The organism is Streptomyces sp. NPDC001231 (assembly GCF_042896885.1).
Taxonomy (GTDB): Bacteria; Actinomycetota; Actinomycetes; order Streptomycetales; family Streptomycetaceae; genus Streptomyces.
The window spans coordinates 56,032-169,590 of record NZ_JBIAXS010000012.1; the positions used below are offsets into that span (position 1 = coordinate 56,032).

Genomic DNA, 113,559 nt, shown 5'->3' on the forward strand with positions numbered 1-113,559 from the left:
GTCCTGGGCGATGGTGCCCTTCTTGGCGGCCTCGGCATACAGGCCGGCGTCGATGCCTCCGATGCCCCAATAGGTGAACGGCGCGCCGAACGCTTTGGGGATCTCGCTCATGTCCTCGCTGGCGGTCTGCAGGTCGATGGTGTGTGCGTCGTCGCCGAAGTGGGCGGCGAACGCCTCGGCGACGCGCCGGGTCGCTTCCTCGTCGTTGACGGTGGGCGGAAAGGAGGCCGTCCGCTCGATCTCGGGTGCCTCCGGCGACCCGGACGCCTCGCTCTCGGTCCGGACGATGCGCTCGATCGCCTTCAGGACCTGGCCGCGCGTCGCATCGTCGTAGGTACGGACGTTGAGCTCGACGACGGCGCTGTCGGGGATGACGTTGGGACCGGTGCCGGCGTGGATACTGCCCACGGTGACGACGGCGGGGGTGGTGGCGGCGAGTTCCCGGGAGACGATGGTCTGCAGGCGCACGACGATCATGGCGGCCATCACCACGGGGTCGACCGCGGCCTGCGGCATGGAGCCGTGGGCTCCTCGGCCGTGGACGGTGATGCGCAGGCTGTCCGCGGCTGACAGGAACGATCCCGGACGGGTGCCGACGTAGCCTGCCGGATAGGGCAGGACGTGCTGGGCGAGTACCACGTCGGGCCGGGGCGCCCTTGCCGTGAGACCGTCGTCGATCATGGCACGGGCGCCGTCGCCGTTCTCCTCCGAGGGCTGGAAGAGCGCCACGAAGGTACCGCGCCAGGCGTCCTTGGCCTGAGCCATCAGCTGTGCGCAGCCGAGCAGAGCGGTCACGTGCACATCGTGCCCGCAGGCGTGCATGACCGGCTGCTCGGTGCCGTCGGGACCTGTCAGGGTCACGGTGGAGGCGTAGGGCAGACCGGTCCGCTCGCGTACCGGGAGGGCGTCCATGTCCGCGCGGGCCATGACGGTGGGTCCGTCGCCGTTGGCCAGCACGCCGATCACGCCCGTGCCGCCGATGCCGTCGGTGACCTCGTACCCGAGATGCCGCAGAGAGTCGGACGCCTTCTTCGCCGTGCGGTGCTCCCGCAGGCCGAGTTCGGGATGCCTGTGCAGATCCTGGTAAAGGTCCTCAAGATCGGAACGGATACTGGCGAGGCCGGACAGCACCGCACGGTTTCGGTCGGTCACTACGTCTCCTTGCGCGGGTGGGACTGCTCTTCTTTCCCGTTTCGGGCGGCAGTGCCGGTGCCGTGCCGCAGCGTCGCGGCCATCCTGGACCGGGGCTGCCAGTCGAGGCTGTTGGGCAGGTTCCAGCCGAGCCGCACAGCAGTGAGCCGGAGGGCCAGGGCCAGGGTGATGCCCAGGCCGGCGCCGATCGCCGGCACGCCGAGGTACACGCAGATCACCGTGACTCCGGCGACCGCGACGGCGACGGTGGCGTACAGACCGTTGCCCCCGAAGACAGCCGGCACCCGGCCGAGGACGACATCGCGCAGGGCGCCGCCGCCGACGGCGGTCACGGTGCCCAGGAGGACCGCCGGAAGCCATCCCAGCCCCACGGCGAGCGTCTTGTTGACCCCGGTGACCGCCCAGAACCCGAGGACGGCGGCGTCGAGGGCGGTGAAAAGCCGGGTCCAGGACTCCTCGCTGATCTTGATGAGAAAGACCACCACGGAACCGGCGATGGCGGTCGGCAGGTAGGCGTAGTCGGTCAGCGCGACCGGTGTGCCGTGCTGCAGCAGCACGTCCCTGATCATGCCTCCGCCCAGACCGGAGATGATGCCCACCACCAGGAACCCGAACAGGTCCAGGCCGACCGCGCGGGCCACGGCGCCCCCCAGCAGCGCGCACGAGAAGACACCCGCGAGGTCGAGATAGCGCGTCGCGACCGCGATTCCGGCGGGGATCAGGGAAGCCGACATCACACACACGGTGGACACGATGACGAGCCTAGTGACTCGGCGTCTCCACGGCACGAGCAGACCGCCACGGACAGTGACGTTCCGCGACGACATGCGGCAGTCAGGTCGTATCGCCCGCGGTCACGGCCGCGTGGGCGCAGAAGACACGGGTGGGTGCGGGATCGGATGACTGGGGCGCACGCGGCCCGGGGCGGGACCGGCCGCCGGGGGTACGGCGGTCCCCCGGTCGGCGTCGGCCTCGTCAGGAGCCGCTGTGCCGGTCTCCGTCCTGGTCGCGCGCAGAGCCCGATCGCGTGGCGTCCGGCGCCGTGACCGTCGTGAACGGCAGCACGAGCCGGGAAGGGTGTGCGGCGTCGCGGTAGATCTTGTGGGTGACGGGGCGGCCCACCGGCAGGTGGAAGGCGTCCGGCGGCAGCAGCGCGTTGTGCGCGTCGGCCAGCGGCTCGTCGTTGGAGAGCTCCACGACCAGCTTGTGGCCCGGCAGGAACGTCGCCGCGAACGGGTAGACGCGCAGCACGTACTCCTCGATCCTCCCCGGCTCGACCGGCACCGCGCGGGTGTGCGGGTGGTAGGGGTCGCCCTCGGTGGTGCGCTCCTCGTCGAGCTCGCGGTGCGAGGCCTTGAGGTAGGCGGTGGTGATGAGCCGGCGCTTGCCGCCCGGGGCCTCGTCCCACATGCGCAGGATGAAGTTGGTGTCGGGCTGGTCGATCTCCGCGAACAGGTGCGCCGCGCCCTGGCCGATCATCTCGGTGGGCTCGGTGAACGGCTCGGTGCTCCAGCTGAGCGTCTCCACCTTGTCGGTGACCGTGAGGGGCGCCTGGTAGAAGCCGTCGGGGACGGCGTGCTCGGCGCCCATGGGCTCGGGCTCGAAGGAGAGCTTGTGGCGCGGGCGGAGGTAGAGCGGCTTGTGCTCCACGTCCTTCGGCGGCCACTGGGCCCCGGTGACGTACTGGCGTGAGCCCTCGACGTGCACGGTGACGGCGGGCTCGTCCATGATCCCGTTGTCGATGCCCTTGATCCAGTAGTCGTACCAGCGGAACATCTTGTCGTGCTCTTCGATGAAGGGGCGCGACTGCATGGGCGGGTACGGACCGATGTCCAGCTTCTTGGGGCCCTTGAGGCGGTTGAAGACCTCGATGGTGCCGTCCATCGTCCAGCCGCGGCCCTGGTCGATCTGGAGCCAGACCGGGATGTCGATGTTCGGCGCCAGGGTGACGGGGTTGCGCTCCTCGTACCACTCGCCGTCGACCTCGTTCATCACGATGTCGAACCAGGCCTCGTGGTTCTTCGGGTAGTTCAGCACGTGGACCAGGTTGGGCCAGGCGGCCACGTCCGGGTCCCGCAGGCGCTCGGCGACCCGCTTCTTGATCTCTTCGGACGAGTAGGTCTCGAGCATTCGGGACTTGACGCCGTCGGTGAAGGCCCAGCCGGAGTCGCCGCCGCGCCCTTCACGGGCGGCGCGCGGCATGAACCACATGACGCCGCCGTGGTAGGTGGTCTCGTAGAAGTCGTAGTGGCCGCCGCTGACGAAGATCGCCTTGAGGCTCGGCGGACGCTCGGCCGCCGCCAGCACCTGCATCGAGCCGAAGTAGGAGATGCCGATCATGCCGACGTTGCCGTCGCACCACGGCTGCGCGGCGACCCACTCGATGAAGTCGTACGCGTCCTGGCCGAGCGAGACGCCACCGGCGTTGTAGTTGCCGATGTGCTCGCCCTCGGAGGCGCCGGAGCCGCGCAGGTCGCCGATGACGTGGACGTAGCCCTCCTGGACGACGCGCGCGATGTCGCCGGCCTCGATGCAGCCGTCCCACATGGGGCTCGGCCGGCGCTGCGGCGGGGTCGTCAGGGCCAGGGCCTGGAGCTCCTTGCCGTACGGGCTCAGGGCCACCAGCGCGGGCCTCGGCGTGTCGTCCACGCCGCCGTAGGTGTCGGCGGCCAGCGTGACACCGTCCCGCATCGGCACCCGCAGGTCCTTGCGGACGGCGATGGTCCGCGCGCCCGCCCGGATCGTATGAAGGTCGGTCATGGTCTGGAAGCTCCTGTACTACACAGTCGGGTGGTACTGCGCGCGGTAGGCGTGCATCGAGGTGAAGAACGGCGACGGCTCGAGTGTCGGATCGCCGGTGTAGCCGAGTTCCTCGGCGACGGGAGCGAAGGGGGAGTACGGCGAGTCCGTCGTGCGCAGGCCGGCCTCCAGGCAGCCGCAGGCGGCCGCGGCGACGCGGCCCTCGGCGGCGAGGCTCTGGTCGATGGCCTCCTGAGCCTGCGCGGCGTCGAGTTCGACGCCGTACGGCGTGCCGTCGGCGCGGCGATACGGGTGCCCGAGGTAGAGGTGCCGGGGACGGATCTCGTCACGCAGGTACTCCAGACCGGCCCGGTAGGCGGCCGGGTCCGTGTAGCCGGGGAAGCCGTTCGCGGCCCCGTGGACCTGCACGGCGTCACCGGTGAACACCGAACGCTGCCCGTCGACGACGTAGGCGACCGATCCGGGCGTGTGGCCCGGGACCGGGTGCACCGAGACGGTGACGCCGCCGCCCAGGGAGAGGGTCTCGCCGCCCTTGACGAGCATGGTCGGCTCCATCTCGCCGGAGATGACGGCGTTCGCGGCGGCCGTCACCTTCGCCTCGCCCTCGGGGTCGCCCAGGTACCGGCCACGCCCCGCGAGGTACTCCTCCACATGGGCCCGCCGCGAGCGGAGCATCGGCGCGTCGGCCTCGTGGATCACCACCTGGGCGCGCCGCCCGGTGAGTTCCCACAGGGCGTGCGCGCCGCCGACGTGGTCGATGTGGCCGTGGGTCAGCAGGATCCAGCGCACGTCCTCGAGGCGGCGCCCGATCCTCTCGAGCGCGGGAGCCATCCCCTCGGCGGGCGAGGAGGCGATCCCGGTGTCCACGATGGCCGGTTCGGGTGCGTCGATGAAGAAGCTGTAGAGACCGAACCGGCCCCATGGCGAGAACAGGGGATGGACTTCGACTGCGTGCGTCATGGCCTTCTTTCCGAACTCGTACGCGGGCGGGCCGGGTCAGCGCCGGCCGAGGAAGTCGCGCGTCTCGGTGAACACCCGGTGGTACTCGGGGATCCAGGAGAAGTGCTGGACGAAGCCGTGGCCGGCGCCGTCGTACCTGCTCACCGTCGCCGCCACGCCGGCCTCCCGCAGCCGCTGTCCGTACAGCTCGCCCTCGTCGCGCAGCGGGTCGAACTCCCCGGTGACGACGAGGGCCGGGGGCAGCCCGGTGAGGTCCGCCCGCTTGACCGGCGACACGAGCGGGTCCGCGGGATCGGCGCCGCTGCCGAGGTAGAAGGCGTTGAAGGGCTTCAGTCCGGCCGTCTCCAGGCCGTAGCCCACGGCGTTCTCCCGCAGCGAGGCATAGCGGTCGACGTCGAAGTCCAGGTCGAGCGAGGGGTAGTAGAGGACCTGGTGCGTGATCCGGTGGAAGCCGTCGTCGTGTGCCTTGGCGGCGACCGCGGCGGCGAAGGTGCCACCGGAGCTGTCGCCGGCGACGGCGAGCGTCTCGCCGTCCCAGCCCAGGCCCGACCCCTCCTCGGCGGCCCAGCGCACGACCGCGTAGGCGTCGTCGAGACCGGCCGGGAAGGCGTGCTCGGGCGCCAGGCGGTAGCCGACGGAGACGACCTTGAGAGCCGTCTCCTTGGCCAGCGAGCGCGCGACGTGGTCGTGCGTCTCCAGGCTGCCGAGGAAGAACGCGCCGCCGTGGAAGTAGACCAGCAGGCCGTGGCTGTCGGCCTCGTCCGGCGTGTAGATCCGCACCGGCACCTCGCCCGACGCCGTCCGCGCGGTCACGTCCTCGACCGCGTGCAGTGGCAGGCGCTCCTCGAGAGGCGGGACGTGCGCCTCCTCCTCGGCGCGCATGGCGACCGGGTCGAGCGGGCCCCCGTCCGGGGCCGGCAGACCGGCGAGAAACCTGGCGATCTCAGGATGCAGCGGCATGGGTCACTCCTTCGGGGCGGCGGTCGCGGGCTGCTGGGTCGCGGGCTTCTGGCCGGGGAAGACGTCGTCGATCTCGTCCTCCGACCAGCCCTGGCGCGAGATGCGCTGCAGCTCGTCGGTGACCGGCTTGCGGGTGGCCTGGAACAGGGCCAGCGCCTCCTTCAGGGAGTCCGCCTGCCGCAGGGCGTCGGCGAGCGCTCCGGCGTCCTCGATGGCCGAGTTGGCGCCCTGGCCCTGGTGGTGCAGCATCGAGTGGGCCGCGTCACCGACCAGGACGACGGAGTCCGAGTGCCACGTGTCGACCGGGTCGATGTCGTAGACCGCGCGGATGTTCACGGTGTCCATGTCGAGGTCGCGGGTGATGTTCACCAGGCGCTCGTCGAAGCCGTCCACCGTCGCCAGGAGGTCGTCCTTGGTGACCTGCGGCGCCCAGGTGCCGTCCGGGCACAGGGCGGTGATGTCGAACGACACCTGGCCGCGGTGGCGCAGCGGCAGCAGGTAGACCTTGGTGCCCTTGCCGATGTACATGCGCAGGTTGTCGTCGGCGGCCATCCCGTGGGCGTCGTCGACGGAGATGACGGCGCGGTAGGCGTGCTCGCCGGAGAACACGGGGCCCTTGTCGCCGAACAGCTCCCGGCGCACCACCGATTTGATGCCGTCGGCGCCGACCACCAGGTCGGCCTCGACGGTCTTGCCGTCCGCGAAGGTGAGAACGGCGCTGTCGCCCTTGTCCTGGACGGACTCCAGCTTGTGACCGAGGTGCACCATGCCCTCGGGGAGCACCCCCAGGAGGGCGTCGATGAAGTCCCCGCGGTGGATCAGGTGGGTGTGGGTCTGATCGCCGGCGGCCGGCCATGCCTCCTGCATGATCGGTTCGGCGGTGGCCGTGAGGATCTCGAAGTACTCGCTCGGCGAACTCACCTTCGCGATGGCGTCGAAGATGCCCCACTCGCGGAAGCGGTTCATGGTGGCGGGACGCAGACCGATGCCGGCGCCGACCTCCCGGATCCGGTTCGCCTGCTCGTAGACGTCGACGGTGGCGCCGAGCAGGCTCAGGGCCTTGGCCGCTGCCGCGCCGCCGTAACCCGCGCCGACGACGGCGATGCGGAGGTTCTTCAGGTCTGAGAGCTGCATGGTGGTTCTCTCTACTTCTGGATGGTGAGGAAGTCGGCCGGGTTGTCGACGAAGATCGTCTTGATCGCGGCCTCGTCGAGGCCGGCGGCGCGGAGGTCCGGGACGAGGTCCTCGAAGATGTAGTTGACGGTGTGCCCCTTCACGCCCGGCCAGCCCAGCGGGGAGCAGTTGGCGTCGGCGGAGGCGAGGACCTGCTTCAGCCGGCCGTCGCCGATGAAGCGGAGGAAGTGGTCGAGGCGCTCCTTGCGGGGGCGGGCCCAGAACGGCGGGTCGGGCAGCTCGGTCTCGTAGCCGAAGGTGTCGAAGCCGATGCGGCCGCCCTGCTCCGCGATCCAGACGTCGCGCGTCTTGTCGGCGTTCACGCCGTCGTCGACGTGTCCGAACAGGACGCGGTGCAGGGGCAGGCCCTCCTCCGCGAAGATCGCGATCGCGTTCTCGGCGTCGATCGCGAGGTGGGTCAGGATCGGCACGCCCGTGCTGAGCGAGGCGCGGGCCGCGGCGCGGTAGATGCGCTTGTCCAGGTCCGTCATACGGCCGCCGCGGCTCACGCCGACCTTGATGACCCCGGCGAGGCTGCCGGTGTTCCCGATGCCCACGGTGATCTCGTGGACGAACTGCCGGGTCAGGTAGTCGACGGTCGCCCGGGCGAAGTGCGGCAGGGCGGTGTCACCGCCGACGAAGCCGGTGCAGGCGACGATGTGGACGCCGGTCTTCGCCGACAGCGACTTGTAGTAGTCGACGTCGCGGCCGTTGCAGATGCCGGTCGCGTCGACGAAGGTGCCGCCGCCGTGCTCGTGGAACGTGCGGAGCTTCGGGACGGTCTCCTCGTACCGCTGCTCCGGGGACTTCCACCACTTCGTGTCCAGCTCGGAGCCGGGCATGCCGTATCCGATGTGCTCGTGGATGGCCACGAGACCCAGTTCCTCGGCCGGGACCGGCCCCAGGACGGTGTTCACTCTCGACACAGAACTCACCTTTGAGGAAGGAAACTTGACGGGCGTTCGGGCCGGCGCGCTCAGCACGCCGACAGCAGGTCGCGCGGGTTCTCCACGAGAATCCGCCGTGTGTCCTCGTCGCTGAGACCCTGTGCCTTCAGGAGCGGGACGAAGGTGGTCAGGACGTAGCTGTACGGGAGGTCGTTGCCGGGGTGGCCCTTCGCCACTCCGGTCGCGCTGCCCGAGAGCAGGATCCGGTCGCCGAAGCCGGCCCGCACGAGGTCGGTGACCAGCACCGCGCGCTCGGCGTCGGTGACGTGCGCCGCGTCCTCCGTACCGACGTGGTCGACGGCGACGTAGGCGCCGCGGCGGGCGATTTCCAGGGGCGCGCCGGAGGCGACGGCGTCCTTGCGGTCGAGTCCGCCGACGACGACGCGGTCGGCCGGCAGCTTCTCGTCCAGGACGACGCCGAGTTCCCGGACGGCGTCGGCGCCGTAACGGACGGAGGCCGGGACGCCGGTGCTCAGCGCGGTGCGGGCCGCACCGCGGAACAGGCTCTCGTCGGTCGCGGTCATGCCCTCGGCGGTCGCGGTGGCGGCGACCAGGCCGGCGGCACCGCGCCGCTCCACCCGGGGGACCACCATGCCTTCGGTGATCTCCTTGGTGAACAGGTCGGCGAACTTCTCGGCCGGCCACGGCGTCGGAGGGTTGGTCTGCGGGGTCAGGAAGTAGCCGCCGAGAAGTTCCTCCGGGCCCTGACCCGTCGAGGCGACGATGTGCACGCCGGTCGTGCGGGCGAGGGTCTCGTACAGCCGGACGTCCCGGCCGTGGAACATGCCGGTGCTGTCCACGATCGTGCCGCCGCCGTGGGCGCGGAAGTCCGTCAGCTTCGCGGCGAGCGTCTCGAAGATCTCGGCGCGGTCGATGGTGATGTCGAAGGCGTGCTCCGCGCCCGGAGTCACGGACAGCAGCGCCTCGTGAACCAGGACGACGCCCAGCTCATCGGCCGGCACCGGGCCCAGGACGGTGTTCACGGTCTTGCTCTTGACGCTCATGCGCTGCCTCACGTGTCCGCGGTGGGGTGCCCAGCACCCTGGGGGTGGCAGTCACGTTAGCCATTCACTTTACATGCAGTCAATGAAATGAACACCTGGAAAAAACAATTTACGTAGGGTGGATTCGGGCGAATCGCTGCAATCCCCGCTGGCATCATGAACCCCGTGCATGTTGCATCATGCAAACCATTCACTTGATGAATGGAGGGTGAAACACTTCACTGACGGCATGACCACACCGCCCACTTCAGACGTCGACCTCTTCGCCGACGAGGTCGTGCTGGACCCCTATCCCGTCTACGCCGAACTGCGGGAGCTGGGATCCGTCGTCCACCTGCCCGGGAACGACGTCCACGTCCTGACCCGGTACGACGTCGTCCGTGACGCGCTCGCCGACTGGGAGTCGTTCTCCTCGACCTCGATCGCATTCAACCCGATGGCCAACGAGGCGCTCACCGGCACCTCGCTCGCGTCCGACCCGCCCGTGCACACCCAGTTGCGCGCCACCCTCACCGAGAACCTCTCGCCGCGCGCGCTGCGCGGCCTCAAGGGACGGATCGAGGCGAAGGCCGACGCCCTCGTCGCCGAGCTCGTGGAGAAGGGCTCCTTCGAGGCCATCGACGCCCTGGCCCGCGTCTTCCCGCTGGAGGTCGTCGCGGACCTGATCGGCTTCACCGGCCACGTCCGCGACAACATGCTGCGCTGGGGACAGGCCGCCATGCAGGTCCTCGGCCCGATGAACCAGCGCACGGCCGACAACTTCCCGATCGCCGGCGAACTCTACGAATGGTGCTCCCAGGTCCGGGCCGAGGACCTGGCGGAAGGGTCCGTCGGCCGTGGCATCTTCGAGGCCGAGGCGCGCGGCGCCGTCCCGCCGGACACGGCCGGCCACATCATCCACCAGTACCTCGGCGCCGGCGTCGACACCACCGTGGCGGCGATCGGCAACATCGTCTCCCTCTTCGCCGCGCACCCCGACCAGCTCGACCTGGTCCGCGAGGACCCCTCACTGGTGCCGGCGGCGTTCAACGAGGTACTGCGCTTCTGGCCTCCCGTCCACGCCTGGGGCCGTCTGACCACCAAGGACGTCGACATCGACGGAGCCGTCGTCCCGGCGGGCTCGCAGATCGCAATCCTGTTCGGCGCCGGGAACCGCGATCCCCGGCACTACGAGAACCCGGACGCCTTCCTCGTCGAGCGCAATCCGGTCGACCACCTCTCGTTCGGCTACGGCCCCCATGGCTGCGCCGGCCAGGGACTCGCCCGCCTGGAGGCCCACGCCGTGATCGAGGCACTGTCCCGGCGCGTCGGACGTCTCGTCGTCGGACCCGAGGTCCGTGTGCCCAGCAACATCACCCGGAGCATCGAGGAGCTCCCCGTCCTGGAGGTGACCCCCGCATGAAGATAGTTCTCGACCGCCCCCGCTGCGAGGGCCACGGCCTGTGCGAGGAAGCGGCCCCCCAGCTCATGCATCTCGACGACGAGGGCGAGCTGGTGCTCGACCGCGAGGAGGTCGGCGAGGCCGACGCCGCCCTGGCGAAGGCGGCGGCCCGGGTGTGCCCGGTCGCGGCGCTGAGGGTCGTATGAGCGGCGGCACGCCGGCCCGCGTCGTCGTCGTGGGCAACGGGATCGCCGGGCTCACCGCGGCCGACACGCTCCGGGAGGCCGGTTTCGAGGGCGAGCTGACCGTCGTCGGCGACGAACCGCACCCGGCCTACAGCCGCCCGGCCCTGTCGAAGGCGCTCCTGCTGGACGGCGGCGACATGTCCTCGCACGAGCTTCCGCCGGCCGGCCACGGGGCGACGGAGCTGCTGGGCGTGCGCGCGACCGGGCTCGACCCCGATCGCCGGCTCGTCACCCTCGACGACGGCTCGGCCCTGCCGTACGACCGCCTCGTCCTCGCCACCGGCTCCCGGGCGCGGCGGCTGTCCGAGCTGCCCGAGGAGTTCACCCTGCGCGGGCTCGACGACGCCCTCCGGCTGCGGGACCGGCTGGCGGACCGGCCGTCGGTCGTCGTGGTGGGCGGTGGCGCGCTCGGCATGGAGATCGCCTCCGGGTGCCTGGCCGCCGGCTGCCGGGTCACCCTGGTCTCCCAAGGGGTCCCCCTGATCGCCCAGCTCGGGCCGTACCTCGCCGACGTGTTCGTCAGGGCCGCGCTGGACCGTGGGCTCACCCTCGTCGAGACCGGTTCGGCACGCATCGAACGGCATGCGGGGGAGGCCCGGGTGGTGCTCGACGACGGCGCCGTCCTCGAGGCGGACATCCTCCTGAGCGCCGTCGGCGACGTGCCCAACACCGAGTGGCTCGCGGACACGGGACTCACGGCCGAGGGCGTCGTCCCGGTCGACTCACGAGGGCTGGTCCGCCCCGACATCGCGGCCGTGGGTGACCTCGCGGCCTTCCCGACTCCGCGCGGGCTGCGCCGCGTCCCCCTGTGGAGCAGCGCGATCGAGCAGGCGAAGGTCGCCGCGAGGGCACTCGTACGCGGTGACGAGGTAGCGCCGCTGCGCTTCCAGACGTACTTCTGGACTGAGCAGTTCGGGCTGAGCCTCAAGGTGGTGGGCGATCTGCCGCAGGACGGGGAACCGGCATACGTGGACGGTGGGCCCGGTGGCGGGCCGGCACTGATGCGCTGGTCACACGCCGACGGCACCGGTGTGGCCGCGGCCCTCGACTACCGCATCCCGATCCCCCGGCTGCGCCGCATGACCCGGGCCGCCCCGTAGGGTTGCCCCATGGACGACGACGGAAAGGGCACCACGGGATCGGGGCTCGACCGGCTGGCGTCGGTCAACCTCAACCTGCTGGTGCCCCTCCTCGCCCTCCTCGAGGAACGTTCGGTGACCAGGGCGGCGGAACGGATCGGCCTGTCCCAGCCGGCGATGAGCCACGCCCTCACCAGAATGCGGCGGCTGCTGGGCGACGACCTCGTCGTCCGCCAGGGCTCGGGCGTCACGCTGACCCCGCGGGCACTGGAGCTGCTCGCGCCGCTGCGCAACGCCCTGCAGCAGACCGCGCAGATCGTGAACTTCCCCGTCTTCGACCCCGCCAAGGACCACCGCGTCGTGACGGTCGCCATGACGAACAGCACGGCCTTCGTCGTAGGCCCACGGCTGATGCGGCTCGTCGCCGAGCGCGCCCCTCACATCACGCTGCGGGTGCGTACGATCACGGTCCCGACCGAGGCAACCTTCACCGACCAGGGCGTCGACGTCACGCTGATCTCCGAGGGGCACTTCTCGCCCTACCCGCGTGAGCGCCTGTACAACGACCGCTGCGTGGTGGTGGCGTCACCGGGCACGCCGCCGATGGCGAGCGCGCTGGATCTCCTGACCACGCAGCCGCACATCGTCGTCGACACCGACCGGCGCGTCTTTCCCTATCCGGTGCTGGAGGAGAAGGGCATCCCCTACCGGGTCGGCCTGTGGATCTCCGACTTTCTGCTGGTGCCGTTCCTGGTCGCGCGCGCGAACGGAGTCGCCCTCCTGCGCCACCGGGTCGCCGCCGCCATGAGGACACTCGCCGACCTGCGGATCGAGGAGTTCCCGTTCCCGCTTCCCGGACTCGGGATCGACATGGTCTGGAACCCCCGGCTGGCCGATCAGTACTTCATCGAGTGGCTCCGGGCGCTGCTCTTCGACGCCGCGACCCAACAGGACTGAAGCCGGCCGGCCCGTCCGCGACGGTCAGGTCAGGAGTGCCACCCAGCTCGCGCTGAGGTCGTCGAGCATCTGCTCGTAGGTGAGCTTCCAGTCGGCGCGGTGCCAGTTCTGGGCGACGAAGTCGAGCTGGGCCATCGCGAGAACGCCCCGGAAGTGACGCTGATGGGGCTCGAAGCGGCCCGCCGCCGTCAGCCCGTCCTCAATGTCGCTGATGGCTTCCTCCAGCCACCGCTCCACCAGGTCGGCGAGGGCCGGCTCGATCACCGCGGCGTCACGGCCCACGCGGATGATCGGCCGGATGGCCGGCCAGTTGTCGGCGGTCCGCCGCAGCCACGCCCTGATCGCCTGCGGCGTCCCGTCGACGACGGTGGCGACGAGGTCCTGGGCCGTCGAGCCGTGCTCGGAGGAGCGGACGCGCTGCAGCGCCTCGTTGAGCCGCTCGTCGATGAGCGCCTTCATCAGGTCGGCGCGGGAGGGGAAGTACGCGTAGAACGTGACGCGTGTGGTGCCCGCCGCGGTGGCGATGTCGTCGACCGTGGTGGCGGCGTACCCCTTCGTCTTGAACAGCTCGAGTCCCGACTCCAGCAGCAGACGGCGCGTCATCTGCTTCTGCGCCTCACGAAGGTTCGCCATGCCCGGATCCTAACGTGCCGCCTTTACTGACCGTAAAGCGACGGGCTCACGGGAGCAGGTCCACGGAGAGCCGTTCCCGCAGTTCCGCGACCGTGATGCCGTACGTCTCCAGGACCCGGACCCCGTCCGGGCCGGGAACGAAGACACCGTGGTCGGTGTAGACCATGCTCACGCAGGCGGCCCCGGTGAGCGGGTAGGTGCAGGCGGGGACGAGCTTGGCGGCGCCGTCCCGGGTGAACAGCCTCATCATCACCAGGACCCGTCGCGCTCCGACGGCGAGGTCCATCGCGCCGCCCACGGCGGGGATGGCCTCGGGGTCCCCGGTGTGCCAGTTGGCCAGGTCCCCGTGCGCGGAGACCTCGAACGCCCCGAGGACACACACGTCCAGGTGGCCGCCGCGCATCATCCCGAAGGAGTCGGCGTGGTGGAAGTAGGCCGCGCCCGGCAGCTCGGTGACCGGTACCTTCCCGGCGTTGGTGAGGTCGGGGTCCACCTCGTCGCCCACGGCGGCCGGCCCCATGCCGAGCATGCCGTTCTCGGTGTGCAGCACGATGCCCGCGTCCGGTGACAGGTGCTCGGCGATCCGGGTCGGCTGCCCGATGCCGAGGTTCACGTAGGAACCGGCCGGGATGTCGCGGGCGATGCGGGCCGCGAGTTCCTCGGTGGTGAGCGGGCCCCGGTCGGTGTGCTCCACCGGGACCGCGGCGGGTGTGATCGTCATCAGCGGGCTCCTTGCACGGTGAGCCGACGGGCCTCGGCCCGTACGAGGCGGTCGACGAAGATGCCCGGGGTGACCACGGACTCCGGATCGATCTCCCCGGCGGGCACGATGCCGGTGACCTGGGCGACGACCGTGGTGGCGGCGGTGGCCATGACGGGCCCGAAGTTCCGGGCCGTCTTGCGGTATACGAGGTTGCCCATGGTGTCCCCCCGGTGCGCCGAGATCAGGGCCACGTCCCCTTTGATCGGATACTCCAGCACGTGGGTACGCCCGTCGATCTCCCGCGCCTCCTTGCCCTCGGCCAGCGGGGTGCCGGCACCCACGGGACTGTAGAAGGCGCCGATGCCGGCTCCGGCGGCGCGCATCCGCTCGGCGAGCGTGCCCTGCGGCACGACCTCGAGCTCGACGCGGCCGGCCCGGTACAGGTCGTCGAACACATAGGAGTCGCTCTGCCGGGGGAAGGAGCAGATCACCTTCCGCACCCGGCCCGCCTTGAGCAGCGCGGCCAGGCCGACGTCCCCGTTCCCCGCGTTGTTGGACACCACCGTCAGGTCGCCCGCGCCCTGCCGGATCAGCGCGTCGATGAGGTCGAACGGCATGCCCGCCAGACCGAATCCGCCCACCAGGACCGTCGAGCCGTCCTTGATGCCCGCCACGGCCTCGTCGGCCGTCGCCGCGATGGTCACGCCCATCAGTCGCTCACCTCGTCGGTGACGTTCTCCAGGACCACCGCGAGCGCCTGACCCACGCCGATGCAGATGGCCGCGACGCCCCAGCGCGCGCGCCGCTTGCGCAGCACCTTCGCCAGGGTGCCCAGCAGCCGGCCGCCGGAGGCGCCCAGCGGATGCCCGAGGGCGATGGCGCCACCACGGGTGTTGACGATCTCCGGGTCGATGCCCCAGGCGTCCACGCAGGCGAGCGACTGCACCGCGAACGCCTCGTTCAGCTCGACCGCGCCGACGTCGGCCCAGCCGATGCCGGCCCGGCGCAGCGCCTGCTCGGCGGCCTCCACGGGCGCGTAACCGAACATCTGAGGCTCGACGGCGTGGGCTCCGCGGCCGGCGATCCGGGCTAGGGGTTCGAGGCCGATGCGGTCGGCGGCCGCCGCGGTGCCCAGCAGCACGGCCGATGCCCCGTCGCTCAGCGGTGAGGCGTTGCCGGCCGTGATCGTCCCGTCCGGGCGGAACGACGGCTTCAGAGCCGCCAGTTTCTCCGGGTCGGTGCCGGGGCGGATGCCCTCGTCGCGGGCCAGTTCCGGCATGGGCATGACCAGGTCGTCGTAGAAGCCATCGTCCCAGGCCCGGGCGGCGAGTCGGTGGGAGCGCACCGCGAACGCGTCCTGCCGCTCCCGGGAGATGGAGAACTTCTCCTGGAGGAGTTCGTTGCATTCGCCGAGCGAGAGCGTCCACTCCTTGGGCATGGCCGGGTTGACCAGCCGCCAGCCCAGGGTCGTGGAGGCGGCCGTGACGTTCCCGGCGGGGAAGGCGCGGTCCGGCTTGGGCAGCACCCAGGGCGCCCGGGTCATGGACTCCACACCGCCCGCCACGACGATGTCGGCGTCGCCGGACTCCAGGGCGCGCGAGGCGATGACGGCCGCGTCCAGGCTGGACCCGCACAGCCGGTTCACGGTGGTGGCGGGCACGCTCACCGGCAGCCCGGCCAGCAGCACCGCCATCCGGCCGACGTTGCGGTTGTCCTCGCCGGCGCCGTTCGCGTTGCCCCACACCACGTCGCCGATCGCGGCGCGGTCCAGGCCCGGTGCCTGGTCCAGCAGTCCGGACAGCGCGGTGGCGGCCAGATCGTCGGGCCGGACCCCGGCGAGAGCGCCGTTGAACCGGCCGAACGGGGTGCGGGTCGCCGCGTAGAGGTAAGCGCCGCTCACGATGCGCCGCTCCCCGTCACGGCCAGCGGCTCCTCGACGGCCGCCGAGGACAGCGGGACCGGCGAGAACATGGGCGGCTCCTGCTCCGGTGTCAGCGCGGTCGGACCGTACAGCCAGTCCACGAAGGAGTAGTCGTGGGTGTCACGGGCGCGGAGCAGGACGTTGCGCTGTTCGCGGGCGACACCGTCGAGGTGCCAGAGCTCGCCCCACTTGCGGGAGGTGGTCAGGACGCGGCGGCAGTGCTCGGGGCGGACGGCCTCGTAGGCGGCGAGGGTGGTGTCCCAGTCGACGGTGCCGTCCTCGGCACGGTTGCGGGCGACGTGCTCACCCAGCACCCAGCCGTCCTCGATGGCCATGATCGCGCCCTGTGCGATGTACTGCAGCGGCGGGTGCGCGGAGTCGCCGAGCAGTGCGATCCGGCCGTGCACCCAGTTCATGACCGGGTCGCGGTCGAACATCCGCCACCACTTGTCCCGCCACATGAACGGCAGGCCGTCCTGCACGAAGTCGCAGGTCCCGGCGAAGGCGGCGTCGAGCTCGTCCGGGGTGCCCCAGTCCTCCTGGCCGGCGAGGGCCTTGGGGGACTCGAAGACGGCGACCTGGTTGAGGAGTTCGCCGCCGCGCAGGCCGTAGTGGACGAAGTGGCAGCGCGGGCCGACGTGGACCACGACCTCGCTGAGGTCGGTGCCCTGGACGCGGGGCGACTCGGCGGGCACGGTGCCGCGGTAGGCGACGTACGCGGAGGAGACGGGCTGGTCGTCGACGAACAGCTTGCGCGCGACGGAGTGCAGACCGTCGGCGGCGATGACCAGGCCGGCCTCGTGGACCTCGCCCGGGGCGAGGGTGACGCGGGCGCCGCTGTCGGTGTTCTCGTACGAGGTCACGCGGGAGTCGGTGATCAGCTCGACGCCGGCCCGCTCGCAGGCGCGCAGCAGCAGGCCGTGCAGGTCGCTGCGGTGGATCACCATGTACGGGTAGCCGTACCGCCTCTCCAGGTCCCGCAGGTCGAGGCGGGTCAGCTCGTCGCCCTCCACCGCGTCGCGCATCACCATGGAGTCGGGAACGACACCGAGGCTCTTGGCCTCCTCCAGGAGGCCGTAGTCGTCCAGGATGCGGGTGCAGTTGGGGGCGAGCTGGATGCCCGCGCCGACCTCGCCGAAGGCGGGGGCGCTCTCCAGCAGGCGCACGCGCAGGCCCTGGCGAGTCAGCGAGAACGCCGCACCCAGCCCGCCGATGCCGCCGCCGACGACGATCACGTCAGGGTTCGTCATGGAACTTCCTCAACTCTCAGAGCCACGGGCCGAGCTCGGGAGCGTCGGCGAGCGTGTGGGGCCGACCGGCCAGCCAGGCGGCGACCTCGGGGAGAGGGCCTTCGGGCAGCTCGGTCAGTCCGCGTTTGGTGCTGATCTCGTCGACCAGGGCGGACAGGAAGCCCGCCGGGAGGTCGGCGAAGGTGACGCCGGTGCCGAAGTCGACCGCGTGGACGCAGGTCTCCCGGGACCGCATCCACGGCAGCTCGGTGGCGGGGACGGTACGGCCCTGGGCGGTGACGACCTTGTTCTGCCACTGCTCGTCGGTCAGTTCGTCCAGGTCCTCGCCGAGCCGGCGGGCCGAGTCGGCCAGCCAGGCGCGCAGTTCGCCCGGGGAGAGGGCCGGGCCCTTGGCGATGCCGGCGGCGCGCTCCCCGGGGGAGGCGTACATCGGCGTCTCCTCGCCGGTGGCCGCCCAGTGCGCGAGGTTGCACAGGGCGTCGGCGTTGGCGGCGACGTGCGCGGCGAGGTGCTTCCGGGTCCAGCCCGGCAGCACACTGGCGGCGGCGAAGCCGGCCTCGTCGAGGTCCGCGACGGCGGCCCGTACCAGCTCGGTGCCGGTACGGGCCCACTCACGCGCGTCGGCGAACGTCCGCGGGCCGTCGGTCACGGCGCGACCACCTTGTTGGTGCACGCGCCCAGGCCGGCGATCTCGGTGACCACGGTCTGGCCGGGGAGCAGGAAGACCTTCGGGTCGCGGGCGTTGCCCACGCCGGCCGGGGTGCCGGTGGCGATGATGTCGCCGGGGCGCAGGGTGATGACGGTGGAGATGTACTGCACCAGGAACACCGGGTCGAACAGCAGCGTGCCGGTGTCGTCCTGCTGCATGACCTGCCCGTCGACGACCGTCTTCACCTCGAGCGAGGGGCGGACGCCGCCGACCTCGTCGGGGGTGACGACGTAGGGGCCGACCGGGGTGGAGGCTTCCCAGATCTTGCCCTGGGTCCACTCGATGGTGCGGAACTGCCAGTCACGCACCGAGATGTCGTTCATGACGGTGAAGCCCGCGATGGCGTCCGCGGCCTGCTGCTCGTCGGCGCGGCGCACCTGCTTGCCGATCACGACGGCCAGCTCGACCTCCCAGTCGAACGCCTCGGTCTCGGCCGGCTTGACGATGTCGTCGCCCGCGCCGAGCAGGGTGTCGGCGAACTTCGGGAAGAGGGTCGGGTAGTCCGGCAGCTCCCGGCCCATCTCCTTGATGTGGTTGGTGTAGTTGTGGCCGACACAGACAACCTTGGACGGGTTGGGGACGACCGGCGCGAAGTCCGCGCCCTCGACCGGGTGGGTGGTGCCGGAGGCGGCGGCGGCCTTGGACTGCCAGTCGGCCTCGGCGAACAGCTCCCCCAGGTCGGCGTACCCGAGGTCGACCAGGAGGTCGCCGTCGCGGCGGACCGCCCTGGTGCCGTCGGTGGTGCGGATGGTGGCGAGCTTCATGGTCAGGCGTCCTTCTGGGTGCGGTTGAGCCGGAGCGCCTCGAAGACGGGCGCGTCGGAGAAGCGGAAGAGGTCGAGGGCTCCCTCGTCGGAGTCGGTCGTGCCGGCCTCGGACCGGGCGGCGAACGGCTCCCAGGACGGGACGACGAACAGGTCGCCGCGGGTCACCGTCCAGGACGTGTCGCCGACGGTCACCACACCGGAGCCGTCGAAGACCTGGTACACCGACGAACCGGTCTCGCGCACCGGCGCGGTCTCGGCGCCGCGGGCGATGCGGTGGAACTCGGCGCGGACGGTCGGCAGGACGTCGGAGCCGTCATGCGGGTTGGAGTAGCGCACCGCGGCGTGGCCGGGCTCGACGGTGCCGCCGAAGCCCTCCTTCTCCAGCAGGAGCTGGTCGCGCAGGGCGGCGTTGGTGTACTCCCACTTGTAGGACAGCAGCGGGCTGCCCGGCGTGGCCGGGGCGGCCGACAGCGGGCGCAGGCCGGGGTGGCCCCACAGACGCTCGGAGCGTGAACGCTCGGGGGTGATGCGCTCGGCGTCGCTGATCTCGTCGCGGCCGAACTCGAAGAACTGCGCCTCGGTGACGTACTGGAAGGGGATGTCCAGGCCGTCGATCCACGCCATTGGTTCGGAGGTGGCGTTGTGGTGGGCGTGCCAGTTCCAGCCCGCCTGCGGGAGGAAGTCGCCACGGTTCATGGGCACCGGATCGCCGCCGACGACCGTCCACACGCCCGAGCCCTCGACGACGAAGCGGAAGGCGTGCTGGGTGTGCCGGTGCTCGGGGGCGTCCTCGCCGGGCATGAGGTACTGGATGGCCGCCCACAGCGTCGGGGTGGCGAACGGCCTTCCTCCGAGGGAGGGGTTGGCCAGCGCGATGGCGCGGCGCTCGCCGCCGCGGCCGACGGGAACCAGGTCGCCGGCCTGGGCCGCCAGTTGCCGCAGCCGCTCCCAGCGCCACAGGTGCGGCACGGCGCGCGAGCGCGGGTGGGCCGGCATCAGGTCGCCGATCTCGGTCCACAGCGGGACGAGCAGTTCCTGTTCGAAGCCCCGGTAAAGCTCTTCGAGCGCCGGGGTGACCTCGGGCTGCCCCTCCGCGGAGACGGCCTGGAGCCGGACCGGGGAACCCGTGGCGGTGTCTTGGGCTATGGAGGTCTCAGTCACAGCACCAGCGTGCGCCGCGTCTGGTGAGAGAACATGGAGATTCTGGAGAGCAGAATCAGGGAGCGCGCCATGGACAAGCCGCTGAAGACACCGCCGCCCTACCCGATCGCCAGCGTGGACCACGCGCTGCGTGCGGCGACCATCCTGCAGATGGAGGGCGGCGCGACCGTCTCGCAGATCGCCGAGCGCCTCGGCGTCGCCCGGTCGACCGCCCACCGGATCCTGGCGATGCTGGTCTACCGGGACTTCGCCGTGCAGGACGAGGACCGCGTCTACCGCGCGGGACCGGTGCTGGAACTCGCCGCGCACTCCCAGTCCCTGGTCTCGCGGCTGCGCGCGGCGGCCCTGCCCCACCTGCACCGGGTCGTCGACCTGCTCGACGAGACCGCGAACCTGACGGTGCGCACCGGGGACACGGCCCGGTTCATCGCCAGCGTCGAGTGCCGGCAGGCCCTGCGGGTCGGCTCCCGGGAGGGCATGGTGTTCCCGGCGCACCGCACCACGGCGGGACTGCTCCTGCTCGCCGACCTCTCCGACGAGGAACTGGACGAGGTGTACGCCCCCGAGCGCTACCGCGACCGTCCGGCCGACCGCCCGGACCTCGCCCGCCTGCGCACGGAACTGAAACGGCTGCGGCGCAACGGGTTCGCCGTCAACAGGGAACGGTCCGAGCGGGGTCTGGTCGCCGTCGGCGTACCGGTGCGCGACCGGGACGGCACCGCGCTGGCCGGCCTGTCGGTGTCGATGCCCAGCGTGCGCTACGACCCGCACCGCCTTCAGTCCCTGGTCGCCGCCCTGGACGCCACGGCGCACGCGCTGGAGAAGGACCTGGCCGAGCAGCACTGAATCCCGATCACACAACAAAGCGAACGCTTACCTTACGAGAGCACCACTCATCTTAGTTTGCGAACAAATCATTGACGTGACGTAAAGCGAGTGTCATTCTCCACGGAACCGCGCCCGACTCGCGTCGTGCTTCGCTCTCCCCACCGCGTACGCAGAGCCGAGCCCTTCCACGCTCCCGAGGCTCCCGTTTCCGGGATGCCCTTCTTTCCCAGCCAGGGAGAACAGCAATGACGCTCAACAACGGGACGACGACGTCCCAGGGCCCAACCGCGGGGGCCGCCCGGACGCCGGGCTACGCGGGAACACTGGCTGCCGCCTGCGGCGCGGTCTTCGTGGCCCAGGTCGCGAACGCGCTGCCGGCCTCGCTCCTCGGACTCTTCCAGGAGGACCTGCACACGCGCGGATCACAGCTCACGTGGATCACCGCCGCGTTCATGATCGCCGTCGTCTGCTTCGAGTTCACCTTCGGTGTCCTCGGTGACCTCTTCGGACGGCGAAGACTCGTCGCGGCCGGCACGGCCCTGGTCGCCGCGGGCAGCACCGTGGCCGCGCTCGCGCCCACCGTCCAGGTGCTGTGGATCGGCGCCGCCCTGAACGGACTGGGCGCCGGCGCCATGTTCCCGGGCTCGCTCACCGCGATCACCGCCGTCACCCGCAGCATGCGGCAACGGGCGCACGCGGTGGCACTCTGGAGCGGCTTCCTGTCCGCCGGCGCCGCCGTCTCACCTCTGCTCGGCGGCATGTTCGCCAAGGTCGGGTCGTGGCGCGGTTCCTTCTGGGTGCTCGTCGGACTCGCCGTGGTCAGCATGGTGCTCACCCTGGTGCTGGCCACGGAGTCGAAGGCTCCCGAGGGCCGGAAGTTCGACGTACCCGGTCAGATCACCTTCGCCGTCGGCCTCATCCTCGTGCTCTACGGCGCCGTGGAGGGGCCCGAGTCGGGCTGGACCACCCTTCCCGTCATGCTCGCCCTCGCCCTCGGCGTCTGCTTCCTCGCCGGTTTCGTCGTGGTGGAGCTGGGGGCCGACTCCCCCATCTTCGACCTGAAGCTGTTCCGCAACCGCGCATTCAGCGTGTCCTCCGTCGTCGCGGTCATCGGCATGCTCGCCTTCCTCGGCGCGTGCTTCGCGATGAGCATGTGGATGGGCCCGGTGCAGCACCAGGACCCGATGCGCGTCGCCATCCTGTTCCTGTTCCTCCAGGGGCCCGCCTTCGTGCTCGTACCGGTGGTCTCGCGGCTGCTCCACCGGGTCTCGGCCTCCTGGCTGCTGACCTCGGGATTCGTCCTGATGGCGATCGGCTCCCTGCTGTTCACCCGCCTGGACGTCACTGATCCGGGACTCGCCCCGTTCGTCGCGCCCGCCCTGCTGATCGGCGTCGGTTTCGCCCTGACCGTCAGCTCGGTGACGGCGGTGGCGCTGAACAGCGTGCCTCCGCAGCTGGCCGGCATGGCGAGCGCCACCACCAATATGCTGCGCGACCTCGGCTTCGCCCTCGGCCCCGTCGTCGTCGGCGCGGTCGCCCTCAGCAACGCGGGGTCGGCGTTCACGCAGAACCTGTCCGGCGCGGACCTGCCGGCCGGCCAGCTCGCCGCGGCACGCGAGATCGCCGCGGCCGGAGGACCCATCGCCGTGAACAGCGTGCCGCCCGGCGCCCCGGGGTCCGCGGCGCACGGCCTGGCCCTGGATGCCCTGGGCAGTGGTTTCAGCACCGCGTTCCTGGTGTGCGGTGTGGCAGCCGCCGTCGCCGCGGCCCTGGCAGCCTTCGGCATGATCGGGGTCCACGCCCGCCGTTCCGCCGAGGACGCGGCGCCCGTACCGCCGGCTCCCGGAAGCGACGGCAGGGCGGAATCGGCCCCCACCGTCCTCCATCCCTGACCTCCGCCACTTCTGGACGTCACCGGGACTGGTCGACGTGCACGGCCCCGTCCGCCGCTCCCCGGTGTGCGGCGGACGGGGCCGTGCGCCCGGCCTGGGCGCACCTCTCCGCCCGACCCGCCTTCAGCCGTCGGCGGCGGGCGAGTTGGCGTCGCGGCGCAGGCCAACGGCGGCGAGCAGGGCACCCACGACGCACAGGACGGCTGTGACGACAACGGCGGCGTGCACACCGTTCATGAAGGCGTGGCCGCTGCCCTCGACGACGGCGGCCCTCAGCTGCGCGGGCATGCCGTCCGCGACGGGCGCCACGCCCATCGCCACGGCGTCCTTCGCCTCCTCGAAGCCATGTGCCGCGTTGGCCTGCACCCCGGCGCCGGTCAGCTCGCCGACAAGCGTCGAGCCCACGCGGCTGCTGATCAGCGAGATCAGTACGGACGTGCCGAGGGCGCCGCCGATCTGCAGTGCGGTGGACTGCAGGCCGCTCGCCACACCGCCGTCCCTGACGGGTGCGTTGCCGACGATCGCGTCCGAGGACGCCGACATGACCATGCCCACACCCAGACCGAGCAGCACGAACGGCGGCCACATGGCCGCGTACGAGGAGTGCGCGTCCCAGGTCAGCATCCACAGGGACGCCACCGCCTCCAGCAGCATGCCCAGCGGCATGGACAGACGCGCACCGAACCTCTCGGTCAGCGCCGCGCCCAGCGGTGCCGCGATCACGGAGGCGAGACTCAGCGGCAGGGTGCGCACGCCCACCTCGACCGGGGACAGGCCCTGGACGTTCTGCAGGTACAGCATCAGGAAGAAGATGACACCGAGCAGCACGAAGAAGTTGATCGCGGTGACGAGGGTGCCGATGGTCAGCGCCGGGCTGCGGAACAGCCGCATGGGCAGCAGCGGGTGCCGGACACGGGTCTCGTACCAGCCGAAGACCACCAGCAGGACGAGTCCGGCGGCGAGGGATCCCAGCGTTCCTCCCGAGGTCCAGCCCCAGGTCTCGCCCTTGATCACGCCGAAGACCACCGCCACCAGACCGAGCGCCAGCGTGATCACGCCGGGGATGTCGAAGCGGTGGCGGCCGGTGGAGTCCTTGCTCTCCGGCAGCACGAACGCGCTGAAGACCAGGGTCGCGACACCGATGGGCGCGTTGATGTAGAACACGGACTCCCAGTTGACGTGCTCGACCAGCAGGCCGCCGACGATCGGTCCGAGCGCGGTCGAGCAGGAGGCCACCATGGCCCACAGGCCCACCGCCGTCCCGAACTTCTGCGGCGGGAAAACCGCACGCAGCAGGCCGAGCGTGTTGGGGATCAGCAGCGCGGCGCAGAGTCCCTGCAGCGCGCGGAAGGCGATCACGCCCTCGACGGAGCCGATCAGGCCGATCATGACGGAGGTCACGACGAAGCCCGCGACTCCGGCCATGTAGTACGTGCGCCGCCCGAACCGGTCACCCAGCTTGCCGCCCAGGATCAGGGCGGCGGCCATGGCGATGAGGTACGAGTTCGTGACCCACTGGAGGTCGGCGGTGGACGCGTGCAGGTCCCGGCCGATCTCCGGGTTCGCGATCGAGACCACGGATCCGTCGAGGTTGACCATGAAGAGTCCGATCGCGACGGCGATCAGCGTCAGCCACGGATTGGAGCGCGGGCCCCGCTCGGTGCCCAGAGGCGACGGAGCGTGCAGGGTTGAGTGGTCCACGGATGTGGAGGGCATGCAGGTGCCTTGTCTGTGATGAGAATGTCGACAAGTCGATGAAATGGATCAGAGTCATCGGCACAGGCGGGAGTACGGCGGCGTTCGGCCACCGAGGTGGGAATCGCGACGGGAGAACGGCGAGGTCGGGGTGCGGACTGCGCACGCGACTGGGCGTTCTCGCCCGTGAACCGGTGCCGGAAGGTCAGTCGGCGGAGCAGGAGCGCCGGGTCAGCGCCAGCAGCGCGCCGCAGGCCGAGCCGAGGGCGTCCTGCTCCCCGTCGGTGAGGGTCTCCAGCAGGCGCGCCACGTGGGCTTCCTTCAGCACCCGCGCTTCGGCGAGCCGCTCCGCGGCCAGGGCCGTGGGATGCAGATGAGCGACCCGCTTGTCGACGGCGTCCCGCCTGCGCTCCATCAGCCCCAGTTCGGTGAGCTGGGAGACGAGGGCGCTGACGTTGTTCGGCTTCATCAGCAGGGCGTCCGCCGCGTCACGGACCGTGATGCCCGCACGCTCCTCGACAAGCCGCAGCAGGATGAGCTGCCCCTCCGGCAACGTCGGATGCGGGAAGTCCTGGACCACCCGCCGCTCGAGCACCCTGTTCAGCGTAGGCAGAACCGCCACGAGCACGGAGGCCACGTGGTCGTTCTGCGGGCCGGAGGGGCTGGAGTCGGGCACCAGTCGACTATAGGTATACCGAGATACCTATGTCAACATACAGAACCCGTCCCATGCGGTTCACGTCGTGCACTGCCGGCAACAGGTCGACTCGACTGCCGTCAACCGCCCTCACCCCGGAAAGCAGCAGGTCAGGAGCCCTTAGCCGCCGGCTCCAGAATCGCCACGCACTCCACATGATGCGTCATCGGAAACAGGTCGAACGCCCGCAGTGTCCGCACCCGGTAGCCGCCCTCGCGGAAGTACGCCAGGTCTCGGGCCAGGGCGGCCGGGTCGCAGGCCACGTAGGCGATGCGGCGCGCGGCGAGGGAGGTGAGGTGGGCGACCGTGGTGCGGCCGGCGCCCGCGCGGGGCGGGTCGAGGACGATCAGGTCGACCTCGGTGATGCCGGTGCGCGGGAGGACGGACTCGACCTTGCCCTGTTCGACGCGGACACGGGGGAAGTCGGCGAGGTTGTGCCGGGCGTCCTCCACCGCGCGCTTGCCGGACTCGATGCCGAGCACCGCTCCCTTGTCGCCGACGCGGTCGGCCAGGGCGCCGGCGAAGAGGCCGACGCCGCAGTACAGGTCGAGGGCCATGTCGCCCCTGCGGGGCAGGAGGCCCTGCATGACCGCCGTGACCAGGGTGTCCGCCGCCTTCGGGTGCACCTGCCAGAAGCCGCCCCCGCCCACGCGGTGGGTGCGGCCGTCGGCGCGTTCGCGGACGAACGGGCGGCCGTGCACGCGGTGGACGCCGCCGGTCTTCTCGTCGACCCGGAGGACGGAGACCGGCTTGTCCAGTTCCACCAGCGGCAGGCGGCCGCCCGGGCGGGGGGTCAGGATCACCTGGCGGTCCTGGGAGCCCGTGGCCGCGATGGCCTCGACGGACTCCATGCCGGTCCAGTCGCGCCGCTCGACGCCCAGTTCGCTCACTCCGGGAGCCGCGATCATGCAGTGGTCGATCGGCTCGACCTCGTGGGAGCGGTGGCGGCGCAGGCCGGCCTTCCCCGTGGCGGGGTCGACCGCGTACTGCACGCGGGTGCGCCACTGCGGGACCTCGCCCGCGGGCAGCTTGTCGCCCTCGGCGGGCATGACCGTGCCGTCCCAGCCGGCCTCCTCGGGCGTGAGGCCCGCGAGCCGCTTCAGCTGCTCGGCGATCACCTCGCCCTTGAGCCGGCGCTGGGCTCCCGGCTTGGCGTGCTGCCAGTCGCAGCCGCCGCAACGGCCGGGTCCGGCGTAGGGGCAGGGGGCCTCGACGCGGTCCTTGGAGGCGTCGATGATCCGTACCGCGTCCGCGCGCAGGAAGCGTGCGCCCTCCTCGCCCTCGGTCACCCGGGCCACGACCCGTTCGCCGGGCAGCGCGTGCCGTACGAACAGCACCTGACCCTCGGCGGTACGGGCGATGCAGTGGCCGCCGTGGGCGACGGGGCCGATCTCGACCTCGTACTCATGCCCCACCAGCGAGCCGCCAGGCTCCCGGTCCGCCCCCGAGCCGCCCGGCTCCGGTCCCACCTGCGAGTTCTTCGGTTCTGCCTGCATGGTGGGGTGACTCCAGATCGGGAAAGGCGTACGGCCGGACAACAGCCCACCAGTCTACGTGGGTGCCGTCCGGCCGTTCACCATCAGGTGCGGGGCCGAGCAGAAGCCGGTCAGCCCTTCGCGGCCGGCGACTCCTTCGGCTCCTTCGGGCGCTCCTGGGCCGGGCCACGCCGCACCGCGCCGGGCGCGTTCCAGTCCTGGCGCCTGCGGGCCCGCTGCTTGGCCGCCTCGGAGGAGGCCAGCTGGTAGGGCACCGAGGTGACCATCACGCCCGGCGTGAACAGCAGCCGGCCCTTCAGGCGCAGCGCGCTCTGGTTGTGCAGCAGGTGCTCGTACCAGTGACCGACGACGTACTCGGGGATGATCACCGAGACGGCGTCGCGCGGGGACTCCTTGCGCAGGCTCTTCACGTACTCGATGACCGGGCGGGTGACCTCGCGGTAGGGCGAGTCGAGCACCTTCAGGGGTACGTCGATGCCGCGCCGCTCCCACTCCTCGCGCAGCGCCCGGGTCTCGGCCGGGTCCACGTTGACGGTGAGCCCCTCCAGGGTGTCCGAGCGCATCAGCTTGGCGTAGGCCAGGGCGCGCAGGGTGGGACGGTGGATCTTGGAGATGAGGACCACGGAGTGGACGCGGGAGGGCCGGACGGTGTCGTCGCCCGGGCCCTCGGGGGCCGTGAGTTCCTCGGCGACCCGGTCGTAGTGCTTGCGGATCGCGGTCATCGTCGCGAAGAAGATGCACATGCCGAGCAGGGCCACCCAGGCGCCGTGGGTGAACTTGGTGACGAGGACGACGACCAGCACCGTGCTGGTGAGGAAGGCCCCGAAGGTGTTGATGGCGCGGGAGCGGATCATGTGGCGGCGCTTGGCCGGGTCCCGCTCGGTGGCCAGGTGGCGGTTCCAGTGCTTGACCATGCCGACCTGGCTGAGGGTGAAGGACACGAACACGCCGACGATGTAGAGCTGGATCAGCCGGGTGGAGTCGGCGCCGTAGACGACGGTCAGCAGGGCGGCGGCGCCCGCGAGCAGCACGATGCCGTTGGAGAAGGCGAGCCGGTCGCCGCGGGTGTGCAGCTGGCGGGGCAGGAAGCGGTCCTGGGCGAGGATCGAGCCGAGCACCGGGAAGCCGTTGTAGGCGGTGTTGGCGGCCAGGAAGAGGACCAGCGCCGTCGCCGCGGCCAGGACGAGGAACAGGAAGCTGCCCTTGCCGAAGACGGCCTCGGCGACCTGGGAGATCACCGGGTTCTGCACATAGTCCGGGCCGACCGGGACGCCGCCCCGCAGGAGGTTGGCGGCCGGGTTGTCGGACATGCGGACGCCGGTCGTCATGGCCAGCGTGATGATGCCGCAGAACATCGTCACGGCCAGCAGGCCGATCATCGCCAGCGTGCTCGCCGCGTTCCTGGACTTCGGCTTGCGGAAGGCGGGGACGCCGTTGGAGATCGCCTCGACGCCGGTGAGCGCGGCGCAGCCGGAGGAGAAGGCCCGCAGCAGCAGGAAGACGAGGGCGAATCCGGCCAGTCCCTGGTGCTCGGCCTTGATCTGGAAGTCGGCGGTCGGCGCCCGCATGGTGTCACCGAGGACGAGCCCGCGGACGGCGCCCCACACGATCATGATGAAGACGCCGGAGACGAACACGTACGTGGGGATGGCGAAGAGCGTGCCCGACTCCTTCACCCCGCGCAGGTTCATCAGCGTCAGCAGCACGATCACGGCGACCGCGCACAGCACCTTGTGCTGCACGACGAAGGGGACGGCGGAGCCGAGGTTCTCGATGCCGGAGGAGATGGAGACGGCGACGGTCAGGACGTAGTCGACCAGCAGCGCGCTGGCGACGGTCAGGCCCGCCTTGGAGCCGAGGTTGGTGGTCGCCACCTCGTAGTCGCCGCCGCCGCTCGGGTAGGCGTGCACGTTCTGCCGGTAGGAGGCGACCACGGTCAGCATCAGCACGGCCACCGCGACCGCTATCCAGGGGCTGAAGTGGTACGCCGACACGCCCGCGACGGACAGGACCAGCAGGACCTCGCCGGGCGCGTACGCCACGGAGGACAGCGAGTCGGAGGCGAAGACGGGTAGGGCGATGCGCTTCGGCAGGAGCGTTTCGCTCAGCCGGTCACTGCGCAGTGCGCGCCCGATCAGAATACGTTTGGGCACGTCGGTCAGTTTGGACACAACAGAGGATCGTAGGCCTTTGCCCCCCGGGTCGTGCACCTGCCGTCCCGGATCTGCCTCACGAGTGAATTCCGGTCACGAAGGTCCTGCGGATTCCGCAGGCGGGGCGAGCGCCGTGCCTAGATGTCTGGACCCCGCTCCCCGCCGACCCCCCGGAGGCCCCATGTCCTCGACCGCGGAGCTGATCGGTGCCGCCGCCGCGTTGCTCGGCCTCGGATTCCTGACCCTGCGCAGCGTGCGCAGCATCACTCGGCGCCGGCCCTTCGAGGCCGAGTGAGACGCCGCCCACGACGGAGGCGTTAAGGATGCGGTAGGGGGGTGCCCGCCCCGAACCGGGCATGTGTAGCTTGTCCCTCTGTCTGAGACCCTGATGGGACTGAGCAGTCGCTATTGACATCGGAAGGACGGTCGTGCACATCGTCATCATGGGCTGCGGGAGAGTGGGCTCCGCTCTCGCCCAGGCCCTGGAGCAACAGGGGCACACGGTCGCCGTGATCGACCAGGACCCCACCGCCTTCCGCCGGCTGGGCCCCGGGTTCGGTGGCCGCCGGGTCACCGGGATCGGCTTCGACCAGGACACCCTGCGCGAGGCGGGCATCGAGGAGGCCGGTGCCTTCGCGGCCGTCTCCAGCGGCGACAACTCGAACATCATCTCCGCGCGGGTGGCCCGCGAGATGTTCGGCGTGCAGAACGTCGCGGCCCGTATCTACGACCCCCGCCGCGCCGAGGTGTACCAGCGCCTGGGCATCCCGACCGTGGCCACGGTCCGCTGGACGGCCGACCAGATGCTCCGCCGGCTGCTGCCCTCGGGCGCCGAGCCGCTGTGGCGCGACCCCACCGGCGGCGTCCAGCTCGCCGAGGTGCACGCCTCCCCGAAGTGGGTGGGCCACAAGATCAGCAGACTCCAGGAGGAGACGGGCGTCCGGGTGGCGTTCCTGACCCGCCTCGGCGAGGCGATCCTGCCGAGCTCGCAGACGGTGCTCCAGGAGGGCGACCTGGTGCACGTGATGATGCGGACGGACGACGTGGAGAAGGTCGAGGCGGCGTTCGCCGAGGGCCCGGAAGAGGAGAGCGGTCACTGATGAGGGTCGCCATTGCCGGTGCCGGCGCGGTCGGTCGCTCGATCGCGGGCGAGCTGCTGGAGAACGGCCACGAGGTCCTTCTCATCGACAAGGCGCCGACCGCCATCTCGGTCGAGCGCGTGCCGCAGGCCGAGTGGCTGCTGGCCGACGCCTGCGAGATCACCTCACTGGACGAGGCGGCGCTTCAGCGCTGCAACGTGGTGATCGCCGCGACGGGCGACGACAAGGTGAACCTGGTCGTCTCCCTGCTGGCGAGGACGGAGTACGGCGTGCCGCGGGTGGTGGCCCGCGTGAACAACCCGAAGAACGAGTGGCTGTTCAACGAGTCCTGGGGCGTGGACGTGGCGGTGTCCACCCCGCGTCTGATGTCCGCGCTGGTCGAGGAGGCGGTGAGCGTCGGCGACCTGGTCCGGCTGCTGCGCTTCAGCCACGGCGACGCCAACCTCGTGGAGCTGACCCTGCCGGAGGAGTCGGCGCTGGCCGGCACCCAGGTCGGGGACGTCGAGTGGCCCGAGGACACCTCGCTGGTCACCATCATCCGCGGCACCCGGGTGCTCACGCCGTCCCGGGAGGACTCCCTGGAGCCGGGTGACGAGCTGCTGTTCGTGGCCGCTCAGGCCCGTGAGGAGCAGCTGGAGGACCTGCTGTCGGTCCGCCGGGAACGCTGACACCCGGTACGAACGGCGAGGGGCGCCCGGTACGAACACCGACGCCCGCATACGGCGAGGGGCGCCCGGAGATCCGGGCGCCCCTCGCCGTTCGTACGGGCGATGCTCAGCTCTGGCGGCGGTGACGGCCGGCGGCCGGTGCCTCGCCGGGCTCCTCCTGCGCCAGGGCCGCCTTGCGCTCCTCCTCGGCCTTCTCCTCCGCCTCCATCTCCGCGAACACGTCGATGGGCGCGGGCGCCTTCGCGAGGAAGACCCAGGTCAGCCAGACCGCCAGCAGGAACGGCGGGATCTTGAGCGTGATCAGGACCCAGCCGAACTTCGTGGTGTCGGCCCACCAGTACAGCGGGAAGAGGATCGCGCACTTGGCGAGCAGGATCAGGCCCCAGGCCCAGCTCGCCTTGGCGTAGGCCTTCTTGCGGCCCGGGTTGCGGGTGCGCCAGGAGAGGTTCTCCTTGAAGACCGGTCCGAGCATCAGGCCGATCAGCGGGACCCCGGCCAGCGTGGTCACGATGTACGCCACGGCCAGGCCCAGCGTGTAGAGCATGCCGGGCAGGTAGAAGTCCTTGGCGTTGCCGGTCATCATCGCGAAGACGACACCGAAGGCGACGCCGAAGACTCCGCTGAAGGCGTGCTTGACGGTGTCCCGCATCGCCAGCCGGACCACGACCAGCAGCAGCGACACGGCCAGCGCGGCGATCGCCGACCAGTGCAGGTCCTTGTTGATCGTGAAGATGGTGACGAAGAGCAGGCCGGGCAGCACCGTCTCGACCATGCCCCGCACCCCGCCGAACGCCTCGAACAGCGCGGCCTCCGTCACCGCCCGGGCATCGTCTTCGGCAGTCGTGTCCTGGGTCGGCTTGTCGAATGACGTCACCGGCTACTCCCGTCCGAGGGGTCGCAGTTCGTACTTGGGGTTGAACAGCACCCGGCGGCCCCGGCTCATCGAGATCCGGCCCGATGCGATCAGCCTGCGCCCCGGTTCTATACCGACGATGGAGCGCCTGCCGAGCCACACCACGTCCAGGGCGGCCGTACCGTCGAACAACTCGGCCTCCAGGGCCGGGACTCCGGCACGTGGACGCAGGGTGACCGTGCGCAAGGTACCAGTAACCGTGACGATCTGCCGGTCGGTGCAGTCGCCGATCCGCGTACAGCCCGCGGTCTCGGCGTCCTCTCGCAGTTCCTCGGACTCCAGGTCCTCCTGCGACGAGGAGAGCCGGTCGAGCATGCGCCGGAACCGGCCCGCCGGCTTTTCGGAACGAGGAACAGCACTCATGTCTGAAGCGTACCGGGGCGCCCCGAGGGCGACGTAACCGCTCACTTCTCGAAGCGGTAGCCCATCCCCGGCTCCGTGACGAAGTGCTTGGGGTGCGAGGGGTCGGCCTCCAGTTTCCTGCGCAGCTGTGCCATGTACACGCGCAGATAGTTCGTCTCCGTGCCGTACGACGGCCCCCACACCTCCTGGAGGAGCTGCTTCTGGCTGACGAGCCGGCCGGTGTTGCGCACCAGCACCTCCAGCAGATGCCATTCGGTCGGGGTGAGCCGTACGTCCTTGCCGGCCCGGTTGACCTTCTTCGCGGCCAGGTCGACGGTGAAGTCCTCGGTCTCCACCAGCACGCCGTCCTCGCCGTTCCCGACGGGCTCGGCGCGGCGGACGGCGGCGCGCAGCCGGGCCAGCAGCTCGTCCATGCCGAAGGGCTTGGTGACGTAGTCGTCGGCGCCCGCGTCCAGCGCCTGGACCTTCTCGTCGGAGGAGTGGCGGGCGGACAGCACCAGGATCGGCACCCGGGTCCAGCCGCGCAGGCCCCTGATCACCTCGACGCCGTCCATGTCGGGCAGGCCGAGGTCGAGGACGACCACGTCGGGGTGGCGGGAGGCGGCGAGGTCGAGGGCGGTCCGGCCGTCGGAGGCGGCGTCGACCTCGTACTTGCGTGCCTTGAGGTTGATCACGAGGGCGCGCACGATCTGCGGCTCGTCGTCGACCACCAGCACCCGCGTCATGTGGTTTGCCTTTCTGGTTCGGCGAGTCGTGCGGGGACGCGAAGGCTCTTCGCGGCCCGCAGGGTGAGGACCATCGTCAGACCGCCGCCGGGCGTGTCCTCGGCGTTGAGCGTGCCGTTCATGGCCTCGGCGAAGCCGCGCGCCACGGCGAGGCCGAGGCCGACGCCGGCTCCGCGCGGGGCGTCGCCGTGCCGCTGGAACGGCTCGAAGATACGGTCCTTGGCCTCGTCCGGGACGCCCGGTCCGCGGTCGACGACCCGGACCTCGACCCGTTCGGCCATGGCACTGGCGGAGACCAGCACCGGCTCGTCCGGCGGACTGTACTTCACGGCGTTCTCCACCAGGTTGGCGACCGCGCGCTCCAGCAGCCCGGGGTCGACGGCGACCATCGGCAGGGACTCCGGGATGTCCAGGTGCACGCTGTCCTCGGGCACCCCGCCCAGCGCCATCGGCACCACCTCGTCGAGGTCGATCTCGCGGATCAGCGGGGTGACCGTGCCGGTCTGGAGGCGGGACATGTCCAGCAGGTTGCCCACGAGGTGGTCGAGCCGGTCGGCGCCCTCCTCGATGCCCTGGAGCAGTTCCGCGCGGTCCTCCTCGGACCACTCGACGTCCTCGGACCTGAGCGAGGAGACGGCCGCCTTGATCCCGGCGAGCGGCGTGCGCAGATCATGGCTGACGGCGGCGAGCAGCGCGGTGCGGATGCGGTTGCCCTCCGCGAGGGCACGGGCCTGGTCGGCCTCCTCCTGGAGGCGCCGGCGCTCCAGGACGACGGCGGCCTGGGCTGCGAAGGCGGCCAGCACCCGGCGGTCGGAGGCGGGCAGCACCCGTCCGGTCAGCGCGAGCGCCATGTGGTCGCCGACGGGCATGTCCACGTCGGCGTCCTCCGGGCGCTGGAGCGGTCCGCCCGTGCCCACGCGGCCGGCGCAGGTCCAGGGGTCCACGTCGCTCTGCCGTTCGAGCAGCGCCACCGACTCCATGCCGAAGGTCTCGCGGACCCGCTCCAGGAGCGCTTCCAGGCTGGTCTCGCCGCGCAGCACGCTGCCCGCGAGGAACGACAGTATCTCCGCCTCGGCGCGCAGCCGGGCGGCCTGGTGGGTGCGGCGGGCCGCGAGGTCCACCACGGAGGCCACGGACACGGCGACCCCGACGAAGATCGCTATGGCGACGATGTTCTTGGGGTCGGCGATGGTCAGCCGGTGCAGGGGCGGGGTGTAGTAGTAGTTCAGCAGAAACGATCCGACGGCTGCCGAGGCGAGCGCCGGCAGCAGCCCGCCCAGCAGGGCCGCGGCCACCGTCAGGGCGAGGAACAGCAGCATGTCGTTGGCCAGGCCGATGTCCCCGGTGTTCAGCAGCAGCGCGAGGGCCACCGGTCCGGCGACCGCGACCGTCCAGCCCCAGACGATCCGGGCGCGGCCGAGCCGGGCGCCGCGGGCCACCGGCAGCCCCCGCCCCTTGGCGACCTGTCCGTGGGTGACGATGTGCACGTCGAGGTCGGGGCCCGACTCGCGGGCCACCGTGGCGCCCACGCCCGGTCCGAAGACGTACTGCCAGGTCTTGCGGCGCGAGGAGCCCAGCACGATCTGGGTGGCGTTGACCCCGCGGGCGAAGTCGAGCAGCGCGGCCGGTATGTCGTCGCCGACGACGTGGTGGAAGGTGCCGCCCAGGTCCTCCACGAGGGTGCGCTGGACGGTCAGTTCCTTCGGGGAGGCGGAGGTCAGTCCGTCGCTGCGGGCGATGTAGACGGCCATGACCTCCCCTCCGGCGCCCTTCTCGGCCAGCCGGGCCGCCCGGCGGATCAGCGTGCGCCCCTCGGGGCCGCCGGTCAGGCCGACCACGATCCGCTCGCGCGAGCCCCAGATCTTGGAGACCTGGTGCTCGCTGCGGTAGCGCTGGAGGTATTCGTCGACCCGGTCGGCCACCCACAGCAGGGCCAGTTCGCGCAGCGCGGTGAGGTTGCCGGGCCGGAAGTAGTTGGACAGGGCGGCGTCGACCTTGTCCGATTTGTAGATGTTGCCGTGCGCCATCCGGCGGCGCAGGGCCTCCGGCGACATGTCGACCAGCTCGATCTGGTCGGCCCGCCGCACCACCTCGTCCGGGACGGTCTCGCGCTGCCGGACGCCCGTGATCGACTCGACGACGTCGCCGAGGGACTCCAGGTGCTGGATGTTGACCGTGGAGATGACGTCGACACCGGCCGCGAGCAGTTCCTCCACGTCCTGCCAGCGCTTGGCGTTGCGGGAGCCGGGGATGTTGGTGTGGGCGAGTTCGTCCACCAGGGCGACGGCAGGGGCGCGGTGCAGCGCGGCGTCGACGTCCATCTCGGTGAAGGTGGTCCCGCGGTACTCCAGTTCCTTGCGGGGGACCTGTTCCAGGCCGTGCAGCATCACCTCGGTGCGCAGCCGGTCGTGGTGCTCGACGAACGCCACGACGCAGTCGGTGCCCCTCTCCACCCGGCGGTGTGCCTCGGACAGCATGGCGTACGTCTTGCCGACGCCCGGTGCCGCACCGAGGTAGATCCGTAGCTTGCCGCGTCCCATGGCCCCATTGTCTTCCCGTCACGGCTGTGCCTGCCGTGTGTGTGCCGCGTCGACCTTACGGCCGATATTCACGACATAAGGGGTCGCGCGGGGGCGGATGGCCGTCTTTGACGCAACCCTGACGTGCACGCCGTCACGGCTCACGACGTGACGGCGCCACAGCGTCACGGCGCCTCAGCGTCACGGCATCACGGCATCACGACGTCACGGCATCACGACGCCACGGCATCACAGCGTCACGACGCGACCGCGATGCGGCGCCAGGGCGTCACGATTCGACGATCTTGCCGTCGCGCAGCTCCAGAACCCGGTCGGCGAGGTCGAGGAGGGTCGCGTCGTGGGTCGCGACCAGTGCGGTGACCCGCTCGCTGCGGACGACCGCGCGCAGCAGCTCCATCACGGCGTGGCCGGTCTCCGCGTCGAGCTGGCCGGTCGGCTCGTCGGCTATCAGGAGCGCCGGCTCGTTGGCGAGGGCGCGGGCGATGGCCACGCGCTGCTGCTGGCCGCCGGAGAGCTCACCGGGCCGCTGCCGGGCGTGGTCGGCGAGGCCGACCAGGGACAGCAGCAGCTCGACGCGCTCCTCCCGGGCGCGCGGATCGGCGCGGCGCAGCCGCATCGGCACGCCGACGTTCTCCGCGGCGGTGAGGATCGGGATGAGCCCGAAGGACTGGAAGACGAACCCGATGTGGTCCCGGCGCAGGGCGAGGAGGCCGTCCTCGCCGAGTTCGGACAGATCGCGGCCGTCGACGTGGACGCGTCCCCGGTCCGGCTCGTCGAGCCCGCCGACAATGTTGAGCAGCGTGGTCTTGCCGGAGCCGGAGCGGCCCTTGAGGGCGACCAGTTCGCCCCGCGGCACCTCGAAGGAGACTCCGCGCAGGGCGTGCACGGCGGCCGCCCCCTGTCCGTAGGACTTGTGGACGTCCTCGACGCGCACCATGGTCTCGGTGATCACCTGGCTCATGCGCCCTCCCCGTTCCCGTCCCCCGTGGACCGGGCGCCAGTATCACCAGCCGCGCCCGTGACTTCAACATCCGATCACCATCCAAACGGACGGATGTTCGCGAAGGTTTCCGGTCTGGACCGCGGAGAAGGCCGCGCACAACGGAGGGCCGCACCCCGGAAGGTACGGCCCTGAGCCCTGTCGATGACCGTTCTCAGCGGACCTCGGTGATCTCCGGTCCGCGCTGGAGCTGGCCCATCCCGCCGGAGAAGCGGGACTGGCCCTCGTCCTGCTGGACACCCTCGGGCACCATCTGCGCGTCGTTCGGCAGCTTCAGGACGATCGGGTCGCGGGGCGCCATCGGGCCCTCGCCGCGGACCACGACCGTGTCCCGGAAGATCTGCTCGAGCAGTCCGGCCGCCTGCGGCTGCACCGCGCCCTGCCCGGAGATCACCCCGCGCAGGAACCAACGGGGACCGTCCACGCCGACGAACCGCACGACCTGGTAACCGCCCGTGCCGTCCGGCAGCTGCACGGGCACCTGCGCGCGCAGCTCCCAGCCCAGCGGTCCCTCGACCTCGTCGACGATGCCGCCCTGCTGGGTGATGCCGCTGCCGATCTCCTCGCGCACCTCGCCCCAGATGCCCTCGCGCTTGGGCGCGGCGAAGGCCTGCAACTGGATGGCGCTGTCGTGCAGGACGACGGTCGCCGCGACGATCGCGTCGCCCGCGACCTCGACCCGCAGCTCCATGCCCTCGACGCCGGGCACGAACATGCCGCCGAGGTCCACACGGCCCTCGGCCGGCTCGCGCACCTCGGAGCCGTCCCAGGGCCCGTCGGGCCGCGGTCCGGGCTCGAGCCTCACACGCTCGCGCTCGCCCTCCACGTCTACGTCCGCCTCGGTGTCGACGCTGTCGACGACCTGCTCGGCCTCGCCGGCCGCGTCCTCGGCGGCACCCTTCTTCTTGCGACGTCCGAACACGTCACTGTCCTTCCCGGTCGGATACGACCGAAGCGTATCGATTCCCACCCGCCGGTCCGCCCAAGGCGGCCCGGCCGTTCGTGCCGCTCGCGCCGTCCACGGCGGCGTGGCCGCCGGTGGACCCGAAGCCCCCCTCGGCCCGCGCCGAGCCGGGAAGCTCCGCCACCTCCTGGAAGCGGACCCTCTCGACCTGCTGGACGACCAGTTGGGCAATCCGGTCGAAGCGCTCGAACCGCACGGACTCGCGCGGGTCGAGATTCACCACGATCACCTTGATCTCCCCACGGTACCCGGCATCAACCGTCCCCGGGGCATTCACGAGGGCGACACCACAGCGGGCGGCGAGTCCGGATCGCGGGTGCACGAAGGCCGCGTACCCCTCCGGGAGCGCGACAGACACACCCGTGGGCAGTACGGCCCGCTCCCCCGGCGCCAGTTCGCACGCCACGGTGGTGCGCAGATCGGCACCCGCGTCACCGGGGTGCGCGTACGCCGGAAGCGGTACGTCGGCGTCGACACGCCGGATCAGGACGTTCAGGGGCTCACGGCTCACGGGTTCACCTCGAAGGCGCGGACGCGACGGACCTGGTCCGGGTCGTTCATGGCGGCCTGGATCTCCCGTTCGCGGCCGTGATCGACGAAGTGGTCGACCTTGACCTCGACGAAAAGGGCCTCGGCGCGGACGGCGACCGGCCCGTCGGGGCCGCCGACGCGTCCGGTGGCCCTGGAGTAGATCTTCCGTCCGGCCACCGCGGTGACCTCGGCCTCCAGGTGCAGGGTGGTGCCGACCGGCACCGGGCGCACGTAGTCCGTCTCCAGCCGCCCGGTCACGGCGATCGTCCGCAGCAGCCAGTTCAGCGAGCCGAGGGCCTCGTCGAGGGCGGTCGCGAGGACCCCGCCGTGGGCGAGACCGGGCGCGCCCTGGTGGGCGGGCTGCACGGTGAACTCGGCGGTGATGCGGACACCCTCGCCGGCCCGTGCCTGGAGGTGCAGCCCGTGCGGCTGCTCCCCGCCGCAGCCGAAACACGCCGCGTAGTGCGAGCCGAGGAGTTCGCCGGGCGCGGGGGCGTCGGGGTGCCGGACCGGATCAACGGCGTCGGGCGGGGGCTGAAGAGCTGCGGAACTACCATTCACAGGCGCAGACCTTACCCGCGCGTCGGCGTGCGCCCGACACCGTGCCAAGCTGGGTTCATGCAGCTTTCCGCCCTGCCGTACGAAGAACGCCTCACCGCGCCCCGTTCCTGGTGGCTGATCAGCCTTCTGATGGGCATCTCCTGCGCCCTGATCCTGCTTCCCTTCGGCACCCTGCCGATGCTGGGCGGCCTGGTCGGCGGCACCGCGGCGGCGGCGGTCGTGGTGAGCTCCTACGGCTCGCCGCGCATCCGGGTCGTGGGCGGTCTGCTGATCGCGGGCGAGGCGAAGATCCCGGTCACGGCGCTCGGCGAGGCGGAGGTGCTGGACGCGGAGGAGGCGCGCGCCTGGCGCACCCACAAGGCCGACACCCGCGCCTTCCTGCTGCTGCGCGCCTACGTTCCCGGGGCGCTGCGGGTCATGGTCACCGACCCGGAGGACCCCACGCCCTACCTGTACCTGTCGACGAGGGAGCCGGAGCGGCTGGCCCAGGCGCTGAGCGCGGCGCGGGCGGCCGCGGAGACCGAGGCCGCGTAGCCCGGGGCCGCAGCTCCGTACGGGTGTTCCTGGGCGGGGCTCGTCAGCTCCCGAGTTCCCCGGAGCCTCCGGTGGTGTCCGGGCCTTCAACGCCGCCGAGGCCGTGGTCGGTGTCCTGGAGCGGCAGCGGACGCCCGGGCTTCTCCAGGGGCGGCAGCGGGGGCAGTTCGTCCCAGGGGACCTGGATCTTGCGCAGGTCGGCGCGGATGCGGGCGGCGACCCTCCTGGTCTCGCGCCGGTTCATGACGGCACCGGCCGCGGCGCCCACCATGAAGGGCGTCAGCTTGGGCAGGCCCCGCGCCGTCCGCTTCATGATCTGCCGGCGCAGCTGGTGCCTCATCCTGCCCCCGAGGGCGATGTCGATCGTCGACGGATTCCGCACGTCGATCCGGCGCTCGTGCGACCAGACGGTCAGATACGCGGTACTGCGGGCCTTCAGATTTCCGGGGGGCCGTACCCCGTACACCTCGTGGAGTTCCGCGATCAGCTTGAGCTCGATCGCCGCGACTCCGGTGACCTCCGCGGCCAGCTGGGTCGGCATCGCGGGCGGTACCGGCAGCATCGCCGCAGCCCCGACGCCCGCTCCGACCGTGGATGAGGCGCCCGCCGCACCCGCCACCAGCTTGTCCGCGAGCTGTTCGGGCCCGAGGCCCGGGAACTGCCGGCGCAGCGCGGTGAGGTCCCGTACGGGGATCCGAGGGGCCATGTCGATGACGCGGTCGGTGACGTACGAGAGGGCCGCCCTGGCGTGGCCGCCGCTTACGCGGGCGCCGTCTCCGGCCGCCTTCCCGGCCTTCCGGGCCCGGTGCCCGATCGCCGCGGCCTGCCGCCGGGCCACGGGCGCGGGTCCACCCGCCGGGACGGCGGGGTCACCGCGCCCGGAGACCGATGCGAGCACGGGCGATCCCGCCGATCCGTTCGGGTCGGATGTACGGGATGGCCCTCGCTCGTCGTCACGCGCGCCGTGGGAGCCGTCGGACGGCCCCGAGTCCGCTCCCCCGCTGGGGGTGCGGCGCTTCCAAGGAGGGGTCGAGCCAGTCACGGCCGACCCTGCCTCAGTCGCAGTCGCGGCAGATCGGCTGACCGTTCTTCTCCCGGGCCAGCTGGCTGCGGTGGTGCACCAGGAAGCAGCTCATGCAGGTGAACTCGTCCTGCTGCTTGGGCAGCACCCGGACGGCCAGTTCCTCGTTCGAGAGGTCCGCGCCGGGCAGTTCCAGGCCTTCGGCGGCCTCGAACTCGTCGACGTCCACGGCGGAGGTCGACTTGTCGTTCCGCCTGGCCTTCAGCTCTTCCAAGCTGTCCGAGTCGACGTCGTCGTCGGTCTTGCGTGGGGTGTCGTAATCGGTTGCCATGTCGCTCTCCCCCTCTGGGTGTATGCGGTGTCTCCAGCGCACGTAACGCGTGAGAGGCCGGACTTGTGCCCGACCTGAGGCGGAGATTTTGCCTCACATCAAGGTCTGTTACTCAATCGACACCCAACCGCACTCCTCAAGAGTGATCGGCTTGGATGGCGATCGGGACCGTACACGGTCCGGATGCCCCGCTCCAAAGCGGTCCCACCGTGTACTTCCCGTGATCATGCCCCCTGAAAACCGGGATTTTTCCGGCATTTCCAAGGCTCGCGTGGCCACGGAGAGTAGATGGCTGGAAAACCGCCCATGTGATCGATCACACACGGTGAAGCCGGGAACGGCCCCGGGAATTTCCGCGCAAAGCGAACATCCCCGTGTGTCGGCGCAATGATCTCAGATCGGCAGGGCCACCCGCATCACGAGCCCACCCCCCTCACGCGGCTGGGCCGAAATGTGTCCGCCGTGCGCCCTCGCCACGGAGCGGGCGATGGACAGGCCCAGGCCGACGCCCTTGTCGCTGCCGGTGCGCTCGGTACGCAGCCGCCTGAAGGGCTCGAAGAGGTTGTCGATCTCGTACGCCGGGACGACCGGTCCGGTGTTCGTGACGACGAGGATCGCCTGACCGTGCTGGACGCCCGTGACGACCTCCACCCACCCCTCTTCGGCCACGTTGTACCGCACCGCGTTCTGCACCAGGTTCAGGGCGATCCGCTCCAGCAGCACGCCGTTGCCCTGGACGACCGCCGGCTTGCGCTCGCCGCGGATCTCGACCCCCTTGGCCTCCGCCTCCCCGTGCACCTGGTCGATGGCCTGCGAGGCGACCTCGGCGAGGTCCACCGGCTTGCGCTCGACGATCTGGTTGTCGCTGCGGGCGAGGAGCAGCAGGCCCTCGACGAGCTGTTCGCTGCGCTCGTTGGTGGCCAGCAGGGTCTTGCCGAGCTGCTGGAGCTCCATCGGCGCGTGCGGGTCGGAGAGCTGCACCTCCAGGAGCGTGCGGTTGATCGCGAGCGGTGTGCGCAGCTCGTGCGAGGCGTTGCCGACGAAGCGCTGCTGGGCGGTGAAGGCCCGCTGCAGCCGCTCCAGCATGTCGTCGAAGGTGTCCGCGAGCTCCTTCAGCTCGTCGTCCGGGCCGTCCAGCTCGATCCGCCGGGACAGGTCGGAGCCGGCCACGGCGCGGGCGGTGCGGGTGATCCGGCCGAGCGGGGACAGCACGCGGCCGGCCATCGCGTAGCCGAACGCGAAGGCGATCACGGCGAGGCCGAGCAGGGCGAGGAGCGAGCGGCTGAGCAGACTGTCCAGGGCGACCTGGCGCTGGTGGTCGATGCAGGCGCTGATCGCGGCGTTGAACTCCGACAGCGACAGGTTGCCGTTGTCGACGCCCGGACAGTCGGTGCTGGTGACCCTCAGGGCGTTGAAGTCGACGATCTTGAACAGCGGTTGGTTGCCGTTGCGCAGGGCCTGCGCGGCGAGCAGGTAGATGATCGACAGCAGCAGGATGCCGGCGATCAGGAACATGCCGCCGTACAGCAGCGTCAGCCGTATCCGGATGGTCGGGCGCAGCCACGGGAAGGCCGGCTCCGGCCTTCTGGGGTCCCAGGTGGGTTTCGGGGGCGCCTGGGGCGGCGCCGGGGTCGCGGCCACGGCGGATCAGATCCGGTAGCCGGAGCCGGGCACGGTGACGATCACCGGGGGCTCGCCGAGCTTGCGCCGCAGCGTCATCACCGTGACGCGCACGACGTTGGTGAACGGGTCGGTGTTCTCGTCCCAGGCCTTCTCCAGCAGCTGCTCCGCGGAGACCACGGCGCCCTCGCTGCGCATGAGGACCTCCAGGACCGCGAACTCCTTCGGTGCCAGCTGGACCTCCCTGCCGTCGCGGAAGACCTCGCGGCGGTTGGGGTCGAGCTTGATCCCGGCGCGCTCCAGGACGGGCGGCAGGGGCACGCTGGTACGCCGGCCCAGGGCCCGCACGCGTGCCGTCAGCTCGCTGAACGCGAAGGGCTTGGGCAGGTAGTCGTCGGCGCCGATCTCCAGGCCCTCGACACGGTCGCTGACGTCGCCTGAGGCGGTGAGCATCAGCACGCGCGTGGGCATGCCCAGCTCGACGATCTTGCGGCAGACGTCGTCGCCGTGCACCAGCGGGAGGTCCCGGTCGAGGACGACCACGTCGTAGTCGTTGACGCCGATGCGCTCCAGGGCGGCCGCACCGTCGTACACGACGTCGACGGCCATGGCCTCCCGGCGCAGTCCGGTGGCCACCGCATCGGCGAGCAGCTGCTCGTCCTCGACGACGAGTACGCGCACGTCTTGTCCTTCCTGTGTCCACCCGCGTAGCGCCGCTCGGGGCGCACGCCGGCAGGGGTCTTCGTGAGTGTGTGCTTCCATCCTGCCCTTTTCGGCCGTAAGTCGGCGGTAAGCCGTGGAAGCGGCCGGTGGACAAGAGGCGAGCGGCGGGCGAAGAGGCCGCGAATCCCGAATTTTCTCGTCCGGTCGAGGTTTCCGCCGCGAGGAGTCGGGGGAGGACGGGTTTACACCCCGCGATCACGCTCTGCATGTGCCGCAGCACCATGCGGTACTCCGCGATCCGCTTCCGCAGAGTGGGTGTGGGTGTCCAGCGCCGTCGCCGCCCGGTCGGGCAGCGCCGGGCACCTGCTGAGACGTGATCGCCCCTTCCGAACGGCACACCCCCGTGCCACCGACCCACCGACCCAGGACGAGGGGGCGCAAGCATGGACGCATTCACCGCAGGACTTCTGCAGCGCATAAAGGCGACCGAGTCCGATCTGACGCGGGCTCGTGACGAGGGCGACGACTTCCTCGTCGAGGTCGAGCTGGCCGAACTCGACGACCTGCGCCGCCTCGCCGCCGAACACGGTGTGGAGGTCGGCGTGTCCGGCGTCTGACGAGCCTGCACGCGCACAGCGGGACCCCGGCGAATCCAGCGCCGGGGTCCCGCTGTGCGTTGTGCTCCTGCCGTGCCCTCAGTCGTGCCAGGCGCCGTACTCCTCCAGGAGGCTCTGGAGGGGCTCGAAGACGCCCGGGGTGGCCGCGACCGTCAGCTCGCGGGACGGACGCTCTCCCGGGCGGCCACCCGTCACGACGCCCGACTCCCTGGCGATCAGGTCGCCCGCGGCGAAGTCCCACGCGTTCAGACCGCGCTCGTAGTAGCCGTCCAGACGGCCCATCGCCACGTCGCACAGGTCCACCGCGGCCGAGCCGCTGCGGCGTATGTCGCGCAGCAGCGGGATCAGCCGGCGGGCCACGTCGGCCTGGTGGGCGCGGACCTCGGCGACGTAGTTGAAGCCGGTGGCGACCAGGGCCTGGTCCAGGGGCGGCGCGACGCGGCAGGCCAGCTTGCGCTCGCCGGCCCAGGCTCCGGTGGCCCAGGCCCCGCGGCCGCGCACGGCGTGGAACGCCTCGCCGCGCATCGGGACGGCCACGACCCCGACGACGGCCTCGCCGTCCACCTCGGCCGCGATGGAGACGGCCCAGGTCGGCAGTCCGTACAGGTAGTTCACGGTGCCGTCGAGCGGGTCGATCACCCACCGGACGCCGCTCGTGCCCTCGACGGAGGCGCCCTCCTCGCCGAGGAAGCCGTCGTCGGGACGCCGGTCGGCGATCAGGCCGGTGATCAGCTTCTCGGCGGCGATGTCCATCTCGGTGACGACGTCGATCGGGCTGGATTTGGTGGCGGCCACCACCAGGTCCGCCGGGCGGCCGTCCCGCAGCAGCTCTCCGGCGCGTGCGGCCGCCTGGCGGGCGAGTTGCAGCAGTTCCGCGGGCAGGGTGTCGGTCACGGGGTTCCTCACGCGTAGGGGCTGTCGGCGCCCGCGGCGGCGGGCCGGGGCGTGCGGGCCGGGCAGCAGCCCACCGGGCAGAGGTTGTGGTCCGCGCCGAGCGAGCCCAGGGCGCACGGCGTGACCTGCTGTCCGCGCTCGGTGGCGGCACGCTCCACGATCAGGTCGCGGACGGCGGCGGTGAACCGCGGGTCGGCGCCGACGGTGGCGGAGCGGCGTACCGGAAGGCCCAGTTCCGCGGCCTTGGCCGTGGCCTCGGTGTCGAGGTCGTACAGGACCTCCATGTGGTCGGAGACGAAGCCGATGGGCGCCATGACGACGGCCGGGGCCCCGGCGGCGTGCCGCTCCTCGAGGTGGTCGCAGATGTCGGGCTCCAGCCACGGGATGTGCGGGGCACCGGAGCGCGACTGGTAGACGAGCTGCCAGGGGTGGTCGACTCCGGTGCGCTCGCGGACCGCGTCGGCGATCAGCCGCGCCACGTCCAGGTGCTGGCGGACGTACGCCCCGCCGTCCCCGTGGCCGGGGACCGGGCCGGAGGTGTCCGCGGCGGAGATCGGGATCGAGTGGGTGCAGAAGGCGATGTGCGCGCCGTCGCGGACGTCCTCGGGGAGGTCGGCGAGCGACTCCAGCACTCCGTCGATCACGGGCTGGAGGAAGCCGGGGTGGTTGAAGTAGTGCCGCAGCTTGTCGACCTTCGGCAGGTCCAGGCCCTCGGCCTCGAGGGCGGCGAGCGAGTCCGCGAGGTTCTCGCGGTACTGGCGGCAGCCGGAGTAGGAGGCGTAGGCGCTGGTGGCCAGGACCAGGATGCGGCGGCGGCCGTCGCGGACCATGTCCCGCAGCGTGTCCGTCAGGTACGGGGCCCAGTTGCGGTTGCCCCAGTAGACCGGCAGGTCGAGGCCGTGGTCGGCGAAGTCCTTGCGCAGGGCGTCGAGCAGGGCGCGGTTCTGGTCGTTGATCGGGCTGACCCCGCCGAACCGGAAGTAGTGTTCGCCCACTTCCTTCAGGCGCTCGGTGGGGATGCCGCGCCCGCGCGTCACGTTCTCCAGGAACGGGATCACGTCGTCCGGGCCCTCGGGGCCGCCGAACGAGAGCAGGAGCAGGGCGTCGTACGGGGTGGCGTCGAGCACGTCAGGCATGCCTCGATCCTGCCACCCCGCACCCACGGGCGGGATCCCGGCCCGTTGGGGGGAAGGTCGCGGCAGCCGGTAGGGGGTGGTGCGCCGGAGTCGTCCGGTCCGTAAGCTGTATCAGCTTCCTTCACGCCTTACCGGATCCGCGGAGTCCCTGTGCCCAGCCCGTACCGTGCCCTGTTCGCCGCTCCCGGCTCCAAGGGTTTCTCCGCCGCGGGGTTCCTCGGCCGGATGCCGCTGTCGATGATGGGCATCGGCGTGGTCACGATGATCTCCCAGCTGACCGGGCGCTACGGGCTGGCGGGCGCACTGTCGGCCACCATCGCGCTGGCCGCCGCGCTCCTGGGCCCGCAGATCTCCCGGCTGGTCGACCGGCACGGGCAGCGCCGGGTGCTGCGCCCCGCGACGCTCGTCGCGCTGACCGCCTCGGCGGTCCTGCTGTTCGCGGCGCACTTCCGGTGGCCGGACTGGGTGCTGTTCGTCTGCGCGGCCGGGATCGGCTCCGTGCCCAGTCTGGGCGCGATGGTCCGCGCGCGCTGGGCGGCCCTGTACCGGGGGACGCCGCAGCTGCACACCGCCTACTCGTTCGAGTCGGTGATGGACGAGGCCTGCTTCATCTTCGGGCCGATCGTCTCCATCGGGCTGTCCACGGCCTGGTTCCCGGAGGCGGGGCCGCTGCTGGCCGCCTGCTTCCTGGCGGTGGGCGTGTTCTGGCTGACCGCGCAGCGCGCCACCGAGCCCGCGCCGCACCCGCGCGAGCACCACGGCGGCGGTTCGGCCCTGCGTGCGCGCGGGCTCCAGGTGCTGGTGTCGACCTTCGTGGCGACCGGGACGATCTTCGGGGCGGTCGACGTGGTCACCGTCGCCTTCGCCGACCAGCAGGGACACAAGGGCGCCGCGAGCGTCGTGCTCGCCGTGTACGCGGCGGGTTCCTGCACGGCGGGCGTCGTGTTCGGCCTGCTGCGCTTCGCGGGACCGCCCGCCCGGCGCTGGCTGCTGGGCATCTGTGCGATGGCCGTGAGTATGATCCCCCTCCTACTGGTCGGAAACTTGCCGTTCCTGGCCGTGGCGCTGTTCGTTGCGGGCCTGTCCGTCGCTCCCACGATGATCACGACGATGGCCCTCGTCGAAGAGCACGTACCACGCTCGCACCTGACCGAGGGCATGACCTGGGTGAGCACCGGGCTCGCGGTCGGGGTGGCACTGGGCTCCTCCGTGGCCGGCTGGGTGATCGACGCGGCCGGGGCGCGGGCCGGGTACGGGGTTCCGGCGGTGTCCGGGGCCGTCGCGGTCGCGGTCGGTTTCCTCGGGTACCGCCGGCTCAGCAGGCCGGCTCCGCGGCGGGGAGGCTTCGTTGAGCAGCACGACGAGCGCGAAGAACGGCACGTGGCGTAACTGGGGCGGCAATGTCGGCGCGCGCCCCGGGCGGGAGGTCACGCCGGCGACGGTGGAGGACGTCGCCGCCGCCGTGCGGAGGGCCGCCGAGGACGGGCTGAGGGTGAAGGCCGTCGGCAGCGGTCACTCCTTCACGAGCATCGCCGCGACGGACGGCGTCATGATCCGCCCCCAACTGCTGACCGGCATACGCGAGATCGACCGCGAGGCCATGACGGTCACCGTCGAGGCCGGCACCCCGCTCAAGCGGCTCAACGCCGCTCTCGCGCGCGAGGGCCTCTCGCTCACCAACATGGGCGACATCATGGAGCAGACGGTGTCCGGGGCGACCAGCACCGGCACCCACGGCACGGGCCGCGAGTCGGCCTCGATCGCCGCCCAGATCAGGGGGCTGGAGCTGGTCACGGCGGACGGCTCGGTACTCATCTGCTCCGCGAAGGAGAACCCGGACGTCTTCGCGGCCGCCCGCGTCGGTCTGGGCGCGCTGGGGATCGTCACGGCCATCACCTTCGCGGTGGAGCCGATCTTCCTGCTCACCGCCCGCGAGGAACCGATGAGCCTGGACCGGGTGCTCGCGGAGTTCGACCGGCTCTGGGCGGAGAACGAGCACTTCGAGTTCTACTGGTTCCCGCACACCGGCAGCACCAACACCAAGCGCAACAACCGTAGCGCCGGACCGGAGCAGCCCGTGGGGCGGCTGGCCGGCTGGTTCGAGGACGAGTTCCTCTCCAACGGCGTCTTCCAGGTGGCCAACTGGGTCGGCCGCGCGGTGCCCGCCACCATCCCGTCGATCGCCAAGATCTCCAGCCGCGCGCTGTCCGCACGGACGTACACCGACATCCCCTACAAGGTCTTCACCTCGCCGCGCCGGGTGCGCTTCGTGGAGATGGAGTACGCGGTGCCGCGCGAGGCCCTGGCCGACGCCCTGCGCGAGCTGAAGGCGATGGTCGACCGCTCCGGACTGCGGGTCAGCTTCCCGGTGGAGGTGCGCACCGCGCCCGCCGACGACATCACGCTGTCCACCGCCTCGGGCAGGGACAGCGCGTACATCGCGGTCCACATGTTCCGGGGCACCCCCTACCAGCGGTACTTCACGGCCGCGGAGAACATCTTCACCGCGTACGAGGGCCGGCCGCACTGGGGCAAGATCCACACCAGGGACGCCGACCGGCTCGCCGCGGTCTACCCGCGCTTCGGGGAGTTCACGGCGCTGCGGGACCGGCTGGATCCCCAGCGGCTGTTCCAGAACGACTACTTGCGGAGGGTGCTGGGGCCGTAGCGCTCGCGCCGGGCGCCGGGGCGGTGGTGCCGGCGTCGGACGGCCTGCCCGACCCGGTGCCGTCGGTGCCCGCGCTCCCGGTGTCCCCCGTGCCGCCGCCGTTCCCGCTGTCCCCCGTGACCTCGGGTGTGGGCGCCGGGCTCACCCCTGTACCTCGGTCGGGGCTGCCGGAGGCGGCATCGCCCGGCATTGCCCCGTCCCCGGTCCCGGCTCCCGGCGTCCGCGTGGGCGAGGAGGTGGGAGCCGGCCCGTCGGGCGTCACGGACGGGGTGCGGTGGCCGGTCACGGCGTAGCCGACCGTCGTCCCCCTGCCGCCGCTGAAACTGTCGCCCGACACCAGTTCGTAGGCGGTGATTCCGGCCATGGTGACCCCGAAGACCAGGGCGGCGGCGAGCACGGGCCGCTTCCAGCTCTTGATCCGGGCCCGGTAGACCGTCCCTTCGGTGAACTCGCCCACCGGCGGCGGGGTCCGCCCGGCGGGGGCGCTCGCCGGGGCGGGTACCGGTCCCGGGGAGGCGGCCACTCCGCGCAGTTGCTCGCCGGTACGCCGGAAGAAGTGCTGGAAGACCGAGCCGCCGCAGGTGGCCAGGACGCTGACGACACCGGCCCCGAGGATCGTGCCGTAGACGCCGAAGTACGAGGCGAGCTTCGCGGCCACCACCGCCGCCACGGCGCTGCCCGCGACCTGGGCGACGCTCAGCTCGATCCGCCTCCTCCTCACCTCCTCCCCGGCACTCGGCTCACTCGGCTCACCACCGTCATCGAACCTTCCACGCATTACCGGACCTTGCCTGCCTCTGTCGGACACAGCCGCATCTTTCGCATGTGATCGGCCGACTGCACGAGAAAGGGACGTACGGACGAAACCGTTAGTTCCGTTTGCGGTGAATAAGTGAAGTTCGCCACGGGCATGATCGAAGAACCGGTCGAGGGCGGCCGAGTACCGCCTCTGGCGAGAAGTTGGGCGGCGCGCCAATCCACGCACGTGGCCCGAATGGAGTACCGTAATGAGCCCTGGGCCCGGCCTCCCTTCGGGGTGTCCGGGACCTTGCTGGACCGCCGGGAGGGGGCTGGTTGCACAGGGTGACGGAGCTGGTCACTTAGCGTTGTAAACAGGTAACCGTGCCATAACGGCGTTCCAGGGCCCGTGCCCGACACGCCGGGCAACTCGGCAAGGTTGTGGCAGGCTGCACCCGGGCAGGCCACACTCGACTAGCGGAAGCAGCGACGCACGTGACGTCGGCAGGCACCACCCGGGAGGTTCCCATGCCCGAACTGCGTGTCGTGGCCGTCTCCAATGACGGCACACGGCTGGTGCTCAAGGCTGCGGACAGCACGGAGTACACGCTTCCGATCGACGAACGGCTCCGCGCCGCCGTGCGCGGCGACCGTCCCCGCCTCGGCCAGATCGAGATCGAGGTGGAGAGCCATCTCCGCCCCCGCGACATCCAGGCCCGGATACGAGCCGGAGCGACCGCGGAAGAGGTGGCCCAGCTCGCCGGCATCCCCGTCGACCGGGTACGGCGCTTCGAGGGCCCCGTGCTCGCAGAGCGCGCCTTCATGGCCGAGCGCGCCCGCAAGACTCCCGTCCGCCGCCCCGGTGAGAACTCCGGTCCGCTGCTCGGCGAGACCGTCCAGGAGCGGCTGCTGCTGCGCGGCGCCGAGAAGGAGACCGCCCAGTGGGACTCCTGGCGCCGTGACGACGGCACCTGGGAGGTCCTGCTCGTCTACCGGGTCGCGGGCGAACCGCACTCGGCGAGCTGGACGTACGACCCGCCGCGGCGCCTGGTGCAGGCCGTCGACGACGAGGCCCGCGCCCTGATCGGGGAGTCCGACGACCTCGGCTCCCCGGAACCCAGCTTCCCGTTCGTGCCGCGCATCGCGCGTCTGCCGCGCGAGCGTTCCTTCGACCGGGACCGCGACCGTCCCGCGCTGCCGGGACAGGCGCCCGAGCCCGCCGAGGAGAGCGTGGGCGAGCGCGACACGCTGACCAGCCTGCTGGAGGCGGTGCCGAGTTTCCGCGGCGACCTGGTGGTGCCCGAGCGCGCGCCGGAACCCGTGGAGGAGCCCGAGGAGGACCTGGTGGCCGAGGAGCCCCCGGCCCCCGCGGCCTCGGCCGGGTCCGCCTACGCGGACGTCCTCATGCCGCGCTCCGTCACCAGCCACCGCGACCGCCTCACCGGCGCCACCGACCGCCAGGCCGAGGCGGACGGGGTCCGGCCCGGCCGCCGGGCCGCCGTACCGAGCTGGGACGAGATCGTGTTCGGCACGCGCCGCAAGAAGCAGGACTAGTGCCCCGACAGGCAACGTCTGCCCCGTCGCGACGCCCGGCACGCCCTCTCGCCGCACCGGCCGAAAGCCCAAGTACGTCCAGTACGAGGACTTCCGGCCGGCACTCCCCCAAGCTCTTCGAGCAGGGGGGACCCCCAGAGCACGCACCGGACGCCGCTCCTTTACGGGCAAACGTTGCCTGCCGCGGCACTGGCAAGGCCGTACGAGGCTGGAGGGCCGCGCCCGTCGGGTGCGGCCCTTCCTCGTGCGCGTTCCTCGTGGTCGTACCGGCTGACCGGCCGTCACCCCCTAAGGGTGGCCGGCCGGCCGACGTCCGGTCACTGCGGGTCCGGCCCCACCGCGACCGGCCGGGACGGGTCCGAGGACCACTCCGACCACGAGCCGACGTACAGGGCCGCAGGGATCCCGGCGACGGCCAGCGCCAGCACCTCGTGCGCGGCGGAGACGCCGGAGCCGCAGTAGACGCCGACGTCTCGTCCGTCCGCCGCGCCCAACGCCGTGAACCGTCCCCTGAGTTGCGCGGCCGGCAGGAACCTGCCGTCCGGGCCCGCGTTCTCGGTGGTCGGCGCGGACACCGCGCCCGGGATGTGACCGCCCACCGGGTCGATCGGCTCCACCTCGCCCCGGTACCGCTCCCCCGCGCGCGCGTCGAACAGCACTCCGGACCGCGCCAGCGCCGCGGCCCCGTCGGCGTCGAGCAACGGCAGCGCGCCGGGCTTCGGCGAGAAGTCGCCCTCGGCCGGCTCAGGCACGTCGGTCTCCAGGGGGCCCTCCCAGGCCGCGAGGCCGCCGTCCAGGACCCGCACGTCGGGATGCCCGGTCCAGCGCAGCAGCCACCACGCGCGGGCCGCCGCCCAGCCCTGGCCGCCGTCGTAGACGACGACCGGCCGGTCCGCGGACACCCCGGCACGGCGCATCGCGGCGCCGAACACCTCCATGTCCGGCAGGGGATGACGGCCGTTTCCGCCCGGCGCCGAGGCCAGTTCGCGGTCCAGGTCGACGAAGGCGGCACCGGGGATGTGCCCGGCCGCGTGGGCGGCGCGCCCGTCGAAGGGCGCCGCGCCCGCCGCCGTGGCCAGGCTGAGCTGCCAGCGGACGTCGAGCAGCACCGGCGGCCGGGGCTCCGCGAGGGCGCTCGCGAGATCGGATGCGGAGATGATGGCGTTCATGGCCACCATCCTTGCGCACGGGGTGGCCACGGCGTCCAGGTCCGGCTACTCTGCTCGGCCGGACAGGTCCGATCACGATGCGTACGGGATCGGCCACATGCTGTACAGCCGATCGGCATCCTTCGGTAAGCGCGGCGAAACGGGCGGGACACCGCACACCGGGCACCCTCCGGACGGGCCCCTGCCCCACGGGCGCTTCGGGATGCGCCCGAGCGCGCCCGGCACGGGTGGCGGAGCGTCGGCTCGGGGTCCGGAGAACGGAATCGAGGCGGCCGTCGCAGGGGCCGAGGGGAAGGTGACGATGACCGAGGCACCGGAGCCTGGCGTCCCGAACGGCCGGGCACAGGCACGCCACAGGCCCGGCACACCGTGCCGGGTGAGCCTGATGGCGCACGGGTTGGCCGCCGCCCAGGCCTTCTACGCGGAGTTCTTCGGCTGGGAGTTCCAGCCCGGGCCGAGCCGGCTCGGCCCCTGTGTGCGGGTCCTGCTGAACGGCCACGAGGTGGGCGGCATCGGGCAACTGCCGCCCGGCCGACGCCTGCCCGTGGCGTGGACGCCCTATCTCGCCTCGGACGACGTGGATCTGACGGCCGAAACGGTACGGCTGTGCGGCGGCACCATCGGGGTGGGTCCGCTGGATGCGGGCGGCATCGGACGGCTGACCATCGGTTCGGACCCGTGGGGTGCGGTTTTCGGCCTGTTGCGGGCCCGGTCACACCCGGGCTCGGAGACCACCGGGCCGCCCGGCACGCCCGTGTGGCACGAGCTGCTGACCTACGAGACCGCGGGCGCCGCCACGTTCTACAGCAGGCTGTTCGGCTACGAACGGAAGCCGGACGGCTCCGCCGACGTCGACCGCGTCACCCTGCACCTCGACGGCCGTCCGGTCGCCGGAGTGCACGGGGTGGGCCGGGCCCTGCCCCGCGACCGGGGTCCGCACTGGACGACGTACTTCGAGGTCGCCGACACCGACGAGGCGACCGAACGCCTCGTCGCCCTGGGCGGCCAAGTCCTCACTCCCGCGCGGGACACCGCCCTGGGCCGCGTGGCCACCGTGGCTGATCCCGAGGGGGCACGGTTCGCCCTGATCCAGGGATCGCGTTGACTCCGGCAAGCCGTGTTGACGGCAGGTGTCGCTCAGAAGAGTGATACCGGCAGGACATCCAGTGACAGCGCCGCGGCGCGGGCCTGGGCAGCCGTCGTACGGCGGCGGTGCCGCGACGAGGGTGACTCCCGGCTTCGGCCGCAGGTTCAGACGCGCGGCGATCCGGAAGCGCGGCTCATCACTGGGATCATCCGATCACAAGCTCTCACTCCGCGAGAGCCGGCGGTGTTCATCGAAGGGTTGCTGGGATCACTACGAATAGCACTGAGTCCTCGGCCGTCGCTTCCGGCCTCCTCTGGTTCAAGAGCAGCTACAGCGGAGCCGAAGGCGGGCAGTGCCTAGAGGTCGCGGCTGCTAGGGCAGTTGTGCGCGTCAGGGACTCCAAGGCCGTCGCCGGGCCCATCGTCACGGTCTCGCGGGAGGCGTGGGCGGGGCTTGTCGGGCTGGCCTCGTCGGAGCGGTGCGTCTGACGCAGCTCTGGGCGCTCGGTCAGTCGGCGGTCACGGGCAGTACGTCCGGCGACAGCGCCGCCGCGCGGGCCGAGGCGGCCGTCATGCGGCGGCGGTGGTGGCGGCGGCACAGCACCTCGTAGCCGATCTCGTCCGTGGAGCGGGTCACGTCGCCGACGAAGACCTGGGCGCCCTCGAGCACCATGACGCCGCCCACGGTACGGGCGTTGTGGGTGGCGCGGGCGCCGCACCAGCACAGGGCCTCGACCTGGAGGACCTCGACGCGGTCGGCCAGTTCGACCAGGCGTTGCGAGCCGGGGAACAGCTTGGAGCGGAAGTCCGTCGTGATGCCGAAGGCGTAGACGTCCATCTCCAGGTCGTCGACCACGCGCGCGAGCTGGTCGATCTGCTCGGGCGCGAGGAACTGCGCCTCGTCCGCGATCACGTAGTCCGCGCGCCGGCCCTGCGAGAGGTGGTCGACGATGTAGGCGTACAGGTCCACGCCGTCCTCGACCTCCACCGCGTCGGTCACCAGGCCGAGGCGTGAGGACAGCTTGCCCTCGCCGGCCCGGTCGTCACGGGTGAAGATCATGCCCGTCAGTCCGCGCGCGGAGCGGTTGTGCTCGATCTGGAGAGCCAGTGTCGACTTCCCGCAGTCCATGGTTCCGGAGAAGAACACCAGCTCGGGCATGGGCAGTTGGGCACCTTTCGGTGAGTGTGGAGGACGGTGGTGTACAGCGAAAGGGGAAGGGCTCAGGAGCGTACTTCCAGCAGCGGGACCAGCTGCTCGGCAGGGGTCATCGAACCGTGGTTGCCGACCATCAGCGACTCCTTCGGCTCCTGCTCGGAGGCGATGAGCAGGACGTCGTCGCGGGCGGCGGCGACCACGTCGCCGATCCGCGCGTACACCCGCTCGTCGACGCGCGGCCCGAACCAGCCCGCCGCGAGGGCCTCGTCCCGGGAGGCGACCCAGAACTGCTCGCCGAGCACCTCGCGCCAGCAGGTGAGCACGTCGTCCTCGGCGCCCGGCACCGCGTACACGTGCCGCGCGCGTCCCTCGCCGCCGAGCAGGGCGACGCCCGCGCGCAGCTCCCAGTCCTCGTCGAAGTCGATGCGGTGCTGCTCGTCGAACGGGATGTCGACCATGCCGTGATCGGCGGTGACGTAGAGCGCGCTGTGCGGCGGCAGCTGCTCGGCCAGGCGCTGGACGAGCCGGTCGACGTGCATCAGCTGTCCGCGCCAGGTGTCGGAGTCGACGCCGTAGCGGTGGCCGGCGCCGTCGAGTTCGGAGTAGTACGTGTAGACGAGCGCCCGGTCGGCGGCGGCGAGCTGCTCGGCCGCGACGTCCATGCGCTCCTCGCCGGTCAGCCGCCCCAGGAACGTGCCGCCGCTGAGCGCGACCTTGGTCAGCGGGGTGTTCTGGAAGGCCGGGGAGGACACCTGGGCGGCGTGCACGCCCGCCTGCTGGGCGAGCTGGAAGACCGTGGGGTGGGGCTGCCAGGCGCGCGGATCGCTGTACGGCTGCCAGCGCAGCTGGTTCATCAGCTCGCCGGTGGCCGGGTTGCGCACGGTGTAGCCGGGCAGTCCGTGCGCGCCCGGGGGCAGGCCGGTGCCGACGGAGGCGAGCGAGGTCGCCGTGGTCGCCGGGTACCCGGCGGTGATCGGGCGGCCGGTGCCGCCGCGCGAGCTGCCGAGCAGGGAGGTCAGGTAGGGCGCGTCCCCGGGGTGCGCCTTCAGCTGCTCCCAGCCGAGGCCGTCGATCAGGAAGACGCAGGCGCGGTCGGCGGGGGCCAGCTCGCCGAGCGCTGCCGTCATCCGCGGTACGCCCATGCCGGCGGCCAGCGTGGGCAGCAGGTCGGCGAGTGAGCCGGTTCCGTACTCGGGGACGGGTGCGGTCTCGACGGCCAGCGGCTCCGGGTGGCCCCAGGCGGTGGCGGCGTCGTCGGGGGAGAAGGGACGGGTCATCAGCGGGTCGGGTCCGCGGTGGCCTCGGAGATGGACTGCGCGAACGCGAGTGCCTGCCGCACCGTCTCGGGGCCGTCGCCGGCCTCGCTGACGCGCAGGCTGAGGTCGTCCGCCGTCGAGTTGCCCGTGTAGCCGTGGTCGGCCTCGCAGTTGGGGTCGCCGCAGGCAGCGGGCTCCAGGTCGATCCGGGACACGGCGCCCCAGCCGATGGTCAGCACGATCTCCCGCGGCAGCGTGCCCGGCGTGTACTGCTCCGGGTTGGCGACCACGCGGCTGACCACGACCGACGAGATCCGGTCGAGCTTCACCGACTCCGTGGACGTGGTGGCGTACGGCGTCGGGGAGGTGCTGTCGGCGGCCTGCTCGTCGGTGTGGCTGACGATGAAGCGGTTGCCGGTGAGGACGAGCACCGTCACGTGCCGCCGCACCTCGTTCTGGTCGAACGTGGTCTCCTGGTGGACCAGGTACGACCGGATGGGCTCACCGCCCACGGCGGCCTCCACCGCCTCGGCCACGAGAGCCGGGTAGTAGCCGCTGCGTTCGATCGCCGAACGCAGCCCCTGGGTCGTCGTACTGGTCTTGGCCATGCCGTCCATCCTACGGGGGCGCGCTGACTGCGAGGCACCGCTCCTGGGCGGGGAACCGCGGTCAGTACACCGGGAGCGTGCGCGGGCCGAGGTCGTCGCGGGCGGGCGGTGGTGCCAGGCGCACGGTGGCGTCGAGGACGCTCAGCCCGCGCGGGGCGACGACGACCGGCTCCAGGGTGACGGCGACGACCTCCGGGTGGTCGTGCACCAGCCGTGACACGCGCAGCAGCAGCTCCTGCAACGCGGGGGTGTCGACCGGGGCCGAGCCGCGCCAGCCGAAGAGCAGGGGTGCCGTGCGGATGGAGCGGATCAGGGAGGTGGCCTCGCGGTCGGTGACCGGGATCAGCCGGTGCGCCATGTCGCCGAGCAGCTGGGAGGCGACCCCGGCGAGCCCGAAGGAGAGCACCGCGCCGGCCGCCGGGTCGATGACCGCGCGCACGACGGTGTCGACCCCTCGGGGTGCCATCGCCTGCACCACCGGCCGCAGCTCCTGGGGCTTGCCGAAGAGGTCGGTCAACTCGGCGTAGGCCCGGCGGAGTTGATCCTCGTCGGTGAGGTCGAGGCGTACGCCGCCCAGGTCGGCGCGGTGCCGCAGGTGCGGGGCGGTGGCCTTCAGGGCGACGGGGTAGCCGAGGGCGCGGGCGGCCTCCGCGGCGGCGTCGGGGGTGGGGGCGGGCAGGGCCCGGCGCACGTGGATGCCGTACCGGCCGAGCAGCTCGCAGGTCTCCTCCGTGCCGAGCGTGAGGCCCTGCCCGCGCTCGAGCAGTCCGCCGATGAAGGCGGCGGCGCCCTTCTCGTCGATGTCCTCGTACTCCGGCACCTTCCCCGGCTCCGCGGCCTCCCGCCGCCACTGGCCGTACCGGACCGCCTCGGCGAGGGCCCGCACGGCACGCTCGGCGGCGGGATAGGCGGTGATCAGCCGCGGCCCGGTGGGGGCCGGCTCGGGCCCGGCACCGCCCGCCGTCACACCCGCGGGACCTGCGCCCCCGGCCGCGGCCCTGTCGGGCACGGCAGGGGACGGCCATCGGGAGCCGGGGCGAACCTGCGAGCCCGTGGCGGAAGCTTGGCCCGGACCTCGCCGAGGTCCTGTTGTGCATGCCTTTGGACCTGTGCCGGTCTCGGGATTCGGGTCTGCCAGGGATGCCCGGCCCGCCTGGTGCCCCGGACCCGCCGGGGATGCCGAGGCAGGCCGGGGTGTCGTGGGAGGTGGCAGGAGGGGGGTCGCTCCCGGATGGGGGCCCGGGCCGGGGGGCGGGGCCGTGCTGGTGGCGGCGGAGAGGGCTTCCGCCAGGCCGCCGAACTCGACGTGCACGACCAGGACCGGTTTGCCGGGGACCTCCTGCGCGGCCGAGCGCAGCGCCTCGGCCAGGGCCGAGTCCTCGGCGGCCCCCTCCCCCAGCGCCGGTATCAGCGTGACGACCACCGCGTCGGCGGTCTCGTCGGCGAGCGCCCGGGACAGCGCGACCCGGAAGTCCTCCGCCGACGCCGCCGTCGTCAGGTCCCGCGGCGGCTGGGGGCGCAACCCCTCCGCGAGGCAGCGGTCGTAGGTCAGCACTCCCAGCGACTCGGAGTTGCCGAGGATCGCCACCCGCGGCCCCGGCGGCAGCGGCTGCCGGGCGAGCAGCAGGCCGGTGTCGACCAGTTCGGTGATGGTGTCGACCCGGATCACGCCGGCCTGCCGCAGCAGCGCGGACACCGTCGCGTGCGGCAGCCGTGTCGCGCGCACCGCGTGCCCCTGCGGGGCGGAGCCCGCGCTCTGCACCACGACCAGCGGCTTCACCGCCGCCGTACGCCGGGCCAGGCGGGTGAACTTGCGCGGGTTGCCGATGGACTCCAGGTACATCAGGGCGACGTCGGTGTCGGGGTCGTCGTACCAGAACTGCATGACGTCGTTGCCGGAGACGTCCGCCCTGTTGCCGGCCGACACGAAGGTCGACACGCCCGTGACCCCGGTGACCCCGCCGCCGCGCCGGTGCAGCCGGGACAGCAGCGCGATGCCGATGGCCCCGGACTGGGCGAACAGCCCGATGCGGCCGGGCCGGGGCAACTCGGGGGCGAGGGAGGCGTTCAGCCGGACGTCCGGCGAGGTGTTGATGATCCCGAAGGTGTTGGGCCCGATGATCCGCATGCCGTACGTGCGCGCCCGCCGCACGAGGGCGCGCTGCCGCTCACGTCCCTCGGGGCCGCTCTCCGCGTAGCCCGCGGAGATCACGACGAGCCCCTGCACCCCGTGCTCGCCGCACTCGGTGACGGCGTCCGGGACGCACTCGGCCGGCACGGCGACGACGGCGAGGTCCACGGGCCCGTCGATGTCCCGCACCGAGCGGTGGGCGGGCACCCCGTCGATCTCCTGGCAGTCCTCGCCGAAGGCCCGGTTCACGGCGTGGAGCCGGCCCGTGAACCCGGCGTCGCGGATGTTGTCGAGGATGCTGCGGCCCACGCCGCCGCGCGTGCGGCCCACTCCGATGACGGCGACCGAGCCGGGCACCAGGAGCCGCCGTACCGACCGTCCCTCGGCCCGCTGCTCCCGCGCCCGCTGCACGGCCAGCGAGCGGTCGGTCGGCTCGATGTCGAACTCCAGGTGTACGACGCCGTCCTCGAAGCTGCGCTTCTGGATGTACCCGGCGTCCGTGAACACCTTGATCATCTTGGTGTTGGCCGGAAGCACCTCGGCGGTGAAGCGCCGGATGCCGCGTTCACGGGCGACGGCCGCGATGTGCTCCAGGAGCGCGGAGGCGACCCCGCGTCCCTGGTGGGCGTCCTGCACCAGGAAGGCGACCTCGGCCTCGTCGGAGGGCGCCGAGGCGGGCATGCCGTCCGCGCCGATGCGGTCGTAGCGTACGGTGGCGATGAACTCGCCGCCGACCGTGGCCGCGAGTCCCACCCGATCCACGAAGTCGTGGTGCGTGAAGCGGTGGACGTCCTTCGCGGAGAGGCGCGGGTAGGGCGCGAAGAAGCGGTAATACTTGGATTCGTCCGACACCTGTTCGTAGAAGCTGACCAGACGGCCGGCGTCATCGGCGGTGATGGGGCGGATCCGTGCGGTGCCACCGTCGCGCAGCACCACGTCGGCCTCCCAGTGGGCGGGGTACTCGTGCCGGTCCGGCGAGGTCTGCATGGGGCCCAGCGTACGGCTCGCGTCCGACACCGGCGCGAGGCAGTCTGTGGAGGACACACGTCGGACCGAGGCCGCGGTCCGACGCCACCCGGAGCGGCGCACACCCCCGCTCCGGGCTCGCTCCACGTGTGGAAAACTGGTCTAGACAACCCTGATCACCTGAAGGGCAGCAACACATGGCTGAGCGCCGCGTCAACGTCGGCTGGGCCGAGGGCCTCCACGCCCGCCCCGCCTCCATCTTCGTCCGGGCCGCCACGGCCTCAGGCATCCCCGTGACGATCGCCAAGGCCGACGGGACGCCCGTCAACGCGGCCTCCATGCTGGCCGTGCTCGGCCTCGGCGCCGAGGGCGGCGAAGAGGTCGTCCTGGCCTCCGACGCCGACGGCGCGGACGCCGCGCTGGACCGGCTGGCCAAGCTGGTCGCCGAGGGGCTCGGGGAGCTTCCCGAGACCGTCTGACCGGCAGGACCGGTCCAGCGCCGAAGCCGTGCCGCCCGGACCGGGCGGCACGGCTTCGGTGTGCCCGGCGGACTCCCGGAACACCGGAACGGAACACGGCGGGGTACACCGCAAGCCCCGGCTCGGGAGCCGGGGCTTCGGAAGTGTCGCGTGGCACGCCGGGCGGTGCGCCGGCGCGGCGGGTCAGACGTCGACGCCGTGCTTGCGGAGGTAGGCCACGGGGTCGACGTCGGAGCCGTAGTCCGGGGACGTACGGGCCTCGAAGTGCAGGTGCGGTCCGGTGACGTTGCCGGTCGCGCCGGACAGGCCGATCCGCTGGCCCGGGATGACCTGCTGGCCCACCGAGACCCCGATGGACGACAGGTGCCCGTACTGGGTGTACATGCCGTCGGCCATCCTGATCACGACCTGGTTGCCGTACGCCCCGCCCCAGCCGGTCTCGACGACGGTGCCGATGCCGACCGCGTGGACGGTGGTGCCGCTCGCGGCGTGGAAGTCGATGCCGGTGTGGGTGCCGGAGGACCACAGGGAGCCACCGGTGCGGTAGCCGGTCGATACGTAGGAGTCGAGGATCGGCGTCACGAAGGCGTTGAGACGCTTGCGCTCTGCCTCGCGGGCGGCGCGCGCCTTGGCCTCGCGCTCCTTCGCGGCCCGCTCCGCGGCCTTCTTGCGCGCGGCCTCCTCGGCCTGCTTGCGCGCGGCGGCCCTGTGCTGGGCGACGGCCTGGGCGTCGATCTTCTCGGCGACGCTGTCACCGATCGTGACGACCGGGGTGAGGCCGGTGTCCTCGGGAGCGGGGTCCTCCGCGGCGAGGGCCGGGGCGGCGAGGGTGCCGATGACGCCGGTGGTGGCCAGGGCCGCGACGCCCGCCGCGCGGGCGGTGGTGCGGTGCATCCGGCTCGGCCGGCGGTGCTTCCCGGCAGCGCGGGTGAACGCCATGGGGACGTGGGTCCTTTCCTTCCCTGTCGCCTACCGGGTTAGCTGACGGGTTCGGAGCAGGAAGGTCTCCTACGGCCCCCTCGCGGCGTGCGCGGGTGTCCGATTCACCCCAGGGACGGTGGGTCCCCGGCTCCCCTGGCTCACGCCGTACGGGGACTCGGCGATGGCTGTCCGGTGCCGCGGACGCGGCGCACTGCCCGACGAACAGCCGGACCGACGCTAAACGGGGCCGCTTTCAATTCCCAAACGGATCAGATGTTTTGTAGCGCATACCACAGGGCAGACAGGCAACCTCCCCCTCAATTCGGACATCGTGGGGCCCTGGTGACGCTTCGGTCACCAGGGCCCCACGCGCGCGTGTGCCGTTCGTCGCGCGTGCGACGGCGGCGGCAACGAGGTGGTGCCTCTACTCGGCCGCGACGACGATGACCCGGCCGGCACCCAGGGCCTCGACCGGCTCCTTGATCTGCGCCGCGTCACCGACGAGGACCGTCACCAGCCGGTCCACCGGGAACGCGTTGACGACCGCCGCGGTCGCCTCCACCGTGCCGGTCGCGGCGAGCTGCTGATAGAGCGTCGCCTGGTAGTCGTCGGGCAGGTGCTGCTCGACCTGGTCGGCGAGCGTGCCGGCCACGGCGGCGGCCGTCTCGTACTTCAGCGGTGCCACGCCGACGAGGTTCTGCACGGCGACGTCCCGCTCGGCGTCGGTGAGGCCCTCGGCGGCGAGCTTGCGCAGCACCGTGAACAGGTCGTCCAGGGCCGGGCCGGTGTTCGGGGTGTCGACCGAGCCGCTGATGGCGAGCATCGCGGCGCCCGACCCGTCGGGGGCCGAGCGCAGCACCTGGCCGAACGCCCGCACCCCGTAGGTGTAGCCCTTCTCCTCGCGCAGGACGCGGTCCAGGCGGGAGGTGAGCGTGCCGCCGAGGCAGTAGGTGCCGAGCACCTGGGCGGCCCACACGCGGTCGTGCCGGTCGGGGCCGATCCGGCCGATGAGCAGTTGCGTCTGCACGGCGCCGGGCCGGTCCACGATGACCACGCGGCCGGTGTCGTCCGCGGTCACCGGCGGCACTGGCCGCGGCTTGGCGGGCGAGCCGGTCCAGGCGCCCAGGGTCCGGCCCAGCAGCTCGTCGAGGTCGACGCCGGTGAGGTCGCCGACGACCACGGCGGTGGCCGTGGCCGGGCGCACGTGCCGGGCGTAGAAGGAGCGGACGGCCGCGGAGTCGATGGTGCCGACCGTCTCCTCGGTGCCCTGGCGCGGACGCGACATGCGCGAGCCGGCCGGGAAGAGCTCCTTGGACAGCTCCTTGGCGGCGCGGCGGGCCGGGTTGGCCAGCTCGTGCGGGATCTCGTCGAGCCGGTTGCGCACCAGCCGCTCGACCTCGGAGTCGGCGAACGCGGGCGCCCTGAGGGCGTCGGACAGCAGGCCGAGCCCCTTGGCCAGACGGGAGGCCGGGACCTCCAGGCTCAGCCGTACGCCGGGATGGTCGGCGTGCGAGTCGAGGGTGGCGCCCGCGCGCTCCAGCTCGGCGGCGAACTCCTCGGCGGAGTGCTTGTCGGTGCCCTCGGAGAAGGCCCGCGCCATGATCGTGGCGACGCCGTCCAGGCCGGCCGGCTCCGCCTCCAGGGGCGCGTCCAGCAGCACCTCCACGGCGACGACCTGCTGGCCGGGGCGGTGACAGCGCAGCACCGTCAGGCCGTTGTCCAGCGTCCCGCGCTCGGGCGCGGGGAACGCCCACGGCTTGGCCGCGCCGGCCCGGGGCTGGGGGTGGAACTCCATCGTGGCGAGCTCGGTCACTTCGCCGCCTCCTCGGTCTCGTCGGTGGCCGCGGCGTCCGCGCCCCGGTCGTCGTCCTGCACGTCGGCGGCGGTCGGCTCGTAGACGAGCACCGCGCGGTTGTCGGGGCGCAGGCGGGACTTGGCGGCCTCCTGGACCTCCTCGGGCGTCACCTCCAGGACGCGCTTGACGGCGGTCAGGGCGAGCTGCGGGTCGCCGAACAGGACGGCGTAGCGGCACAGTTCGTCGGCGCGGCCGGCGACGGTGCCGAGACGGTCCAGCCACTCGCGCTCCAGTTGGGCCTGGGCGCGCTCCATCTCCTCGGCCGTCGGGCCCTGTTCGGCGAACCGGGCGAGCTCCTCGTCGATGGCCGACTCGATGACGGGGACCTCGACGTCGCCGGAGGTCTTCACGTCCAGCCAGCCCAGGGAGGGCGCGCCGGCCAGCCGCAGCAGTCCGAAGCCGGCCGCGACGGCCGTACGGTCGCGGCGCACCAGCCGGTTGTAGAGCCGGGAGGACTCGCCGCCGCCGAGGATGGTGAGCGCCAGATCGGCCGCGTCGCACGCGCGCGTGCCGTCGTGCGGGAGCCGGTAGGCGGCCATCAGGGCGCGGGCCGGGACCTCCTCCTCGACGACCTCGCGCAACTGCTCGCCGATGACCTCGGGCAGGGAGCCGTCACGGGGCTCGGGCTTGCCGTCGTGGGACGAGATCGAGCCGAAGTACTTCTCGATCCAGGCGAGCGTCTGCTGCGGGTCGATGTCACCGACGACCGACAGGACGGCGTTGTTGGGCGCGTAGTACGTGCGGAAGAACGCGCGCGCGTCCTCCAGGGTGGCCGCGTCCAGGTCCGCCATCGACCCGATCGGCGTGTGGTGGTACGGGTGGCCCTCCGGGTAGGCGAGGGCGGTCAGCCGCTCGAAGGCGGTGCCATAGGGGACGTTGTCGTAGCGCTGGCGGCGCTCGTTCTTGACGACGTCCCGCTGGTTCTCCATGGACTCGTCGTCCAGCGCCGCGAGCAGGGAGCCCATGCGGTCGGCCTCCAGCCAGAGGGCGAGCTCCAGCTGGTGGGCGGGCATGGTCTCGAAGTAGTTGGTGCGCTCGAAGCTGGTGGTGCCGTTGAGCGAGCCGCCCGCGCCCTGCACCAGCTCGAAGTGGCCGTTGCCCTTGACCTGGGCGGAGCCCTGGAACATCAGGTGCTCGAAAAGGTGAGCCAGGCCGGTACGCCCCTTGACCTCGTGGCGCGAGCCGACGTCGTACCAGAGGCACACCGCCGCGACCGGGGTCAGGTGGTCCTCGGAGAGCACCACGCGCAGGCCGTTGGCCAGGCGGTGCTCGGTCGCTGTCAGGCCGCCGGAGTCTGCCTCGGCTGCGGCCGTGTGACCCATGGGCATGTACGTCCCTTCGATCGCGGTGGCGGTCTGCGAACCGCCCTTTTCCTGCCGGTCCTGCCACTGTATGCAAGCGTGCGGATCCCTGGCGAAGTTCCCACGACCCGTACGCCGAGAGCGAGACGGAAAGCCACGCGCCACGGCGGCAGGGCGGCGGGGAGGCAGGGCGGGACGCGAACGGGGCGCGAACGGGACGCGACGGGGCTTCGCACGCGCCACAGAAGCACCACCGCCCTCAGAGGCCACGGGACGGACAAGGGCGCGGCAGCCGACGGCGGGAGGGCCCCGGAGGCGCGACGGGGTCGCGGAACGGCCCTGTGGGACGGGGCGTGGTCCGCGTTGTCGGTCGCGCGGTCCACAATGGTCCGCGTCAGATCCCGTCACGCTTCAGCAAGGAGCCGGCAGCGATGGCCCGCCGCAGCACGAAGACCCCGCCGCCCGACGATTCGTACGAGGAGAGGATCCTCGACATCGACGTCGTCGACGAGATGCAGGGCTCCTTCCTCGAGTACGCGTACTCGGTCATCTACTCTCGCGCCCTGCCGGACGCCCGGGACGGACTCAAGCCGGTGCACCGCCGCATCGTCTACCAGATGAACGAGATGGGGCTTCGCCCCGACCGCGGCTACGTGAAGTGCGCGCGCGTCGTCGGCGAGGTCATGGGCAAGCTGCACCCGCACGGCGACGCGTCGATCTACGACGCCCTGGTGCGCCTGGCCCAGCCCTTCTCGATGCGTGTCCCGCTCGTCGACGGCCACGGCAACTTCGGCTCGCTGGGCAACGACGACCCGCCGGCCGCCATGCGGTACACCGAGTGCCGGATGGCCGAGGCCACGAGTCTGATGACGGAGTCCATCGACGAGGACACCGTCGACTTCGCCCCCAACTACGACGGCCAGGAGCAGGAGCCGGTGGCCCTGCCGGCCGCCTTCCCGAACCTGCTGGTGAACGGCTCCTCGGGCATCGCCGTCGGCATGGCCACGAACATGCCCCCGCACAACCTCAACGAGGTCATCGCGGCCGCCCGCCACCTGATCCGCCACCCCAACGCGGACCTGGACGCCCTGATGCGGCACGTCCCGGGTCCGGACCTGCCCACCGGCGGCCGGATCGTCGGCCTGTCCGGGATCAGGGACGCCTACGAGACCGGCCGCGGCACCTTCAAGATCCGCGCGACGGTCTCGGTGGAGACCGTGACCGCGCGCCGCAAGGGGCTGATCGTCACCGAGCTGCCCTTCTCCGTGGGCCCGGAGAAGGTGATCGCCAAGATCAAGGACCTGGTCGGTTCGAAGAAGGTCCAGGGGATCGCCGACGTCAAGGACCTCACCGACCGCGAGCACGGACTGCGCCTGGTCATCGAGATCAAGAACGGCTTCGTGCCGGAGGCCGTCCTGGAGCAGCTCTACAAGCTGACGCCGATGGAGGAGTCCTTCGGCATCAACAACGTCGCCCTGGTCGACGGCCAGCCCCTCACGCTCGGCCTGAAGGAGCTGCTGGAGGTCTACCTCGACCACCGCTTCGACGTCGTACGGCGCCGCAGCGAGTACCGCCGGACCAAGCGGCGCGACCGGCTGCACCTGGTCGAGGGCCTGCTCACCGCGCTGGTGGACATCGACGAGGTCATCCGTCTGATCCGCTCCAGTGACAACTCCGCGCAGGCCAAGGAGCGCCTGATGCGGCGCTTCTCGCTGAGCGAGGTGCAGACGCAGTACATCCTCGACACCCCGCTGCGCCGTCTGACCAAGTTCGACCGCATCGAGCTGGAGGCGGAGAAGGCCAGGCTCGTCGCGGAGATCGAGGAGCTGACCCGGATTCTGGAGTCCGACGCGGAGCTGCGCAAGCTGGTCTCGGCCGAGCTGGCCGCGGTCGCCAAGAAGTTCGGCACTCCGCGGCGCACGATGCTGCTGGAGGCGAGCGACACCCCGGCCGCCGTGGTGCCGTTGCAGGTGGCGGACGACCCGTGCCGCGTCCTGCTGTCCTCGACCGGCCTGATGGCCCGCACGGCGAACGGCGACCCGTTCGCGCGGGGCGGGGGTGGCAAGCGGCAGAAGCACGACGTGATCGTCTCGGCGGTCCCGGCGACCGCCCGGGGCGAGGTGGGCGTGGTGACGTCGGGGGGCCGCCTGCTCCGCGTGAACGTCGTCGACCTGCCGCAGTTGCCGGAGACGACGTCGGCGCCGAACCTCGCCGGTGGCGCGCCGCTGGCGGAGTTCGTCTCCCTGGAGGACGACGAGACCGCGGTCTGCCTGACCACGCTGGACGAGTCGTCGCCGGGCCTGGCGCTCGGCACCGAACAGGGCGTCGTCAAGCGGGTCGTCCCCGACTACCCATCCAACAAGGAGGAGTTGGAGGTCATCACGCTCAAGGAGGGTGACCGGATCGTCGGCGCCGCCGAGCTGCGCACCGGCGAGGAGGACCTGGTCTTCATCACGGACGACGGCCAGCTCCTGCGCTACCAGGCCTCCCAGGTCCGCCCGCAGGGCCGCGCGGCCGGCGGCATGGCCGGCATCAAGCTCGCGGAGGGCGCCAAGGTCATCTCGTTCACGGCCGTCGATCCGGCCGCGGACGCGATCGTCTTCACCGTGGCCGGCTCGCGCGGCACGCTGGACGACTCCGTGCAGACGACGGGCAAGGTCACGCCGTTCGACCAGTACCCGCGCAAGGGCCGCGCCACCGGCGGCGTGCGCTGCCAGCGGTTCCTGAAGGGCGAGGACTGCCTGGCCTTCGCCTGGGCGGGTCCCACCCCGGTCCTGGCCGCCCAGAAGAACGGCAGCCCGGCCGAACTCCCGGAGGTCGACCCGCGCCGTGACGGCTCGGGCGTGTCGCTGCCGAAGACGGTGGCGGTGGTCGCCGGGCCCGTCTAGGCCGGCAGTTCCGCAGGGTCCGGGTCCGCCGGATCCGGGTCCGGGAGGTCCGGGTCCTCGGGGTCGTGTCCCTCGGGGTCCCGTACGTAGCGCAGGACGCCCCACATGCCGTGCTCGTCGGCGTGCGGGGCGTCCTGCTTGCACGCCTCCAGTTCCTTGCCGAGGGCGCCAGCGTCGATGCCGGAACCGATGAGCACGAGCTGGGTGAGGCGGGGCTCGCCGTCCGGCCAGGGCTCGGGGTAGAAGCGCAGGAAGCGCCCGACGGCGTGCACGGCGTAGCGGTTGCGCGCGTCGTACGGGCCGAAGCCGACGTATCCCTTGATCCGGTAGAGCCCGTCGGGGCGGCTGTCCAGGAACCGCATCAGCCGGCGGGGATCGAGCGGCACGTCGGAGACGAAGGAGAGGCTGTCGTAGCCGGCGTGCAGATGCCCGGCGTGGTGGTCGTGGGCGTCGTCCGCGTCGGGCACGTGCAGGTCGTCGAAGGAGAGCTGTCCCACCCGCTCCTCGCTCGGCCGGCAGTCGAAGAGGAACTCGGGGTCCACCCTGCCGTACGAGGCCGGGACGACGGCGGCCCCGTCGACCAGGGACCGTACGAGTCCGAGCACCTCCTCGCCGTCGGCGGTCCGGTCGGTCTTGTTGACCACGACGAGGTCGGCGAGCGCCAGATGCCGGTCGATCTCGGGATGCCTCGCGCGGGTGTCGCCGAACTCGGCGGCGTCGACGACCTCGACGAGCCCGCCGTAGACGACCCTGGGGTTCTCGCTCGCCAGCACCATGCGGACGAGTTCCTGGGGTTCGGCCAGTCCGCTGGCCTCGATGACGACGACGTCGACACCGGCGGCCGGACTCGTCAACCGGTCGAGGTACACGTCGAGTTCGCTGGCGTCGACCGCGCAGCACAGGCACCCGTTGCCGAGGGAGACGGTGGAGTCCCCGAGGGCTCCCGCGACCGCCATGGCGTCGATCTCGACGGCCCCGAAGTCGTTGACGATCGCGCCGATGCGGCTGCCGCCGCCGCGGTGCAGCAGATGGTTGAGGAGCGTGGTCTTCCCCGAGCCGAGAAATCCGGCGAGCACCACGACCGGGATCTGCGCCGCGCTGCGACTCGGACTCGGGTAACGGCTCGGCTGACTCACCGTGCGACCTCTCTCATGCCGACGCGTGCACCGGCTCACGGCCCGGTGCGCGTACGAGGATGGAATGCCGACCAAGGATACGAGCCGTACGCATCACGGCTGCCGGAACCGCCGCCCCGGCGACATCCGGAGGAGAACACTCCGACGGCTGGAACTCGATCCGGCTCGAGTCAGGTTAGGCTCACCTGCGTGAGTACGTGCTCGACCGCCTCCAGGCAGCTCGACGAGCCGATGGCCGCCACCGCGGCCACGGCGACGACATGGCTGCTGCTGGAACAGCCCGGCCCCTGGGGTGCCAAGGCACTCACTTCGAGCCACCTGGACCCCGCACTCGGGCGTGCGCTGGAGCGCGCGGCGCGGGGCACCGGCGTCCGGATCGCGCTCATCCGCCGACCCGGGCGGCACGCCGACCGCCACTCCCAGTCCGTACGGCATGTGTACGCGGCACACACGGTCCCGGGAAACGTATGGCTGCGCGCCGCTATGACCGCCGACCCGGAACACCTGCTGGACCTCGACTTCGCCGCCCTGGGCAAGGGTGACCACCACACCTTCGACGCCGCACTCCAGGGCGGGCCCCACACAGGCGATCCGCTCGCGCTGGTGTGCACCAACGGCAAGCGGGACCAGTGCTGCGCCCTGCTCGGCCGCCCCCTCGCGGCCGAACTCTCCGCCTCCGGGGTCCAGGACGTCTGGGAGATCACCCACCTGGGCGGCCACCGCTTCTCGCCGACCCTGCTCGTGCTGCCGTTCGGATACGCCTACGGCCGGGCCGAGGCCCACGCCGTCAAGGAGGTCCTGCACAGCGTGGGCGAGGGCCGGGTGGTCCTCGACGGCTGCCGGGGCCGCACGGCCTGGGAACGGCCGGGACAGGCCGCGGAACTGGCGGTACGGGAGACGGCGGGCGAGTACCGGGCGGACGCGTTGAGCGTCGTGCGCACCGACGACGTGGCCACCGACGGCCCGGCGCCGTGCTGGGAGGTCACCGTCGCCCATACCGACGGACGCCGCTGGCACGTGACCGTGGCCCAGGGGGCCGCCCTGCCGCCGCGCCCGGAGAGCTGCGGCGCCTCGCTGCTGGGCGGGCCGACGCGCATGGATGTGGTCGCCGTCCGCGAACTGGCGACCGCGCGGCTCGACGGCTGACGGCTGACGGCTGACGGCTGACGGCTGACGGCTGACCGTCCGGGCCGACCACTGCGGCGCACGGCGAGAGATCCGCACCACACCCCGGGAGCACCCCGCACACTCCGACGTACTGTCATGGTCATGAGCGTCTCTCCTCCCGCACGCCGCCGGCGGCTGGGCCTGCCGCGACGCGTCTTCTCACAGGTGTTGTTGATGCAGCTGGCGATCGCCGCCGGAGTCGCCGTGCTCGCGACCGGCCTGTTCCTCGCGCCGCTGGGCCACCAGCTGGACGAGCAGGCGATGCGCCGGGCCCTCGCCATCGCCGAGACCACCGCCGAGAACCGGCAGATCGCACGGGACCTCCAGCGCACCGCACCGAGCGTCGACGGTCCCGTGCAGCAGGAGGCGGAGCGGATCCGGAAGGCGACCGGCGCCGAGTACGTCGTGGTGATGGACATGCGGGGCACGCGCTGGTCGCACACGGATCCGGAGCAGGTCGGCCTGCACGTGTCGACGGATCCCAAGACGGCCCTGGCTGGCCGGAAGGTCATGGAGATCGACACCGGCACGCTGGGACGCTCGGCACGCGGCAAGGTCCCCCTGTACGACGCGGACCACCGCATCGTGGGCGCGGTGTCGGTCGGCATCGCCTACGACAGCGTGCGGGCCAAGCTGATCGACGCCATACCGGGTCTGTTCGCCTACGCCGGCGGCGCCCTGGCCGCGGGCGCGCTGGCCGCGTGGCTTATCTCCCGGCGGGTCCAGCGGCAGACGAGGGACCTGGCCTTCTCGGACATCGCGGCGCTGCTCGCCGAGCGCGAGGCCATGCTGCACGGCATCCGGGAGGGGGTCGTGGCCCTGGACCGCGGCGGGCGGATCCGGCTGCTCAACGACGAGGCACAGCGGCTGCTCGGCCTCGGCGACGAGGCGGTCGGCCGGCCGCTCGACGAGGCGGTCGGGGAGGGCCGTACGACCGACGTCCTGGCCGGGCGGGTGACGGGTACCGACCTGCTCACCGTGCGCGGGCAGCGCGTCCTGGTGGCCAACCGGATGCCGACCGACGACGGCGGTGCCGTCGCCACACTGCGCGACCGCACGGAACTTGAGGAGCTGGGCCGGGAGCTGGACTCGACACGCGGCCTGATCGACGCCCTGCGCGCCCAGGACCACGAGCACGCCAACCGCATGCACACGCTGCTCGGGCTGCTGGAGCTGGAGATGTACGACGACGCCGTGGAGTTCGTCGGAGAGGTGGTCGGCGACCACCGGGCCACCGCCGAGCAGGTCACCGAGAAGATCCAGGACCCGCTGATCGCCGCCCTGCTGGTCGGCAAGGCGACCGTCGCGGCCGAGCGCGGGGTCGCGCTGTGGCTGTCGGACCGCACGCACCTGCCGGACCGTGTCGTCGACCCCAGGGGGCTGGTGACGATCGTCGGCAACCTGGTCGACAACGCGCTCGACGCCGTCGCGGCGACCCCACACGCGCGCGTGGAGGTCGAACTGCGCGCGGAGGCACGTACCGCCGTGCTCCGGGTGCGCGACACCGGGCCCGGGGTCCCGGCGGGCCGGCGTGACCTGATCTTCACGGAGGGGTGGTCCACCAAGCAGCCGCCGGCCCACGGCAGGCGCGGTATCGGTCTGTCCCTGGTGCGCAGGCTCGCCGAACGGCAGGGCGGAACCGTCGCGGTGGGCGAGGCGCACGGCGGCGGCGCGGAGTTCACGGTCGTACTGCCCGAGGCACTCGCCGCGGCGGAGCCGGCGCCGGCACCCGCCCTCAGCCCCGTCCTCGGCCCCGCCGGGACCGGAGCGGACGAGGAGGAGCGGTGATCGAGGTCCTGATCGTGGACGACGACCTCCGGGTCGCGCGGGTCAACGCCGCCTATGTGGAGAAGGTGCCGGGCTTCCGCGTCGCCGGTGAGGCGCACAGCGCGGCCGAGGCGCTGCACCGGCTCGAGACGCTGCCGCGGCTCGACCTGGTCCTCATGGACCACTACCTGCCCGACGGCACGGGCCTGTCGGTCGTACGGGAGATGCGCAGTCGCGGCCTCCGGACCGACGTGATCATGGTGACGGCGGCCCGGGACGTGTCGACCGTGCAGGCGGCGATGCGGCACGGTGCGCTGCAGTACCTGATCAAGCCGTTCACCTTCGCCGGGCTGCGGTCCAGACTGGAGGCGTACGCGGCGCTGCGCCGTGTCCTGGACGGTGGCGGCGAGGCCGAACAGGCCGAGGTCGACCGGCTCTTCGGGGCGCTGTCGGCGGCGCCGGAGCCCGGGCTGCCCAAGGGGCACTCCCCCGCCACCACCGAACTCGTCCGCCGGACCCTGATGCGGGCCGACGGGCCCCTGTCGGCCCAGGAGGTCGCCGAGCGGACCGGGGTGAGCCGGCAGACCGCCCAGCGCTGTCTGAAGTTCCTGGAGCGCACCGGACGGGCCCGGCTGACGCTGAAGTACGGCGGCGCGGGCCGCCCGGAACACCGTTACGTGTGGGCGGCCCGCGCCTGAGGCCACGGCTCGGGGGGAGGGGAAGAGGCCGTGCCCCCCTGGCATACGGATGTCAGCCCGCGGCCTTCTCAACGAACTCGGTGGTGAACGTCTTGCTCAGGTCCACGTCGGCGTTCTGGATGTTGGGGTTGAACGCCTTGAGCACCTTCTCCACGGTCTCCGGGCCGTTCTGAGGCATGACGCCGTCGGTGGTGAACATCGGCAGCGTGCTCTTGATCGCCTCAGCGTAGAGCGCCTTGTTGCCCTGGGAGTAGTCGGCGGGCATCTTGGCGGCGATCTCGTCGGCGCTGTGGGTGGACATCCACTTGAGCGTCTTGACGAACGCGTTGGCCAGCTTCTGGACGGTCTCCTTGTGGCCGTTGACCCAGTCCGTCTGCATGTACAGGCTGGACGACGGGTACGGGCCGCCGAGCGCCTCCTGCGAACCCTCGGGCGTCCGCATGTCGACGAGGACCTTGCCCGCCTTCTTGTCCAGGATCGTCGCGACGGTCGGATCGGTCGTCATGCCGCCGTCGATGGAGCCCTTCTCGAGCGCGGCGATGAACGTCGGTCCCGCGCCGACGGCGACCGGGCTGAACTCGCTGACCTTCACACCGTTCTTGACCGCCAGGTACTTGGTGAGGAAGTCGGTGGAGGAGCCGAGGCCGGTGACACCGAGCTTCTTGCCCTTGAAGTCCTTCGGCGACTTGATCTTGTCCGCCGCCTTGTTGGAGACGACCTCCACCTCGCCGGGCGCGTGCGAGAACTGCACCACGGACTCGACGTACTTGCCCTTGGTCTGGAGGTCCAGGGTGTGGTCGTAGAAGCCGACGGCGCCCTGGACCTGGCCGGAGACGAGCGCGGTCTCGGCCTGGACACCGGCGGGCTCGCTCAGCAGCTCGACGTCCAGGCCCTCGTCGGCGAAGTAGCCGAGGCGTTGGGTGAGCATCGCGGGCATGTAGATGACCTTGTCCAGGCCACCCACCATGATCTTGACGTGCTCGCCCTTGCCGCTGCCGGTGGACGTCGAGCTCGCCGCGTCGTTGGCGCAGGCGGTGAGGGAGGACAGGGCGAGCAGGCCGGCGGCGGCCGACGCGGCGAATCTGGCGGTCTTGCGCATGAGGGTCACGTCCTTGTGAGAAAAGCGGTACGGGGAGCGGGGGACCTGGGGGAAAGCCGGTGCGGCGGCGGGCCGTCAGTGCCCGGAGTCGGCCGGCTTCCAGCGGAAGATGCGGCGCTCGGCGAAGGTGAGCAGGCCCTCGGCGACGAGCGCGACCGCGGCGAGGATGACCATCGCGGCGTACACACCGGCCGCGTTGAACGTGCCCTGGGACGCCGCGACGAGCAGGCCGATGCCCTTGGTGGCGCCGATGTACTCGCCGACGATGGCGCCGATGAGCGCGAAGCCGAAGCTGACGTGCAGGCTGGTGAAGATCCACGAGGTCGCGGACGGGATGACCACCTGGAAGGTGACCCTGCGGTCGCTCGCGCCGAGGATCCGCGCGTTGGCCACCAGGTTGCGGTCGACCTCCCGGGCGCCCTGGAAGGCGTTGAAGAACACCGGGAAGAACACGAGGACCACGGCCGAGGCGATCTTGGAGACCGGTCCGAGCCCGAACCAGATCACGAAGATCGGGGCGAGCACGATCCTGGGGAGGGAGTTGAGCACCTTGATGTAGGGGCCGAGGACGTCGGCGAGGAAGGGGATGCGGCCGAGCGCGATACCGAGGATCACACCGGCCACCACGCCGAACACCCAGCCGATCAGGGCCTCGTAGAGCGTGTACCAGATCTGCTCGCCCAGCGAGCCCTGCGCGGTGCCGTGCGTGATCCAGGTCCAGATCTGGTCCCAGATCTTCGAGGGCATCGAGAAGTTGAACGGATCGATGACCGCGGCCCGGGAGAGCGCCTCCCACAGGCCGAGCACGGCCACCAGCACCAGAACGCGGGCGCAGGTGACGACCACCTTGCGCCTGCGGGCGGCGCGGGCCCGGGAGTGGGCGCGGTCGGTCGTCTTGGCCGTGTCGACGACCGGGGTGCTGAGAACCTCAGGCGACATGGGCGGCACCTCTTTCACGGGTGATGCGGACCTCTTCGCCGAGCGACTCCCAGATCTCGCGGTAGATGTCGATGAACTCCGTCTGCAGGCGCACCTGCTCGACCTTGCGCGGCCGCGGCAGGCCGATGTCGAAGACCTGCTTCACGGTCGCGGGGCCGGCGGTCATGACGACGACCTTGTCGGCCAGGGCGATGGCCTCCTCCAGGTCGTGGGTGACGAAGACGACCGAGGCGCCCGTGCCCTCCCACAGTTCCAGGAGCTCGTCCGACATCAGCGCCCGGGTCTGCACGTCGAGCGCCGAGAAGGGCTCGTCCATCAGCAGGATCTCGGGGTCGTTGACGAAGGTGGCGGCGAGGGCGACACGCTTGCGCTGGCCACCGGAGAGCTGGTGCGGGTAGCGGTCCTCGAAGGCGGCGAGTCCGACCCTGGCCAGCCAGGCGCGGGCCTTCTCCTTCGCCTCGGCCTTCGGCACGCCGCGGAATCGCGGCCCGGCCATCACGTTGGACAGCACCGAGCGCCAGGGGAAGGTGGCGTCCTGCTGGAAGACGAAGCCGACCTTGCCGCCGACGCCCTGCACCGGCCGGCCGGCCACCAGCACGTCACCCTCGGTGGGCTCCTCCAGCCCGCTGACCAGGGTCAGGGTGGTCGACTTTCCGCAGCCGGTGGGGCCGACCACGGCCACGAACTCGCCGCGCCGCACAGTGAGGTCGAGGTCCCTCACGGCTGTGTGCAGGCCCCCTGACGGGGTCCTGAACGTCTTACTGGCGCCCCGCAGTTCGATGGCGGGGCTGGTGTCTGTGCTCATGGCCGGGACGGTAGATGTGGCCACGGCCACGGCAGCAGTCTTCTGTGCGCAACCCGTTGTTTTGCTCGCAAGCACCTGTTGTGCTCGTTTTGCGCGCGCTACAACAGCGGAGCCGAAACACGGGCGCAACAATGCCCGCATGGCCTTGAGGGAGAGAGGCCCGATGATCGACGTCCTGGTGGTCGACGACGACTACCGTGTCGCTGAGATAAACGCCAAGTACGTGGGAAAGGTTCCCGGCTTCCGGGTCACCGCCCGCGCGCACAGTGCCGCACAGGCCCTGACCACCGTGCAGCGCGGAAGCATCGACCTGGTCCTGCTCGACCACTACCTGCCCGACCGCACGGGTCTGGAGCTCGTCCACCGCATGCGGGAACAGGGCATCGGCACCGACGTCATCATGATCACGGCAGCCGGGGACGTGGCGACCGTCCAGCAGGCGATGCGGCTGGGCGCGCTCCACTACCTGGTCAAACCGTTCACCTTCGTCGCGCTGCGTACCCGCCTGGAGTCCTACGCCGCCCTGCGCCGCACCGTCGACCGCGTCGGCGGACACGGTGTCACCGGGCAGGAGCAGGTGGACCGGATCTTCGGCGCCCTGCGCGCCGCGCCCGCGCCCCCGTCCCCGGGGCTGCCCAGCGGCCACTCGGAGCCGACGACGGACCTCATCTGCGGTGTGCTGCACCGCGCCGACCAGCCCCTGTCCGCCCACGAGGTGGCCGCCCGCACCGGCCTGAGCCGCTCCACCGCCCAGCGCTACCTGCGCCACCTGGAACAGGCCGGACGCCTGCGCCTGTCCCTGAAGTACGGCGACACGGGGCGACCGGAGCACCGCTACGCCTGGGTGGCTCCCTAGGCGTGCTGACCCGGGACGCACGGCAGTACGCCGCCGCGCGGTGCTACACGGCCCCCGCGCCCGTCAGCGACCGCACCTCCGTCTCGGCGTGTTTGGCCTCGTCCGGCACCTCGGTGGAGGTGACGGTGCCCAGCCAGCCGGCGAGGAATCCCAGCGGGACGGAGACGATGCCGGGGTTCTCCAGCGGGAAGAGCTGGAAGTCGACACCCGGGAAGAGCGCGTCGGGGCTGCCGGAGACCACCGGGGAGAGCACGACGAGCCCGAGCGCGGGAACCAACCCGCCGTACACGGCCCACATCGCGCCGCGGGTCGTGAAGCCGCGCCAGAACAGGGAGTAGAGCAGCACCGGCAGGTTCGCCGAGGCGGCGACGGCGAACGCGAGGCCCACCAGGAAGGCCACGTTGAGGTTGCGGGCGAGCAGGCCGAGGGCGATCGCGACCACGCCGATGCCGACCGCGGCGACGCGCGCCACGGCCACCTCGCCGCGCTGCCGGGCACCGCGGCGCCGCAGCGACGCGTACAGGTCGTGGGCCACCGACGCCGAGGAGGCGAGCGTGATCCCGGCGACCACCGCGAGGATCGTGGCGAAGGCGACCGCGGCCACCACCGCGAACAGGACCGTCCCCGCCGTGGAGTCGGCGCCGCCGCCGAGGTCGAGGGCCAGCAGCGGGACCGCCGTGTTCCCGGCCGCGTTGGACCCGCGCAGGGCGTCCGGTCCGACGATCGCGGCCGCACCGAAGCCGAGGACGATCGCCATCAGGTAGAAGCCGCCGATCAGCCCGATGGACCAGATCACCGAGCGCCGGGCGGCCCGCGCGGTCGGCACGGTGTAGAAGCGGGACAGGATGTGCGGCAGCCCCGCCGTGCCGAGCACCAGCGCCAGTCCGAGACTGATGAAGTCCAGGCGCGCGGTCAGGCCCCCGCCGTACTTCAGTCCGGGCACCAGGAAGGCGTCCCCGTGGCCGCTGCGCTCGGCCGCGGTGAGCAGCAGCCGGTCGAGGTCGCCGTGGAACCTGACCAGGACGAGCACGGTCAGCACGACGGTGCCGCCCAGCATCAGGACCGCCTTGACGATCTGGATCCAGGTGGTGGCCCGCATCCCTCCCAACGACACGTAGATCACCATCAGCGCGCCGACACCGATGACGGTCCAGGCCTGCACCCCTGCGCCGGTCCGGCCCAGGAGCAGCGCCACCAGGCTGCCCGCGCCCACCATCTGCGCCACCAGATACAGAACGGACACGGTGACCGAGGAGGTTCCCGCCGCGATCCGCGCCGGCCGCTCGCTCATCCGCGCCGCGACCACGTCGGCGAGCGTGAACCGCCCGCAGTTGCGGACCAGTTCGGCGACGAGGAAGAGCACGACCAGCCAGGCCACCAGGAAGCCCACCACGTACAGCACCCCGTCGTAGCCGAACAGGGCGATCAGTCCGGGCACTCCGAGGAAGGAGGCGGCCGAGGCGTAGTCGCCCGCGACGGCAAAACCGTTCTCCATGGGCGTGAACAGCCGCCCGCCCGCGTAGAACTCCTCCGCCGATCCGTGCCGGTTGCGGCTCACCCAGGTGGTGATCCCCAGGGTGACCGCGACGATCACGCTGAACAGCACCAGTGCCAGCGTCTGGTGGTTGCCCGTCACGAGGCACCTCCGCGCGCGCCGCGCGTCAGCTCCTGGGTGTCCCAGCGCAGTTCGAGCGCCGCGCGGTCCCTGCGCAGCCGTGCGTGCCGGGCGTAGGCCCAGGCGAGGAGGAAGGTGCTGAGGAACTGCCCGAGGCCCGCCAGCATCCCCACGTTCACCGCGCCGGCCACCGGTCGCGCCATGAACCCCGGCGCGGTCGTGGCGGTCACGACATAGCTCACGTACCAGACGAGGAAGAGGGCGACCGCCGGCATCACGAACCTCCGGTAGCGGCTGCGCACCTCCTGGAACGCCGCGCTGCGCTGCACCTCCAGGTACGCGTCGGCCGCCGCACCGGCCTCCGGCCCGCTCTGCCCCTCCCGGCGAGCCGCCGGTACCGGTGCGGTGGGAGCTCCCGTGCCGTTGCCGTCACCCCAGCCGGAGGCCAGCGCGTCGTACCAGGGGTCGCGGTACCTGATGTCCTCGGGCTCCGGGTCCTGGCCTTCATCGGTCCCGGGCACGTTCCCGGGACCGTCACCGCCAGCACGGAAGCGGTCGTTGCTTGACTGCATGCCCAAGGATGGACAGAACCGGAAGTTCCCTGACTTCTCTTCCCCCCGCTCTTCACCCCATCAGGTGACTCCCCCCGTCGATGGCCGGGCCGGCACCGACAAGTCGGCGCGGACCTCCCCGGAAGGGAAGGACCGCGCCGGAAGGGACCGGTGCCCTAGGCGTCGATGCGCGAGCGGTCCAGGGTCGCGGCGGAGCTGGCGATGAACTCCTTGCGGGGTGCCACGTCGTTGCCCATCAGGAGGTCGAAGACCTGCTCGGCGGCCTCCAGGTCGGAGAGGTTGATCCGGCGCAGGGTGCGGTGGCGCGGATCCATGGTGGTCTCGGCGAGCTGGTCGGCGTCCATCTCACCGAGGCCCTTGTAGCGCTGGATCGAGTCCTTGTACCGCACGCCCTTGCTCTGGAACTCGAGCAGCTGGTCGCGCAGTTCACGGTCCGAGTAGGTGTACACGTACTTGTCCTGGCCCCTCTTCGGCTGGATCAGCTCGATGCGGTGCAGCGGCGGCACCGCGGCGAACACCCGGCCCGCCTCCACCATGGGGCGCATGTAGCGGTGGAACAGCGTCAGCAGCAGGGTCCGGATGTGGGAGCCGTCCACGTCGGCGTCGGTCATCATGATGATCTTGCCGTAGCGGGCCGTGTCCAGGTCGAAGGTACGGCCCGAGCCGGCCCCTATCACCTGGATGATCGCGCCGCACTCGGCGTTCTTCAGCATGTCCGTGACGGACGACTTCTGCACGTTGAGGATCTTGCCGCGGATCGGCAGCAGCGCCTGGAACTCGGAGTTCCGCGCCAGCTTCGCCGTACCGAGCGCGGAGTCGCCCTCGACGATGAACAGCTCGCTGCGGTCGACGTCGTCACTGCGGCAGTCGGCGAGCTTGGCCGGCAGCGAGGAGGACTCCAGGGCCGTCTTCCGGCGCTGCGCGTCCTTGTGCTGGCGGGCGGCGATGCGCGTGCGGGCCGCGGCGACCGCCTTCTCCAGCACCACGCGCGCCTGTTGTGCGGCGTCGCGCTTGGTGGAGGTCAGGAACGCCTTGAGCTCCTTGGTGATGACATTGTTCACGATGCGGCGGGCCGCCGAGGTGCCGAGGACCTCCTTGGTCTGCCCCTCGAACTGGGGCTCGGCCAGACGGACCGTGACGACCGCGGTGAGGCCCTCCAGGGCGTCGTCCTTGACGATGTCGTCCTCGGCGACGCGCAGCATCTTCTTGGCCCGCAGCACCTCGTTCATCGTCTTGGCGACGGCCTGCTCGAAGCCGGCCACGTGCGTGCCGCCCTTGGGCGTGGCGATGATGTTGACGAAGGACCGCAGCGTGGTGTCGTAGCCGGTCCCCCAGCGCATGGCGACGTCGACGCCGAGCTCGCGGGTGACCTCGGTGGGCGTCATCTGGCCGTGGTCGTCGAGGACCGGGACCGTCTCCTTGAAGGTCCCGTGCCCGGTGAAGCGGAGGACGTCGCAGACCGCCCTGTCGCTCGCCAGGTACTCGCAGAACTCGCTGATGCCGCCGTCGTAGCGGAAGGACTCCTCACCCTTGCTGCCGCCGTCGCCGAGGCCGTACTCGTCACGGACGACGATGGTCAGCCCCGGCACCAGGAACGCCGTCTGGCGGGCGCGCTGGTGCAGGTTCTCCAGGGAGAGCTTGGCGTCCTTGAGGAAGATCTGGCGGTCGGCCCAGTAGCGCACGCGGGTGCCGCTGCGGGTCTTGGGGATCTTCTTGGCCTTGCGCAGCCCGCTCCCGGCCTCGAACTTGGCGTCGGGTCCGCCCGCCGTGAACGCGCCGGGCACGCCGCGCCGGAAGCTGACGGCGTGGGTGTGGCCGCCGCGGTCCACCTCCACGTCCAGCCGGGCGGACAGGGCGTTGACGACTGAGGCGCCGACGCCGTGCAGACCGCCGGAGGCGGCGTACGAGCCGCCGCCGAACTTGCCGCCCGCGTGCAGCTTGGTCATCACGACCTCGACACCGGACAGGCCGGTCTTGGGCTCGACGTCGACCGGGATGCCGCGGCCGTTGTCCCGCACCTCCACCGAGCCGTCGTCGTGCAGCACGACCTCGATGTGGTCGCAGTAGCCGCCGAGGGCCTCGTCGACGGAGTTGTCGATGATCTCCCACAGGCAGTGCATCAGACCGCGACTGTCGGTCGAGCCGATGTACATGCCCGGGCGCTTGCGCACGGCTTCGAGTCCCTCGAGGACGAGCAGGTGCCGAGCGGTGTAGTTGGAACCGTCGCGGTCTGCTCCTGCCAGCAGCGCTGTGGACGGCACGGACGTCTCGGCGGTCACGCGGTTCGCTCCTCGCTGAATTTCAGTTGGGGCCCTGTTGGGTAAGGGCACGGCTCGGGTAGCCGCTCAGAGAGTACCGAGGCCTGGTAGAGCCCTTGTAACGCAACCCTCGGCAGAAACACAGACTAATAGAGAGTCGCATACACGTTCGATCCTTCAGCCGAGTGAAGCACATATCACGTTCCCTTCGAGGCATGAACCATTTAGGCTCCGGGCACGTCCTCATGAACAACCGGCAACCCGGCCGGGGGGACCGACCATGACCGACAGCGCGAACCCGTACGACACATAGACACGCAATACGGCACATTCGCCGCCAAACCGGCAGCAGCCGACCGCCCCGAAGAAGAATCTTCGAGGAAAAGCCACGATCGGGAACGTTTGGGGCTGGTTGGATGTTGACCCTGGTACGACAGCTCGTCGAGCTAGAGAAGAGGCGACGTGACTACTGTTCTGACCCCCGCGAGCCCACTGACGGCCGCTGATCGCTGCGACCGCTGCGGCGCCCAGGCATACCTGCGCGTCGTCCTGCTGAGCGGCGGAGAACTGCTCTTCTGCGCCCACCACGGTCGCAAGTTCGAGCCAGAACTCAAGAAGATCGCCGCTGAGATACAGGACGAGACCGAGCGCCTGACCTCCGTTCCGGCGAACGCCTCCGAGGAAGAGCGCTGACCCTCCCGCCCGACGAGCCTCCGGCGCAGGCCGGCGAACGGGCGGTCGCTTCTGGCACCCAGGAGCGACCGCCCGTCCTCGTGACCCGCGACGCCGGTCAGGACTCGCCGGACGGCACGTGGGGTGCCTTCGTGTCGGCCCGGCCCAGCGCCCGGACCACCTCGGACACGCGCGTGTAGACGCCGGGGCTCCCGGCGCGCCCGCAGCCGCTGCCCCACGACACAAGCCCGATGAGCCGATCCTGCGCGACCAGCGGCCCCCCGCTGTCCCCCTGGCACGCGTCCCGGCCCCCGGCGGTCTCCCCCGCGCACAGCATGCTCTGGGGCAGGTATTTGCCCTCGCTGCCGCCCGGATAGGCCTTCTTGCACTCGGCGTCGGGCAGGACGTGGAGCGTCGCGGCATACAGGCTGTGGGCATAGGCGGCGGCACCCGTGGTGTCCCCCCATCCGTAGACCGTGGCGCTCGTGCCCGGCGAGTACGCCGGGTCGCCCGCGCCCGCCATGGGGATGACGGCGTTCTGCGGCAAGGGCTCGGCAAGAGTGAGCACGGCGAAGTCACCGGCATTGGTGGTGGAATCGTAGTGCGGATTGACCCAGGTGCCACGCACGGAGACCTCCTTGCCCTGAGCGGAGAGCAGATCCGTACGTCCCGTGATCACCTTCAGATCCGGCGTCGGTGGCGCGCCCACGGCCTCTCTGGACAGACAGTGGGCCGCGGTGAGCACCCTGGTGCGGCCGATGGCCACGCCCCCGCAGAAATGCCCCGCACGGGTGCCTCCGAACCGGTCACGGCTGGAGAGCGCCACGGTCCACGGGCTCTGCGAGACATCGACGGGGAAACCACCGATGACAACGCTGTCGGCGGCGACCGGCGCCGACGCGGCCAGCGGTATCCCGCCTCCGGCGGCCGCCACGACCAGCGGCCCGATCAGGGCACGGGCAATACGGCGTCGCATGGATGCTCCTCACTCTCGGGTGATCACGGAACACCCAGAGTCATGCACGGTGGCGCGACGCGCAGCACGAGGGCCCGGTCCCCTCGGGGGGACCGGGCCCTCGGTGTCATACGCCAGGACTAGTCGAGGTAGTCGCGCAGCACCTGCGAACGCGACGGGTGGCGCAGCTTCGACATGGTCTTGGACTCGATCTGACGGATCCGCTCACGCGTGACGCCGTAGACCTTGCCGATCTCGTCGAGGGTCTTCGGCTGACCGTCGGTGAGACCGAAACGCATGGAGACGACGCCCGCCTCACGCTCGGACAGGGTGTCGAGGACCGAGTGCAGCTGCTCCTGGAGGAGCGTGAAGCTGACCGCGTCGGCCGGGACGACCGCCTCGGAGTCCTCGATGAGGTCACCGAACTCGCTGTCGCCGTCCTCGCCCAGCGGGGTGTGCAGCGAGATGGGCTCGCGGCCGTACTTCTGGACCTCGATGACCTTCTCCGGGGTCATGTCGAGCTCCTTGGCCAGCTCCTCCGGGGTGGGCTCGCGGCCCAGGTCCTGGAGCATCTGGCGCTGCACGCGCGCGAGCTTGTTGATGACCTCGACCATGTGCACCGGGATACGGATGGTGCGGGCCTGGTCGGCCATGGCGCGGGTGATCGCCTGACGGATCCACCAGGTGGCGTACGTGGAGAACTTGTAGCCCTTGGTGTAGTCGAACTTCTCCACCGCGCGGATCAGACCGAGGTTGCCCTCCTGGATGAGGTCCAGGAAGAGCATGCCGCGGCCGGTGTAGCGCTTGGCCAGGGAGACCACCAGGCGGAGGTTGGCCTCCAGGAGGTGGTTCTTGGCGCGGCGGCCGTCCTCGGCGATGATCTCCAGCTCGCGCTTGAGTTTGGGGGCGAGCTTGTCGGAGTTCGCCAGCTTGTCCTCGGCGAAGAGACCCGCCTCGATGCGCTTGGCCAGCTCCACCTCCTGCTCGGCGTTGAGCAGGGGGACCTTGCCGATCTGCTTGAGGTAGTCCTTCACCGGGTCGGCGGTGGCGCCGGCCGCGGCGACCTGCTGGGCGGGCGCGTCGTCCTCGTCCTCGTCGGAGAGCACGAAGCCGGCGCTCTCGGCGCCCTCGGGCTCCTCCGCGCCCTTGGCCTCCTCGAGCACCTCGTCCTCGAGAAGCTCGGCGTCGTCCTTCTTGGCGGCGGTGGTCTTCTTGACAGCCGTCTTCTTGGCGGCCGTCGTCTTCTTGGCCACCGTCTTCTTGGCGGCGGTCGTCTTCTTGGCAGCGGCCTTCTTCGCGGGGGCCTCTTCATCGACGGACGCGTTGGCGGCGGGCGCCGCCGGAGCGGCGGCGGCGGTGGCCTTCCTGGTGGTCACCGTCTTCGCCGCGACCGTCTTGGTGGCGGTGCGCTTGGCCGGACTCTTCGCTGCGACGCTCTTTCGGGTGCGCTTGTTGGGCTCCGCGGCACTGACCATCAGCGTCACACCCTCTTCCTCGAGGATCTGGTTGAGGCTGCGCAGTACGTTCTTCCACTGAGTGGCCGGAATCTGGTCAGCTTCGAAGGCCCGACGCACATCGTCGCCGGCGATCTGCCCCTCAGCCTTTCCCCGCTCAATGAGCGCCATGACAGAGACGGACTCGGCGATCTCCGGCGGGAGCGTACGGGATGTGCTGGCCGACACGAACAACCTCTCGGAACGTTGGAAAACGGCTTCCGGCCCCGTCCATCGTGGACAGGAGCCGACCACCGGCCTGGGGATTGGGCCGACGGCGCGGGCGGGGGCCGGGAAGTTCCACAGCGCCGTGTACGGCGTCCGTATTCCCTCCGCGGCTGTCACCTCTTAGGTCATCGCGTTGTACCCAGGAGTGTTACGCCCAATCCGCGTGGCCCCAGTCACACCCCGTAAGTGCGTAAAAACGGCCAGACGTGGGCAGATGGAGTGGGGTGGTCGCCACGTGTACGACCCCACCGGCGGCTCGCTCCGGTCGCTTGTGGCTCCCGCCGGCTCGCGGAGGGATCCGCGCCCGCGGTCGGCCGGCGAACCGCCTCTCACCGGCCCCCGCCGGAGGACGGCAGGGCCCCAGCCGTGCCGCCCACGCAGGGACCGACGCCCGAGCGGTTCAGTGCTCGCGCGGCGCGGGGACCACCCGCTCGACCTCCGGGTGCACCGTGAGCAGTTGGCGCATGGCGCTCTCCGCCGCGGTGCCGTCGCCGCCCGCGACCGCATCGGCGATCCGGGCGTGCTGCGCCAGGGAGGCCTCGTTCGGCCGGTCGCAGCCCGTGACGGGGCTGCCGGACACCTGGAGGGCGGCCGAGACGATCCCGGAGAGGTGCTCCAGCATCCGATTGCCCGCGATCTGGATCAGGAGCGAGTGGAACTCGGCATCCGCGCGGGAGAAGGTGAGCGCGTCGCCCTGCCCCAGGGCGTGCCCCATGATCTCGACCATGTCGGACAGGCGCTGCTGGACGTCCTCGCGCGCGCGCCCGGCGGCGAGACGCGCGGCGAGCGGCTCGATCGTCCAGCGCAGTTCGCTGAGCTCGCGGCGCTGGTCGTCGCGCTGCGGCCCGAAGGCCCGCCACTCGATGATGTCCGGGTCGAGGAGATTCCAGTCGCTGACCGGGCGCACCCGCGTGCCGACGTTCGGGCGGGCGCTGACCAGGCCCTTGGCCTCCAGGACGCGGAGCGACTCGCGGACGACGGTGCGGGAGACCTCGAAGCGCTGGCCGATCTCCTCGGGCACCAGTGGACGGTCGGCGCCCAGGTCCCCGGAGACGATCATCTGACCCAGCTGCTGGACGAGTTGGCCGTGCAGTCCGCGGCCGCGGCTGCCCGCGGTACGCCGGCCCACGCGCCCCAGTTCCGGGTCGGCGCCCTCCCAGGCGGGGCTCGCGACGCGGTCGGGGGCGGTCGCCTCGGTATAGGGGTAACGGTCGAGTTCGCCCGGGCCGACGAGACCTGAGTCTGTGGAGCGGGCGGCGGTCATCATGGTGTGCGCAAGGGTACTCACGGATCCTTTGTCGGCGTCGTCTCCAACTCCCTTGAGGTCTTTGGTGAAAAGCACACGAAAGGGTGATCGCTCACTTCGCCTCAATTGACGCCTTATCGGAAAGAAATGGGCTCTCCCTGGGAAGTTGCGTGCAGAGCCCGACCGAAAGGGAGCGAACCCCTGTCATCGGGTCCGGCTCCGCAGGGCTGTCAGCAGGTAGGCGCACAGCAGCGCGACGAGCGTCAACGCCAGAGCGCCGCCCACGGGTTGGGCGATCATCCGCGCCGCGGCGGCCAGGTAGCGGTCACCGCCGAAGGGCCACTGGAGCAGGAAAATGTGGCGCAGCCGGGCGGGCAGACCGGTGGCGTTCCACGCCTTCCCTCCCATCGCCCACCGCACCAGGGGTACGACAAGCACCGGTACGGAGAGCACGGCCGCGAGCCCTCCCGTGGTGGACCGGAACACTCCCCCGGCCAGCACGCCGGCCCAGGCGCATCCCACCACGAGGCCGATCCAACTCACGCTCAACGAGAGCCAGTCGCCGGGGACCTGGGTGAGTTCCTGCCCGTACACGGCATAGAGCACTTCGACGTTGCAGCCGACCGTGAGGAAGGCGAGCAGCAGCGCGGTCGCGGTGGCCACGATCAGCTTCGCGGTGAGCAGTCCGAGCCGGCGCGGGACGGTGCCCCGGTCCGCCGCCAGCGCGGGGTGGCGGAACTCGTCGCCGAAGGCGAGCGCGCCGAGCAGCCCGGCGCCGAGCGCCGCCGGCGGCAGGGGCAGTTGCCACGGCCATGCCGCCAGCAGCCGGGGCTGGGGGGCGTGGCCCATCCGCCCCATGACCAGGGCCGTGACGGCGGAGCAGACGAGGACGGCGGCACCGACGAGGAAGCCGGTACGGACACCGACGGCCCGGCGCAGTTCGTACCGCAGGGGACGCAGGGGGCTGGGCCCGGGGCGGACGGAGATCGGGGGTGGAAGAGCGGACGAGGCCTCGAGTGCGACGACCTCGGCGGGACGCGGAGTCGGGATCGAGGGCTGCGGGGGTGCGGGGTGGGCGGGCGCGGGGTGGGCGGGCGCGGGGTGGGCGGGCGCGGGGTGGCTGTTCGTGGGGTGCCCGGACGTGGGCTCCCCGGACGCGGGATGGTCGGACGCGGGGTGCCCGTTCGCCGGCTGCCCGGACGCAGGATGGTCGGACGCGGGGTGGGTGGGCACGGGGTGGGTGGACACGGGGTGGGTGGACACGGGGTGGGTGGACACGGGGTGGGCAGACGCGGGGTGCCCAGTCGCGGGGTGCCCAGTCGCGGGATGCGTGGCCGCCCGCTGCTCGGCGGGGGGTTGGTCGGGGCGCGTGGGTGCCATGGCGGCTCCGTCCGGAGCTTCCGGAGGCGCGAACGGCTCCCGGGAGGGCGAGGTGATGCGGGCGGCGCCGGTGGCGGTCGCGGTGGCAGTAGCGGCCCTGTCCTCGGATTCGGCGGTCGAGTCGGGGAGTTCGGGGGTGGTGGTGGGGCCTAGGGCTTCGGAGCCGCTGGTCGAGTCGCGGGGTTCGAAGCCGGCAGTGGAGTCGAGGGTCAGGGAAGCGGTGGGAGGGGTCCTGGCCTCGGGGCCGGCGGCCGGTCCCGGCGGCTGGGAACCATTGGTGTGGGCCACACCGCCAGGGTGGGAGGTGGGCCACGAAACACCGGCACCGGCACCGGTGAGGGCGACCGAGTCGTCGAGGTGAGTGGTGATGTCCGGGCCATCGGAGCCGGTTGTGAGATCCGGGTCGTCGGGACGAGTGCCGGGCGCCCCTTCGCCGGGACCGGCCGCCGGGACTCGGCTTCCCGTGGGAGCCGCGGGGGCAGCCACCTTCACCCGCGGCTCCGGGGGCGCGCCGAAACCGTGCGCGGTGCCTGACGCATTGTCGGCACGGGGGCTGACCGACGGCGTCTCGCGCGTGGCGACGGACGGCTCCCCTGGGCACGTGGTGACGGACGGTTCCTCCAAGCTCGGGCGGACGGAGCCGTCCCCTCCGGCCGAAGGGGCGTACGTGCCCTGTTCACCCCCCGCGAGCCGGGCCCCCTCGGAGCACGGGACGCCTGCGGCGCTCGCTGCGAGCGCGGCCGCGGCCGGCTGCCTCTTCCCGGCGGCCGGTACGACAGCGGACGGCTGCTGCCCGTCTGGGGTCGCCGTCACCGTGGCCTCGGCCCGGGGTTCTTCGGCCATTGCCGCCGCCGAAGGCGTTGAACCCGCACCGGCGCCCATGTCACCGACCTCGTCGGCGAGTTGGTGGATGAGGATGCCGTGACGGAACGCGGCCTCGCCAACATCGGCACACGTACTGCCGTAGACGAACAGACGGTTGCCGCTGTCGCGTACGACCTCGACGGAGCGGCGGGCGGTACGGGCCTCCTTGGCCAGGAGGGCTCCGAGGCGGGAGGCGTGCGGGCTGCGCACGGTGACTCGGGGACGCAACCGGTGGCGGGCGAAGTCCGCGGCCTCCTGATCCGCGACGAGCCTGCCGCGTTCGAGCGTGACGACGCGGTCGGCGGCGCGGGCCGCCTCCTTGGGGTCGGCCGTGGTGAACAGGACCGTACCGCCCTGGTTCGCATGGGCCCGCAGCACACCGTGCAGCCAACGGCATTCCCGCGTCGGCAGTCCGTCGGCGGGGGTGTCGAGCACCAGCGTGTGCGGATCGGCCAGCAGGATGCAGGCCAGGCCCAGTCGACGGTCCACCCCCCGGGACAGCGTGCCCAGGCGCTCCTCCCGGAAGCTGACGAGGCCAACGGCTTCCAGGACTTGGTCGGCGCGCCGTGCCGGAAGACCCGCCGCGGCACAGAGCATGCGCAGATGGCCACGGACCGTGCGCGCGGGGTGCCCTGGGACGCCGCCCAGGAGAACGCCGACCTCGCGCGAGGGATGGGCGACGCGGTGCAGGGGACGACCCCTGAAGTAGGTGATACCGCAGCCCTGTTGGAGCTCGAGCATGAGTCTGAGCGTCGTCGTCTTGCCCGAGCCCGCCGTTCCGAGGAGCGCGGTGACACGGCCCGCGTGCGCTTCGAAGGAAACGTCGTCGACGGAGGGCGGAAGGTCCTTACGGGAATCGCTGGTCAGTCCGAAGGCCTGGATCACCCGCAGCAAGATAGCGCGTCATGTCCGGTTTTTTCGGGTATCACGGCTCGCATTCGCCAACCGTTGGCGTTACTCGGCTCCCTTCTCCGATGGGGCGACAGGACCGGTTCGGTGGGCCCGGCATCCGACTTGGCGAACGCGCCGACTCACGACGGCGACGGGCGGACGAGGGTCAGACCTCCGGGCGCAGCATCGGCGGGTTGAGCAGGGTGGCTCCCCCGGCCCGGAAGAGCTGGGCCGGCCGGCCGCCCTGGCGGGTGGTCGTCCCTCCGGTCGGCACGAGGAAGCCCGGGGTGCCCGTCACCTTGCGGTGGAAGTTGCGCGGGTCGAGGGCCACGCCCCACACCCCCTCGTACACACGGCGCAGTTCACCGACGGTGAACTCGGGCGGACAGAACGCGGTCGCCAGCGAGGAGTACTCGATCTTCGAGCGTGCCCGTTCCACTCCGTCCGCGAGGATCTGGGCGTGATCGAAGGCCAGCGGCGCCACCGGCTCTCCGTCACGGCCGTAGCCGCCCTGTTGCAGCAGTTCCTCCACGGGCGCCCAACGGGCGTGCTCGGCGTCGCCGCCCGCCCGAGGCGCGGGCAGGTCGGGAGCCAGGGCGAGGTGAGCGACGCTGACGACCCTCATCCGCGGGTCACGCTTGGGGTCGCCGTAGGTCGCGAGCTGCTCCAGGTGCGCGCCGTTGTCCTGGACCGGGGCGAACGGGTCGTGCACGCACAGTCCGGTCTCCTCCGCCAGCTCCCGTGCCGCCGCCTGCGCCAGATCCTCGTCGGCCCGCACGAAGCCTCCGGGAAGCGCCCACCGGCCCTGGAACGGCGGCTCACCCCTGCGCACCGCCAACGCGCACAGGGAATGACGGCGCACGGTCAGCACGACCAGGTCCACGGTGACGGCGAAAGGCGGAAAGGCTGACGGGTCGTAGGGCATGCCGCGATCATAGTCGTCTGCCTGACGATAAACACTCCATTCGCCGGTCGCATCGATGGCTGATCCGCTTCGGCCCTCCGTTCTCCCGCGGGCCCCGCGGGCGTTCGTTCACGGGCGCTTCTCGGCGGCGCCGCTCCCCCGGTCGGCACCCGACTTGTCGGCGCCTCGGCGACGCGGACCACCCTGTCCCGAGGTGCGCGTACGCGGACGACCCGGCGCCCTGGAAGGACCCGCGCATGGGCCGTCGGGCCGCGAGGTCGCGGGGCGCGACCCGGCCGGGACGGGGCCGTCCACGCGCGTCCGGCGGCAAGGGCGGGACGCCGGTTCGGGCGCCGTTGGGGTAGCGCCTCCGTCGGTTCCGATCGCCTCGCGCGGCACCGTGGCGACCTCGTCGTCCCCTGCGGCCGGTCCGTCCTGCGGCGTCTCGGCCCCGACCGCTGCCGCTCCCGTACCGGCGTCCGCGGTCTTCGACCGTGCGCGTCCTTGTCGCTCGGCGCGCAGGCAGCGCCGGACCGACTCGGGGTCGAGCCCCTCGTTGCAGGCCTGGTGCAGGAGGCGGGCGAAGAGGTAGTCGGGGTCCGCGCCCAGCGCCATGGCCAGGGCCTCCCGGGCCTCCAGCTGGTCCCCGGCCGACCAGGCCACCCAGCCGGCGAGGGTCAGGGGCGCCGCGGCGTGCTCTCCGTACGGGCCGACGCAACGACGGGCGAGCGCCCGCCACAGCCGCAGCGCCGGACCGGCCTCGTCTCCCTCCATCCACTCGGCGGCGCGGTCCCGTGTCGTACGGTCCTGGAGGCCCAGGACCAGTGCTGCCGCTTCCTCGTGGTCGAGCAGCTGGTCGTCGCGGAGGTCCGCACGGGCGTCACCGGGCACGAAGGGCGTCTCGGCGAACCGGGTCATGACGCGCTCGGCGAGCTTCAGAGTCTCCTCGGCCACCGACGCGCGCTCGACCTCGTCGAGGATCCTGGGCACCAGGGACAGTCCGGCGGCGTCCAGGGCGATCTCCTGTTCCAGGGCCGCGGCGGTATCCCAGGGGAGCAGCCTGGCCCGCAGCTCCTTCAGGCTGCCTCTGACCTGGATGCCCGCGTACGCCGCCGCGGCGGCCAGCACGGAGGTTCCGGGCAGTCCCATGGGCAGTCCGTCGTCGGGGCAGCAGCCGTCGGTCGGGCAGCAGTACGACCAGAAGCGCCCGTCGGAGATGCACAGCGCCTCGATCACGGGGACGTCGAGGTGGCCGCATTCCGTACGCAGTTTCTGGGCCAGCGGCTCCAGCCGCCGCACGACGTCCCGGCCCGACTCGTCCGTCGCCGGCTCCTGGCAGAGGAAGGCCACCATCTGCTCGGGCTTGGCACCCCTGCGCTCGCTGCCCGTGATCAGGCCGTGGGCCAGCTGACGGGCGGCGAACGGCCAGTCGTCCCTGCTGGCGGGAATGCCGAGCCGGGCACGGCCACCGAACCGGCCGCGCCCGCCCCGGCCGTTAAGCGCGACCAGGACGATGCTGTCCTCGGGGCGGTACCCGAGGAGATACGGCAGGGCGTCGGCGAGCTCGGCCGGAGTGCGGAGGGTGACCTGGTGTTCGGGGGCGGATCCGTCGTACGCGATGTCACCGTTTTCGAAGGATCCCGTCGTTTCGCTGTGATTCGTCATGTGCCGACGATCTCGCGGATCGCAAAAGTCCGCTTGGGCCTGTGGACAACTCTGGACGAGGACACGTCAGCCACGGCCCGCGTTCCGTCTCGGGCCCGACTGCCGGCCCGTCTCAGGTCTTTCCCGGTTGTCAGTGCCGTCCTGTTGTATGGGACGCATGGAGCACACGAACAACGCGGACCTCAGGAAGGCGGCCGACGCGGTCCTCGCCCGTCTGGTCGGCGACGACACGGGCACGGCCCGACTGCGTGAGGACCAGTGGAAGGCGATCGAGGCCCTGGTCGCCGACCGGCGCCGGGCCCTGGTGGTGCAGCGCACCGGCTGGGGCAAGTCCGCGGTCTATTTCGTGGCCACCTCCCTGCTCCGGGCGCGCGGAAGCGGCCCCACCGTGATCGTCTCCCCGCTGCTCGCCCTCATGCGCAACCAGGTCGAGGCCGCGGCCCGCGCCGGCATCCACGCCCGGACGATCAACTCGGCGAACACCGAGGAGTGGGACACCGTTCAGGGCGAGATCGCCGAAGGGGCGGTCGACGTCCTGCTGGTCAGCCCCGAGCGACTCAACAACCCGGACTTCCGCGACCAGGTCCTGCCCAAGCTCGCCGCGGCGACGGGACTGCTCGTGGTGGACGAGGCGCACTGCATCTCCGACTGGGGCCACGACTTCCGCCCGGACTACCGGCGGCTGCGCACCATGCTCACCGAGCTCCCGCCCGGTGTCCCCGTCCTCGCCACCACCGCCACCGCCAACGCGCGCGTGACCGCGGACGTCGCGGAACAGCTGGGGACGGGAGACGCCTTCGACACCCTGGTGCTGCGTGGTCCGCTGGACCGGGAGAGCCTCAGCCTGAACGTGCTGCGGCTGCCGGACGCCGCGCACCGGATGGCCTGGCTCGCCGACCACCTCGGCGAACTGCCGGGTTCCGGAATCGTCTACACGCTCACGGTCGCCGCGGCCGAGGAGGTCACCACCTTCCTGCGGCAGCGCGGCCACACGGTCGCGTCCTACACCGGCAAGACGGAGAACGCCGACCGGCAGCAGGCCGAGGAAGACCTGCTCGCGAACAAGGTCAAGGCCCTGGTCGCCACGTCGGCGCTGGGCATGGGCTTCGACAAGCCCGACCTCGGCTTCGTCGTGCACCTGGGGTCGCCGTCCTCCCCCATCGCCTACTACCAGCAGGTGGGCCGCGCGGGCCGTGGCGTGGAGCACGCCGAGGTGCTCCTGCTTCCAGGGAAGGAGGACGAGGCGATCTGGGAGTACTTCGCGTCACTCGCCTTCCCCTCCGAGGATCTGGTGCGCCGCACCCTCGACGTGCTCGCCCGCGCTGAGGGGCCCCTGTCGCTGCCCGCCCTGGAGCCCCTGGTCGAGCTGCGCCGTTCCCGGCTGGAGGCGATGCTCAAGGTGCTCGACGTGGACGGAGCGGTCAAGCGGGTCAAGGGCGGCTGGATCGCGACCGGCCGGCCGTGGACGTACGACGCGCAGCGGTACGAGTGGGTCGCGCGGCAGCGGGAGGCCGAGCAGCAGGCGATGCGCGAGTACGCGGCGGCGACGGGCTGCCGGATGGAGTTCCTGCAACGCCGGCTCGACGACGACAGCGCCAGGCCCTGCGGTCGCTGCGACAACTGCGCGGGTGCCCGTTTCACCGCGGACACCTCCACCGCGGCGCTGGACGCCGCGCGCGTGGACCTCGGCCGGGCCGGTGTGGAGGTACAGCCCCGACGTATGTGGCCAACTGGCCTGCCGGCGGTCGGCGTCGATCTCAGGGGGCGTATCCCGGCCGGTGAACAGGCCGCTGAGGGGCGGGCTTTGGGACGTCTCTCGGACATCGGCTGGGGCAACCGGCTGCGGCCGATGCTCGCGTCCCGGACACCCGACGCTCCCCTGCCGGAGGACGTGGCGCATGCGGTGGTGGGCGTACTGGCCGACTGGGCGAAAGGCCCCGGTGGCTGGGCCCCGGGCGCGGCGGACGCGGGACCGCGCCCGGTCGGCGTCGTCACCATGCCCTCTCGCACCCGGCCCCGGCTGATCCACTCCCTGGGCACGCACATCTCGGAGGTCGGCCGCCTGCCGCTGCTGGGCGGCGTGGAGTACACGCCGGACGCACAGCGGGTACCGAGGAGCAACAGCGCCCAGCGTCTGAAGGCCCTGGACGGGGCGCTGACCGTACCCCCCGACCTGGTTTCCGCCCTGGCCGCCAATCCCGGCCCGGTGCTGCTCGTGGACGACTTCACCGAGACCGGCTGGACCCTCGCGGTCGCCGCCCGCCTGCTCAGAAGGGCCGGCACGCAGGCGGTGATGCCACTGGTCCTGGCGGTGCAGGGCTGATGGGACACGTCTGCGGCCCAGGTGCACGACGCGGGCGGTCCCAGGAGTCGCGGGGCGAGCGCCGGGTAGGGATATAAGCCGCGGGTCGCCCGATAACGGCCGGTGCCCTCAATTGCTCGTTGCCGCATCCCAGTTCGACAGGAAGAATTGAAGTCCGCTCCCCGCACGGCTCAGCCGTTGGCCGGTAGGGCTCTCCTGCGGTGTGCGCTCCCCCGAATCCGATCCCGCCCGCAGTGTGGGCGCGTAGCCGAAGGGAGGAACGTGACCTTCGGATTCGCTCCGTCCTCGGCGGCATCGTTGTCGACGTCCGCCACCTCCGTCCACCGTGTGCTCGAACCCGCGGAGTGGGCGGCCTCAGGCATCCCTCTGCTGCGCAATCCGCGGGAGGTCGTCAGCGGACTGCACGCCCGGCACCACCCCAGGCCCGCCACCGCCGTGGTCGCGGTCCTCGACCTGGACGAGCGGCTGCGGGCGAGCGCCTCCTTCGCCCGCCGGTCGGCGCCCGCCGACGGCTGGATGTTCCGCAACGCGCTGCTGGCCCAACTGCGCCAGGTCATCCCGCACGACCTGCGGCGCCGTACCCCGGTGCGCACCGCCGTACTGCTCTACTGCCGTGACGGGGACGCGCGTTGGACCGAGGAGGACGGGGCGTGGATGTGGGGACTGCGTGACGCCTGCACGCTGCACGGGCTGCGCTGCGGGGCGTACATCACGCTGACCCGGGACGGCTGGCAGGTCCTCGGCGAGGGCCGCGGGGGCCGGCGGCCGCACGCGTACTCGGCACCCGAGCCCTTCGGCACCGCCGAGGCTCCGTCCCCGCTGCCGCGCACCGGCGGCGCGGCCTCCGAGGTGCTGCGCCGCGCGGCGGCCCGCTGACGGACGGCACGCCCCCGTCGTCCGCTCATGCCGGACGGTCAACCGGAGCGCGCACGACGAAGGTCCCGCCGCCGGTGTTACGGCGCGGCGGGCACGACGTCACCTTCTCTCGGCCCCCGGACGGGCTCAGGACCCCCGGACGAGCGCAGGACCCCCGGACGAGCGCAGGACCGCCGGACGGCCTCAAGGCCGCATGAGCTCAGGACCGCCGGACGGGCCGGACGCGGCTCAGACAGCCGCGCCCAGCACCGAGTTGATCTGCTGTGGGTCGCCGCAGACGACCATCAGCGCCCCGGCCTTGGTGTGCGCCAAAGACAGGGCCTTGGCTCCAGCGGCCTCAGGACCGCCGTTGACCGCGACCACGACCACGGGGCGGGACGCGGCACGCGAGGCCACGGCGGCGTCCGTGTAGAACACGTCGTCGCGCGCGTCGTGCTGCGCCCAGTAGGACGCCTCACCGAAGGACAGTTCGTGGACGGCCCACGGATGCGACTCACCGGTGGTGATCACCAGTACGTCGCCGGGGGCACGGCCCGACTCCAGGAGCAGGTCGACCGCTTCCTCGGCGGCGTCGAGCGCGCCGTCCGCGGAAGCCGGAACGAGTTGGATCTGAGGGGTCGCCGAGGCGGCGGGGACGGTCGCCCGCGACGGCTCGGGCTTGGCCGGGGCCGACTCCCGCGACACGCGCTGCGTCGGCGGCGCGGGCCGTGCGGGACCTGGACGACCGGGGCGCGGCGGAGCCGCGGGACGGGGGCCGGGAACGGGGCGGGGGGTCGGCGCGGTACGGCCGGCGGACGGCGTGACGCGGGGACCCTGGGCACTCTCGTGAATCTGAGGCTCCTCGGGAATGAGAGGCATGGGCTGATATTTATCAAACGTTGGTGCGGCTCGCGTGGGCGGGTGGCACTTCGGGCCGAGCGGAACGATCAGAAGTCGAAGCCGAGCTGGCCTTCGACCTCCGGAACGCCTCCGTCTGCCCAGACGCGGACCTTCTTGAGGTGCCGCCACCTGGGCAGCGCATCAAGATACGCCCACGACAGCCGGTGGTACGGGGTGGGTCCCCGCTCCTCCAGCGCGGCCTTGTGCACGGGCGACGGATATCCGGCATTGGCCGCAAAGCCGAAGTCTGCATGCTCGATACCCAGTTCGGCCATCATTTTGTCGCGGTGAACCTTGGCGATCACCGAAGCCGCCGCGACGGCCACGCACGACTGGTCCCCCTTGATGACCGTACGGACCCTCCAGGGGGCGCCGAGGTAGTCGTGCTTCCCGTCGAGGATGACCGCGTCCGGGGGGATGGGCAGCGCCTCCAGGGCGCGCACGGCCGCGAGCCGCAGCGCCGCCGTCATCCCCAGGCTGTCGATCTCCTCCGGAGAGGAGTTCCCGAGGGCGTACGCGGTCACCCACGTCTGCAGTTCCGCCGCGAGCTCGGTGCGTCGCTTGACGGTCAGCAGTTTCGAGTCGGTGAGCCCGACGGGCGGCCGGCGCAGTCCGGTGACGGCCGCGCAGACGGTGACGGGGCCGGCCCAAGCGCCGCGCCCCACCTCGTCGACACCGGCAATGACCTTCGCTCCGGTCGTGGCCCTGAGAGAGCGCTCGACGGTGTGAGTGGGTGGTTCGTACGGCATGGCGCCCTTAGCCTACGCTGCGCGGATCCCGCTGCGACACCCCGGTTTCCCTGGAGAACCGCGACGTCCCGCACCCGGACGGTCAGCGGTCGGTCGGGGCGGTGGCGGAACCATCGGCCGACCGGTCATCCCTTGGCGATCACGGCCCGCTCGTTCGCTCGTGCACATCCCGGCGTGGCGGGGCCATCGCCACCTGGACGACTGCGCACACGAGGCTGTTCGCAGCGTCGGGCCCCGCTCCACCCGGCCGAGCCCCAAGGGTTACGACGCCCAGAAGAGACCTGATCGTCGACTCGATCGCCCCTTCGGAGATCGCTCCTGGAAGCACTTCGTCCGCGTCGGATCGCATTCGTGAATCGACGTGCGAAACACGAAGCGGGGACGCCCCGGGCGCTCGCCCCCTGCGTCGGCAACGACCGCGAACCGGAGGTCACGCGGACATCGGGACCCAGCCGGGCAGCGCCTCCGTGCGCCGCACCCACTCGGCGGGCGGGGCCCCGGCCTTCCCCGAGGCGAGCACGCCGCCCACGATGGCGCAGGTGGTGTCCACGTCGCCGCCGGCCCGGGCGGTCGTCCAGAACGCGTCCTCGAAGTCGGCCAGACACCTGGCGGCGGACCACAGCGCGAAGGGCACCGTGTCGTGCGCCGTCGTGCGCCGTCCGCTGCCGAGGACCGCGGCGACGGTTGCCACGTCGCCGAAGTCGAGCATGTCGCGGGCACGCCGCAGACCGGCGCCGACGGCGCTCCTGGCCGGTACGAGGTCGATGACACCGCCGAGCAGTGCCTCCGCGCTCGGCGGTCCGCCGGGTGCGGCGGCCAGCGCGGCGGCCGCGGCCACGGCCATGGCGCCCACGACGGCCTCACGGTGCTGGTGGGTGGGGTAGGCGGAGATCTCGGCCTGGTGGGTGGCCTGCTCCGGGTCGTCCGCGTACCAGGCGCCCAGGGGCGCCGTGCGCATCGCGGCACCGCTCCCCCACGACCCGTGCCCCTTGAACAGCGCGGGCGCCAGCGTGCGCCAGTCGCCGCCCTCACTGATCCGCCGCAGCAGACCGGCCGTCCCCGCGCCGTACCCGCGCTCCGGTGCGTGGCGCCGGGCGAAGGACTCGGCCAGGGCGTCCTGGTCGACACGGTGATGGGCGGCCAGGACGGTGACGACGGAGCAGGCCATCTCGGTGTCGTCCGTCCACTGCCACGGGCCGGACGGCAGCTCGCGGCGCCTGAGCAGCGGGTAGTTCACCGGGGCGAAGAACTGCGAGCCCAGCGCGTCCCCCACCGCGAGCCCGCGCATGCTGGCCAGGGCACGCTCCAGGCGCACGCCCGGAGAGGAGTCAGGGGTCATCGCTCAGCCGCTCCATCCAGTGGTCCCGTACGATTCCGGCTCACACCACTGCTCGAACGGACGGTCGAGCGTGTACTTGCCGTCGTCCCCGAGAACGAGCATCCGCATCTCGGCGTTCCCCGGGTTCGAAAGGCTCTCGAACTCGGCGACGGTCCAGTGGAACCAGCGCATGCAGAAGAGCCGCATGGCCAGGCCGTGGGTCACCAGGAGGACGTTGGGCGGGTGGTCGGGGTCCTCGAAGCTGCGGAAGAGACTCTCCAGGAAGCCGCCGACCCGGTCGTAGACGTCGGCTCCGGACTCGCCCTGGGCGAAGCGGTAGAAGAAGTGCCCGTAGGTGTCCCGGTAGGTCTTCTGGAGGCGCACCTCGTCGCACTCCTGCCAGTTTCCCCAGTCCTGCTCGCGCAGCCGCGGCTCTTCGCGCACGCGTATGAGGCCGGGGTCCAGGTCGAAGGAGTGGAGGGTCTCGTGGGTGCGCCGGTAAGGGGAGACGTAGACGCTCACGCGTTCGCGTCCGAACAGGTCCCGCAGTTCCTTGCCGGTCTCCTCGGCCTGTCGTCGGCCCCGCTCGGTGAGTGCCAGCGCGTGGTCGGGTTCGCGCTCGTACACGGTGTCATCGACGTTGCCCGTTGACTCGCCGTGCCGGACAAGGATGATGCGCCGTGGTCGTGCCATGCCAGAACAGTAGATCGGGTCGGCGCCGATCGAGGACTCCAGCGGGCCTTGTACGGCGCAGATCACATACATCGCGCGCCCCGCGCCACACAAACCCGTGGGCGACCGTCCGCCGTCAAACCGTCCAGGTGCTCTCGAGTTCCACGATGTCGCCCGTGAGCGACGCTATGTCGGCCTCCGTCTGGGCGCGCAGCGCCAGGCGCTCCACACGCTCCGTGCGGTACTTGCCGTGCTCGGCGGAGGACTGCCACATGGACAGCACGAGGAACTCGTTGCCGGGAGCCTCACCGAACAGGCCGCGCACCATGCCGGGCGAGCCGGCCATCGCCGGGTTCCAGACCTTCTCCTGCATCAGCGTGAAGTGCTCGGCGCGCTCCTCGTGAACCCGGCAGAGGGCGACCCGCAGCAGATCGGCGTCCGCGAAGCGGGGTTCGAAGCCCGTCTTCACGTCGAACCGGTAGTCGAACAGCCGGACCTGGGCGTCCTTGAAGGTGCCTGCCTGCGCCGCCGCCAGCCGGTCGTGGGAGCGGGCCATGAAGGAGTCGTAGAAGGCACGGCTCTCCCAGAAGGCGAAGATGTGCGCGACACCCGGCCGTCCCCGGCTCCACCCGCCCCCCTGTCCCCGAAACCCCGGCTCCCCCAGAAGCCCCGCCCACTTCCGCTGCCCCCGCTCGAAGCCCCGGCGGTCCACCACGGTGCAGCGAATCCACTTGACCAGCACCGCGCCATCGTAAGGCCCTGCGACGTGGCATCGGTCACTCCTGCGGGGACAGCGCCCGCGCAAGCGCCCCCGCGCACGTGGCACGATGGACAACAAGCGCCCGCAGAACGGAAGTTGAGGCAGAGGGGCGCACGGGGCCGGTCAAGGGGGAGTCAGATGAGCGGAATCAGCAAGGGGATCGGCAAGGTCGAGGTCGCGGTCAAGTGGGATCCCAGTCCCGCGGGGCAGCCACCCACTGATCTGGATCTGGTCGCCGCGGTCTACAGGGCCGGCGACCCGCACGGCGATCCGGCCCATGTGGTGCATTTCGAGAGCCGTTCCCCCGACGGAACCATCTATCTCAACCGGGACAGCAGGGACGGCCAGGGCTTCGGGTGGGACGAGGTCATGACGCTCGAACTCGACCGGCTCGACGACAGGTACGCGCGCGTGGTGGTCGGCGTCGTCATCCAGCAGCGTCCGGTGCACCGCACCTTCGCCGGCGTGCTCGGTCCGGGAATGCGCGTCCGCGAGGGATACACCGTCCTGGCGGAGGACGACTTCGGCGGTGTGCTCGGCGCGACGGCGGCCACGGTCGCGGAGTTCGCGCGGAACGAGGCGGGCAACTGGGTGTTCTGCCCCGGCGTCCTCGGCTTCGAGGACGATCCGGAGACCTTCACCCGCGCCATGGGCCGGGTGCGCCCGTCGTAGCCGAAACGCGTAAGGGGCGCGGCCCATGGCCGACGCCCCTTACTTCACGGCGTTACCGTCAGGTCAGCTGCAACCGCTGGTCGAGCCACAGCCCTCGCAGATGTAGCAGGAGCCGGCCCGCTGCATCTTCGTACCGCAGGAGAAGCACAGCGGGGCGTCGGCCTGGATGCCCAGCTGCATCTCCACCAGCTCGGCACTGGTGTGCGCCTGCTTGGGGGCGGGCTTGGCCACCTCGACCTCGGCCCTCGGCGTGGCGACCGGCTTCAGGTCGGTCTGCCGGGGCGCCGACTGGGCCAGGCCCTCGACATCGAGCTCGTCGTCGGTCGGCTCGTAGGAGCCGGTCTCGAGGTGGCGCTGACGCTCCTCGGCGGAGTGGATGCCGAGCGCGGAGCGCGTCTCGAAGGGCAGGAAGTCCAGCGCCAGGCGGCGGAAGATGTAGTCGACGATCGACTGTGCCATCCGCACGTCCGGGTCGTCGGTCATACCGGCGGGCTCGAAGCGCATGTTGGTGAACTTCGAGACGTACGTCTCCAGCGGCACGCCGTACTGAAGGCCCACCGACACGGCGATCGAGAAGGCGTCCATCATTCCTGCGAGCGTCGAGCCCTGCTTGGACATCTTCAGGAAGACCTCGCCGAGACCGTCGTCCGGGTACGAATTGGCGGTCATGTAGCCCTCGGCACCGCCGACCGTGAAGGAGGTGGTGATGCCGGGCCGGCCCTTGGGCAGGCGCTTGCGGACCGGGCGGTACTCGACGACCTTCTCGACCGCGCTGCGGATCGTGCCCTCGGCCTTCTCGGTGATCTCGGCCTTCTCGTCCTCCTTCTTCTTGGCGGAGAGCGGCTGGCCGACCTTGCAGTTGTCGCGGTAGATGGCGAGCGCCTTGACGCCCAGCTTCCACGCCTCGAAGTAGATCTCCTCGACCTCCTCGACGGTCGCCGACTCCGGCATGTTGACCGTCTTGGAGATGGCACCGGAGATCCACGGCTGGATCGCGGCCATCATGCGGACGTGGCCCATCGGGGAGATGGCGCGCTCGCCCATGGCGCAGTCGAACACCTCGTAGTGCTCGTGCTTGAGGCCGGGGGCGTCGAGCACGTTGCCGTGCTCTGCGATGTGGGCGACGACCGCCTCGATCTGCTCCTCCTGGTAGCCCAGGCGGCGCAGGGCCTGCGGGACGGTGCCGTTGACGATCTGCATCGAGCCGCCGCCGACCAGCTTCTTGAACTTGACCAGCGCGAGGTCGGGCTCGACACCCGTGGTGTCGCAGGACATGGCCAGGCCGATGGTGCCGGTGGGCGCCAGGACGGACGCCTGGGAGTTGCGGAAGCCGTTCTTCTCGCCGAGCCGCAGCACGTCCTGCCAGGCCTCCGTGGCGGCGGCCCAGACCGGCGTGTCCAGGTCGTCCATGCGGACGGCCGTGGTGTTGGCGTCGGCGTGCTGCTTCATCACCCGCAGGTGCGGCTGGGCGTTGCGGGCGTAGCCGTCGTACGGGCCGACGACCGCGGCGAGCTCGGCCGAGCGCTTGTAGGCGGTACCGGTCATCAGGGAGGTGATGGCACCGGCGAGGGCGCGGCCGCCGTCGGAGTCGTAGGCGTGGCCCGTCGCCATCAGCAGCGCGCCGAGGTTGGCGTAGCCGATGCCGAGCTGGCGGTACGCGCGCGTGTTCTCGCCGATCTTCTGGGTCGGGAAGTCCGCGAAGCAGATGGAGATGTCCATCGCCGTGATGACCAGCTCGACGACCTGGGCGAAGCGCTCGACCTGGAAGGACTGGTTGCCCTTGCCGTCGTCCTTGAGGAACTTCATCAGGTTCAGCGAGGCGAGGTTGCAGGACGTGTTGTCCAGGTGCATGTACTCGCTGCAGGGGTTCGAGCCGTTGATGCGGCCGGACTCCGGGCAGGTGTGCCAGTGGTTGATCGTGTCGTCGTACTGGATGCCCGGGTCGGCGCAGGCCCAAGCGGCCTCGGCCATCTTCCGGAACAGGTCCTTGGCGTCGACCTGCTCGATGACCTCGCCGGTCATCCGCGCGCGCAGGCCGAACGCTCCGTCCTGCTCGACCGCCTTCATGAACGTGTCGTTCACGCGGACCGAGTTGTTGGCGTTCTGGTACTGGACGGAGGTGATGTCATCGCCGCCGAGGTCCATGTCGAAGCCCGCGTCGCGCAGGGCGCGGATCTTCTCCTCCTCCTTGACCTTGGTCTGGATGAAGTCCTCGATGTCGGGGTGGTCGACGTCGAGGATGACCATCTTGGCCGCGCGGCGGGTCGCACCACCGGACTTGATGGTGCCCGCGGAGGCGTCGGCGCCACGCATGAAGGAGACGGGCCCGGAGGCGTTGCCGCCGGAGGAGAGCAGCTCCTTGGAGGAGCGGATGCGGGAGAGGTTCAGGCCGGCGCCGGAGCCGCCCTTGAAGATCATGCCCTCTTCCTTGTACCAGTCGAGGATCGACTCCATGGAGTCGTCGACGGACAGGATGAAGCAGGCGGAGACCTGCTGGGGCTGCTTGGTGCCGACGTTGAACCAGACGGGGCTGTTGAAGCTGAAGATCTGGTGCAGGAGGGCGTAGGCCAGCTCGTGCTCGAAGATCTCGGCGTCGGCGGGCGAGGCGAAGTACTTGTAGTCCTCGCCGGCCTTCCGGTACGTCTTCACGATGCGGTCGATCAGCTGCTTGAGGCTGGTCTCGCGCTGCGGGGTGCCGACGGCACCGCGGAAGTACTTGCTGGTGACGATGTTGACCGCGTTCACCGACCAGAAGTCGGGGAACTCGACGCCACGCTGCTCGAAGTTGACCGAGCCGTCGCGCCAGTTGGTCATGACGACGTCACGGCGCTCCCAGGCCACCTCGTCGTACGGGTGCACGCCGGGGGTGGTGTGGATGCGCTCGATACGCAGCCCCTTGCTGGCCTTGGTGCCCTTGGCTCGGGAACCTCGTGCCGGACCGCTCGCCGTCTCTGTCATGCCGCCTCCCTGTACGGGCGTAAACGCCCTGAAGTGCCCCTGTGTTCCGGAGCACGGTGTTCTGTCTGGTGTCGCGGGCACCCTCGCTGCCACCCGCGACAGGTTTTCCTCACCGCCGCCGAGCCGGGTCCGGACGCACCGTCCGGACCGGCCCGCTGCTCAGTCGGCGGTGCCTGCGGACAGGGGGACCTCAGCCGTCCCGCCGCGCCCGCGGCCGTCTTCCTGGCACCCCTCACAAGCGCCGTCGCGTTCCTGCGCGGCGGGGTGTCCCGTTCCTTCCCTGAGTTCCGCGATGGCGGACTCGAAGTCCTCGAGCGAGTCGAACGCCCGGTAGACCGACGCGAACCGCAGATAGGCGACGAGGTCGAGCTCCTTCAGGGGGCCGAGTATGGCGAGCCCCACGTCATGAGCGGCCACCTCGGCGCTCCCGCTGGCGCGCACCGCCTCCTCGACCCGCTGGCCCAGTTGGGCGAGCGCGTCCTCGGTGACGGGCCGCCCCTGGCATGCCTTGCGCACACCGTTGATGACCTTGATCCGACTGAAGGCCTCGGTGACTCCGGACCGCTTGACCACCATGAGCGAGCACGTCTCCACTGTCGTGAACCGACGGGAGCAGTCAGGGCACTGGCGGCGCCTGCGGATGGACGTGCCGTCGTCCGTCGTACGACTGTCGACCACGCGGCTGTCGGGGTGCCTGCAGAAGGGGCAGTGCATGGACTCCAACCCTCCTCACAGCAGACTCAACGGCCTCACCAGACCCATGGGCCCCGCGAAGCAGCCACAAGCATAGGCGATGAATGGCGGCCCGAAGACCGGGGGGAACACAATCTGTGGGCTGCTACAGCTATCCAACCACTACATGTGGGGATTGGCTCCATACAGGCAGGCGATGCCGCGTGTTGCACGGATACGGCAGCGCGCCGTGCGCCGGAGCCGCCACGGGCAACACACCGATGGCGCCCGCGCCCGCCGGGGAGCTTACGGAGATACCGTGAGCGCCGCACGGAGAACGCGTGGGACTCCCGGGCAGACGGGAGACGGCACCCGCTCGACGGGACGCCGGATGGCAGACTGGGGCGGCAACCCACGAGGTCGCCATCCCGGCGGTGAAGAGTACAACAATGAGCCTTTTTGCCAGCCGGGCACGCGTTGCCCATACACCCAGAAACGCGATCAAGTCCGGCTGTCGGCGTTTTTTCACTCGAACGTGTGTTTGGCGCAACCTTTCGAAAGCAACTACCGTTGTGCCGGAGGGAGACCATCGAGAGGGGCCGACGTGACCACCACCGCAGACAGTGCCACCATCACTGCCCAGGACTGCTCCCAGGGCCGACTCGAGCCGGTGCATGCGATGAACGAAGCCACGAATCCCGAGGGGCACAAGCGCTCCCTGCCGGGCCGACCTCCGGGCATCCGGGCCGACAGCTCGGGCCTCACCGACCGTCAGCGCCGGGTGATCGAGGTCATCAGGGACTCCGTGCAGCGGCGCGGCTACCCGCCGTCCATGCGGGAGATCGGGCAGGCGGTCGGCCTCTCCAGCACTTCCTCGGTCGCACACCAGCTGATGGCGCTCGAGCGCAAGGGTTTCCTGCGGCGTGATCCGCACCGTCCGCGCGCGTACGAGGTCCGCGGCTCGGACCAGGCCACCGCGTTGCAGCCGACGGACACGGTGGGCAAGCCGGCCGCCTCCTACGTCCCTCTGGTCGGCCGGATCGCGGCCGGTGGTCCCATCCTCGCCGAGGAGTCGGTCGAGGACGTCTTCCCCCTCCCCCGGCAGCTGGTCGGTGACGGAGAGCTGTTCGTCCTCAAGGTCGTCGGTGACTCGATGATCGAGGCCGCGATCTGCGACGGCGACTGGGTCACCGTCCGCCGCCAGCAGGTCGCCGAGAACGGCGACATCGTGGCCGCGATGATCGACGGCGAGGCCACCGTCAAGCGCTTCAAGCGCGAGGACGGGCACGTCTGGCTCCTCCCGCACAACGCGGCGTACGAGCCGATCCCGGGCGACGACGCGACCATCCTCGGCAAGGTGGTGGCGGTGCTGCGGCGCGTGTGAGAACCGCGCCGGGCGGGCTCGCCCACCTGCCCCCTTGATCGGGCCCCGGGACCCCTGCGCCGGTTCCGGGGCTCTGTGCTGCGCGTCGCCCCCGTCCTGAACGGCCCTGGTCACCGCGCTTTCGGATCGCGGGGGTGGGGGGGGCCGCCCCCCGCCCGCCCCCCCCCCCCGCCCCCCCCCCCCCCCCCCCGCCCCGGCGGGGGGGGGGGGGTGTGGGGGGGGGGGGGGGGCCGGCCGCCCCGCGGCCCCCCCCACCCCCGCGATCACTTCCCCTCCTGCTCGGCCATCGCGTTGATGGCCGCCAGTGACTTGCGCACCTGGTTGCGGTCCGTGGTGTTCCAGAAGTCGGGCAGCGACGCCTTCAGATAGCCCCCGTACCGGGCCGTCGCCAGACGCGGATCCAGTACGGCGACCACACCCCGGTCCCCCGAGGCCCGTACGAGACGCCCGGCGCCCTGGGCCATGAGAAGCGCCGCGTGGGTGGCGGCCACCGCCATGAAGCCGTTGCCGCCGGCGTCCTCCACGGCCTTCTGGCGGGCGCTCATCACCGGGTCGTCGGGGCGCGGGAACGGGATCTTGTCCATGACGACCAGCTGGCAGCTGGGCCCGGGGACGTCCACGCCCTGCCAGAGCGACAACGTGCCGAAGAGACAGGTCTTCGGATCCGCCGCGAAGTTCTTGATCAGTTCGCCCAGCGTCTCCTCGCCCTGGAGCAGGATCGGGAACTCGGGGATACGGCCGCGCAGCTCCTCGGCGGCCAGCTGGGCCGCCCGCATGGAGGAGAACAGGCCGAGCGTGCGTCCACCCGCCGCCTGGATCAGCTCCGTCAGCTCGTCGAGCATGTCCCCCCGGTCACCGTCCCGCGCGGGGCGCGACAGGTGCTTGGCGATGTACAGGATGCCCTGCTTGGGGTAGTCGAACGGCGAGCCGACGTCGACGCCCTTCCACTGCGGGACGTCGTCGCCCTCGGTGCCCTCCGGCGCGAGACCGAGGGAGGCGCCGACGCCGTTGAAGTCGCCGCCGAGTTTGAGGGTCGCGGAGGTCAGGACGACGGAGCGGTCCGCGAAGAGCTTCTCCCGCAGCAGGCCCGAGACGGACATGGGGGCGACGCGCAGGGAGGCGCCGAAGCGGTCGTGGCGTTCGTACCAGACGACGTCCCACTCGGAACCGTTGGTGATGCGCTCCGCCACGTCGTGCACGTTCTCCACCGAGGCCAGTGCCTGTTTGCGGACGGCGTCCTCGTCCTGGACCGACCTGTCCCGGGTCGCGCCGAGTGCGGAGATGACGTTGCGCGAGGCGTCCCGCAGTGCCAGCAGCACATAGCCGAGGTCCTCGGGGATCTCCTCCAGGCGGCCGGGCAGGGCGAGCTCCATCAGGCGCTCGAAGCCCTCGGCCGCGGTCTGCAACTGATCGGCGGCCTTCTCGTTCACCAGCTTGGCGGCACGGCGCACCGCGCGGTTGACCTGACCGGGGGTGAGCTCACCGGTGGCGACACCCGTGACCCGGGAGACGAGTTCGTGTGCCTCGTCGACGATGAGCACCTCGTGCTGCGGGAGGACCGGCGCGCCCTCGATGGCGTCGATCGCGAGCAGCGCGTGGTTGGTGACGACGACCTCGGCGAGCTTGGCGTGCTCACGGGCCATCTCGGCGAAGCATTCCGCGCCGTAGGCGCACTTGGAGGCGCCCAGGCACTCCCGCGACGAGACCGACACCTGCGCCCAGGCCCGATCGGACACTCCGGGCGCCAGGTCGTCGCGGTCGCCGGACTCGGTCTCATCGGCCCAGTCGCGCAGCCGCAGGAGATCCTGGCCCAGCTTGCTGGTGGGCGCGGCCGCCTCGAACTGGTCGAACAGTCCCTCCTCCTCGTCCTGCGGCATGCCCTCGTGCAGGCGGTGCAGGCACAGATAGTTCGACCGGCCCTTGAGCATGGCGAACTCCGGGCGGCGGCGCAGCAACGGGTGCAGGGCGTCGACGGTGCGCGGCAGGTCCCGCTCGACGAGCTGGCGCTGGAGGGCGAGGGTGGCGGTGGCCACGACCACTCTCTCCCCGTGGGCGAGGGCGGGCACGAGATAGCCGAGGGACTTTCCGGTGCCGGTGCCGGCCTGGACCAGCAGATGCGAGCTGTCGTCGATCGCGTCCGCGACGGCTTGGGCCATGGTCACCTGGCCGGGGCGCTCCGTACCGCCGACGGCGGTGACGGCGGCATGCAGGAGTTCGGGGAGGGAGGGCTTCGTCATAGCGCGACCACCCTACGGCTCGGGACTGACAATCGGGCGATCAAGGCGGGGACCGGTGGCTGGGTATCTCTCCTGCGGATCCGGCGGTGTGGGAACCGGTTCGGCCCGAGGGGTGTACCAGAAGTGATGACACTGTGGCGCGCTGTCACAGCAGATCACGCAAGGACCGGTCGCGGATCATGAGGGCGGCCCGCTTGGCGGGCAGGTCGACCTCGGCGGCGAACCGGAAACCGGCGCTCAGAAATGCGGCCAGGGAGGGTGCGTTGCGAAGGTCGGGTTCCGCCAGGACGCGGGCACAGGTGATGCGTTGGTCGAGTACCAGGTCGGCCACCGCTCTGAGCAGGGTGCCGCCGAGCCCCCGCCCACGGTCGGTGACGCCGCCGATGAGGAGATGGATACCTGTGTCGTGCGGCCGGGCCGGGTAGTGCCGGGCCAGCGGATCGAGGTCGGCCCGGTAAATCTCCCAGTAGCTCATCGGAGTGCCCTCCAGCAGGCCGATGCAGGGGACGCTGCGACCGTCGCCATCGAGTTGCGCGAGCAGATGGGCCTCGGTCACGTCCCGCGGCCCGGCCAGCTGCCAGAACTCCGCGACGGCGGGGTCGTTCATCCAGCGGCTGATCAGCGGCAGATCCTGCTCGAGCCGGACGGGGACCAGCTGGAACGTGCCGGCGGCTGTGAAGGTGGGGCCCCAGTCACCCACGCCGTCGAGCAGGTCGGCCGTGGCCGGGGCGTCCGTCCCGGTCGCCTTCCGGAAGAGCGCGACGAAGTCGTCCGGCAGACGCAGGTCGAGCGTGTCCTCGCCGTCGGCGCCTGCCTCGGTCGGACGGCGGTGGGGAGCGGTTGCCTGCGCTTGACCGGTGTCGGCGCCGGCATCGGGGGGAGGCATGGCGCGCTCCTCTCGGAAGACGGGTCTACGGGAGACGGAGGGTTTACGGCAGACGCGAGTCGGGGTGCGGATCAGAGGTACAGGGGGTTGGCGATGGTGACGTAGACGGACTGGGTGTCGACCGGGCCGACGAGTTCGTCGAGGCCGTGCAGCCGGGTCAGCAGGTTGGCCTTGCAGCGCAGGACCGGGGAGTCGAGCAGACGGAAGGGCAGGGTGGAGCGCGTACGGGCGGGGCCGGAGGCCGCGTCGGCGAGGAAGCGGCGGAAGGCAGCCAGCAACAGCCCCTCGTCGGCGAGCCGTTGGGAGCCGAAGGCGCCGATGAGACCGAACACGTTGTTGACGGCGAGGTAGTAGGCGAAACGTTCGTCGGTGACGTCGTCGGAGACGAAGGTGTCGCTGTGCTCGCCGATGCCGGGCAGCCGGGCGTCGAGCTCTGCGTGCCGGGAGAGGCGGAAGTAGTAGCCCTGGTTGTCGCGGTAGCGACCGCCCGCGGGCCAGCCTTCGTCGTCCAGCAGGAGCAGCGTGTTCTGCTGGTGGGCCTCCAGGGCGACTCCCGCCTCGCCGTCCAGCCACAGCACGGGGCGGACCACCTGTTGGAGGTAGCGCAGGAACCACTCGGTGGCGACGGCTCTCGACGGGCGGCCGGTGCGGACGGCGAGGCTGGTGACGACCTCGGCCAGGCGGGACCGCACGGTGAGGGGGGCGCCGGCCCGCGGGTAGGGCCGGGGTGCCACGAGTCCGGCGACGCAGGAGACGTCGTCCGACGGGTTGAACGGGTTGTGCCGGATCATCACGTCCAGACCCGGCACGGGTGCCCCGTCCTGGTCGTCGACGGCAAGCCAGGCAGGGTCCCGGACGATGTCGAAGCCGGGGTGCGCCGCACGCCACTGCTGGGAGAGCCCGCTGCGCAGCAGCCGGTGGACCTCTACACCCCGGTGCAGTTCCTTGCGGAGGTTCTCACGACGAGAGTTGGTGATGTGCAGGCCCAGTGACAGCTTGAACATGGCGGCGGCGCCGGTGCGGTGGACGGTGCGTACGGAGGAGGTGGGGTGCCAGGGCGGCCCGTAGGGACCCAGATCGCGCAGCAGTCCCGCGTCGAGCAGGGCCGCCGTGCCCGCGCGGTGGCGCACCTCGCGCAACTGCCACGGATGCAGCGGCAGGGCGGCGTATCCGTCGGGCAGGGGCAGCCCCGCTCCGGCGAGCCGGGCGGTGAGCAGGTCGGCGGGTACGGTCCGACCGCATTCGGTCCAGGCCGAGTCGGTGGCCAGGACGGAGCGGGCGACCGCCATCCAGTGCAACGGGAAGGAGCCTCGCAATTCGGGTGAGTAGTGGCGGACTTCGGCTTCCGACAGGCCCTCGCGGCTCTTGGGGGTCGGGTGCAGCGGGTGTCCGAGCAGGAGGGCCTGCTCGGCGGAGAGGAAGTGGTCGGTTCCGTCGGTGGGACGGTGCCGGCGGTCGCGAAGGAAGAGGGTGGTGCCACGAACGGAGTCGGCGACACGGGCGACGAGGTCGAGGGCGGCGGTGTCGGTGGGCTCGGTCAAGGCCCGGTCCGGTGACGGGGCGGCGGCTGCGGGCGCCTGCGAGGCCCTGGGGGCGCGGTTCCCGGTGCGTGCTTCCCGGACCAGCAGGGTGGCGACCGTGACGGCGTCGGCCGGCGGGGCGTCTTCCGGGGCGTCGGCCAGGTACGGGAGGCCGAAGCGGTGCCAGCCCGTTGGGGACCAGTGGTGAACCGGGACGAGCAGGGCCGTCCCGCTGGCCCGGAGGGGGATGCGGAGGGTGCCGTAGCAGGGAGCCGCCGTGCCGGTCTCGCGCACCCAGCAGCGCAGGAGGTTCTCCACGGCCGCGGCCTGGGCGGCGGTGTGCGGGTCGGGGTGTTCGAGGAGGTCGGTGGCCGCGCCGTCGGACCGCAGGGCGGCCGTAGTCCTTCTCGACTGACGGGGGACCTTCTCGGCCGGGTCTTGGGTGCGGGAGCGGCCGTGGGGGGTGGAGGTGAGGTTCATGACGGCTCCTCAGGGTGACGTTCGGGTCGACGCGTCCGGGTAATGGCGGGCCGGCCGGGCGACGGTGGGGCGATAGGGACCAAGCGGTGAGGGCTCGGAGGGGGTGTGGATCTTGGTGTTTCGGAAGGTGCCGGTGGGGCGGCTGAGGGCGGAGCGGTCGCCTTCGGCAGTCCGTCCGGCTCCAGGCTCCGGCGGGGCGGGGGCGGCGGGGCCGGACGATGCGATCGGCCAACCCGTCCGAGTCCGCCTCCGGTGGCACGGTCCAGGTCGGCCGAGCGGGGCCGTCGTCGGCTCGGACCTGCTCGATCCGGGGCGCCCGCCGACAATCGCGGCCGCGGGGCGCTACCCCGTACCTGCCGAGTGGCCGGTGGGTTGCGGACGTCTCCAAGGGGCCCCGCGCTCCTGACCGTCTCGGCCGGTGTGACTCCGGGCCGCCGCCTCGATCGCGTCGGCCAGGCGGCCGAGGACCACGGCGGCCTGCTCGTCGCTGATCGTCAGCGGGGGAAGGAGCCGTACGACGCTCGCGTGGCGGCCTCCGAGTTCGACGATCAAGCCCCGCCGCAGGCATTCCCGTTGGACGGCGGCAGCGAGTTCGGGTGCGGCGGGAAGGGGCTCCCGGACGCGGGGCAACGTCGGCCCGGCACCCGGGCTGTGCTCGACACCGCCACTCCCACCACCACTCCCACCGGCGCCCCCGGCCCCGGCGCCCCTGGGGCAGATCAGGTCCGAGCCGACGCCGGCCCCGCTGTCGCCCTCGGGTTCCCCCTCCGGGTTCACCAGTTCGAGGCCGATCATCAGCCCCCGTCCCCGTACCTCGCCGACGCAGGGGAAGTGGCAGGCCAGGTCGCGGAGTTGGGTCAGCATGTGGAGGCCGAGGGAGGCCGCGCGTTCGGCGAGGCGGTTCTCCCGGACGTGGGCCAGGGTGGCCGTGCCCGCGGCCATGGCGAGCTGGTTGCCGCGGAACGTTCCGGCGTGGGCGCCGGGTTCCCAGACGTCGAGGTCGTCACGGTAGACCACGACGGCCAGCGGAAGGCTGCCGCCGATGGCCTTGGACAGCACCATCACGTCCGGTGTCACACCGCTGTGCTCCACCGCCCAGAAGGTGCCCGTGCGGCCCACCCCCGTCTGGATCTCGTCGGCGATCAGCGGGACGGACCGGTCCTCGGTGATCCGGCGCATGCGCCGCATCCAGTCGTCCGGGGCGGGAATCACCCCGCCCTCGCCCTGGACGGGTTCGAGGATCATCCCGGCGGGCAGCGGTACGCCCGACTTCGGGTCGTCCAGGACGGACTCGGTCCAGCGGGCGGAGAGTTCGGCCCCGCGCGCGCCGCCGACGCCGAAGGGGCAGCGGTAGTCCTGCGGGTAGGGCAGGCGCGCGACCCGTACGTCGGTGGCGTGGCCCGAGGCGGCGAGCGCTCCCTCGGTCATCCCGTGGTAGGCGCCGGAGAAGGCCAGGATTCCGGTGCGGCCGGTGGCGGCCCGGACGAGTTTGAAGGCGGCCTCCACCGCGTCCGTGCCGGCCGGTCCGCAGAACTGCACGCGCGCCCGGTCGGCGAGTCCGGGCGGCAGCGTGTGGAACAGCTCGGTGACGAAGGCGTCCTTGACGGGTGTGGCGAGATCGAGGGCGTGCAGGGGCGCGCCCGAGTCGAGTACGTCGCGGATGGCCTCCAGGACGACGGGGTGGTTGTGGCCGAGGGCGAGGGTGCCCGCGCCCGAGAGGCAGTCCAGGTAGCCGCGCCCGTCCGCGCCCTCGATGGTGAGCCCGCGGGCCCGGACGGGCACGATCGGCAGGGCGCGCGCATAGGTGCGCGCCGCCGACTCACGCGCCGACTGCCGCCGCAGGATCCCCTCGAGCGAGGCGCGCGCCCCCGCCGACACACAGCCTCCGGGCGCAGACTCCGTCACCGTCACGGTCCTTGTCCTCCCGCTGTCCCAGAGCGTCGGCCTGCCACTGATGCAAGGCGCCGGCCTCACGCCGCCGGGGCGAGTCGCCGCCCGCGGCACGGGGTCCCGGACGCAGACATCAGGACCCTCACCGCTACAACCCCGGACGGTCCGCGCGGTTACGGGTGCGCTCAAGATCCTTGCGGTTGTGGAGCGTTGCTCACCGGCGTTCTCGGCCGGACCTGGCGAGACCACGAGACCGCTCACGGCCCGCGGCCGCACAAGGCCGGCGTGCGGCGGCAGGGGGCGGGAGGCAGAGCGACAGACGCCGGGAGGCAAGTCACCGTGCGGCGGCAGACGAATCACCATGGGGCGGGAGACAACTTGCATCGGTCTCGCATCGGACAATGGGGATCGCAGGGGAAGCCGGCCGAGCGAGGTGCGGGGACATGAGCGACGAGACACCGCCCGTGGCGGGGCTGACCACCGGCGCTCTGGCCCGCCGCCTGGGCGTCTCCCCGACCACCCTGCGCTCCTGGGACCGCCGGTATGGTCTGGGGCCCGCCGTGCGGGCGCGGGGACGACACCGCCGCTGGAGTCCCCAGGACGTCGCGATGATGGAGGAGATGTGCCGGCTGACGGCGGCGGGCGCGCCACCCGCCGAGGCCGCCCGGGTGACCCGCCTCGGGCGCGGCCCGGCCGGGCGTGCCGAACCGGCCGCCGCCGTGACCTCCGACCGGCCCGCGCCGTCGTCCGGAGCGGGGGAGCCGCCCCGCCGCGGGGGCGCCGGCGGCGGGCTGCCGCTGGGCGACGTGCGGCAGGAGTGCCATGGCCTGGCCCGCGCCGCGGTGCGCCTGGACTCGCCGGAGCTGGAGAGCCGACTGCTGGAGGCGGTCGGGCGGTACGGGCTGACGGCGGCGTGGGAGGAGGTGATGGTGCCGACCCTGCGCGCGGTGGGCCGCAAGTGGGAGTCGTCCGGCGACCGGTACGTGGAGGTGGAGCACCTGCTGTCCTGGCAGGTGTCGAGCACACTGCGCAGCACGCCGCTGCTGCTGCCACGCGCCGCGGCGCGGGTGGACGCTCCGCCGGTGGTGCTGGCCTGCGCGCCCGGTGAGCAGCACTCCCTCCCCCTGGAGGCACTGAACGCGGCGCTGGGCGAGCGCGGGGTGCCGACCCGGATGCTGGGCGCCGCGGTGCCGGTGGAGGCACTGATCGCCTGCGTACGGCGCACCGGTCCGACCGCCGTGGTCCTGTGGTCGCAGGCCCGCTCCACCGCGTCGGTGCCGCTGGCACGACACCTCGCGGCCCTGGAGTGGGGGGCGCCGGGTGCGCGCAGGCGGCCTGCCGTCCTGCCCGCCGGTCCGGGCTGGGAGCGGCGGACCTGCGGGGGCTTCCCACGCTGCGTCGGTCTGCGGGACGCGGTCGAGACGCTGAGCCGCCTCTGCGGTGACGACGGTGCCGTGGCGCACGCCCCACGGGCGCGCTGAGGGGCATGACTCGGAAGAACTGCCAGACCAGACAGCCTGTGACGAAACCGCTGCCCGTAGCGAAACCGTTGCCGTTACGTCGGCGGTCCCCCACGCCGAGCGCATAGTGTGTGGTGCCGTTCGCGCACACCGTGAGACCAGGGTGAACTGGGCCTGATTTCAAGGTGAGAACGCGACGGCAAGGAGCAAGTCCGTTCACAGCAGGGGGAGTCAGAGCATGCGACCCATACGCCCGTTCTTCAACGCTCGTCGAGGAGGGGGCGCCCGCCGCACAACCTCACCCATGCTGACCTCCGTGGCCCTGACCTCGGTGCTCGCGCTCTTCGCCACCGGCTGCGACTCGGGCGACAGCGAGGCCGACAACCGGCCCACCGCCGTCGCGACCGCCGACGACACGGGCGCAACCGGCGACGGAAAGATCAAGATCCCGGACGATCTCAGGAAGAAGCTCAAGGAACACGGGATCGACATCGACAAGTGGAAGAACGGCGCCTGGAAGGACTGGAACGAGGACGACTGGCTCCGTGAGGCGAAGGACTTCGTCAACCCGATCATCAAGGACCTGTGGGATCCCGACCGGATGCGCCGCGCCAAGGACCCGGACAAGGGCGTGAACGACAACGACCTCTCCGGCGACCAGGGTGTCACCGACCCGACCCCGGCCCCGGTGAAGGCGGCTGCGGTCCCGCCGACGTACCACGCGAACGCGGCGACGGCGGGGAAGGTGTTCTTCGACTCCCCCGAGGGCACGATGGTCTGCTCGGCGACGGTCGTTCAGGACCCGGCCCACCCGGGCAAGTCCAACCTCGTGTGGACGGCCGGCCACTGCGTGCACGCAGGCAAGAAGGGCGGCTGGTACCGCAACATCGCCTTCGTGCCGTCGTACAACGACGCGGGCAGCAGCACCGCCGAGCTGGAGAACGCCGGCAAGGACGAGGTCGCGCCGTACGGCGTGTGGTGGGGGGACTGGGCGCAGACCTCGGAGCAGTGGATCGAGCAGGGCGGTCCGACCGGCGGGCAGGGTGCCGCCTACGACTTCGCCGTCATCCATGTGACGCCCGAGCAGGGCGGCGCCGGCAAGTCGCTGGAGGAGAGCGTCGGCGCGGCACTGCCCGTGGACTTCGCCGCCCCGGCCGTACCGCAGGTGCGGAGCGTGACCGCGACGGGCTATCCGGCCGCGCCGCCGTACGACGGGCAGCGACTGTACCGGTGCCAGGACAAGCCGGGCCGGCTGTCGCTGAACGCATCGGACCCGACGATGTACCGCATCGGCTGCACCATGACCGGCGGCTCCTCCGGCGGCGGCTGGGTCGCGACCGGCTCGGACGGCAAGCCCGCTCTGGTCTCCAACACCTCGATCGGTCCGGTGACGGCCGGCTGGCTGGCGGGTCCGCGGCTGGGCCCGGAGGCCAAGGGCGTGTACGACTCGGTCAGCGGCAAGTTCGCAGGACAGTAGGCAGACCGAAGGCGGCGGGACGTCTCAGGCGTCTCACGGGAACCTTCACCGTCCCGCCGCCGTTCGCACTCGATTCCCCGGGCATAGTGGGGTGCCGCTCCGGACGGCTCCGCAGGGAAACGCCCGGATGACAAGCGCATGGCACCAAGGGGGCTCGGCGCTCGGGCCGGGCGCGCGGCATTTCACACCAACCGACGGGGGTTCATCGCACCATGCAGTTCATACCTGGTTCCGCCACGCCCCGGCGCGCGCGCCGGCGCACCGTCCTGGCCGCCACCGGGCTCGTCGCGGCCCTGACGCTCACCGCCACCGCCTGCGACGGCTCGGGCAAGGCCGACGCCGCCGGCACGCCGGACGCCGCCGCCTCTCAGTCCGCGGACGGCGGCGGCGGCGACGGCAAAGTCGGGATTCCGGCCGACATCGCGGACAGGCTCAAGGAGCACGGGATCGATGTCGACAAGTGGAAGAACGGGGCCTGGAAGGACTGGGACAAGGACAAGTGGCTCAGTGAGGCCAAGGACTTCGTCAACCCGGTGATCGAGGGCCTGTGGCAGCCCGAGCGGATGAAGTCCGCCCAGGAGGCCGACAAGACGGTCTCCACCCAGGACGCCGCCGCAGACCAGGGCGTCAGCGACCCGGCGCCGCAGCCCGTCCGGGCGCAGGCGGAGAAGACGCCGTACCACGAGAACGCCGCTCCGGTCGGCAAGGTCTTCTTCGACTCGCCCCAGGGCTCGATGGTCTGCTCGGGCACGGTCGTCAAGGACGTCAACCACCCGGGCAAGTCCAACCTGGTGTGGACCGCCGGCCACTGCGTGCACGCCGGCCGGGACGGCGGCTGGTACCGCAACATCGCGTTCGTGCCGGCCTACAACGACCTCGGCAAGTCCGCGGCGCAGCTGAGCAACGCGAAGGCCTCCGAGGTCGCCCCGTACGGCGCCTGGTGGGCGGACTGGGCATCCACCTCCAACCAGTGGATCCAGGGCGGTGCGGAGACGGGCGGCGCGGGCGCGGCGTACGACTACGCCGTGCTGCATGTGAAGCCGGAGTCCGGTTCCCGGTCGCTGGAGGAGACCGTCGGGGCGGCGCTGGACGTGGACTTCTCCGCGCCGCCGACGACGCGGGTCGCCACGATGGGCGCCTGGGGCTACCCGGCCGCGCCTCCGTACAACGGTCTGAACATGTTCCGCTGCGTCGACCGGCCGGGCCGGCTGTCGCTCAGCCCGTCGCTCCCGACGATGTACCGCATCGGCTGCACCATGACCGGCGGCTCCTCCGGCGGCGGCTGGTTCCGCGTGGTGGACGGCAGGACGAAGCTGGTGTCCAACACCTCGATCGGCCCGGCGGACCACACCTGGCTGGCGGGTCCGCAGCTGGGGCAGGACGCGGAGGCGCTGTACCAGAACATGAGCAGGACCTACGGCGGCCGGTGACCCGGTGACGACGCCGAGGGCCCGCCCCCTTCGACAGGGAGCGGGCCCTCGGCCGGTGCTGCTATGGGTCAGAGCGCGGTGGCGGGCACGTACGGCGCCAGTTCCGCCGCGAGCTCCTCGTGCACCCGGGCCTTGAGCAGGGTGCCCTCCGCGGTGTGCTCCTCGGAGATCACCTCGCCCTCGGTGTGGGCACGGGCGATCAGCTTGCCGTGGGTGTACGGCACCAG

At 71.6% G+C, this 113,559-nt stretch carries 97 protein-coding genes and 1 riboswitch (2 of these 98 cut by a window edge); of the genes, 29 read left to right on the forward strand and 68 right to left on the reverse strand.

Features of this window, described 5'->3' with window-relative positions:
• The 8 genes from ACFY3J_RS16650 to ACFY3J_RS16685 all read right to left on the reverse strand — a co-directional run.
• Positions 1-1,152: the 5' portion of a M20 family metallopeptidase gene (locus ACFY3J_RS16650; protein ID WP_384177317.1), read on the reverse strand. 105 nt of this gene lie to the left of the window's left edge; the window shows 1,152 of its 1,257 coding nt (coding positions 1-1,152); it begins with the start codon at positions 1,150-1,152; its stop codon lies off the left edge, out of view.
• Positions 1,152-1,886: a trimeric intracellular cation channel family protein gene (locus ACFY3J_RS16655; RefSeq protein WP_384177319.1), complete on the reverse strand. Its 735-nt coding sequence runs from the start codon at positions 1,884-1,886 to the stop codon at positions 1,152-1,154. The genes ACFY3J_RS16650 and ACFY3J_RS16655 overlap by 1 nt, the downstream gene beginning before the upstream one ends.
• A 241-nt stretch (positions 1,887-2,127) precedes the next feature.
• Positions 2,128-3,912 carry a CocE/NonD family hydrolase gene (locus ACFY3J_RS16660; RefSeq protein WP_384177321.1) on the reverse strand — a complete coding sequence of 595 codons (1,785 nt, stop codon included), beginning with the start codon at positions 3,910-3,912 and terminating at the stop codon, positions 2,128-2,130.
• Positions 3,913-3,930: 18 nt separating this feature from the next.
• Positions 3,931-4,872, reverse strand: a complete 942-nt coding sequence (locus ACFY3J_RS16665; protein ID WP_384177323.1) for an MBL fold metallo-hydrolase — start codon at positions 4,870-4,872, stop codon at positions 3,931-3,933.
• Positions 4,873-4,908: 36 nt separating this feature from the next.
• Positions 4,909-5,832, reverse strand: a complete 924-nt coding sequence (locus ACFY3J_RS16670; protein ID WP_384177325.1) for an alpha/beta hydrolase — start codon at positions 5,830-5,832, stop codon at positions 4,909-4,911.
• Between the two features lie 3 nt (positions 5,833-5,835).
• Positions 5,836-6,966 (reverse strand): FAD-dependent oxidoreductase, encoded by a 1,131-nt coding sequence (locus ACFY3J_RS16675; protein WP_384177327.1) that lies wholly within the window; start codon positions 6,964-6,966, stop codon positions 5,836-5,838.
• A gap of 11 nt (positions 6,967-6,977) precedes the next feature.
• Positions 6,978-7,931, reverse strand: a complete 954-nt coding sequence (locus ACFY3J_RS16680) for a phosphotriesterase (RefSeq protein WP_384177330.1) — start codon at positions 7,929-7,931, stop codon at positions 6,978-6,980.
• 50 nt (positions 7,932-7,981) lie between these two features.
• Entirely contained in the window at positions 7,982-8,956 is a 975-nt protein-coding gene (locus ACFY3J_RS16685) for a phosphotriesterase (protein ID WP_384177332.1), read from the reverse strand.
• Positions 8,957-9,185: 229 nt separating this feature from the next.
• On the opposite strand from ACFY3J_RS16685, the gene ACFY3J_RS16690 reads away from it, so the two are divergent.
• Genes ACFY3J_RS16690 through ACFY3J_RS16705 form a run of 4 tightly spaced genes read left to right on the forward strand, consistent with a single transcriptional unit; the run spans position 9,186 to position 12,618 of the window.
• Positions 9,186-10,358, forward strand: coding sequence for a cytochrome P450 (locus ACFY3J_RS16690; RefSeq protein ID WP_384177334.1), 1,173 nt, complete (start codon positions 9,186-9,188; stop codon positions 10,356-10,358).
• Positions 10,355-10,543, forward strand: coding sequence for a ferredoxin (locus tag ACFY3J_RS16695; protein WP_145766073.1), 189 nt, complete (start codon positions 10,355-10,357; stop codon positions 10,541-10,543). Before ACFY3J_RS16690 ends, ACFY3J_RS16695 begins: the two co-directional genes overlap by 4 nt.
• Positions 10,540-11,682 (forward strand): NAD(P)/FAD-dependent oxidoreductase, encoded by a 1,143-nt coding sequence (locus tag ACFY3J_RS16700; protein WP_390841100.1) that lies wholly within the window; start codon positions 10,540-10,542, stop codon positions 11,680-11,682. The genes ACFY3J_RS16695 and ACFY3J_RS16700 overlap by 4 nt, the downstream gene beginning before the upstream one ends.
• 9 nt (positions 11,683-11,691) lie before the next feature.
• The gene (locus ACFY3J_RS16705; protein WP_384177339.1) at positions 11,692-12,618 is read left to right on the forward strand and encodes a LysR family transcriptional regulator; all 927 of its coding nucleotides are present in this window, start codon (positions 11,692-11,694) and stop codon (positions 12,616-12,618) included.
• 24 nt (positions 12,619-12,642) lie between these two features.
• Here ACFY3J_RS16705 and ACFY3J_RS16710 read toward each other — a convergent pair whose 3' ends face one another.
• Genes ACFY3J_RS16710 through ACFY3J_RS16745 form a run of 8 tightly spaced genes read right to left on the reverse strand, consistent with a single transcriptional unit; the run spans position 12,643 to position 19,761 of the window.
• On the reverse strand, positions 12,643-13,251 hold the full coding sequence (locus ACFY3J_RS16710) for a TetR/AcrR family transcriptional regulator (RefSeq protein ID WP_390841101.1): 609 nt from the start codon (positions 13,249-13,251) through the stop codon (positions 12,643-12,645).
• 46 nt (positions 13,252-13,297) lie between these two features.
• Complete coding sequence (locus tag ACFY3J_RS16715) at positions 13,298-13,972, reverse strand: 3-oxoacid CoA-transferase subunit B (protein WP_384177343.1); 675 nt, start codon at positions 13,970-13,972, stop codon at positions 13,298-13,300.
• On the reverse strand, positions 13,972-14,664 hold the full coding sequence (locus ACFY3J_RS16720) for a 3-oxoacid CoA-transferase subunit A (RefSeq protein WP_390841102.1): 693 nt from the start codon (positions 14,662-14,664) through the stop codon (positions 13,972-13,974). Before ACFY3J_RS16720 ends, ACFY3J_RS16715 begins: the two co-directional genes overlap by 1 nt.
• Positions 14,664-15,854 (reverse strand): thiolase family protein, encoded by a 1,191-nt coding sequence (locus ACFY3J_RS16725; protein ID WP_390841103.1) that lies wholly within the window; start codon positions 15,852-15,854, stop codon positions 14,664-14,666. Before ACFY3J_RS16725 ends, ACFY3J_RS16720 begins: the two co-directional genes overlap by 1 nt.
• A complete protein-coding gene (locus ACFY3J_RS16730) occupies positions 15,851-17,125 on the reverse strand; it encodes an FAD-dependent oxidoreductase (RefSeq protein ID WP_384177349.1) in 1,275 nt (424 codons plus the stop codon). Before ACFY3J_RS16730 ends, ACFY3J_RS16725 begins: the two co-directional genes overlap by 4 nt.
• A gap of 16 nt (positions 17,126-17,141) precedes the next feature.
• Positions 17,142-17,774 carry a maleylpyruvate isomerase family mycothiol-dependent enzyme gene (locus tag ACFY3J_RS16735; protein WP_384177351.1) on the reverse strand — a complete coding sequence of 211 codons (633 nt, stop codon included), beginning with the start codon at positions 17,772-17,774 and terminating at the stop codon, positions 17,142-17,144.
• Positions 17,771-18,598: a fumarylacetoacetate hydrolase family protein gene (locus ACFY3J_RS16740; protein WP_390841104.1), complete on the reverse strand. Its 828-nt coding sequence runs from the start codon at positions 18,596-18,598 to the stop codon at positions 17,771-17,773. Before ACFY3J_RS16740 ends, ACFY3J_RS16735 begins: the two co-directional genes overlap by 4 nt.
• A gap of 2 nt (positions 18,599-18,600) precedes the next feature.
• Positions 18,601-19,761 (reverse strand): cupin domain-containing protein, encoded by a 1,161-nt coding sequence (locus tag ACFY3J_RS16745; protein WP_384177355.1) that lies wholly within the window; start codon positions 19,759-19,761, stop codon positions 18,601-18,603.
• 69 nt (positions 19,762-19,830) lie between these two features.
• Between ACFY3J_RS16745 and ACFY3J_RS16750 the strand changes: the two genes are divergently transcribed.
• On the forward strand, positions 19,831-20,607 hold the full coding sequence (locus ACFY3J_RS16750) for an IclR family transcriptional regulator (protein WP_384177357.1): 777 nt from the start codon (positions 19,831-19,833) through the stop codon (positions 20,605-20,607).
• A gap of 227 nt (positions 20,608-20,834) precedes the next feature.
• Positions 20,835-22,481 carry an MFS transporter gene (locus ACFY3J_RS16755; RefSeq protein WP_390841105.1) on the forward strand — a complete coding sequence of 549 codons (1,647 nt, stop codon included), beginning with the start codon at positions 20,835-20,837 and terminating at the stop codon, positions 22,479-22,481.
• A gap of 123 nt (positions 22,482-22,604) precedes the next feature.
• Here ACFY3J_RS16755 and ACFY3J_RS16760 read toward each other — a convergent pair whose 3' ends face one another.
• From ACFY3J_RS16760 to ACFY3J_RS16775, 4 genes are all read right to left on the reverse strand, one after another.
• The gene (locus tag ACFY3J_RS16760; RefSeq protein ID WP_384177361.1) at positions 22,605-24,197 is read right to left on the reverse strand and encodes an MFS transporter; all 1,593 of its coding nucleotides are present in this window, start codon (positions 24,195-24,197) and stop codon (positions 22,605-22,607) included.
• A 184-nt stretch (positions 24,198-24,381) separates the two neighbouring features.
• A complete protein-coding gene (locus tag ACFY3J_RS16765; protein WP_384177363.1) occupies positions 24,382-24,852 on the reverse strand; it encodes a MarR family winged helix-turn-helix transcriptional regulator in 471 nt (156 codons plus the stop codon).
• 131 nt (positions 24,853-24,983) lie between these two features.
• Positions 24,984-26,369 carry a class I SAM-dependent RNA methyltransferase gene (locus tag ACFY3J_RS16770; RefSeq protein WP_384177365.1) on the reverse strand — a complete coding sequence of 462 codons (1,386 nt, stop codon included), beginning with the start codon at positions 26,367-26,369 and terminating at the stop codon, positions 24,984-24,986.
• A gap of 110 nt (positions 26,370-26,479) precedes the next feature.
• Positions 26,480-28,540, reverse strand: a complete 2,061-nt coding sequence (locus tag ACFY3J_RS16775) for an APC family permease (RefSeq protein ID WP_384177367.1) — start codon at positions 28,538-28,540, stop codon at positions 26,480-26,482.
• 410 nt (positions 28,541-28,950) lie between these two features.
• Here ACFY3J_RS16775 and ACFY3J_RS16780 point away from each other — a divergent pair, with 410 nt between their 5' ends.
• Positions 28,951-29,622, forward strand: a complete 672-nt coding sequence (locus ACFY3J_RS16780; protein ID WP_384177369.1) for a potassium channel family protein — start codon at positions 28,951-28,953, stop codon at positions 29,620-29,622.
• On the forward strand, positions 29,622-30,290 hold the full coding sequence (locus ACFY3J_RS16785) for a TrkA family potassium uptake protein (RefSeq protein ID WP_141357530.1): 669 nt from the start codon (positions 29,622-29,624) through the stop codon (positions 30,288-30,290). Before ACFY3J_RS16780 ends, ACFY3J_RS16785 begins: the two co-directional genes overlap by 1 nt.
• A 106-nt stretch (positions 30,291-30,396) precedes the next feature.
• On the opposite strand, the gene ACFY3J_RS16790 is transcribed toward ACFY3J_RS16785, so the two are convergent.
• The 8 genes from ACFY3J_RS16790 to ACFY3J_RS16825 all read right to left on the reverse strand — a co-directional run bounded on the left by ACFY3J_RS16790 (position 30,397) and on the right by ACFY3J_RS16825 (position 37,887).
• Positions 30,397-31,164 carry a DUF3159 domain-containing protein gene (locus ACFY3J_RS16790; protein WP_384177371.1) on the reverse strand — a complete coding sequence of 256 codons (768 nt, stop codon included), beginning with the start codon at positions 31,162-31,164 and terminating at the stop codon, positions 30,397-30,399.
• Between the two features lie 3 nt (positions 31,165-31,167).
• Positions 31,168-31,566, reverse strand: coding sequence for an OB-fold nucleic acid binding domain-containing protein (locus tag ACFY3J_RS16795; RefSeq protein WP_141357534.1), 399 nt, complete (start codon positions 31,564-31,566; stop codon positions 31,168-31,170).
• A gap of 41 nt (positions 31,567-31,607) precedes the next feature.
• Complete coding sequence (locus tag ACFY3J_RS16800; RefSeq protein ID WP_384177373.1) at positions 31,608-32,291, reverse strand: response regulator; 684 nt, start codon at positions 32,289-32,291, stop codon at positions 31,608-31,610.
• Complete coding sequence (locus ACFY3J_RS16805) at positions 32,288-34,831, reverse strand: ATP-binding protein (protein ID WP_384177375.1); 2,544 nt, start codon at positions 34,829-34,831, stop codon at positions 32,288-32,290. Before ACFY3J_RS16805 ends, ACFY3J_RS16800 begins: the two co-directional genes overlap by 4 nt.
• 268 nt (positions 34,832-35,099) lie before the next feature.
• Positions 35,100-35,792, reverse strand: a complete 693-nt coding sequence (locus tag ACFY3J_RS16810; protein ID WP_384177377.1) for an ABC transporter ATP-binding protein — start codon at positions 35,790-35,792, stop codon at positions 35,100-35,102.
• 193 nt (positions 35,793-35,985) lie between these two features.
• Complete coding sequence (locus tag ACFY3J_RS16815) at positions 35,986-36,753, reverse strand: DUF3710 domain-containing protein (RefSeq protein WP_384177379.1); 768 nt, start codon at positions 36,751-36,753, stop codon at positions 35,986-35,988.
• A 1-nt stretch (position 36,754) separates the two neighbouring features.
• Positions 36,755-37,306 carry a dUTP diphosphatase gene (dut, locus tag ACFY3J_RS16820; protein WP_384177381.1) on the reverse strand — a complete coding sequence of 184 codons (552 nt, stop codon included), beginning with the start codon at positions 37,304-37,306 and terminating at the stop codon, positions 36,755-36,757.
• Positions 37,303-37,887, reverse strand: a complete 585-nt coding sequence (locus tag ACFY3J_RS16825) for a PaaI family thioesterase (RefSeq protein WP_390841106.1) — start codon at positions 37,885-37,887, stop codon at positions 37,303-37,305. The genes dut and ACFY3J_RS16825 overlap by 4 nt, the downstream gene beginning before the upstream one ends.
• A 57-nt stretch (positions 37,888-37,944) precedes the next feature.
• On the opposite strand from ACFY3J_RS16825, the gene ACFY3J_RS16830 reads away from it, so the two are divergent.
• Positions 37,945-38,421, forward strand: coding sequence for a DUF3093 domain-containing protein (locus tag ACFY3J_RS16830; RefSeq protein ID WP_384177385.1), 477 nt, complete (start codon positions 37,945-37,947; stop codon positions 38,419-38,421).
• A gap of 43 nt (positions 38,422-38,464) precedes the next feature.
• Here the strand turns inward: ACFY3J_RS16830 and ACFY3J_RS16835 are convergent, their stop codons facing one another.
• From ACFY3J_RS16835 to ACFY3J_RS16850, 4 genes are all read right to left on the reverse strand, one after another.
• A complete protein-coding gene (locus ACFY3J_RS16835; protein WP_390841107.1) occupies positions 38,465-39,463 on the reverse strand; it encodes a hypothetical protein in 999 nt (332 codons plus the stop codon).
• A 13-nt stretch (positions 39,464-39,476) separates the two neighbouring features.
• Positions 39,477-39,773: a DUF4193 domain-containing protein gene (locus ACFY3J_RS16840; RefSeq protein WP_005481602.1), complete on the reverse strand. Its 297-nt coding sequence runs from the start codon at positions 39,771-39,773 to the stop codon at positions 39,477-39,479.
• Positions 39,774-40,166: 393 nt separating this feature from the next.
• Positions 40,167-41,414 carry a sensor histidine kinase gene (locus ACFY3J_RS16845; RefSeq protein ID WP_390841108.1) on the reverse strand — a complete coding sequence of 416 codons (1,248 nt, stop codon included), beginning with the start codon at positions 41,412-41,414 and terminating at the stop codon, positions 40,167-40,169.
• A 6-nt stretch (positions 41,415-41,420) separates the two neighbouring features.
• Complete coding sequence (locus ACFY3J_RS16850; protein WP_028424348.1) at positions 41,421-42,074, reverse strand: response regulator transcription factor; 654 nt, start codon at positions 42,072-42,074, stop codon at positions 41,421-41,423.
• Between the two features lie 425 nt (positions 42,075-42,499).
• Between ACFY3J_RS16850 and ACFY3J_RS16855 the strand changes: the two genes are divergently transcribed.
• Positions 42,500-42,673: a hypothetical protein gene (locus ACFY3J_RS16855; protein ID WP_019981855.1), complete on the forward strand. Its 174-nt coding sequence runs from the start codon at positions 42,500-42,502 to the stop codon at positions 42,671-42,673.
• Between the two features lie 78 nt (positions 42,674-42,751).
• On the opposite strand, the gene ACFY3J_RS16860 is transcribed toward ACFY3J_RS16855, so the two are convergent.
• A complete protein-coding gene (locus ACFY3J_RS16860; RefSeq protein ID WP_384177393.1) occupies positions 42,752-43,567 on the reverse strand; it encodes an inositol monophosphatase family protein in 816 nt (271 codons plus the stop codon).
• 8 nt (positions 43,568-43,575) lie between these two features.
• Positions 43,576-44,703, reverse strand: a complete 1,128-nt coding sequence (locus ACFY3J_RS16865) for a ferrochelatase (protein ID WP_390841109.1) — start codon at positions 44,701-44,703, stop codon at positions 43,576-43,578.
• 150 nt (positions 44,704-44,853) lie between these two features.
• On the opposite strand from ACFY3J_RS16865, the gene ACFY3J_RS16870 reads away from it, so the two are divergent.
• Positions 44,854-46,092, forward strand: a complete 1,239-nt coding sequence (locus ACFY3J_RS16870; protein WP_390841110.1) for an MFS transporter — start codon at positions 44,854-44,856, stop codon at positions 46,090-46,092.
• Positions 46,052-47,371, forward strand: a complete 1,320-nt coding sequence (locus ACFY3J_RS16875) for a D-arabinono-1,4-lactone oxidase (protein WP_390841111.1) — start codon at positions 46,052-46,054, stop codon at positions 47,369-47,371. The genes ACFY3J_RS16870 and ACFY3J_RS16875 overlap by 41 nt, the downstream gene beginning before the upstream one ends.
• Here ACFY3J_RS16875 and ACFY3J_RS16880 read toward each other — a convergent pair.
• Positions 47,295-48,149, reverse strand: a complete 855-nt coding sequence (locus tag ACFY3J_RS16880; protein ID WP_390841112.1) for a hypothetical protein — start codon at positions 48,147-48,149, stop codon at positions 47,295-47,297. The genes ACFY3J_RS16875 and ACFY3J_RS16880 overlap by 77 nt on opposite strands.
• A gap of 488 nt (positions 48,150-48,637) precedes the next feature.
• Here ACFY3J_RS16880 and sepH point away from each other — a divergent pair, with 488 nt between their 5' ends.
• A complete protein-coding gene (gene sepH / locus ACFY3J_RS16885) occupies positions 48,638-49,663 on the forward strand; it encodes a septation protein SepH (protein ID WP_384177403.1) in 1,026 nt (341 codons plus the stop codon).
• 317 nt (positions 49,664-49,980) lie between these two features.
• Here sepH and ACFY3J_RS16890 read toward each other — a convergent pair whose 3' ends face one another.
• The gene (locus tag ACFY3J_RS16890; RefSeq protein ID WP_390841113.1) at positions 49,981-50,832 is read right to left on the reverse strand and encodes a sulfurtransferase; all 852 of its coding nucleotides are present in this window, start codon (positions 50,830-50,832) and stop codon (positions 49,981-49,983) included.
• A gap of 301 nt (positions 50,833-51,133) precedes the next feature.
• On the opposite strand from ACFY3J_RS16890, the gene ACFY3J_RS16895 reads away from it, so the two are divergent.
• A complete protein-coding gene (locus ACFY3J_RS16895; protein ID WP_390841114.1) occupies positions 51,134-51,937 on the forward strand; it encodes a VOC family protein in 804 nt (267 codons plus the stop codon).
• Between the two features lie 248 nt (positions 51,938-52,185).
• On the forward strand, positions 52,186-52,407 hold the full coding sequence (locus ACFY3J_RS16900) for a DUF397 domain-containing protein (protein ID WP_390841143.1): 222 nt from the start codon (positions 52,186-52,188) through the stop codon (positions 52,405-52,407).
• A 19-nt stretch (positions 52,408-52,426) separates the two neighbouring features.
• Here the strand turns inward: ACFY3J_RS16900 and ACFY3J_RS16905 are convergent, their stop codons facing one another.
• The 4 genes from ACFY3J_RS16905 to ACFY3J_RS16920 form a co-directional block, all read right to left on the reverse strand.
• Positions 52,427-53,077 (reverse strand): thymidine kinase, encoded by a 651-nt coding sequence (locus tag ACFY3J_RS16905; protein WP_390841115.1) that lies wholly within the window; start codon positions 53,075-53,077, stop codon positions 52,427-52,429.
• 62 nt (positions 53,078-53,139) lie between these two features.
• Complete coding sequence (locus tag ACFY3J_RS16910; protein WP_384184251.1) at positions 53,140-54,351, reverse strand: alkaline phosphatase family protein; 1,212 nt, start codon at positions 54,349-54,351, stop codon at positions 53,140-53,142.
• The gene (locus tag ACFY3J_RS16915; RefSeq protein WP_384184254.1) at positions 54,351-54,947 is read right to left on the reverse strand and encodes a DUF5998 family protein; all 597 of its coding nucleotides are present in this window, start codon (positions 54,945-54,947) and stop codon (positions 54,351-54,353) included. Before ACFY3J_RS16915 ends, ACFY3J_RS16910 begins: the two co-directional genes overlap by 1 nt.
• A gap of 52 nt (positions 54,948-54,999) precedes the next feature.
• Positions 55,000-58,056, reverse strand: coding sequence for a GNAT family N-acetyltransferase (locus ACFY3J_RS16920; protein ID WP_390841116.1), 3,057 nt, complete (start codon positions 58,054-58,056; stop codon positions 55,000-55,002).
• Positions 58,057-58,232: 176 nt separating this feature from the next.
• On the opposite strand from ACFY3J_RS16920, the gene ACFY3J_RS16925 reads away from it, so the two are divergent.
• Entirely contained in the window at positions 58,233-58,514 is a 282-nt protein-coding gene (locus ACFY3J_RS16925; RefSeq protein ID WP_361415292.1) for an HPr family phosphocarrier protein, read from the forward strand.
• A gap of 183 nt (positions 58,515-58,697) precedes the next feature.
• On the opposite strand, the gene ACFY3J_RS16930 is transcribed toward ACFY3J_RS16925, so the two are convergent.
• From ACFY3J_RS16930 to ACFY3J_RS16940, 3 genes are all read right to left on the reverse strand, one after another.
• Entirely contained in the window at positions 58,698-59,453 is a 756-nt protein-coding gene (locus ACFY3J_RS16930; protein WP_384184260.1) for a M23 family metallopeptidase, read from the reverse strand.
• A gap of 12 nt (positions 59,454-59,465) precedes the next feature.
• Positions 59,466-59,626, reverse strand: a riboswitch (cyclic di-AMP (ydaO/yuaA leader).
• A gap of 233 nt (positions 59,627-59,859) precedes the next feature.
• On the reverse strand, positions 59,860-61,248 hold the full coding sequence (locus ACFY3J_RS16935) for a M16 family metallopeptidase (protein WP_384184263.1): 1,389 nt from the start codon (positions 61,246-61,248) through the stop codon (positions 59,860-59,862).
• The gene (locus ACFY3J_RS16940; protein WP_384184266.1) at positions 61,245-62,618 is read right to left on the reverse strand and encodes a M16 family metallopeptidase; all 1,374 of its coding nucleotides are present in this window, start codon (positions 62,616-62,618) and stop codon (positions 61,245-61,247) included. The genes ACFY3J_RS16935 and ACFY3J_RS16940 overlap by 4 nt, the downstream gene beginning before the upstream one ends.
• Positions 62,619-63,022: 404 nt before the next feature.
• Between ACFY3J_RS16940 and ACFY3J_RS16945 the strand changes: the two genes are divergently transcribed.
• On the forward strand, positions 63,023-65,479 hold the full coding sequence (locus tag ACFY3J_RS16945; RefSeq protein WP_384184268.1) for a DNA topoisomerase (ATP-hydrolyzing) subunit A: 2,457 nt from the start codon (positions 63,023-63,025) through the stop codon (positions 65,477-65,479).
• Here ACFY3J_RS16945 and ACFY3J_RS16950 read toward each other — a convergent pair.
• Positions 65,476-66,615, reverse strand: coding sequence for a CobW family GTP-binding protein (locus ACFY3J_RS16950; RefSeq protein ID WP_390841117.1), 1,140 nt, complete (start codon positions 66,613-66,615; stop codon positions 65,476-65,478). The genes ACFY3J_RS16945 and ACFY3J_RS16950 overlap by 4 nt on opposite strands.
• A 189-nt stretch (positions 66,616-66,804) precedes the next feature.
• Between ACFY3J_RS16950 and ACFY3J_RS16955 the strand changes: the two genes are divergently transcribed.
• From ACFY3J_RS16955 to ACFY3J_RS16965, 3 genes are all read left to right on the forward strand, one after another.
• Entirely contained in the window at positions 66,805-67,761 is a 957-nt protein-coding gene (locus ACFY3J_RS16955; protein ID WP_390841118.1) for a sucrase ferredoxin, read from the forward strand.
• A 123-nt stretch (positions 67,762-67,884) separates the two neighbouring features.
• Positions 67,885-69,570, forward strand: a complete 1,686-nt coding sequence (locus ACFY3J_RS16960) for an ATP-binding protein (protein WP_390841119.1) — start codon at positions 67,885-67,887, stop codon at positions 69,568-69,570.
• Entirely contained in the window at positions 69,567-70,247 is a 681-nt protein-coding gene (locus tag ACFY3J_RS16965; RefSeq protein WP_384184278.1) for a response regulator, read from the forward strand. Before ACFY3J_RS16960 ends, ACFY3J_RS16965 begins: the two co-directional genes overlap by 4 nt.
• Before the next feature lie 52 nt (positions 70,248-70,299).
• Here ACFY3J_RS16965 and ACFY3J_RS16970 read toward each other — a convergent pair whose 3' ends face one another.
• From ACFY3J_RS16970 to ACFY3J_RS16980, 3 genes are all read right to left on the reverse strand, one after another.
• Positions 70,300-71,346, reverse strand: coding sequence for an ABC transporter substrate-binding protein (locus tag ACFY3J_RS16970; protein WP_384184281.1), 1,047 nt, complete (start codon positions 71,344-71,346; stop codon positions 70,300-70,302).
• Between the two features lie 75 nt (positions 71,347-71,421).
• The gene (locus ACFY3J_RS16975) at positions 71,422-72,285 is read right to left on the reverse strand and encodes an ABC transporter permease (RefSeq protein WP_384184284.1); all 864 of its coding nucleotides are present in this window, start codon (positions 72,283-72,285) and stop codon (positions 71,422-71,424) included.
• Positions 72,275-73,090 carry an ABC transporter ATP-binding protein gene (locus tag ACFY3J_RS16980; protein ID WP_141357608.1) on the reverse strand — a complete coding sequence of 272 codons (816 nt, stop codon included), beginning with the start codon at positions 73,088-73,090 and terminating at the stop codon, positions 72,275-72,277. The genes ACFY3J_RS16975 and ACFY3J_RS16980 overlap by 11 nt, the downstream gene beginning before the upstream one ends.
• 163 nt (positions 73,091-73,253) lie before the next feature.
• On the opposite strand from ACFY3J_RS16980, the gene ACFY3J_RS16985 reads away from it, so the two are divergent.
• Positions 73,254-73,946, forward strand: a complete 693-nt coding sequence (locus tag ACFY3J_RS16985) for a response regulator (RefSeq protein WP_384184288.1) — start codon at positions 73,254-73,256, stop codon at positions 73,944-73,946.
• Between the two features lie 43 nt (positions 73,947-73,989).
• Here ACFY3J_RS16985 and ACFY3J_RS16990 read toward each other — a convergent pair whose 3' ends face one another.
• From ACFY3J_RS16990 to ACFY3J_RS17000, 3 genes are all read right to left on the reverse strand, one after another.
• Entirely contained in the window at positions 73,990-75,582 is a 1,593-nt protein-coding gene (locus ACFY3J_RS16990) for a cation acetate symporter (protein WP_384184291.1), read from the reverse strand.
• Complete coding sequence (locus ACFY3J_RS16995) at positions 75,579-76,133, reverse strand: DUF485 domain-containing protein (protein WP_384184294.1); 555 nt, start codon at positions 76,131-76,133, stop codon at positions 75,579-75,581. The genes ACFY3J_RS16990 and ACFY3J_RS16995 overlap by 4 nt, the downstream gene beginning before the upstream one ends.
• Positions 76,134-76,288: 155 nt before the next feature.
• Entirely contained in the window at positions 76,289-78,412 is a 2,124-nt protein-coding gene (locus ACFY3J_RS17000) for a type IIA DNA topoisomerase subunit B (RefSeq protein ID WP_384184297.1), read from the reverse strand.
• A gap of 441 nt (positions 78,413-78,853) precedes the next feature.
• Here ACFY3J_RS17000 and ACFY3J_RS17005 point away from each other — a divergent pair, with 441 nt between their 5' ends.
• The gene (locus ACFY3J_RS17005; protein WP_141357618.1) at positions 78,854-79,084 is read left to right on the forward strand and encodes a hypothetical protein; all 231 of its coding nucleotides are present in this window, start codon (positions 78,854-78,856) and stop codon (positions 79,082-79,084) included.
• A gap of 97 nt (positions 79,085-79,181) precedes the next feature.
• On the opposite strand, the gene ACFY3J_RS17010 is transcribed toward ACFY3J_RS17005, so the two are convergent.
• The 6 genes from ACFY3J_RS17010 to ACFY3J_RS17035 all read right to left on the reverse strand — a co-directional run bounded on the left by ACFY3J_RS17010 (position 79,182) and on the right by ACFY3J_RS17035 (position 88,689).
• Positions 79,182-80,039, reverse strand: coding sequence for a serine protease (locus tag ACFY3J_RS17010; RefSeq protein ID WP_384184300.1), 858 nt, complete (start codon positions 80,037-80,039; stop codon positions 79,182-79,184).
• A 119-nt stretch (positions 80,040-80,158) separates the two neighbouring features.
• Positions 80,159-81,700, reverse strand: coding sequence for an RNA polymerase sigma factor (locus tag ACFY3J_RS17015; protein WP_384184303.1), 1,542 nt, complete (start codon positions 81,698-81,700; stop codon positions 80,159-80,161).
• Between the two features lie 439 nt (positions 81,701-82,139).
• Positions 82,140-83,027: a FadR/GntR family transcriptional regulator gene (locus tag ACFY3J_RS17020; protein WP_384184305.1), complete on the reverse strand. Its 888-nt coding sequence runs from the start codon at positions 83,025-83,027 to the stop codon at positions 82,140-82,142.
• Between the two features lie 162 nt (positions 83,028-83,189).
• Positions 83,190-86,114 (reverse strand): ATP-binding cassette domain-containing protein, encoded by a 2,925-nt coding sequence (locus ACFY3J_RS17025; RefSeq protein WP_390841120.1) that lies wholly within the window; start codon positions 86,112-86,114, stop codon positions 83,190-83,192.
• A gap of 172 nt (positions 86,115-86,286) precedes the next feature.
• Entirely contained in the window at positions 86,287-87,045 is a 759-nt protein-coding gene (locus tag ACFY3J_RS17030) for an NUDIX domain-containing protein (RefSeq protein ID WP_384184311.1), read from the reverse strand.
• Between the two features lie 108 nt (positions 87,046-87,153).
• Positions 87,154-88,689, reverse strand: a complete 1,536-nt coding sequence (locus tag ACFY3J_RS17035; protein WP_390841121.1) for a DUF4192 domain-containing protein — start codon at positions 88,687-88,689, stop codon at positions 87,154-87,156.
• Positions 88,690-88,846: 157 nt separating this feature from the next.
• Here ACFY3J_RS17035 and ACFY3J_RS17040 point away from each other — a divergent pair, with 157 nt between their 5' ends.
• Both ACFY3J_RS17040 and ACFY3J_RS17045 read left to right on the forward strand, forming a co-directional pair.
• Entirely contained in the window at positions 88,847-91,012 is a 2,166-nt protein-coding gene (locus ACFY3J_RS17040; RefSeq protein ID WP_390841122.1) for a RecQ family ATP-dependent DNA helicase, read from the forward strand.
• 261 nt (positions 91,013-91,273) lie between these two features.
• On the forward strand, positions 91,274-91,888 hold the full coding sequence (locus ACFY3J_RS17045) for a hypothetical protein (RefSeq protein WP_390841123.1): 615 nt from the start codon (positions 91,274-91,276) through the stop codon (positions 91,886-91,888).
• A gap of 228 nt (positions 91,889-92,116) precedes the next feature.
• On the opposite strand, the gene ACFY3J_RS17050 is transcribed toward ACFY3J_RS17045, so the two are convergent.
• The 5 genes from ACFY3J_RS17050 to ACFY3J_RS17070 all read right to left on the reverse strand — a co-directional run bounded on the left by ACFY3J_RS17050 (position 92,117) and on the right by ACFY3J_RS17070 (position 96,248).
• Entirely contained in the window at positions 92,117-92,746 is a 630-nt protein-coding gene (locus tag ACFY3J_RS17050; RefSeq protein WP_384184320.1) for a hypothetical protein, read from the reverse strand.
• Positions 92,747-92,814: 68 nt separating this feature from the next.
• Positions 92,815-93,516, reverse strand: coding sequence for a ribonuclease HII (locus ACFY3J_RS17055; RefSeq protein ID WP_141357638.1), 702 nt, complete (start codon positions 93,514-93,516; stop codon positions 92,815-92,817).
• 430 nt (positions 93,517-93,946) lie between these two features.
• Positions 93,947-94,855, reverse strand: coding sequence for an ADP-ribosylglycohydrolase family protein (locus ACFY3J_RS17060; RefSeq protein ID WP_384184323.1), 909 nt, complete (start codon positions 94,853-94,855; stop codon positions 93,947-93,949).
• Between the two features lie 3 nt (positions 94,856-94,858).
• A complete protein-coding gene (locus tag ACFY3J_RS17065; protein ID WP_384184325.1) occupies positions 94,859-95,527 on the reverse strand; it encodes a histidine phosphatase family protein in 669 nt (222 codons plus the stop codon).
• A gap of 115 nt (positions 95,528-95,642) precedes the next feature.
• The gene (locus tag ACFY3J_RS17070) at positions 95,643-96,248 is read right to left on the reverse strand and encodes a YdbC family protein (protein WP_384184328.1); all 606 of its coding nucleotides are present in this window, start codon (positions 96,246-96,248) and stop codon (positions 95,643-95,645) included.
• 156 nt (positions 96,249-96,404) lie between these two features.
• Here ACFY3J_RS17070 and ACFY3J_RS17075 point away from each other — a divergent pair, with 156 nt between their 5' ends.
• Positions 96,405-96,938: a TerD family protein gene (locus ACFY3J_RS17075; protein WP_384184330.1), complete on the forward strand. Its 534-nt coding sequence runs from the start codon at positions 96,405-96,407 to the stop codon at positions 96,936-96,938.
• Positions 96,939-97,001: 63 nt separating this feature from the next.
• Here the strand turns inward: ACFY3J_RS17075 and ACFY3J_RS17080 are convergent, their stop codons facing one another.
• Positions 97,002-99,896, reverse strand: coding sequence for a vitamin B12-dependent ribonucleotide reductase (locus ACFY3J_RS17080; protein ID WP_390841124.1), 2,895 nt, complete (start codon positions 99,894-99,896; stop codon positions 97,002-97,004).
• Positions 99,897-100,055: 159 nt separating this feature from the next.
• Positions 100,056-100,610 carry a transcriptional regulator NrdR gene (gene nrdR / locus ACFY3J_RS17085; protein ID WP_384184336.1) on the reverse strand — a complete coding sequence of 185 codons (555 nt, stop codon included), beginning with the start codon at positions 100,608-100,610 and terminating at the stop codon, positions 100,056-100,058.
• Positions 100,611-101,172: 562 nt separating this feature from the next.
• On the opposite strand from nrdR, the gene lexA reads away from it, so the two are divergent.
• A complete protein-coding gene (lexA, locus tag ACFY3J_RS17090) occupies positions 101,173-101,952 on the forward strand; it encodes a transcriptional repressor LexA (RefSeq protein ID WP_384184339.1) in 780 nt (259 codons plus the stop codon).
• A gap of 263 nt (positions 101,953-102,215) precedes the next feature.
• On the opposite strand, the gene ACFY3J_RS17095 is transcribed toward lexA, so the two are convergent.
• From ACFY3J_RS17095 to ACFY3J_RS17110, 4 genes are all read right to left on the reverse strand, one after another.
• Positions 102,216-104,189 (reverse strand): ATP-dependent DNA helicase, encoded by a 1,974-nt coding sequence (locus tag ACFY3J_RS17095; protein WP_384184342.1) that lies wholly within the window; start codon positions 104,187-104,189, stop codon positions 102,216-102,218.
• Between the two features lie 145 nt (positions 104,190-104,334).
• Positions 104,335-105,075: a GNAT family N-acetyltransferase gene (locus tag ACFY3J_RS17100; RefSeq protein ID WP_384184345.1), complete on the reverse strand. Its 741-nt coding sequence runs from the start codon at positions 105,073-105,075 to the stop codon at positions 104,335-104,337.
• Positions 105,076-105,146: 71 nt separating this feature from the next.
• On the reverse strand, positions 105,147-107,075 hold the full coding sequence (locus ACFY3J_RS17105) for an IucA/IucC family protein (RefSeq protein WP_390841125.1): 1,929 nt from the start codon (positions 107,073-107,075) through the stop codon (positions 105,147-105,149).
• A 342-nt stretch (positions 107,076-107,417) separates the two neighbouring features.
• Positions 107,418-108,986 carry a diaminobutyrate--2-oxoglutarate transaminase family protein gene (locus ACFY3J_RS17110; RefSeq protein WP_390841126.1) on the reverse strand — a complete coding sequence of 523 codons (1,569 nt, stop codon included), beginning with the start codon at positions 108,984-108,986 and terminating at the stop codon, positions 107,418-107,420.
• A 422-nt stretch (positions 108,987-109,408) separates the two neighbouring features.
• Between ACFY3J_RS17110 and ACFY3J_RS17115 the strand changes: the two genes are divergently transcribed.
• The 3 genes from ACFY3J_RS17115 (at position 109,409) to ACFY3J_RS17125 (ending at position 113,332) form a co-directional block, all read left to right on the forward strand.
• Positions 109,409-110,446 (forward strand): MerR family transcriptional regulator, encoded by a 1,038-nt coding sequence (locus ACFY3J_RS17115; RefSeq protein ID WP_390841127.1) that lies wholly within the window; start codon positions 109,409-109,411, stop codon positions 110,444-110,446.
• A 217-nt stretch (positions 110,447-110,663) separates the two neighbouring features.
• Positions 110,664-111,902, forward strand: a complete 1,239-nt coding sequence (locus ACFY3J_RS17120) for a trypsin-like serine peptidase (protein ID WP_390841128.1) — start codon at positions 110,664-110,666, stop codon at positions 111,900-111,902.
• A gap of 212 nt (positions 111,903-112,114) precedes the next feature.
• The gene (locus ACFY3J_RS17125) at positions 112,115-113,332 is read left to right on the forward strand and encodes a trypsin-like serine peptidase (RefSeq protein ID WP_390841129.1); all 1,218 of its coding nucleotides are present in this window, start codon (positions 112,115-112,117) and stop codon (positions 113,330-113,332) included.
• Positions 113,333-113,400: 68 nt separating this feature from the next.
• Here the strand turns inward: ACFY3J_RS17125 and hflX are convergent, their stop codons facing one another.
• Positions 113,401-113,559: the 3' portion of a GTPase HflX gene (hflX, locus tag ACFY3J_RS17130; protein WP_390841130.1), read on the reverse strand. It continues 1,353 nt past the right edge of the window; 159 of the gene's 1,512 nt are visible here — the last part of the coding sequence; the start codon falls outside the window, past its right edge; it ends in the stop codon at positions 113,401-113,403.

What these genes read in the sequence shown, in the direction of transcription:
- ACFY3J_RS16655 (WP_384177319.1), bottom strand. Translation starts at nt 1,886, where the DNA reads ATGTCGGCTTCCCTGATCCCCGCCGGAATCGCGGTCGCGACGCGCTAT.
- ACFY3J_RS16660 (WP_384177321.1), bottom strand. Translation starts at nt 3,912, where the DNA reads ATGACCGACCTTCATACGATCCGGGCGGGCGCGCGGACCATCGCCGTC.
- ACFY3J_RS16665 (WP_384177323.1), bottom strand. Translation starts at nt 4,872, where the DNA reads ATGACGCACGCAGTCGAAGTCCATCCCCTGTTCTCGCCATGGGGCCGG.
- ACFY3J_RS16670 (WP_384177325.1), bottom strand. Translation starts at nt 5,832, where the DNA reads ATGCCGCTGCATCCTGAGATCGCCAGGTTTCTCGCCGGTCTGCCGGCC.
- ACFY3J_RS16675 (WP_384177327.1), bottom strand. Translation starts at nt 6,966, where the DNA reads ATGCAGCTCTCAGACCTGAAGAACCTCCGCATCGCCGTCGTCGGCGCG.
- ACFY3J_RS16685 (WP_384177332.1), bottom strand. Translation starts at nt 8,956, where the DNA reads ATGAGCGTCAAGAGCAAGACCGTGAACACCGTCCTGGGCCCGGTGCCG.
- ACFY3J_RS16690 (WP_384177334.1), top strand. Translation starts at nt 9,186, where the DNA reads ATGACCACACCGCCCACTTCAGACGTCGACCTCTTCGCCGACGAGGTC.
- ACFY3J_RS16695 (WP_145766073.1), top strand. Translation starts at nt 10,355, where the DNA reads ATGAAGATAGTTCTCGACCGCCCCCGCTGCGAGGGCCACGGCCTGTGC.
- ACFY3J_RS16700 (WP_390841100.1), top strand. Translation starts at nt 10,540, where the DNA reads ATGAGCGGCGGCACGCCGGCCCGCGTCGTCGTCGTGGGCAACGGGATC.
- ACFY3J_RS16705 (WP_384177339.1), top strand. Translation starts at nt 11,692, where the DNA reads ATGGACGACGACGGAAAGGGCACCACGGGATCGGGGCTCGACCGGCTG.
- ACFY3J_RS16710 (WP_390841101.1), bottom strand. Translation starts at nt 13,251, where the DNA reads ATGGCGAACCTTCGTGAGGCGCAGAAGCAGATGACGCGCCGTCTGCTG.
- ACFY3J_RS16715 (WP_384177343.1), bottom strand. Translation starts at nt 13,972, where the DNA reads ATGACGATCACACCCGCCGCGGTCCCGGTGGAGCACACCGACCGGGGC.
- ACFY3J_RS16720 (WP_390841102.1), bottom strand. Translation starts at nt 14,664, where the DNA reads ATGGGCGTGACCATCGCGGCGACGGCCGACGAGGCCGTGGCGGGCATC.
- ACFY3J_RS16730 (WP_384177349.1), bottom strand. Translation starts at nt 17,125, where the DNA reads ATGACGAACCCTGACGTGATCGTCGTCGGCGGCGGCATCGGCGGGCTG.
- ACFY3J_RS16740 (WP_390841104.1), bottom strand. Translation starts at nt 18,598, where the DNA reads ATGAAGCTCGCCACCATCCGCACCACCGACGGCACCAGGGCGGTCCGC.
- ACFY3J_RS16750 (WP_384177357.1), top strand. Translation starts at nt 19,831, where the DNA reads ATGGACAAGCCGCTGAAGACACCGCCGCCCTACCCGATCGCCAGCGTG.
- ACFY3J_RS16755 (WP_390841105.1), top strand. Translation starts at nt 20,835, where the DNA reads ATGACGCTCAACAACGGGACGACGACGTCCCAGGGCCCAACCGCGGGG.
- ACFY3J_RS16760 (WP_384177361.1), bottom strand. Translation starts at nt 24,197, where the DNA reads ATGCCCTCCACATCCGTGGACCACTCAACCCTGCACGCTCCGTCGCCT.
- ACFY3J_RS16770 (WP_384177365.1), bottom strand. Translation starts at nt 26,369, where the DNA reads ATGCAGGCAGAACCGAAGAACTCGCAGGTGGGACCGGAGCCGGGCGGC.
- ACFY3J_RS16785 (WP_141357530.1), top strand. Translation starts at nt 29,622, where the DNA reads ATGAGGGTCGCCATTGCCGGTGCCGGCGCGGTCGGTCGCTCGATCGCG.
- ACFY3J_RS16795 (WP_141357534.1), bottom strand. Translation starts at nt 31,566, where the DNA reads ATGAGTGCTGTTCCTCGTTCCGAAAAGCCGGCGGGCCGGTTCCGGCGC.
- ACFY3J_RS16800 (WP_384177373.1), bottom strand. Translation starts at nt 32,291, where the DNA reads ATGACGCGGGTGCTGGTGGTCGACGACGAGCCGCAGATCGTGCGCGCC.
- ACFY3J_RS16805 (WP_384177375.1), bottom strand. Translation starts at nt 34,831, where the DNA reads ATGGGACGCGGCAAGCTACGGATCTACCTCGGTGCGGCACCGGGCGTC.
- ACFY3J_RS16810 (WP_384177377.1), bottom strand. Translation starts at nt 35,792, where the DNA reads ATGAGCCAGGTGATCACCGAGACCATGGTGCGCGTCGAGGACGTCCAC.
- ACFY3J_RS16830 (WP_384177385.1), top strand. Translation starts at nt 37,945, where the DNA reads ATGCAGCTTTCCGCCCTGCCGTACGAAGAACGCCTCACCGCGCCCCGT.
- ACFY3J_RS16840 (WP_005481602.1), bottom strand. Translation starts at nt 39,773, where the DNA reads ATGGCAACCGATTACGACACCCCACGCAAGACCGACGACGACGTCGAC.
- ACFY3J_RS16855 (WP_019981855.1), top strand. Translation starts at nt 42,500, where the DNA reads ATGGACGCATTCACCGCAGGACTTCTGCAGCGCATAAAGGCGACCGAG.
- ACFY3J_RS16865 (WP_390841109.1), bottom strand. Translation starts at nt 44,703, where the DNA reads ATGCCTGACGTGCTCGACGCCACCCCGTACGACGCCCTGCTCCTGCTC.
- ACFY3J_RS16880 (WP_390841112.1), bottom strand. Translation starts at nt 48,149, where the DNA reads ATGCGTGGAAGGTTCGATGACGGTGGTGAGCCGAGTGAGCCGAGTGCC.
- sepH (WP_384177403.1), top strand. Translation starts at nt 48,638, where the DNA reads ATGCCCGAACTGCGTGTCGTGGCCGTCTCCAATGACGGCACACGGCTG.
- ACFY3J_RS16890 (WP_390841113.1), bottom strand. Translation starts at nt 50,832, where the DNA reads ATGAACGCCATCATCTCCGCATCCGATCTCGCGAGCGCCCTCGCGGAG.
- ACFY3J_RS16895 (WP_390841114.1), top strand. Translation starts at nt 51,134, where the DNA reads ATGACCGAGGCACCGGAGCCTGGCGTCCCGAACGGCCGGGCACAGGCA.
- ACFY3J_RS16905 (WP_390841115.1), bottom strand. Translation starts at nt 53,077, where the DNA reads ATGCCCGAGCTGGTGTTCTTCTCCGGAACCATGGACTGCGGGAAGTCG.
- ACFY3J_RS16910 (WP_384184251.1), bottom strand. Translation starts at nt 54,351, where the DNA reads ATGACCCGTCCCTTCTCCCCCGACGACGCCGCCACCGCCTGGGGCCAC.
- ACFY3J_RS16915 (WP_384184254.1), bottom strand. Translation starts at nt 54,947, where the DNA reads ATGGACGGCATGGCCAAGACCAGTACGACGACCCAGGGGCTGCGTTCG.
- ACFY3J_RS16920 (WP_390841116.1), bottom strand. Translation starts at nt 58,056, where the DNA reads ATGCAGACCTCGCCGGACCGGCACGAGTACCCCGCCCACTGGGAGGCC.
- ACFY3J_RS16925 (WP_361415292.1), top strand. Translation starts at nt 58,233, where the DNA reads ATGGCTGAGCGCCGCGTCAACGTCGGCTGGGCCGAGGGCCTCCACGCC.
- ACFY3J_RS16930 (WP_384184260.1), bottom strand. Translation starts at nt 59,453, where the DNA reads ATGGCGTTCACCCGCGCTGCCGGGAAGCACCGCCGGCCGAGCCGGATG.
- ACFY3J_RS16940 (WP_384184266.1), bottom strand. Translation starts at nt 62,618, where the DNA reads ATGCCCATGGGTCACACGGCCGCAGCCGAGGCAGACTCCGGCGGCCTG.
- ACFY3J_RS16945 (WP_384184268.1), top strand. Translation starts at nt 63,023, where the DNA reads ATGGCCCGCCGCAGCACGAAGACCCCGCCGCCCGACGATTCGTACGAG.
- ACFY3J_RS16960 (WP_390841119.1), top strand. Translation starts at nt 67,885, where the DNA reads ATGAGCGTCTCTCCTCCCGCACGCCGCCGGCGGCTGGGCCTGCCGCGA.
- ACFY3J_RS16970 (WP_384184281.1), bottom strand. Translation starts at nt 71,346, where the DNA reads ATGCGCAAGACCGCCAGATTCGCCGCGTCGGCCGCCGCCGGCCTGCTC.
- ACFY3J_RS16975 (WP_384184284.1), bottom strand. Translation starts at nt 72,285, where the DNA reads ATGTCGCCTGAGGTTCTCAGCACCCCGGTCGTCGACACGGCCAAGACG.
- ACFY3J_RS16980 (WP_141357608.1), bottom strand. Translation starts at nt 73,090, where the DNA reads ATGAGCACAGACACCAGCCCCGCCATCGAACTGCGGGGCGCCAGTAAG.
- ACFY3J_RS16985 (WP_384184288.1), top strand. Translation starts at nt 73,254, where the DNA reads ATGATCGACGTCCTGGTGGTCGACGACGACTACCGTGTCGCTGAGATA.
- ACFY3J_RS16995 (WP_384184294.1), bottom strand. Translation starts at nt 76,133, where the DNA reads ATGCAGTCAAGCAACGACCGCTTCCGTGCTGGCGGTGACGGTCCCGGG.
- ACFY3J_RS17010 (WP_384184300.1), bottom strand. Translation starts at nt 80,039, where the DNA reads ATGCGACGCCGTATTGCCCGTGCCCTGATCGGGCCGCTGGTCGTGGCG.
- ACFY3J_RS17030 (WP_384184311.1), bottom strand. Translation starts at nt 87,045, where the DNA reads ATGCCCTACGACCCGTCAGCCTTTCCGCCTTTCGCCGTCACCGTGGAC.
- ACFY3J_RS17035 (WP_390841121.1), bottom strand. Translation starts at nt 88,689, where the DNA reads ATGACGAATCACAGCGAAACGACGGGATCCTTCGAAAACGGTGACATC.
- ACFY3J_RS17040 (WP_390841122.1), top strand. Translation starts at nt 88,847, where the DNA reads ATGGAGCACACGAACAACGCGGACCTCAGGAAGGCGGCCGACGCGGTC.
- ACFY3J_RS17050 (WP_384184320.1), bottom strand. Translation starts at nt 92,746, where the DNA reads ATGCCTCTCATTCCCGAGGAGCCTCAGATTCACGAGAGTGCCCAGGGT.
- ACFY3J_RS17055 (WP_141357638.1), bottom strand. Translation starts at nt 93,516, where the DNA reads ATGCCGTACGAACCACCCACTCACACCGTCGAGCGCTCTCTCAGGGCC.
- ACFY3J_RS17060 (WP_384184323.1), bottom strand. Translation starts at nt 94,855, where the DNA reads ATGACCCCTGACTCCTCTCCGGGCGTGCGCCTGGAGCGTGCCCTGGCC.
- ACFY3J_RS17065 (WP_384184325.1), bottom strand. Translation starts at nt 95,527, where the DNA reads ATGGCACGACCACGGCGCATCATCCTTGTCCGGCACGGCGAGTCAACG.
- ACFY3J_RS17075 (WP_384184330.1), top strand. Translation starts at nt 96,405, where the DNA reads ATGAGCGGAATCAGCAAGGGGATCGGCAAGGTCGAGGTCGCGGTCAAG.
- ACFY3J_RS17080 (WP_390841124.1), bottom strand. Translation starts at nt 99,896, where the DNA reads ATGACAGAGACGGCGAGCGGTCCGGCACGAGGTTCCCGAGCCAAGGGC.
- nrdR (WP_384184336.1), bottom strand. Translation starts at nt 100,610, where the DNA reads ATGCACTGCCCCTTCTGCAGGCACCCCGACAGCCGCGTGGTCGACAGT.
- ACFY3J_RS17095 (WP_384184342.1), bottom strand. Translation starts at nt 104,189, where the DNA reads ATGACGAAGCCCTCCCTCCCCGAACTCCTGCATGCCGCCGTCACCGCC.
- ACFY3J_RS17100 (WP_384184345.1), bottom strand. Translation starts at nt 105,075, where the DNA reads ATGCCTCCCCCCGATGCCGGCGCCGACACCGGTCAAGCGCAGGCAACC.
- ACFY3J_RS17105 (WP_390841125.1), bottom strand. Translation starts at nt 107,075, where the DNA reads ATGAACCTCACCTCCACCCCCCACGGCCGCTCCCGCACCCAAGACCCG.
- ACFY3J_RS17115 (WP_390841127.1), top strand. Translation starts at nt 109,409, where the DNA reads ATGAGCGACGAGACACCGCCCGTGGCGGGGCTGACCACCGGCGCTCTG.
- ACFY3J_RS17120 (WP_390841128.1), top strand. Translation starts at nt 110,664, where the DNA reads ATGCGACCCATACGCCCGTTCTTCAACGCTCGTCGAGGAGGGGGCGCC.
- ACFY3J_RS17125 (WP_390841129.1), top strand. Translation starts at nt 112,115, where the DNA reads ATGCAGTTCATACCTGGTTCCGCCACGCCCCGGCGCGCGCGCCGGCGC.